Source organism: Halobacillus sp. H74, from assembly GCF_052246715.1.
In the GTDB taxonomy this organism is placed as follows: Bacteria; Bacillota; Bacilli; order Bacillales; family Halobacillaceae; genus Halobacillus; species Halobacillus litoralis_A.
This window is the reverse complement of the sequence record NZ_JBQQCI010000001.1, coordinates 517,092-632,434: the sequence shown is the minus strand read 5'-3', so window position 1 is coordinate 632,434 and position 115,343 is coordinate 517,092. Positions and strand designations below refer to the sequence as shown.

Here is a 115,343-nt window from a genome sequence, read left to right as displayed (position 1 = left end):
TGGTGATTGGTGGTTATGCAGACCGTAACCATAGGAAAAAACATAAAAAAAAGCCCTGATATATCAGGACTTTCCTCACCATTCCAATATAAATCCTTTCACTTTCTTATCATTGCCTAGATCATCCTTTTGGTTCGCTTCAAAATAGGGGTCGTCTACATCGAAATGATAGGTGATTGTTTCAGGATCAAGATAAAGCTTGTATTCCAAATCTGTGACCTTATGTAAGGTAATGTCAGCTACTGTCGTCTGATTCGCCTCTTCATCAATAAGTAAAATATCAATGTGATCATAACCTTGTGTGATTAGTCGTTCATTTAAATCCATGTGTACCTCTCCCCCGTCCAATTATTCTATATATCCATACCCTGGATCACTCTGGTAAAAACGTTGGATTTTATGTTAAATTTTTATGAATTTTCAATATTAACCTCCTCCCACATAAGCTCCCTTATCTGGAAGACTCCGTTCCGAGATATCTGGGAGTGCGAATGGGGTGAGCTTTTAGGGGCTGCAGGAAACGGATCGCTTTCCGTGGGGCGCGCGCTGAGCCTCCTCAGGCTTCGCCTTGCGGGGTCTCACCTGTCTCGCTAATCCCAGTTCTTAAACCATTGGAGGCTGAATTTCGGTTGGAGATCTTAAACCACACAAGTGCTATCCAGCTCCAGTACCTAGCGGCTAGTGAGACTTCCCTCGCTTCTGTACGATAAGTCAACATCGAATCGCTATGCTCTTCGTGTTTCCTTTATCTCCTCCAGCTCAGTCCAGTCCATACGCCGCTGATCAAGGTACTTCCGCTTTCAAGTTAGGAGTCTCACCGTTTCCCTCCGCCCCTTAGCCATATTAAGCATCTCGAAATCGAATTGTACGCTATCCGACTGTTTAATGAAAAAAAAGGTAAGAAAACTTTCTGTAGAGCCTTTTCATTATAGATCCCTGTGCTGTTCGTCCGGAAGTTTCGACATACTCATTGATGTAATGGGGGATGGAAGACGAGTAGCTTCCAAGAGCATAACACCTCGGAATCGAGTCTTACGCAATCCTGCCATTTAATGGAATGATTTAGCTTAATAAATAATATGCATACGACGGGAACAGCAGCTTATGTAAAAAGCGGGAACAGATTCCCGCTCGTACTTATTAATACCCGTAACCACGGCCACCTACATAAGATGCACCAATGATGATCAAAAGGATGAACAATACAACCAACAGTGCGAAACCGCCACCGTATCCTCCGCTCATTTAATTCCCTCCTCTCTAACTTACTTTACTACCATATTCAGCTGGAACAGGGAGGGAAGGGCAAATGCGGATTTTTGATTTTTTTCTTCTACTTATGCACACATTTAATAATGAAAGACACGCCTTACTGCTAACCAAGCGAAGTACAAAGCTTGAGCAAAAAATAATAGTCCCCATAAAGGTGCAGGTAAAAATTTTGTAGCCCGGGCTAAATTGGCTGCATCTCCCGCCTGCCCTGGTGAAATAAAGCTGATCCACATGATTTCAAAAGCACTTGTAACCGATTCAACAAGCACGAGAGATGCTAAGAAAAGAAGAACATACTGGACCACCGTCTCATGACCACTCCTAAGCAGCCAAATGAAACCCGCCCCAAACGTAACAATCCAAAACAATCCGTAAACATTCCGAACCCAAAAAAACAAATTGACAGCCAAAAAAGCTAATAGGATATACACCATCCATTTATATTGGCCTCTCCAAATTAAGAAAAAGAAGACAAAAGCAAAGAAAGAAGCAAAAATATAACCGGCCATACTCGTCAACACTTGACTGAGCCACGATGTATGACCGGTCATAGCCGTTCCTGAAGTATTAGGGAATAGTGATATACGCCTAACCTCTCCCCCTGTTACTAAAGCCATCAGCGAATGCCCACTCTCATGAATCATTGTGTTCAATATAGCAAAATACTTCCCTACGACCGGGAGTTGTGTAAGGATAAGGGCAAGTACAATCGCAATGATGATTTGCAGTTTCATATTTTCACTTCCTTTCTGAAATTATTTCGATTTGTTCATTATTCAAAGTGGTTGTACCATCATAGTTAAAATGTAACATTCTAAGGAGAATCATAAATGAAGAAAAATTTTCTCATGCTATATTTTTGTACCATAACCTTATCGCTTGCCGGCTGCATGAGCAACACGGAGGAGAATGAAATCACAATAGCAGCTGCTTCCAGTCTTACAGATGTCCTCGAGCAAGCCATCCCTCTCTATGAGAAGGAGTATGACATAGAAGTGAATCTTCTTTTGGGTGGTTCCGGAAAGCTAGCCAGACAAATTGAGCAAGGAGCTCCTGTGGATGTGTACCTTTCTGCAGACCGGAGATGGATCGAAGACCTTCAGGAAGCAGGAATGGTCGAGAATGATTCTTACGTGGAATACGCAACTAACCGCTTAGTACTGGTCGGATCCAATACACAGAAAGAATCTCTTGCATTCAGAAAATTGAATTCCCTCTCCAGTGATAAGCAAGTCGCGATCGGCAATCCAAAAAGCGTCCCTGCAGGTACATATACGAAACAAGCGCTGGAAAAGATTCAAGTGTGGGAGCAATTAAAAAAACAGGTGATTTTTGCGAGCAATGTTCGCCAGGTCCTTACATATGTAGAAACTGACGAAGTTGATTATGGAATCATATATGCAAGCGATGCAGAAATCTCCGATAATGTGAAGATTTTGGATGAAGTCGACAATCAACTACACGATTCTATTATTTATCCAGGGATTATCACTTCAAAAAGCCGGTCTAAGGAAAAATCCAAAGCTTTTTTATCTTTTTTAAATGAAAAACAGATACAAGGAATCTTTAACAGTTATGGGTTTATGAGTGTCGCTAACAGGAGCATGGTCGAATGAGTTACAGCCCTCTTTTTCTCTCACTAAAAGTTGCCGCTACTGCGACAATCATTGTTTTTGTGATTGGCACCCTATCAGCCAGACTCATTACCCGGCGATTATTTCCCGGGAAAAGTCTAGTGGAATCCTTGATCTTACTTCCTCTTGTCCTCCCGCCCACAGTCATAGGGTTTGGATTACTTTATTTATTCGGGAACAATGGAATTATCGGAAAGTTATTGATGGATTGGTTCGGATGGCAAGTCGTCTTCTCCTGGACAGGCGCTGTGATTGCTTCTGCTGTCGTGTCCTTTCCATTGATGTACCAAAGTGCTGCCGCAGCTTTCTTGAATTACGACCATGACCTTGAAAACACTGCCCTCACCTTAGGAGCATCCAAGCTGAAAATATTTTTCAGTATTTCTTTCCCGCTAGCCTGGCCGGGTCTTTTAGCTGGGCTCGTCATGGTATTCGCTCGTTCGTTAGGAGAGTTTGGAGCTACTCTCATGATAGCGGGCTATATTCCGGGAAAAACAGACACCATTCCGCTTGCTATTTATTTTGCTGTAGAAGCCGGTCGTATGGAGCAGGCTATCATGTGGGTCATCATCATTATCGCCCTTGGCTTCAGCGCGGTTTTATGGTTGAACATGTGGAGTAGGCGAAAAATACGAAAGCCCTATCAATAAGGTTTTAGAATATTATTTCCTGGTCAATAAAAAAGCTGGAACTCATATGAGTTCCAGCCAGCGCCCCCGGCAGGATTCGAACCTGCGACACACGGTTTAGGAAACCGATGCTCTATCCCCTGAGCTACGGGGGCAAGAAACTTACGTATAATATTATACAAAACAAACCAAGGATTGAAAAGGAAATGCTACTTAAAAATCTTCCTCTCCTGTTACTTCCGAGGAATCTATATGGTAAAATGTTATTTGTCTGTCAAAATGAATCGTATTTTGTTGTATCCGCAGTGACCAAAGATAACGTCACTGATGCTTTCTGATTTGAGTTTGAAGGAGGAAAAGAGATGGGAGATCTACCTTTCATATCCGTTGAAGGGCCCATTGGGGTTGGGAAAACGTCTCTGTCTAAAAAGCTCGCCTCCCAGTTTGGTTTTCATTTACTAAAGGAAATCGTTGAGGAGAATCCGTTTTTAGGCAAATTTTACGATAATATCGGGGAATGGAGCTTCCAGACAGAAATGTTCTTCTTATGTAACCGTGTGAAACAATTAGAAGACATTGACCGTAAATATTTACAGTTTGGGAAACCTGTTGTCGCTGACTATCATATTTCGAAAAACATGATCTTTGCCCGCCGTACTTTGAGGGAGGATCAATTTGATAAGTACTCGCAAATTTTTGATATATTAACACATGATATGCCTAAACCGAATATGGTCGTCTATCTTCATGCAAGTTTAGATACCCTGCTTGAACGTATTCGTATGCGCAACCGTGATGTAGAAGCTAATATTCAGCCTTCTTATCTGGAACAGCTTTCCAGAGACTACGAAGCTTTCATGAGTCATTTCGAAGCGACTCATCCTGATATTCCAGTCATCCGGTTGAATGGAGATCATATTGATTTTGTAAAGCATCAAGACGATCTTAATTATATTGTTGAGCAAGTGGCGCAGCATTTAAATAAAGGAGAAGTTATCAAATGAACGCACGTGAACGCTATGGTATACCACATGACAGTGTCATAACGATTGCAGGGACTGTCGGAGTCGGTAAATCGACGATGACGAACGCTCTCGCAGATGCACTGAACTTCCGGACGTCCTTCGAAAAAGTGGAGACCAACCCTTACCTCGATAAATTTTATCAAGATTTTGAACGTTGGAGTTTTCACCTGCAAATTTATTTCTTAGCTGAACGTTTCAAGGAACAAAAGAAAATCTTTGAATATGGTGGCGGCTTCATCCAGGACCGATCGATCTATGAAGATACAGGGATCTTTGCTCGTATGCATTATGAGAAAGGGACAATGTCGGAAACGGATTATGTGACTTACCGCAACCTTTTCGACGCTATGGTGATGACCCCTTATTTCCCCCATCCAGATCTATTGATTTATCTGGAAGGATCGTTCGATGATATCCTAACACGTATTCAGGAACGAGGCCGTCCGATGGAACAAGAAACCCCTGTCGAATATTGGGAGGAAATGTTCAAGCGTTACGAAAATTGGATTGATAATTTCAATTCCTGCCCTGTGCTTCGCCTGAATATCGCTGATTATGACGTTTTAAATGACAAATCCAGTATTGAGCCGGTTTTGGAAAAAGTCGGACATTTCATCCAACAATCGCGCAAATGGCGTTCTAGTCATTTGCTGACTTAATTGTAAAGGCTGCAGCATCTGCTGCAGCCTTTTATTATGAATGTTTCTGTTGAAACTCTTTCAGCATATCCCGGTGGCTCCTTATCATCTGTTCCGGGAAATGGTCAGGGTGGATAAACTGAAATTGTAAAGATTCATCAGGGTCCATTTGGTAATCACCATGGAACTCTTTCGTATAGTAGACAGTAGTGACTACATAAAACTCATCACCGTTAGCTGCCTTTATAAACTGATTTTCCCCTGAGTACACATTCATCAATTGAAGATTTTCTACTTTCAGCCCTGTTTCTTCATAAACCTCACGCTCAGCTACCTCTTCCGTACTTTCCCCTAGTTCCATCAAGCCCCCTGGGAGTCCCCATGCTCCATAAGGGGAAGTTCGTTGTTGAAGCAGAACCTTTCCCTCTTCATCGCTGATAATCACCACAGCTCCTACAAATATGAGCGGTCTATGGCCTACAATTGCCCGTAAATCCTCCACATACCCCATAGGTACCTCCTGTTAATAGGCTAAGCCCACTGTTTTCTTGATCCTAGTCTCATTTTGCAATGATGCGAGGAGAAAGTGTGCGACATCTTTCCTGTTGATCTCTTTTCCACCATTGGGCAATCCCTCTGACATACAGTATTGTCCCTTAAGATGCCCATCATTCAAGCGCATAGGTCGTGCAATCGTGTATTCCATATTTGCAGCCAAAATCAGATTCACAGCTTTTCTATGGTCTGCTAGCACATTTTTCAAAATACGCTGGGACATCCATCCCAAGACACCAGGGATCTCATTATAAATTCCAGCAGAAGCCACATATAAAATACGTTTCAGTCCGTGTTTTTGCATTCCGCTTAAGATATGATCTGTCATTTCTTCCAACACTGTAGATGGTTTCAAACCTTCAGTTCCTAAGCAGGATACGACGACATCATGACCTTGAATGGCTGCCACTACTTCATCTTCATGAAGAGCATCTCCCTGAATGACGGTCAGATTATTATGTAAGATCCTCCCGAGCTTCTCGGGTGTTCGTGCAAAAGCGGTAACAGAATGCCCTGATTGTAAAGCTTGTGTTACAAATTCAATTCCTGTTCCTCCCGTTGCTCCGAATACAATGATATTCACACAAATCCCTTCCCTTCTTATGTCATCAATCTCCTCTATTATAACGGCAATTCCGATCCAGTGTCTCCCATTCGAAAAAAGGTATTTTATATTAATATTAAATAATAAAATTATTCAACAAACGTGCAGGATACTGGAAGACTTGATTTCGAGACTTTTATTGAGATTATTGGGCTACGGGGAACAACTCGCTTTCCGCGGGAGCGCGATGAGTCTCCTTGTTCCCCTCCGCCCTTACCGTGAAATTTTCTCGAAATCGTATCGCATTTATCATTTTTCTAAGTGTGGAGAAAGCTATGCGGATACTATTTTCATAGTCTTTTTCAAATAAGAACCCCCCTTCTACAATATGGCGGTTTCGAGAATTTCTTATGGCAAGGGTCGCTTGGGAAGAGTGAGACTCCCGTGGGAGCAGGGGGTAGGCGAGATCCCGTAGGGTTTTTAAGCCCGAGGAAGCTCGCCAGTTCCCCCACAGGAAAGTGTTCAAAGGTGGAATTGCCCTGGGAGACACGACTAGCATAAGCAGAACATTAACGGAATGTGCTTTTTCATTCCTTTGATGTTCTGCTTATGTCGCTAGTGTCTGGGCAATGTAACTGGAGGAATCCTTCCCAAACGACCCTTTATCCACACAAACATCTCGAAACAGAGTGTTATGGAAAAGGGGGCGTTTGTGGTATAGAAGACAATAAAAAAAATCGTTACACAAAGTAACGATTTTTGTTCTATAAATCTCCAATATTATGCGCTATTGTTGATAATAAAATGGCGGAGGAGGAGGGATTCGAACCCCCGCGGGGCGTAAACCCCCTGGCGGTTTTCAAGACCGCTCCCTTCAGCCAAACTTGGGTACTCCTCCGTGTGACCGACAATAAATATAATATCATGGCCATCTTCTACCGTCAATAAAATTCAATGATTTTTTCTAAAAAACTGTCGGATTATGCGATAGATTCTGGTTCCCTCCGTTATTATACAAAGGCTCTAATCCGAAGTCAATACTACGACTCAGGACAAAACAGGATCCCAGGGAAGCAGCCAAACTTAAGTCCATCCTTAACGTGAATAACATTAAGGATGTGCTTAAGACCTTGAGAGGCTAGGTATAAAAGCGAAAGCAAAGCCGTGTTTGGAAATCAAACACGGCTTTGCTTTATATTATTTGATTATTTCTTTCCCGCCCATATAAGGCTGTAACGCTTTCGGAACGGCTACAGATCCATCTGATTGCTGATAATTTTCGAGAATTGCAGCTACTGTACGTCCAATCGCTAAACCGGAGCCATTCAATGTGTGTACAAATTCCGGCTTTCCTTTATCTTCACGACGGAATCGGACACCTGCACGACGTGCTTGAAAATCTTCGAAGTTTGAACAAGAACTGATTTCCCTGTAAGTCTCCTGGCTCGGGATCCATACTTCAATATCGTATTTCTTTGCTGCTGTAAAACCTAAATCCCCTGTACACATACTCATGACACGGTATGGAAGTTCTAACTGTTGCAGAACTTTTTCAGCATGCCCCGTCAATTCTTCTAAAACATCATAGGAATCCTCAGGCTTAGCAAATTGGACGAGCTCTACTTTATTGAATTGGTGTTGTCTGATCAAACCTCTTGTATCACGACCGGCAGAACCTGCCTCAGACCGGAAGTTTGTACTGAAGGCAACAAACTTTTGCGGAAGATCTTCGACAGCCAAAATTTCTTCGCGGTAAAAGTTTGTCACAGGAACTTCTGCCGTCGGGACGAGGAAGTATTCCCAGTCCTCAATTTTGAAGGCATCTTCCTCAAATTTCGGAAGCTGCCCCGTACCAGTCATTGCTGCACGATTGACCAACTGAGGAGGCAGCATTTCCTGATAGCCATGCTCATCTGCATGAAGATCCATCATGAAGTTCAACAATGCACGCTCCAAACGGGCACCCAAACCTTTATAGAAAACGAAACGGCTTCCTGTCACTTTTGCCGCTCTTTCAAAGTCTAAAATCCCTAAGTTTGTCGCTAAATCCCAATGAGGTTTCGTCTCAAAATCAAAGGAAGGGGTATTTCCGACTTTTCTTGCTTCAACGTTATCTTCTTCATCACCACCGACAGGTACACTCTCATGAGGGATATTCGGAATTGATAGCAGCAAGGTTTCTAATTTTCCTTCCACCTCTTTCAGTTCGGTATCAAGTGTTTTGACTCGATCACCGACTTCTCTCATTTCTTTTATTTTTTCGTCCGCATCTTCTTTCGCTTTTTTCAACTGGGAGATTTCTTTAGAAACTTCATTACGGCGAGCTTTTAACTCTTCTGATTCCTGAATCAATTCGCGGCGTTTACTGTCAAGATCTCCAAATGCATCCAGATCAGAAAGATCTTCACCACGATTTTTCAATTTACCTTTTACTTCATCAAAATTCTGACGTAAGTACTTCATGTCTAACATGGACTTTCCCTCCTAAAATTGAATAGAAAAAACTCCCGCCCCTTATGAAAAGGGACGAGAGTTTTTTTATACTTCCCGCGATACCACCCAAGTTGAAGGTACAGATGACCTTCCGGCTTAACTCCTAACGGTGAGCACCGATCCAACTTACTGTGTTTCAGCTGGACACTCAAGGATGGATTCACACGGCTTTTTCATCAGTTTCCACCAACCACTGACTCTCTTAAGAAAAAGGGACATGCTACTAATTCCTATCATCGCGTTAAATATTCTTGTTATGTTACATAAGATTAGCGGATTTAAAATTATAATGCAAGTGTTTTTAGAGAGTTCTCCACCATTTTGACAAAATGAGCCGTAATTCGATGGTCATCCGTCAATTCTGGATGGAAAGAACAAGCTAAATACTGATCTTGCTGTGCGGCAACAATATGACCATCATATCTAGCTAAGACTTGGGTATTTTCACCGACACCTTCAATATAAGGAGCACGAATAAATACTGCATTAAAATCTTCTGCTACACCCTCAATGTTCAGTTCAGCCTCAAAGCTTTCACGCTGACGACCGAAGGCATTGCGACGGACAATGATATCCATGACACCGAGGTGTACATCATAGGATCCATCAATCTCAGAAGCAAGTAAAATAAGTCCTGCACAAGTGCCAAATATCGGCTTTCCTTGTTTACCGAACTGACGAATCGGCTCCAGGAAATCATATTTGTCAATGAGACGACGCATGGTTGTGCTCTCGCCTCCAGGGATAATCAGACCATCAATTTCTCCAAGCTGTTCTTTCCGTTTGACGACGATGCCTGTGGCACCTGCCGCTTCTACTGAACGAACATGCTCACGGAAGGCTCCTTGAAGTCCCAATACACCGATTGTTGTCATGATGCATATCTCCTTTTCTTACTGGCTGCGGTCCTGCATACGTTGTTCAGGAGTAAGAGTGGACATTTCCATCCCTTTCATCGCTGTACCCAGACCTTTGGACAGTTCACCAATCAATTTATAATCATCATAATGAGTGGTAGCTTCAACAATAGCACGGGCGAACTTCTCCGGGTTATTGGATTTGAAAATTCCAGATCCAACGAATACACCATCTGCTCCCAATTGCATCATAAGGGACGCATCAGCAGGTGTAGCAATTCCTCCAGCAGCAAAGTTAACGACAGGCAGACGTCCTTCTTCACGGATTTCCATAAGAAGATCGAATGGCGCACCGTTTTCTTTTGCAAATACCATCACTTCATCTTCTGACAAGCCACGCAGGTGACGAATTTGAGATTGGACCTGGCGCATGTGACTGACAGCTTCTACAATATTTCCCGTTCCAGGTTCTCCCTTTGTTCGCAGCATTGAAGCTCCTTCACGGATACGGCGTGTCGCCTCTCCCAGGTTACGGCATCCACAGACGAAAGGAACAGTGTAATCGTCTTTTTTGATGTGATAAATTTCGTCCGCAGGCGTAAGAACTTCACTTTCATCGATATAATCTACACCCATCGCTTCAAGCACGCGTGCTTCGCTGATGTGGCCGATACGCGCTTTCGCCATGACTGGAATGGAAACAGCATTCATCACTTCTTCTACAATTGTAGGATCTGCCATACGTGCAACTCCACCTGCAGCGCGGATATCCGCTGGAACACGTTCAAGAGCCATTACGGCTACAGCTCCTGCTTCTTCAGCTATTTTTGCTTGTTCTGCATTTACGACGTCCATGATGACGCCACCTTTTTGCATTTCTGCCATTCCACGTTTGACGCGATCCGTACCTGTTTGTGACATGATATATTCCTCCCTAAAAGCTATATATTTCAAGTATTTTTTTGAATCGAATGATAGATTCTTATACTCTATTGTAACGCATTACCCCACTAAATCCTACTAAATATATTTGAGTTTTTGTTAGAACCAGCCTTTAACCATATCTACTGCGCCAGTGAATATATCACTGAAGAACTCACCGATTCCACCTAACATCAGCATAAACCAATTGGATTTTTCGACAGCTCCTGTAGTTACGATATCTACCGTCTGTTTCCCATTCGGTAAAATATTTCCATAGCTCTCTTCACCATTGTAGACAAGCGTGGCTGTTCCTACTTTTTGCCCCTTTTCTACTGGTGCGACTAATTGTTCTTCGGAGATCGAATAGTCGATTTCATATTGATCTTCTTCTGTTTTTTTCACAAGTGTGCTTAATGCTTCATTTGTTTCAATGGATATTTTGTCTTCTTTTCCTTTAGTGACTGGGAGAGTGGATTGATCTTCGAGTTGTTGCCCTGCAGGGTAAAGTTCCTTATGTTCAAACTGGTTGAATCCATAATCCAAAAGTTTCCTGGTTTGCTGGAACCGTGAAGCCCTTGATTCAGACTTCATCACTACGGAAATGAAACGTTGACCGTCACGTTCAGCTGTTCCTGTAAACGTATTTTGAGCAAGTTCGGTGTAACCTGTTTTCAATCCATCAATCCCATCATAAGAGAATTGATCAAGATTACTTCCTGGCATGCCTGGAATCATCCAGTTCCAGTTTGTTATAGTTTGACCATCAAATTCAGCAGTAGGCTGACTGGAAAACTCTAAAGCTTCTGGATAGTCATTAATCAGATGATAAGCAAGAAGTGCTGCAGACCGAGCTGAAAGCATGTTCGTAGCATCAGGCTCTGTCCCTTCTGGGTAGTTATCTCCCAGGTGCGAATTATTCAATCCGGTAGCATTGACAAATTCATAGTCCGGCAAACCCATTTCTTCTGCTTTTTCATTCATCATTTTTACAAATTCACTCTCAGAGCCGGCGATTAACTCTGTAAGTGTGATCGTCGTGGCGTTATCTGAATTGATTGCCATCGCTTCATAAAGCTCACGAACGGTATAATCTTTATTCATTTTTAAACCGACACCCGAAAATTCAGGGTTCGCAGATATTTCATAAGCATAAGGACCGATTTCTGTAGTGGTTTCCCAACTGATCGTCCCTTCTTCTATAGCTTCCATAACTAAGTACTCTGTCATCATCTTCGTCATACTTGCAGGAGGTAGAGTCAAATCTGCCTCTTTCTCAAATATAACCTTTCCTGTTTCAGCATCGACGAGAATCGCTGATTTTGCTCCTACTTCAACCGTGCTTGCATATGTATGTCCAGGATTCGTGGATACCGCAAACAAACTTAGGAGCAATGCCAGCGTTATGGCCATTGATGCTTTAAATCTTTGTATCAACTTTTTCAACCTCCACCCTTATATTATACACCCTCGTTATTTTATCACATGCTTATATAAAAAAATAGACAGGGAAAAGTCCCTGTCTATTCTTTCTTGACCAGGTCAAACGGAGTAGTTTGGTGCTTCTTTTGTGATCTGGACGTCATGGGGATGACTTTCGCGTAAACCAGCACCGGTAATTCTGGTGAACTGGGCATCCGTTCTTAAGGCATCGATGGTCGCTGTTCCACAATACCCCATTCCTGAACGAAGTCCACCGAGTAGCTGGTGAATCGAATCGGATAGTGGTCCTTTGTATGGCATGCGACCTTCAATTCCTTCTGGAACCAGCTTTTTCGTTTCTTGTTCGCTTTGGAAGTAACGGTCTTTGGAGCCTGATTCCATTGCTCCTACAGAGCCCATACCGCGATACACCTTGAAACGGCGTCCTTGGAAAATTTCTGTTTCTCCAGGGCTTTCTGATACTCCTGCCAGAAGACTGCCGAGCATGACTGCATGCCCGCCTGCTGCCAGGGCTTTGACGATATCTCCAGAAAATTTGATCCCGCCATCCGCTATGATCGATTTGTTGTGTTTTTCTGCTTCTCTTGCACAATCATTAACAGCAGTAATTTGCGGCACCCCGACGCCTGCAACAACTCGAGTGGTACAAATCGAGCCAGGCCCGATGCCGACTTTGACAACATCCGCTCCTGCTTCGATCAACTCACGTGTCGCTTCTGGTGTAGCCACATTTCCCGCGATGATATTTACACCAGGGTGGCGATCTTTAATACGTTTCACCTGGTCAATCACTCCTTGGGAATGTCCATGAGCGGTATCGACGACGAGTGCATCCACACCTGCATCTACCAATTTATCAATCCTTGTCATCGCATCAGCCGTCACACCTACAGCCGCTCCGCACAATAAACGGCCTTGCTCGTCCTTTGCTGAATATGGAAATTCTATGACTTTTTCTATATCTTTAATGGTGATCAATCCTTTAAGGATCCCTTGATTGTCTACCATCGGCAGTTTTTCGATTTTATATTTTTGAAGTATTTTTTCTGCTTCATCAAGTGTTGTGCCGACAGGAGCCGTTACAAGATCTTCACTTGTCATTACATCACTGATAGCCATTGAATAGTCTTCGATGAAACGAAGATCGCGGTTTGTAATAATGCCGACGAGTTTCTGATCATCTACATTATTTACAATAGGAACACCTGAAATCCGGAATTTCCCCATCAAATGCTCTGCGTCGAAGACTTGATGCTCGGGTGTCAGAAAGAACGGGTTGGTGATGACACCACTTTCAGAACGTTTCACCCGATCGACATGTTCCGCTTGTTCCTCAATCGACATATTTTTGTGGATGACACCAAGACCGCCTTGACGAGCCATCCCGATAGCCATAGCTGCTTCCGTAACAGTGTCCATACCGGCGCTCAAAATCGGCATGTTCAAACGTAATGTCGGTGACAACTCTGTCGCCAAAGAAACATCACGAGGGAGAACATCTGATTTCGCAGGCAAAAGCAACACATCGTCAAACGTCAAACCTTCTTTAGTAAACTTGTCTTCACGCATGTTTGACCTCTCCTTTTCTTCGTTCAAATAGTTTGGGTAAAAGTGGGTAAAATAAGTGGTAAATGGACAGACACCATTTCTTATTGTTATTTACAATACGACAATGATTGTGCTTTTTCAACCATAAATAATTGGCATACACTTCCTATCAACACGGAAAGGAGAGAGGAATATTGGCAAGTGATGATACTATATTGACTTATCTCCAAGTTACCGCACACACACGACCGTTTTTATCCGCTTGTTATGACAAAATCAAGCATTCAAAAGCAGAACATCATGCTTATAACAATGCAGAGCGTTTCGTTTATGGTCTTACCCTGGGTCATGATTACTGGTCCACGGCCCTGCATACACCATTAAGCGTCAAGCCTCTCCTTTTCTACTACGGGCTGAACCACTATTTAAAAAGCTGCCTGCTTACAGTTGATCCCGGGTATCCGGCTACAGCAAAAGTATTGGCTCACGGGTTATCTACGAGGAAGAGAAAAAAGCAGCACTATCGATTTTTAGAAGACGATATCCGCATTCAACCACATGGACTCTTCCCCCATGCGGCTCACCACCTTTTCCAGTTCACATCCACAAAAGATAAAATCTCCATGGATGAGCTGTTACGTCCGTTGACATCCATGGAGAATATCTATCAATTGAAAAAATCCCCCCCTTTGGAAATAGAGGAGGATTGGCCTGAGTTATTGAGTTATTTTGCTGTTTTATACAACTTGAGCATGCTCGTCCGTTATGAAGGAGAGTGGTGGGGCGAGATGGAGCAGATGAAAGACCGTGAAGATTATGTATTCATCGTCCATTTCCTTAATTCTGCTGCTGAACAAATCCCATCTATGGTTTCTGCATGGCTTACTGATCAGTTCTCATCCACCCATTGAAACAATGAGAGAATGCTCAATCGTACACTTCTTCTATGTGTAAATACAGATGCTCTTTCAAATGAAGGATTTGACCATCTTCCGCTATTCGGATCATTGGCCGGGTCGGATGGTTGCTTTCCACAAAAATAATTTCCGCAAGACGGCTGTCTGACAAGCGGATGTTTGTCCCTGTCGAGTAATTGGTCATTTCTTTGACGAAGACACGGATGATTTTATGATCATAACGCCCGAACTGTTCCTGGAGGATCTCTTCTAATACTTTATAAGGGGACTGTTTTCGGCGGTACAAACGCTCTGATGTCATGGCGTGGTACATATCACTGACGGCGATGATTTGACTGAAATCATGAATTTTTGATTGGCCTAACCCTAATGGATAACCTGTGCCATTCAACCGTTCATGGTGTTGAAGGATGGCTATTTTGGCTTGCGCGCTCAAGGTAGGAACTTTCTCAACGTTACGATAGGAATATGTCGGATGGTTTTTCACCTGTTCAAACTCTGCCTCTGTCAGTGCGCCTTCTTTCCAGGTGATCTTCCCATCTAATTTCGCCATTCCGCTATCACATAAGACTCCTGCTAATCCGACCTGCATCCACTCGCCATAATTGTAGCCCATCTTAGAAGCCAAATATCCTGATAACAAGCCTATCGCCACACTATGGTGATAAATATAATCATCACTAGAAGTATAATGATGAAGCGTAAAAACATCCCGTTTGGATTCAATCACTTTCTCTAATAGAGGGATCATTACTTTCCTGATCGCATTCATATCTATAGGAGAACCTCCACTCCAATCGGTGAACCACTTCTTATAAGATTGCACAGCTTCTAAATATTGATCATGAAAAGAGGGAGAGAGTTCTTGGGTGTGTGTTTCAGTAGAAGCGGTGGTTTCCTTACTTTCCATTTGTCCCATTGGATTGAAAGAAGTACCATCTGTTTGTTTATTCGAAACTTCCACAGACTCAATTTGAAACTTTTTCAAAACTTCGATATGTATTGCTTGTATGGTCGTATTTTTTGGCACGATCGGCCTGTTGGTGCGTCCCATCACATCTTTAGTAACTAAACACCCGGGCACAAGTTGAGCAGGGCTCACTCTCATGGAATTCTCCCACCTTTCCTATGCTAATCACAGTCTATGGAGGTAAAAAAAGCCGCCTGCCGCTATTAAACCGACAGGCGACTGTTATTCAAATCTTCTTATGATTCATCTGATTCGTCATTTTCTTCATTGTTGGAGGTATCTGCTTCGATGGTGTCACCAGATCCCTGACTGGATTCCAGTTCTGCTTCTTTCTCCAAAGCTTCTTCCACGATTTCATCTTCTTCTTTTTCAGACTCTACCCGGGCTACGGTAGCAACTTCTTCGCCTTCGCCCAGACGTATCAAACGTACACCTTGAGTGTTACGTCCTGTTTCAGAGATACTTTCCAACGGCATGCGGATCAAGACACCGCTAGCTGTGATGATCATAACATCCTCTTCACCATTTACAGCTTTCGTTGCGACAACCTGCCCATTTTTGTCGGTCAAGTTACACGTAATGATTCCTTTCCCACCCCTGTTAGTGATTCTATAATCACTTGCAGGCGTACGCTTTCCATAACCTTTGCTTGTAACGGTCAGTACCTGGAGGGAATCATCAAGTATTTCCATCGAAACGACCTTGTCGTCATTCCTTAGAGAAATACCTTTGACACCGGCAGCCGTTCGTCCCATCGTACGGATTTGATCTTCATTGAACCGTATCAGGTAACCATTTTGAGTACCGATCATGATATCCTTCGCCCCGTCTGTCAAACGGACGGAAATTAATTCATCATCTTCCCGTAAACCGAGAGCGATCAAACCTCCGCGGCGGATGTTGGCAAATTGAGACAGCGTCGTCCGTTTCGTGATTCCATTCCTCGTAGTGAAGACGAGGTACCAATCATCGACGAAGTCCTCTACGGAGATGACGGCATTAATCCACTCATCCCGTTCCACATTCAACATGTTGATGATAGGAATCCCTTTTGCCGTCCGACTGAATTCAGGGACTTCATAGCCTTTTGCTTTGTATACTTTCCCTTTATTCGAGAAGAACAGGAGCGTGTTATGGGTTGAAGTGGATAACAGATGTTCCACGAAGTCTTCCTCATGTGTCCCCATTCCTTGCACACCACGTCCGCCTCTTCGTTGAGAACGGTACGTATTGGCAGGCAAGCGCTTCACATATCCCTGGTGGGTTACTGTCACGATGACCGTCTCTTCAGGAATCAAGTCTTCGTCTTCGATGAAGTCTGTTCCACCCAGGATGATTTCTGTGCGCCGCTCATCGTTAAAGCGTTCTTTGACATCCACTAGCTCTTCACGGATGATTTCAAGCACCTTTTCGTCATCAGCTAAGATCGCCTTCAATTCAGCAATCAAGTTTGTGATTTCATTGTACTCATCTTCAATCTTCTCCCGTTCAAGCCCTGTCAAACGCTGCAAGCGCATATCAAGAATCGCTTGTGCCTGTTTCTCAGAAAGGCCGAAACGTTCCATCAGACCCGTGCGGGCGATATCCGTCGTTTGTGATTCGCGAATCAATGAAATGACCTCATCCAAATGATCAAGTGCAATACGCAGACCAGCTAAAATGTGAGCCCGGGCTTCTGCCTTTCTCAGCTCATACTCTGTCCGTCTTCTAATGACGACTTTCTGGTGATCGAGATAATGCACGAGACACTGCTTCAGGTTCAATACCCTTGGATGTCCATTCACAAGAGCTAACATATTGATGCCGAATGTAGATTGTAAGGCCGTCATTTTATAAAGATTGTTTAAAAGGACGTTCGGGTTGGCATCACGTCGCAGTTCAATCACTACACGCATACCATTACGGTCTGATTCATCACGCAAATCAGTGATCCCGTCGATTTTCTTATCACGGGCCAGGTCCGCGATCTTTTCAACTAGACGGGCTTTGTTGACTTGATACGGTAATTCCGTAACGATCAGACGGGATTTTCCATTTGCCTGTTCATCAATTTCGACATCAGCCCGGACCGTAATTGATCCTTTTCCTGTTTCATAAGCTTTACGGATTCCGCTCATTCCGAGAATTTTACCAGCTGTCGGGAAGTCCGGACCGTAAATATGATTCTCCATCAATTCCTGTATCGTAATATCAGGATCTTTACTTAACGCAAGAACGGCATCGATCACTTCCCCTAATTGATGGGGCGGGATATTGGTTGCCATTCCGACTGCGATTCCGGAGCCGCCATTAACGAGCAAGTTCGGGAATTTGGCAGGGAGTACGATTGGTTCTCTTTCTGTACCATCATAGTTGTCATCATAATCGATGGTATCTTTATTGATATCACGGAGAATTTCCATCGAGATTTTTGACATCCTTGCCTCTGTATAACGCATAGCTGCTGCTGCATCTCCATCGACTGAACCAAAGTTACCGTGACCATCGACCAGCATATAACGGTAGTTGAAGTCCTGAGCCATACGCACCATCGTATCGTACACAGCGGAGTCGCCATGAGGGTGGTACTTACCAATAACCTCACCTACGATACGGGCAGATTTTTTATAAGCTTTATCTGAATGCATACCAAGGTCATGCATCGCATACAATATTCTTCGGTGTACAGGCTTCAAGCCATCCCTAACGTCTGGGAGGGCACGTGCGACGATGACACTCATCGCATAATCCAAGAAGGAAGTACGCATTTCTTGGCTGATGTTTATTTCCTGTACGCGCGGGCGTTCGGGTTGATCCACCATTCTTTTTTACCTCCTAATTGCCTTTAAGGAGGAGAAGGACTTGATTCCCTTCTCCAATCTATTCCTTCACGTCAAATGACGCCTATGATGCTTAACATTCAACCGGATCAAACATCAAGGTTTTGTACATATTGAGCATTTTCCTGAATGAAGTTACGTCTTGGTTCGACTTTGTCCCCCATCAGGATATCAAACGTTTCGTCTGCTCCGATCGCATCTTCTAAGTTGACTTGAAGCATCGAACGTGTGTCAGGATCCATCGTCGTTTCCCAAAGTTGTTCAGGGTTCATCTCTCCAAGACCCTTATAACGCTGAACGCTTGGCTTAGGCGACTTCGATAGTTCGGCAAGTTTCGCATCCAGCTGTTTATCACTATACGTATAGTTAATCGCTTTTCCTTGCTGAATCTTGTAAAGCGGTGGCTGGGCTATATAGATGTACCCTTTTTCAATCAATGGCCGCATATAACGATAGAAGAACGTCAACAGTAAAGTCCGGATGTGCGCCCCATCGACATCAGCATCCGTCATAATCACGATTTTATGGTAACGGGCTTTGGAAATATCGAAGTCCTCTCCGATCCCTGTACCTAATGCTGTGATTATCGCACGGACTTCATTGTTCGATAAAATCTTGTCTAACCGCGCTTTCTCTACATTGATGATCTTACCTCTCAAAGGTAGGATCGCTTGGAAATGACGATCCCGCCCTTGTTTGGCTGAACCACCTGCTGAGTCACCCTCAACGATGTAGATTTCAGATATTTTGGCATCTTTTGATGAACAGTCCGCCAATTTACCTGGAAGGTTGGATACTTCTAAAGCACTTTTCCTTCGTGTCAGTTCACGTGCTTTCTTAGCTGCCATACGAGCTCTTGAAGCCATCAGTCCTTTTTCCACGATGGTCTTCGCCATGTTCGGATTTTCGAACAGGAATCTGGAGAATTTCTCTGAAAACAGCGCATCTGTAACCGTACGGGCTTCACTATTTCCAAGCTTCGTCTTCGTCTGCCCTTCGAATTGGGGATCCGGGTGCTTGATGGAAATGATGGCAGTCAAACCTTCACGCACATCATCACCAGTCAAGTTCGGATCGGTCTCTTTGAACATGTTGTTCTTCCGCGCATAGTCATTTATGACACGAGTCAGTCCTGTCTTAAAGCCTGATTCGTGCGTTCCGCCTTCATACGTATGAATGTTGTTTGCGTAAGAATAAAGATTGCTGGCAAATCCATCATTGTACTGCATAGCGATTTCAATCGATATATCCTCTTGTTCGTCTTCTAAGAAAAACGCCTCGTGCAACGCTTGACGCGTGCGGTTCATATGCTCGACGTAGGATAAAATTCCGCCCTCATAGTAATATTCGACTGGATCTTCGTCGGTGCGTTTATCTTCGATCGTGATGGTCAATCCTTTATTCAAGAATGCGAGCTCACGTAATCGATTGGCTAATGTTTCGAAATTATATTCTTGAGTCTCTGAAAAAATTTCAATATCAGGAGTGAATTGAATCTTTGTTCCGGTTTGATCAGTCTCTCCGATCACCTTCAAGTCTTCCTCCGGCACTCCGCGATGGTACGCCTGGTAATGAATCTGGCCATCCCGATGGACAAATACCTCCAGCTTTGAAGATAATGCGTTCACCACAGATGCACCCACACCATGAAGTCCGCCGGAAACCTTATAACCGCCGCCCCCGAACTTACCCCCTGCGTGAAGCACAGTAAGGATGACTTCTACGGCTGGACGACCGGTCTTTTCTTGAATCCCGACAGGAACTCCTCGGCCATTATCCGTAACAGTAATGCTGTTATCTTTCTCAATGGTGACTTGAATTTGATCGCAAAAACCGGCCATGGCCTCATCGATACTATTATCGACAATTTCCCAAACTAAATGGTGAAGACCCTTCTCGTTTGTTGAGCCGATATACATTCCGGGTCTCTTCCGGACGGCTTCTAAACCTTCCAGTACCTGTATCTGACTTTCATCATAAGCCTGCTGTTCTTCGATAATATCTTCCTTCATGGTACTCACCTACATTTCTCAAATGGTTTTACGTGGATTTTCTTACGCCAAAATCTATCTTTATTTCACCATTCCGTTTCTTCCGAGAAATCTTCCAATTTATTTAAAGTGGTCATCATGTTAGCCCGTTTCTTCAAGGTAAAAACAGAAAGCGGACTAAAATAAATCACATCATTCGTTATGACGATTGCTTTCGCCTCGTGATCTTCCGTTTCAATCACACGTCTATCTTTCCGTTGATTAAAGATCATCTCCTCAATGATTGAAGAGGAGGATATCAAACTATGATCGATAATGGCTACGACATCCTTCGACTGGATCACATGATCATCCCCGATGTGAATGAACAATCTCCCACCTCATTTCTCTATGTCTATCGTTCCTTCATTGACACGGAAGATTTCCGCTTGTTCAAGGGCTTCATGTTCAATTCCGTCTATGCTTGTAGTAGAGACGAAAGTCTGCACTTTCCCTTGAATCGTATGAAGCAAATGTGACTGCCTGTAATCGTCCAATTCACTTAGTACATCATCCAATAGTAATATCGGATATTCACCTACTTCACTATGAATCAATTCAATCTCCGCAAGTTTCAAAGACAGCGCCGTCGTCCGCTGTTGACCTTGTGAACCATAAGTCTGTACATCTTTTCCGTTCACATAAAAAACAAGGTCATCCCTATGCGGACCAGCTAAAGTGGTCCCACGTTCAACCTCTTTTGATTCTATATCCAGGAATTTATCAGTGTATGTTCTCTTTATTGTTTCCAAATTCATATCCTCTGATACTCTTACACTCGCATCATAGGCGATTTCCAGTTTTTCCAATTGACGACTGATCCCCTTATGGATCGGAGCCGCCCAAGAACGGAGCAGCTGGAGGAACTTGAATCTGCGTTCAACGATTGTCGTCGCATGCTCGATCAGTTGTTCTGTCATGACGCCGAGCATCGTCCGATCAGCCCCTGGTTTCCTTTGCAGGTCTTTCAGTAAATGATTTCGCTGCCTTAGAATTTTTTGATACTGTCCTAAGTGATAAATGTAAGTAGGCTGGATCTGACCGATTTCCATGTCAATAAACCGACGACGCACCTGAGGGCTCCCTTTGACAAGATTGAGATCCTCAGGTGCAAACATGACCACATTCAAAGCACCGATATAATCGCTGAGGCGCTTTTGCTCAATATGATTTAACTTCGCTTTTTTCCCTTTATTGGAAATGATGATTTCCAGAGGAAAACGACGATTCCGTTTATAGATAGTCCCTTTTATTTTACCATACTCTTCATCCCACTGTATCAATTCTTTATCCCTGGGAGTACGGTGGGACCTCGCAAAGGCTAAAACATAGATCGCTTCCATCAAATTGGTCTTACCCTGGGCATTTTCACCAATGATGACATTGATCTTATCGTCGAATGTCAAAGAAAGCTGATCATAATTTCTGAATGATCGCAATGACAATTCATGAATGTGCATAGGCGCTTCTTATAACCTCATCCTTCTTGGACAACGGTGAAGCTGCCGAATTCTTCTATTTCTACTGTATCTCCCAGGTACAGTTTACGACCACGGCGATTTTCAAGCTCTCCATTTACAAAAACTTCAAATTCAGCAAGGAAAATTTTAACCATTCCGCCTGATTCGACAATATTCGCTAACTTTAAAAATTGTCCCAATGGAATGTATTCCGTAGTTATCCCAATTTCTTCGCTCATATTTATTCACCCTATTCCATGAATTCACCTATCTTTCATTTTACTAAAGATAGGGCCGTAAAGAAAGTGCAAGTGACTTAAAGTGAAATTTCGTTCATTCTTCACCAAAAGTGAGGGGCCTTGGTTGTTGATTTTCTATTATTTTTATATTTCTGGTCAGAGAGAAAAGAAAGAAGATGCCATTATAGAATCCATAACAGCATCTTCTTAATCTTGTTTATATTCGTCTTATACTTTGCCCGATCAATACGTACGTACAGGTAAAATCAATTGCAAAATTTGTTCATCATCTACAGGACGAATCAAAAATGGCCGCATAGCTCCTGTGAATTCAACTTTTACTTGATCATAATCAACTGCTTTCAATGCATCCATCATGTACTTCGCGCTGAAGGAAATTTTCAGATCTTCCCCATCGACATCATTCGCTAATACTTCTTCAACCACATTCCCCACTTCTGGAGAATTCCCTGTGATTTCTAAGTGATTGTTCTCTTTCGTCATCAAACGTACCACATTGTTTCGGTTTTCTTTCGATAGCAGGGAAGCTCGATCGACAGACTGCAACAATTCCTTCGTGTCTATCTTCACAATGGTTTTGCTCTGCTCTGGAATTAAACGGGATGTTTCAGGATAGTTTCCGTCCAGCAAACGGGATAAGAAATATAAATGTTTGGTCCGGAAAAGTACTTGATTGTCCGTGACACTGATTTCAATGGTGTCTTCAGAATCATCAAGGATTTTGTTCAATTCCGTTAAGCTCTTCCCTGGAATGACCACGGCAGGTAAAGATTTACCTTCAGGTTGTTCCAAAGGAATCTTGCGGGATGCAAGACGGTGACTGTCGGTCGCAATAAATTCCAGTTCACCTTCTTCCATACGGATGTGGACACCTGTAAGAATCGGTCGCGTTTCTGAAGTGGATACAGCGAATACCGTTTGTCGGATTAAATTCTTCAAAAGGTCAATTGGTAATTCAAAGCTCTCTTCTGTATGCAGTTGTGGTAACTGCGGATATTCTTCTGGATCCTGCCCATTCAAGTGAAATTCTGCATTTCCTGAGCGAATCGTTATATTCCTTGTGTTATCACTTTCAATTTCCACCGTGTTTTGAGGCAGTTTACGAACGATGTCTGGGAAATATTTTGCTTGGAGCACGATACTGCCAGGTTCGATATTTTCTACATAAACAATACCATCTTCTTCTGTGGGGATAAAAGATTCAATAGAAATATCTGAATCACTACCGGTCAATTTGATGCCCTCTTCTGAAGCCTCGATTTTCATTCCCGTCAAGATTGGAATGGTCGTTCTCGAAGATATAGCTTTCATTACGTTTTGGACGCTGGCGATCAGTTGGTCCCTCTGGATTACAAATTTCATTTCAATACACTCCTCCTAATGAGCATATATTTAATTATTTTTTATATAAAATATAGTAATAGTACTAGTATGGGCTGTGGAAATGTGGATAACAGGAATTAAGACTGTCAGTTGTGGGTTATCCACATGTGTATAAGGTGTTGACGAATCTGTACCCTTTATACACATTATCCACTAGTGAGTTTTCAGTTGTTCTTTGATTTCATCTAGTTCCCTTTGCAGCTGCTGATCATCTGCTACCATTCTTGATATTTTTTCATGAGCATGGATGACTGTCGTATGATCCCGGCCTCCAAACTCTTCCCCGATTTTAGGCAATGAAAAGTCAGTCAGTTCTCTTGAAAGGTACATGGCAATCTGACGAGGGAAGGCGACGGATTTCGTCCTTTTTTTAGCAGGGAAGTCTTCCAATCTCACATTATACTTCTCTCCTACTATCTCTTGTATACCTTCAATCGTTATTACTTTCGGTTTTGAACTAGGAATGATATCTTTCAACGCTTCAGCAGCTAATGAAGCATTGATATCCCTGTTGATCAGGGAAGAGTAAGCAACCACACGGATAAGCGCCCCTTCAAGTTCACGGATGTTGGTATCGATTTGATTGGCGATGTAAAGCATCACTTCATTAGGGATATCCAGGCCTTCTGCTTTAGCTTTTTTGCGCAGAATCGCAATCCTTGTTTCTAGATCAGGCGGTGTAATATCTGTAATCAGTCCCCATTCAAATCGCGAACGTAATCGGTCTTCCAATGTAGGAATTTCTTTTGGAGGCCGATCACTTGAGATGACGATTTGTTTGCTTTCTTCATGGAGTGTATTGAATGTATGGAAGAACTCTTCCTGTGTTTGTTCTTTTCCAGCTAAGAACTGGATATCATCAATTAAAAGCACATCGACACTGCGGTATTTATTACGGAAGTTCACCGCTTTATTGTCACGGATGGAATTGATGAATTCATTGGTGAATTTTTCTGATGATAAATAAACGACTTTCGCATTAGGGTTGTGATCCAGTACATAGTGGCCGATGGCATGCATGAGGTGGGTTTTACCCAGTCCGACGCCCCCGTAAATGAACAGTGGATTATAAGCTTTGGCAGGTGCTTCAGCCACAGCTAAAGAAGCCGCATGAGCGAACCGGTTCCCCGAACCAATGACAAATGTGTCGAAGGTGTACTTCGAGTTCAGCATGCTTTGTGGTGATTCCTCATTGCCATTGTTTTTGACATTCGGTACTTTTTTCGATGAAAGTTTTACATCTTCCAATGATTCCTCTTTAGATTCCGGGATGATGAACTTCGTATCCAGTTCCGCGCCCGTCACTTCATATAAGGTCTCTGTAATCAAACCTTCATATTGATTTTCAAGCCAATCTCTGGCGAATTCATTCGGAGCAACGATCGTAAGCGTATTTTCATTAAGAGAATCAGCTTTTGTCGCTTTCAACCAGGTCTCAAAACTCGGCTTGCTGATTTTCTCTTTAATTTGATCCAACGTATTCGTCCATAATTCATTGATGTTCTCCAAATTTTTTCACCCCTTTCTGTTTCAGTGGAAAACAAAAAAACCTTTCGTTCTCTTTTTCGAACGTAGCAAAAGGATCGAAAGGCGTTCGTATAAGGTTTGTATAATATTCTACGATAAAAAACCTCTGATCGGATGTGGATGTCCGAGGATTGATTTCACTAGAGTTCTAGATAGTTATTTTCAGTATCCACATACTTGTGCATAATCACATAAACAAGCGTGTTAACAACTGTCCACATGTTATCCACACTCTGTGGAAAAGATTTTTAGTCTTCAGAAGTCAGTCACGGTTAAACACAAATATAATACCAAATAAAACAGCTTGTTGCAATGGTTCGCTTTAACTTATCCACAATTATAACAACTTGTAGACAATCTTCATCCACAGCAGTAGAATTTGTGATTTTCTTGTCGATAATTGCTGTGGACAGTCGTATCCACAAGAAAAAATTATACACAACACCTGTGAATGTTCGCTAGGGGATGTTTTGTTCGCCTTTATTATGGAAGATTCGAACTTTTGTTATAGTACAGGGCTGTTATATAACGCTGTGATCCTTATCCATTGAATGTAGAAAATGAATGTTGACAAAAGGGGAGTATTTTGATTATACTAATCGGGACTGCCTTTTAGATTATGTATTATTGGAATTTTTCCCAGGAGGTGTATATATAATGAAACGCACATTTCAACCAAATAACCGTAAGCGCAAAAAAGTACACGGCTTCCGTGCACGTATGAGCAGTAAGAACGGTCGTAAAGTTCTTGCACGCCGTCGCAGCAAAGGAAGAAAAGTTTTATCAGCATAGGCCACTGAAAACAATCAGTGGTCTTTTTTTCAGTATAAGGTGACAGAAGCAGGGGCGGATCTAACGTCCCTCTTTTGTTTTGAGAGCAGCCGAAGGTCTTCAGAAGGCGCCGGCGCTTTTCTAATGTCCAGCTCCAACGCCTAGTCCCTCGCGACATAAGTCGATGATCTCCGTGAGGAAAAATCACCTCACTGCGAACCTCGTCTTATGAGTGTCGGGCCTATCCAGGCGTTTGCGCTTTTCTAATGTCCAGCTCCAACGCCTAGTCCCTCGCGACATAAGTCGATGATCTCCGTGAGGAAAAATCACCTCACTGCGAACCTCGTCTTATGCGTGTCGGGCCTATCCAGGCGTTTGCGCTTTTCTATAGTGGAGGGTGTTCGATGAAGAAAGCTTATCGGATTAAAAAAAATGAAGAGTTTCAAAAGGTTTTTCAAGGTGGGCAATCATTCGCTAACAGGCAATTGGTCCTTTATTATATGGAAAAAGAGGACCAGTCCCATTTCCGTACCGGTTTATCTGTCAGTAAAAAAATTGGTCCGGCGGTATTGCGGAATCAGGTGAAGCGATATTTAAGGCAGGCCTTCCATGAACTTGAAGACCATATACATCCTCATTATGACCTGGTCATAATAGCAAGGAAACCGACGAATCAAATGGGTTTTCATGAAATAAAACGAAGCTTGCACCATGTTTTATCAAGGTCCAAGCTATTAAATAAAAAAATTAGACTGTAATCATATAGAATTATGCTGGGAACTAATGCTAAACTTATGAATGTCATGTAGTATGTATTATATTCAAAGGTTAGTTTTTTAGCTTAAGAGCGATTCAGTAAGGAGGAAGGAACGTTGCGTAATAAAATGTTAACCCTGCTTGCGATGGCAGGTTTGCTTACGTTCCTATCCGGGTGTATGGATGTGAACCAGGACATCACCACGGATAGTACAGGATTCTGGAATGAGTACGTTGTTTATCCATTGTCGAAAACTTTGTTGTTTTTCGCTGATTTCACAAACGGAAGTTATGGTTTGGCGATCATTATCGTCACCATCATTATCCGCGTGTTACTTTTACCATTGAACGTGAAGCAATTGAAGAGTTCAAAAGCCATGCAGGATATCCAACCAGAACTGAAAGAATTGCGTGAGAAATATTCATCAAAAGATGCTCAATCACAACAAAAACTGCAACAAGAGACGATGCAGCTTTTCCAAAAAAATGGAGTCAATCCATTAGCGGGCTGTTTACCGATAATCGTGCAAATGCCGATTTTGATCGGTTTCTATCATGCAATCATGAGAACTGCAGAAATTCAGACCCATAATTTCTTATGGCTTGAATTGGGAAAATCAGATCCATTCTTAGCGATATTGACAGCTGCGACCACATTCCTGCAACAGAAATTAATGATGGCTGGCGGAGCGGCGGCACAAAATCCGCAAATGCAAATGATGCTTTATATCATGCCGCTTATGATTGGTACCTTTGCCTTCTTCTTCCCATCAGCGTTGGCGTTGTACTGGATTGTCGGTAACATCGTGATGATTCTTCAAACCATTTTCATTCGTAAACCTATGATGAAAGATGCGACGGGAGGAGCAGGCGAGTGAAGCAAATAACTGCTACGGGAAACACAGTTGAAACGGCCATCCAATCAGCACTAGAGCAATTACAGACATCAGAAGATCAGGTGGATGCCGAGATCATTGATGAAGGTAAAAAAGGATTTCTTGGCTTTGGTACAAAACCAGCCATTGTTAAAGTATCGATTAAGAAAAATCCGGTGCAGGATGCCGAAACATTCATCTATGAAGTAGCAGAACAAATGGGCGCTCCTGTTCAAGTGAACACCGAAATCCACCAAAGAGAAATTTATATGGATTTAGAAGGTGAAAAGATAGCCATGCTTATTGGAAAACGTGGTCAAACGTTGAATTCTCTCCAATACTTAGCTCAATTGGTCATCAATCGTGAATCAGATATTTTTTACACAGTGATGCTGGATGCGGAAGGATATCGCGGCCGCAGGAAAGAGACCCTGGAAAACTTGGCTCAACGTCTTGCTGAAAAAGCGATCCGTACGAATCAAGAAGTCAAGCTCGAGCCGATGCCTTCCTATGAAAGAAAAATTATTCATACAGCCTTACAAGATCATAAAAAAGTGAATACGGATTCTGATGGCAATGACCCCAGGCGGCATATCGTCATCCGCCCTTCTTAATGGTGTCACCCGAATACTTCTGTCAAAATACATTGGCAGAAGTATTTTTTTTGAGTTGCTATGAATTTATTAAACTGCCCTCAGGTATTTCGGGTCAAGATTCCAGCGCTCTTTGTCCAAAGGCAGGGGACCGTATCGCTCTATTAAAAATTGGGAAAAATGAAAAGAAAATCAATTATACACATGTGGATAATTGATGAGCGAATTTTTATTCCTTACTAGGGTGTTGATATCTTTTCAAAACACGTGGCGGTGTGGTAAGGTAGTATGTTAGTGACAACAATAAAAAAATTAATTGTGGATAACTATAGATACGTAATATTTCAGGAGGTGAGTGCGTGTGGAAACGGATACGATAACTGCGATTTCGACTCCCATGGGTGAAGGTGCGATTGCTATTGTCCGTTTGAGTGGACCGGAAGCGGTTAAGATTGCTGCTGATCTATTCAAAGGGAAAGATTTGAACCATGTCGATTCCCACACAATGCATTACGGAAAAATTATTGATCCAGAGACGGGTGAAATGGCGGAAGAAGTGATGGTATCCGTCATGCGTGCCCCGAGGACATTTACAAGGGAAGATATCGTTGAAATCAATTGCCATGGCGGCTTAGTTTCAGTGAATCGTCTGTTGGAGATTGTACTCGCAAGTGGAGCAAGATTGGCAGAGCCGGGCGAGTTCACTAAGCGGGCGTTTCTTAATGGACGCATCGATTTATCTCAGGCCGAAGCAGTCATGGACTTGATTCGGGCAAAAACAGACCGGGCTATGAATGTCGCCTTGAAGCAAATGGATGGCCGCCTATCAAAGCTGATCCAGGAATTGAGGCAGAAGTTGCTTGAAACATTAGCTCATGTAGAAGTGAATATCGATTATCCTGAGTATGATGATGTCGAAGAAATGTCTCATGAGATGATGGAAGAAAAGACGAAAGAGGTCCATGAAGAAGTTTCCCGTTTATTAGAAACAGCAAAACAAGGGAAGATTCTTAGAGAAGGGTTAGGAACGGCGATCATCGGCCGGCCTAATGTCGGAAAATCTTCGTTGATGAATGCTCTGGTTCATGAAAATAAAGCGATTGTGACTGAAATCCCTGGAACGACCCGTGATGTCATTGAAGAATATGTTAATGTCAGAGGTGTGCCACTAAGGTTAGTCGATACAGCGGGCATCAGAGAAACGGAAGACATCGTCGAGCGTATTGGTGTTGAGCGTTCAAGGCAGGTGTTGAAAGAAGCTGACCTCATCCTTCTTGTGTTAAACTATGGGGATGAATTGAATGAAGAAGATGAGAAATTATTTGAAGCGATTAATGATATGAATGTCATTGTCATCGTCAACAAGATGGATTTAGATCATAAATTAGATATCGATCGAGTGAAGCAACTAGCGGGAGAGCATCCTGTCATCACAACTTCATTGATTCATGAAGAAGGGATTGACCAATTAGAGAAAGCTATTGGTGACACATTCTTTGAAGGAGATTTGGACGCTGGTGACATGACGTATGTATCCAATGTCCGGCATGTCCAATTGCTCAAGCAGGCGAAGCAATCACTTGAGGATGCACAAAGCGGAATGGAACTGGGTGTGCCTCTTGATGTCGTCCAGATCGATGTGACGAGAACATGGGAGATCCTTGGTGAAATTGTCGGTGAGACCGTACATGAGAGCTTGATCGATCAGTTGTTTTCACAGTTTTGCTTAGGAAAATAATCAACAAAGGAGAGACATCCAAATGACATATGATGCAGGGCATTATGATGTAATTGTAATAGGTGCCGGTCATGCTGGAGTAGAAGCAGGACTTGCTGCTGCAAGACGTGGAGCCAAAACGCTTATGCTATCCTTGAACCTTGACCTTGTTGCTTTTATGCCATGTAATCCGTCCATCGGAGGACCGGCAAAAGGGATTGTAGTACGAGAAGTGGACGCTTTAGGCGGTGCAATGGGGAAAGTCATTGATAAGACACATATCCAAATGCGTCTTCTCAACACTAGAAAAGGGCCAGCAGTAAGGGCATTACGTGCTCAAGCGGATAAGCCCCTTTATATAAAAGAAATGAAGCAGGTCCTTGAAAACCAGGAAAACTTGACGCTTCGTCAAGCTATGGTAGAGAAGGTCTTAGTGGAAGATAATCAAATCAAAGGGGTCGTCACAGAGACAAAGGCTGCTTATTATGCCCCTTCAGTAATCGTAACTACAGGTACGTTCATGCGCGGCAGAGTCATCATCGGAGATTTATCTTATGAGAGTGGACCGAATAACCAGCGTTCCACCGTTTCCCTATCAGAACAGTTAGAGGAAATGGGCATCGAAATGGTCCGTTTCAAGACAGGGACGCCGATGCGTGTGAATAGTCATACCATCGACTACTCAAAAACGGAAATCCAGCCAGGGGAAGAGGAGCCTCGTTCCTTTTCTTACGAGACCACAGAATTTATTACAGATCAAATTCCGTGCTGGCTGACATATACGAATGAAGAAACACACAGAATCATCAATGATAACCTGGGACTTTCAGCGATGTATTCAGGGGCGATCAAAGGAACGGGGCCACGTTATTGTCCTTCGATCGAAGACAAAATCGTACGTTTCAATGATAAGCCACGTCACCAAATTTTCTTAGAACCAGAAGGAAGAGATACCGAGGAAGTCTATGTGCAAGGACTTTCCACATCTTTGCCTGAATTTGTTCAAAATGAGATGATGCGGACCGTCCCTGGTCTTGAAAAAGCAGAAATCATGCGTGCCGGCTATGCGATTGAATATGATTCTGTCGTACCTACACAACTGTGGCCGACGCTTGAGACCAAACAAATTGAAGGTTTATTCACAGCTGGACAGATCAATGGTACATCCGGCTACGAAGAAGCAGCAGGCCAAGGACTTATGGCTGGAATCAATGCGGCCGCGAAAGCATTGAATTTAGAGCCATTGATTCTTGATCGTTCTCAAGGTTATATCGGGGTCATGATTGATGATCTTGTCACGAAAGGAACGGGAGAACCTTACCGCCTGCTGACATCCCGTGCTGAGTTCAGATTGATGCTCCGCCATGATAACGCTGACCTTCGATTAACGGAAATCGGCTATCAATTAGGTTTGATTCCTCAAGATCGTTACGAACGCTTCCAGGAGAAGAAACGTTTGATTGAAGAGGAGAAGAAACGCTTGGACAAGGTCATCTTGAAAGAAACGGATGAAGTACAGGCAGTCATCGAAGAAGCGGGCGGATCCAGGCTGAAAGATGCTGTAAGAGCGATCGACCTTCTGAAGCGTCCAGAGATGAAATACAGTCACCTTGAGAAAGTGACACCTAGTGATGTTTCACTGCCGGAAGATGTCAAAGAGCAAGTGGAAATCCAGGTGAAATACAGCGGGTATATCAAGAAAGCCCTGGAACAAATCGACCGTATGAAGAAAATGGAGACGAAGAAGATTCCAGACGACATTGATTATGATGCCATCAATGGACTTGCGACAGAAGCGCGCGATCGCTTAAAAGCCGTCCGTCCATTATCGGTCGGTCAAGCGTCCCGTGTCTCAGGTGTCAATCCAGCTGACGTATCGATTCTCCTTGTCTATATCGAACAGGGTAAAATTGCGCGCGTATCTGGCGAATAATTTGAAAGGATGGACTTATGGATACAAACACCTTTCTGGAAGCTCTGCACAAACAGGGCATTGTACTGGATGAAAAACAACAAAACCAATTCCACCGTTATTTTGAGATTTTAGTGGAATGGAATGAAAAAATGAATCTCACAGCGATTACCGATCAGGAAGGGGTTTATCTAAAACACTTCTATGATTCTCTGACTGCTGCCTTTTATTATGATTTTAACGATCAACCGATCCGGATTTGTGATGTAGGAGCAGGAGCGGGCTTTCCAAGTCTTCCATTGAAAATCGTCTTTCCCCATTTGAAAGTGACGATTGTCGATTCTTTGAAGAAGCGGATCACATTTTTGAACCACTTAGCCCATGAATTGGAATTGGATGATGTCGCTTTTTATCATGACCGTGCCGAAAATTTCGGTAAAAACGCAGATTTTCGGGAAGGATACGACCTTGTCTTGGCCCGTGCTGTGGCGCGAATGTCCGTACTAAGTGAATTGTGTCTTCCACTGACAACAAAAGGCGGTCACTTCATTGCAATGAAAGGGCCTAATTTGAATGAGGAAATGGAAGATGCGCAGGTCGCAATCCAGACCGTTGGCGGGGAAGTAGTGTATGTACACACCTTTGAACTGCCTGAAGAAGGTAGTGAACGTAATATAGCGATTATTGAAAAACGGAGAAAAACACCGAAGAAATATCCACGAAAAGCGGGCACACCAAACAAAACACCGATTCAATAAGCACCTTAACCCTCTCTATCTTCAGATGGAGAGGATTTTTTTTAGACCCAGTTAAAAGTGACCTATTCCCCAAACTCGCAGGATACTTGAAGACTCGATTCCAAGATACTGTGTGGAGAAGGGGCGTTGGGGAACGGGGACTCACCTAGAACTCTTTTCCCACAGGAGCCTCCCCGTTCCCCAACGCCCCTTGCAATATAGGTTTCTGTGGAATCGGTCGAAACTACTTTTAGCCTGGAAGGTTGAGATAATGCTCAAACCCCCATGATAGATCCTTTTATGATCTGGAATGTTGGTTTCGTTCCTCCAATCATGGAAATGGGGTCTTGGAAATGGTGAGACTCCTGCGGGAAAGGATAGACTGGCGAGACCCCACAGGGGCGCAGCCCCGAGGAGGCTTGCCGTCTTCCCCGCGGAAAGCGAGCCATTTCCAAGATCCTATTTCTCCAAGTAAAAGCAACGAAACCGAGCTTACAGATAAGGGACTTTAAAGAAAAGAGGGAGAATATGAACCTTTTAGTAATATCCGATACGCATATGCCTGAGAAAGCACGACAGTTACCAAGACGTTTAATAGAGGAGCTGCCTACAGCTGACATGATTATCCATGCAGGAGATTGGAAGAGTTTAGATATTTACGAACAACTGAAAACCTCTGCGCCTGTTGTTGGTGTTTATGGCAATATCGATGAAGAAGATATCCGCGGAGTCTTCCCTTATAAACAGAAAGTGGAATGTGAAGGGTATACAATCGGGATCGTCCATGGGCATGGAGAAAAAAAGACTACAGAAAAACGCGCCCTCGAGGCGTTCGAGGAAGAGCCTGTCGATTTACTCATTTTTGGCCACTCCCACATACCGGTTCTCCGTTACTTTAAAAAAACACTCCTGTTCAACCCTGGTTCTGTAACAGACAAACGCAGGCTGCCTTTCTATTCTTTCGGGAAAATCACCTTAGAGAAAGATTGTTTACACGCAGAACACATCTTTTTCAAAAAATGAAGGAAAAAATTTTCTTTGTTCATTTAACATTATGAAAAGGATTTTCTTTATTGGGATAAAAGAGTTATAATAGGGTATGAAAGCGCTATTAATAATAGATCGAAAGGGGATTTCAATGAAACAAGGTTTATTTCAATTAGATGGGAAAGTTGCAGCCGTTACAGGAGGGACCCGGGGCATTGGTCGTTCAGTCGCAATCGGATTGGCAGAAGCAGGGGCAGACATCGCTTTGCTGCAGCGCAAGCCCGATCAAACCGATGTGAAAGAGGAAATTGAATCTCTTGGAAGGACATGTCATATCATTGCTTGTGATCTGAATGATGCAGAACAAGTAAAAGGTGCGATTCCTTCAGTTGTTGAGACTTTTGGAAAAATAGATATCCTTTTAAACGCGGCAGGAATCCAAAGGCGTTCAGACGCTGTAGACTTCTCAGAGGAAGACTGGGATGAAGTGATTAACATCAACCTGAAAACCACATGGGTACTCTGTCAGCAGGCAGGAAGGTATATGGTATCACAGGAAAGTGGCAAAATCATAAACTTCGCGTCATTACTATCCTATCAAGGAGGTATTCGGGTACCTGCCTATGCGGCTTCAAAAGGCGGTGTTTCCCAATTGACGAAAGCCCTATCAAATGAATGGGCTCCCCATCATGTGAATGTCAACAGCATCGTGCCAGGTTACGTTGCTACAGATATGAATACGGCCCTCATCAATGATGAAAACCGTAACCAACAAATCCTTGACCGTATCCCAGCAGGCGATTGGGGTAAACCGGAAGATTTCATAGGTGCTGCTGTATTTTTAGCATCAGATGCCTCTCAATATATCCATGGTCATCAACTAGCTGTAGATGGTGGCTGGCTGGGCAGATAAAAAAATTCCGTATCACTAATAGTGATACGGAATTTTTTGTAGTGTCACAAGTCCGTTCATTGGCTCATACTCCTCAACCGTCGATCAGCTGGAGGTGAACATGCCGCCATTGATATGAATGAACTGGCCTGTCATGTAGGTGGAATCATCAGAGGCAAGCAGGACAAAGCTGCCGACATGCTCCACCGGTTGCCCAGGACGTCCCATCGGTGTGTTGGTTCCGAACTGCTCCACTTTTTCATCAGAAAATGTTGATGGGATCAATGGAGTCCAAATTGGTCCTGGGGCAATGCCGTTGACACGAATTCCTTTATCCACGAGCTGTTTAGCCATGGAGCGGGTGAATCCGACCACAGCTCCTTTTGTCGCGGTGTAATCAACCAGTTCGGGGTTACCGATATATGGATTCACGGAAGCGGTGTTGATAATGGAGCTACCTTGTTTCAAATGCGGAATCGCTGCTTTGGTCAAGTGGAACATTGAATAGATATTAGTTTTAAATGTGCTTTCTAACTGCTCGGCTGAAATATTCAAAATATCATCAGTCGGGTGCTGTTCGGCAGCATTATTGACGAGTATATCCAACTGTCCCAATTCATCGACCGTCCGATTCACGGCATCTATACAGACAGATTCTTCACCTACATCTCCCGGAATTAAAATCGCACGGCGGCCTTGAGCTTCCACTTGCTTCTTTGTATATTCAGCATCTTCGTGTTCTTCCAGATAGGAAATAGCTACGTCAGCGCCTTCTTTGGCATATCCAATGGCTACAGAGCGGCCAATACCACTGTCGCCACCGGTGATGAGCGCAACTTTACCTGCTAATTTATTTCCACTTTGATAATCATCGTCCGCCTGTAACGGAGAAGGGTTCATCTTACCTTCCAATCCTGGCTGTTTTTCCTGTTCCTGGCCTGGTTGTCCTTCGGTTTGCCGATTGTAACGAGTCATACCTAAACTCCTCCTCAATTGATGATTTGTAAAGTCTCATTCCACCATTTGGGATATTTCAAACGCAATCAATGTAAGCCCAAATCTTAAGAAAATAAGGAAATCCCCCTCATGATGTTGAATGAGGAGGATTTTTGCTGAGTAAAATTCGTTTGATTACAACTCCTATTATGATGCCTGGTATGAGAAATAAAATCGGCAGCCATACAGGTCCGAGTGGGGTGCCGGCAATTTCAAAAACGGGAGAAAAGATGAGTCCTACTGTTACGGTATAGGCAGAAAATGCAAAAGGTAAATAGGCATAAGGAGGATGCTGTGCTTCAGCAAAGCGATAAGCATCCCAAACAGCGAACATATACACACATGGATAAAACATGAGCCATTGATAGTCCGTCACTTCAATTGCTTGATTGATTTCTCCGGTAAAGCTGAAGATGATGGCCATGTTGAACGAGCTATTAAGGTTAATGATGACTTCTAAAATGATGAAAGCAATCCCCTTCAGGACATGACCGTTCAAAATTTGACCGAACCCTGGAAAGGCGATGCTCCATAACAAAATCTCTAAACGTTTTTCATTCATATATATTCCTCTTCCGCTAAAGGTTATTGGATGAGTTGCTGCCGGTCCGGGGCTTGAGGCGGTTCTTCAAACCAGCCATTTTTGATCATGATATCCATCCCATCTTTAGCATACATAGCAATATCGACAGACAATCTTTGATAAGTGAAGATGAGGTCATACCTTAAGCTTGCTGATGATGCTGTTGCATAATTGCCATGCCCTGCAGAGCTTAATACGCCTATCAAGTAAATCATCAATCTGTCTGAAAATACTGGGTCTGTAGCCATCGTTAGGAAATTAGAAGAAGTCATCGGAGTTTGAATACCGGACTCGTCCAGTACACTTGAAAAAAGTTTACGGTGCTTAATAGAGAGCTTTTTTCCTTCTCTCATATACTTCTTAATGGTTTGGTTTTTGCTTGATTGAGCAAACCCCTGACAGATCACTTCACCGATTGAATTCGTTTTATAGTTTTCAAATAAGTGGGAGATTTCAATGGCATTCAACGAACGTTTATTGAAAGGATGTAAATAGCTTTTTCCTTTGACATACTCGATTTGGTCCTGGATTTCCACTTGGGGAGCCCTTACGTATAAGCCTTTATTCATTCCGAGCTCGACACATTGGTTATAAAGGACGCTCTGTCTTTCTATTCGGTTAGTGAAAAAACCCCTTACCTCTTCACTGGCTGAGGTTCCTAAGGATAAACTGGCGGAAGTTAGACCGACTTTCCCGAGGTGTTCAAGGAAATTGAGAATAAAGGCATCCGTAAATAACTTAGGGGCGTTTAGATTCACATCTTCTTTTCCGTATCCGTGAGGAACAGGTAAGTGTTCGTCTTTAAAGATCTGTGTACATTGACTGACTCCATTGTTTGCAGTTTGCTTCGCTACTTCGAGAAGGGGACGAATCTCATCATCGTCTAAAGTCTTCTCAAAATAATCAAGTAGTGGAAGTGTCATACTATTTTCCATGTATTGGGTCCATAACACTCCGATTTCATTGGCTGTCAGTATTTTTTGAGACATGGTTCGATTCCTCCTGAGGTGATGATTGCGACGTACGCTGGCTGACTTCCTCTTTGTAAAGCATAAAAAAGGGTAAGCACATTAAATTTACAATGAATGTGTAAATGAAGAGCTTTGCCAGCCAATCAATGACAAAAAAAGCCGCTGTAAACATGGCAATAAGAATAATGAATGGACTGATATAGGCATACAGCATTTTCGTCCTCCTTGTTTCTCTGTCTATCTTTTCCGAACGGGTATAAATTATTACTTGGTGCAGAAAATATAATAGAAATTTCTTTAAGCATTAGACGTCTGACCCTCAAGTAAGGAGTTTGTCATGTGGAAATGGAAGCAGAAGCCTAAACAACAGAAGAAGCAGTCCGAGGGGAATTCAACTAATCATGAATCCTTGGAGTCTTTCCTTAAGACTCTGGGTGAATCTGATGATTTTGTGCGTTATCAATTATCAGGAGATACTTCTTGCACAATTTCTTATATTAAAACGATGAATGAACCAAAATTCATCAACCAGCAGGTACTGCCTCTCCTTAAAAATACTCATTTACATTCTTTAGAAGAAATGCAACGGAAAATCCCGATAGAAAAAGTAGAAGTAACAGACCAATTAGATATTATAAGAGAGAAAGTAATGATCGGCTCTGTAATGATTCAACTAAAGGAATTAGATGAAAAAGTGTTACTGATTCCTGCTACTTCTATAGAAGCAAGGGATGTAGGAATTCCTGAAGTGGAATTCAGTGTTGTCGGTCCTAAAGAGGCTTTTGTTGAATCATTGGATACGAATTTGAATTTAATTCGAAAGCGTCTCCCTCTTCCACAATTGACCATCAGTGAACTGAATATTGGAAAAGTGACAAAAACCCGTGTTTCTGTTGTCTATATTGATGGAATTGTTGATCCTGTCAATGTGGAAACGGTAAAGCAGCGTTTGAATGATATCGAGTATGACCAAATGATTGACAGTTCATTTATTACACAGATGATCGCAGATAATTCCAATTCTCCTTTCCCTCAATTATTAGATACAGAAAGACCAGACCGGGTAGTCGGAACACTTGTGGAAGGCAAGGTCGCCATTCTGGTGGATGGGTCTCCACATGCTTTAACATGCCCGACTACGGTTGTGGAATTTTTCGGGGCAGCGGATGACTATTTCTTACCATGGCATTTAGCCTCTGCTTTTCGCTTGATCCGATTATTTGCCGTCATTTTCTCCGTATTGAGTACACCTTTGTATGTAGCGATATTAACCTATCATCATGAAATGATTCCGGGAGAATTGATGGCGACCATTGTTTCCTCAAGGTCGGACATCCCTTTCCCTCCGATCCTTGAGGTCATCGTTCTTGAGCTTACCATTGAACTGCTGAGAGAGGCGGGAGCACGGCTGCCGACGAAAATCGGTCAAACAATCGGTATCGTAGGTGGTATCGTTATCGGAACGGCTGCCGTTGATGCTGGTCTTACGAGTAACGTCCTGTTGATTATTGTGGCTTTGAGTGCCCTTGCTTCCTTTACGACGCCTGTCTATCAAATCGGTAATACCATTCGTCTGATCCGCTTTCCTTTTATCATTGGAGCCCAATTGTGGGGCTTGATAGGAATATCCATGTGTATGGTCTTTTTCATTGGACACCTGATTAAATTGCAATCGATCGGCAGACCCTTCTTTGAACCGATCTATCCACTAAGGATTATCGATTTGAAAGATGCATTCATCCGTTTACCATTCAGTAAACAGACGGAACGTCCTATTCTGATGCGTACACAGGACTCGGGAAGGATGGATGGCAAACGTGCCAAGGCAAAGAGGGATATCGATGAATAAACTAGGTAATAGTGGATTGAATATACCAGAAAACTATTTGGTTACACCCGCCTATGTATTTTTTCTAATACACGCGATGCAAGTTGGTGTCGGAATTCTTGGATTTGAGCAATTTCTTGTCGAGAAAGCAGGATATGATGCGTGGATTGCCTTGCTGGTGGCCGGCGGGATTCTTCACGTAATCCTTTGGATGATCTATCGCCTCTTACAAAATGGAGGGGGCGATATTGTGGAAATTCATAGGAAGGTGTTTGGCAAATACTTGGGAGGATTGTTAAGCATGATTTTTTGCGCTTACTTCCTTCTGTTGACGTTTACAGTCATCGTCACGTTCATTGAAGTCATCCAAGTATGGATGTTCCCAAGTCTCCATGTGTGGATTTTTGCCTTCATCTTAATTTTACTTGTGTATTACTTAGTGACTGGAGGATTCCGTGTTATTACAGGCGTTTGTTTAATTAGCGTCGCCATCGGTCTTCCACTTCTTTTATTGAAATTCTTCCCGGTGCAGGCAGGGCATACAATGACGATTTATCCAGGAATCAGTCACAGCTTTACAGACATCATGGGAGCGACAAAAGCAAGCGTGCTCAGCTTCCTCGGTCTGGAATTTCTTTTAATTTACTATCCATTCATTAAAAATGCTGAAAAATCGAAGAAATGGGCGCACATGGGAGTCTTTTATACAACAATGATTTATTTGATCAGTATGATCGTTACCTCTGTTTATTTCAGTGAGGCACAATTGCGACAGGTCACATGGGGGACGATTTCAGCCTGGAAAATTGTCGAATTTCCATTTATTGAACGTTTTGAATATGTAGGGATTGCCATGTGGTTATACGTGATCTTACCTAACGTCTGCCTCGGGCTGTGGGGGGCTACACGTATTCCTAAACGTGTTTTTAAAATAAAACAGAAGTATGTTTTGCTGGCTTTTTGTTTTGTTCTTTTTTTAGGCTCAGGACTAACTGGGGGCAGAGCGTTCATTAACACACTTAACAATTTTTCTAGTCAAGTGGGAATGTATATATTATTATACGTCCCTGTCCTTCTGGTCCTAAAGACTATCTCAGATAAAGTGAGGAAAAAAAATGAACAATAAGACCCGTTTGCTGCTAAGCATAGTTCTGTGCTTTCTACTTGTAGGATGTATGCCCAATCAAAGTGTCGAGGAAAATGCCATCATTGAAATTGCGGGCTACGACCGTGGAGAAGAGGAAAAAATCGAAGGAACTGTCTCCATTCCACAATATGGCCGTGATGAAAAGAAAACCTCTGCTTCAGAGCTTTATTTGAGTGTTAGGGCAGATTCAGTCAAAGATGTAGAAAAGGAAATACAAAAGCAGTCTTCCAAACCGATCACTATCGGAAAATTAGCCGTGACTTTATATAGTGAAGAGCTTGCGAAAGAAGATATTTCAGATATCATCGATGTTCTCAGTCGGGATCCGAGGTTGAGCCGTAACATGTATATCGGCATTACCGAAGGAGAGGCGAAGTCGTTGATTGAGGGAGGATATACCCAGGATGAAACGACATCAAAATATCTACAGGGTTTGATAGAGAATAATATGCATTTCAATTTTCCAAAAACGAGTTTACACGATTATTTGTATGCCTATTATGCTGAAGGAATGGATGGATACCTTCCTATTTTATCGAGTAAGAATGATTATGTTGAACTTTCAGGAATTGGTTTTCTCAATAATGGAAAATTAGTAAGGAAAATCCCCGATTCTGATGTGTTTGTTTTTAAAATGATGAAGGAGAATTTCAAAAAAGGGATGCAGGATTTGGATTTCAAAGAAGGTACCATCCTAATGGACAACATCGGCTCCCACGTAGAATATCGTTTGAAGGGGACATCGGATCAGCCGGAGTTCGAAATAAATGTAGAGATGAAGGCTGTCGTTAATGAAATGGTAGGTATCCATCAGGATATCAATAAGGGTTTAGCGAAAGAAATGGAAAAAACTTTTAAGGACTTCTATCAAAAGAAAGCGAATGAAATGATCCAGATGTTCAAAGAGGAAAACATCGACCCACTCGGCTTGGGGCACTTTGCTAAATCCCGTAGAGCAAGCTTTGACTTGAAGAAATGGGAGGATGCTTATCCTGAGCTGCCTGTAGATGTGAAGATTTCTGTTGATATTACTGAATATGGGATATTCTCTTAAATTCATCCAATTTGCAATGGAGGTTGATTGAATGGAATGTACTCACTTTCCGCGGTTGTACGGTCAAATCCCCTCGATCTTTCTCACTACGGGGTCTCGACAGGCATAATACTTCCGCAGGAGTCTCGCACATTCCCTTCGTTCCAGGTGGTCGTCTTCAAAATGGACTGAAGTTCATATATAATTGGCGGTCTAACATCGTATCCCTCACTTTTATGTAGTTCTTACATTGGACAAAAAAGAGTGATTTTCTTTGATTTATAAATCAATGAAAATCACTCTTTTTAGATGGGCCTCCGTTGCTTCCACAATGAGAGTTCGGTGGTGACGCCTGCGGGAACAGCGCGAGCCGAAGATCCAATTGGTCAAGTGATTTTCTTGACCAAGTTAACTGAGGCCGTGCCCGCGACAAGCATCCACCGACAAGCGATTCGTGTGAATCAACAACAATCTTTAACAGCTCCTATAGATTGAAAAGGTTTTTTCAGTGGCCTCCTCTTTATGACGCCTCTTTCTTATGTGAAGTATTCCAAGCGTGCTTCGGGAAAGAATTGATCGATGTAGCCGCCGAGGGTTTGTTTCATGTCTTCCTGTTCATCATTTTGGTAGACATACTTACCAATTCCGTATTTCCCCCACTTATATTTACGTTTTTCTTCATCCATCTCAAGTTTCGTCATGGGATAGTTTTTTTGGATGACTCGTTTCGCCGGCTTTGTGAAGCGGTGTTGAATAAGCTCGAAGGTCAAATCTTTCGTAGCATAATCCGGAAGTCGATCGTGTAATTTTTCGAAAAGGATGCGATATCCTTCCTTCCAGCCCTCGTATAAGTAAATAGGTGCAATGGTGAAACCTAATGGATACCCGGCCTTTGCGACTTTCGCTGCCGCTTCAATGCGTTCATTCAAGCGTGAGGTCCCGGGCTCTAGATATTTAATCACATAATCAGCATTCATACTGAAGCGGAACCGTGTCCTGCCATTGTGTTTGGCATCAAGCAAATGATCGACATGGGCGAATTTAGTCACAAAGCGAAGCCTGCCATGTTCGGATTCGCCGAAGTACTCGATCGCCTGTTTCAAGGAATGAGTGAGGTGGTCGACTCCTACAATATCTGAGGTGCAGGAAGCTTCGAACCTTGTCTCCTCTGGTGCGCGTTCCTGCATATATTTTTCTGCTGCATCAAATATTTCTTCCACATTTACATAGGTGCGGATATACGGTTTGCTACCCATCGTTGTTTGCAAGTAACAATAGTGGCAATGACCCATACAGCCTGTTGCAAGCGGGATAGCATACTCGGCAGAAGGTTTGGACGTATCGAATTTGAGTGTTTTCCGAACACCGACGACAAGGGTTGATTTAGCCGTCCGATATTTTTGGAAGTCGTTGTCACCGGGCAGATTACGAACCTGATTATGTGAAGTTGTTTGACGGATTTCGATGCCCATATCGTCGAATTTTTCTTTCAATTTCCGGCCTAAGGGGTATTCAAGAGCCCTCGGTTCCATGTAAACAAGTTCAGGTATAAAAGGTTTTACCACAGCTCACCCTCCGATTCTGCTCCGCCGCCAAAAGCATCATGGTAAGCACGTTCTGCTTCCCCTTCTGAGGCATAGACAGCGATGTTTTCATCAAGAGGAAAATAGGTTTCATATAGAAAAAGAGCCAGTTCACCAGCACTCTCTGGACTGTTGACTACTGCTGCTTCCTGGACATTGGCAACATCATACGTATGTGGATTGCGGTAGATGACATATACGATATCACCTGCTTTGAAATTTTGTTGAATATCCATTCCATCACCTGCTCTTTTATTTTTTTGTCAAAAGGTATACGAATGCTTTTGACCATTTGTGCTCATCTTTCCACAAAGTTCGACTTTTATTACATTTTTTCATTTCCAAAAAAGGATTCCCTCATTTGAGCGTAGAAGTAGGTGTGGGATTACATATGGAAAAGGAGTAGATGTCTATGGGAGTGAAATTACATACTGAACGTCTGGATTTACAGCCTTTTACCAAGGATTTGGCGCAGCAAGTTACTGAGCTGGCGGGTGATGAAGCAGTGGCAGCAACGACATTCGTCCCCCACCCCTACACCCTGGAGGTAGCGGAGGAATGGATTGCCGAGCACGCAAATTGGATTGATAGTAGAACCGCTTTTCCTCTGGCGATGATTTTAAGAGCGACGGGTGAGCTTGTCGGAACGATGACTTTGCGGGTCGATCAGAAGCATTCGAAAGGGGAACTTGCTTATTGGGTCGGAAAACCTTTCTGGAATAACGGATACGCATCCGAAGCGGCTGGAAAAATAGTTGAATTCGGTTTAAACGACCTCAATCTACACAGAATCTGGTCTGCAGCGATAGCTACGAACCCTGCCTCAACAAAAGTGATGCAAAAAGCCGGGCTTAGTTATGAAGGAACATTAAAACATGACCTCTACCACCGGGGGGAATATAAAGATATCGATGTGTATGGATTAGTTACAGGAATAGAAATGATTGTTTCATGTGAAACATGATAAAAAAGCGAGGTCCTTTTTTGGTTGTAAAGGACCTCGCTTTTACTGTTTTTTGCTGTGGAAAAATATTGTTGTAAGCCTCTAGGGTGGGATTGTGGTCGTTTGCTTCTTCGGTTTGATCGGAATCGAAGTTTCTACCAAGGCCATGACAGCACAAGCGAGAAACATTGGAGTGAATCCAGCAAGGATCAATATAGAGTATTGAAAACGAATAATGTGGAATTTTTAACATATATTGTATCTTCCTTAAAATTCATCTAACCGTTTATTTTTCCAATGAGTACAGCTTTCCTTTTTTTTGATTGGTTTAGGCTTTGTTTGCTTTATGGGAAGTAAAAATTCCTTGTTTGATATGAGTAAAGGGTAATCAGCCCGCTTCCCATGCCCCTTTTCAAAGACCACTTACAAAAAATTCATACGTCCCCCTTTGAAGAAGCTCTCTGCATTATTCAGATCGGCATGTTTGCACTGGAGTAGTAGAAGTTATAAGCTGATAGATAAGGAGTTTACGAGAAAATATATCGACTCGATTTGTCATGAATAGTCACGAAAATAGGTCGTTGAAATCGCGGAATTTTGCCTTTTATGCCCTCGGAATCAGATTTTTTCGACAAAAAGGTCCTATAATTCTTCTTTCTTCACGATACTTTTACTAGAATAAATATGATAAAATAAATAAAGAAATGAAAAACGGCATACGTAGGCGCAGCAGCCAAAAAGCCTGCGGCGCTTTTTATATTTCAATATACAGGATTAAAACGAGTGCAAGCGTATGCTCGATCGTATAAAGGTGGTGTCTGATCGTGTTACATCCTTTTGGTCGTTTATTCGGGCTAGGGGAAAAACCGGATTCGGATAATGACAACAATGAAGAAGAAGGCTACAACCCCGATGAAGTTGTACAAGTTCCAGTAGAACGTGTGCAGCCAAACCGTTACCAGCCTCGAGCGATATTTAACAACGAGAAGATTAGCGAACTCGCCCAGACGATACATACGCATGGGATGATTCAGCCGATCGTTCTCCGTCGGTTAAATGAAGAAGAGTTTGAATTGATTGCTGGTGAACGCAGGTGGAGGGCCGTCCAGTCCCTTGGATGGGAAACGATTCCTGCGATCATCCGTGACATGAATGATTCCCAAACAGCCTCAGTCGCTCTCATTGAAAACCTGCAGCGGGAAGAGTTGACGGTAATTGAAGAAGCGATGGCCTATTCGAAGCTGATCGAACTCCATGAGCTTACCCAGGAAGCACTGGCTCAACGCCTCGGAAAGAGTCAATCGACCATTGCGAATAAGATTCGCCTCTTGAAGCTTCCAGACTCCGTCCAACAGGCGATTATGGATAAAAAGATTACAGAACGCCATGCTCGTGCTTTGATCGGTTTGAAAGATCCACAGCTCCAGGAAACGATCCTGACAGAGATTATTGAAAAACAGCTGAATGTGAAGCAAACGGAAGAGCGGATCGCGAAGCTTAGTGATCCTAAACCAAAAAAGAAAAAGCCGACACTCAAAGGCGTCAACAAGGATATGAGAATTGCTATGAATACGATTCGTCAGTCCTTGAATATGGTGACAGACACAGGTGTTGATTTGGAAACAAACGAAGAAGATCATGAGGACTACTACCAAATCACTATCAAAATACCGAAGAAAAAATCATAGCTTCTTTTCCCCATCTTTGACTGCTTGTGAAGATGGGATTTTTTTAAGTCATTGGGCCTATGTTTTCAATTAAATGGTAAGATGGTAGAAAAGAGAAAGAGTAGGTGACATCATGGGAAAAGTGATTTCAATCGCTAACCAAAAAGGGGGCGTCGGTAAAACGACGACGGCGGTCAATTTGAGTGCTTGTCTCGCTTACTTGGATTATAAAGTTCTTTTAGTGGATATTGACCCCCAGGGAAATGCGACCAGTGGGGTGGGTGTTGATAAAGGTGAGATGGAACAGTGTATTTATAACGTTCTCGTAGATGGTGTGGAGGCCAGACAAGTGAGGACTTCGACCCAAGTGAGTAATTTGGATGCGATTCCTGCCACCATTCAACTCGCTGGTGCTGAGATAGAGCTCGTTCCCACCATTTCCAGAGAAGTACACCTGAAGAAATCCATCGACCAAATCAAGCATGAGTATGATTATGTCATCATCGACTGCCCTCCTTCGTTAGGTTTGCTGACGCTCAATTCCTTGACTGCTTCTGACACCGTGTTAATTCCCGTCCAATGTGAGTATTACGCCCTCGAAGGTCTCAGCCAGCTGCTCAACACGGTCCGCCTCGTACAAAAACATTTGAACAGGCAATTGATGATTGAAGGAGTTCTCCTGACCATGTTGGATGCCCGTACAAATCTTGGGATTCAGGTCATTGAAGAAGTGAAAAAGTATTTCCAGGACAAAGTTTATCGCTCGATTATTCCTCGTAATGTACGGTTGAGTGAAGCGCCGAGTCATGGGAGACCGGCCATTCTTTACGATGCGAAGTCCAGAGGAGCGGAAGTCTATCTAGAACTAGCAAAGGAAGTGATCGTGAATGGAGAGAGGGTTAGGTAAAGGTCTTGGTGCTTTTTTCAATAGTTCGGAAACCATTGATGAAGAACAACTCCAGGAAATAGCAGTAAAAGATTGCCGCCCCAACCCCTATCAACCTCGTAAGGAATTCGATAAAGAAGCGTTGAGCGGCCTGAAGCAATCGATTGAAGAACACGGCATTCTTCAACCTATTATCGTCAGAAAAAGCATCAAAGGCTATGAAATCGTCGTCGGGGAGCGCAGGTACCGGGCAGCTCAATCCGCTCGTCTCGAAACCATCCCCGCTCTCGTCAAGGACTTGACTGACGAACAGATGATGGAGCTTGCTTTGCTTGAAAACCTGCAGCGTGAAGACTTATCCCCTATTGAAGAAGCGCGTTCATATGAATCGTTGATCAATGAATTGAATGTGACCCAGGATATTCTCTCGAAACGTTTAGGGAAAAGCCGTTCCCATATCGCTAACCTGATGCGTTTGTTGTCGTTGCCGCAGGAAGTGACATCTAAGATCGATGATGGAAAGTTGACGATGGGCCACGGGCGTGCTCTGCTTGCCTTAAAGGATAAAGAGCAGCAATACAATCTCGTCGCCCGTATTGAAAGAGAGTCTCTTAACGTCCGTCAAGTTGAACGAATCATCAATGAAATCAATCAAAACAAGAAACCTAAGAAACAACCTGCCCCTAAGGATATTTTTTTGAAAGAGCGGGAAGAAAACTTGAAAGAACGCTTAGGGACAGCTGTGAAGATTCATAAAGGAAAGCGTAAGGGAAAGATCGAAATTGAATTCATGAATGAAGAGGATTTAGAACGGATACTTGAAATGTTCGATGATAAAGAGTGATCGTCAAGCAGCCTGTGGCTGATGGATTCTTGTTTGTAAAACGGATGGAACTGGAGAGAATCATATGGTTTTATTAGGAACATTAGTGAATGGCTTATGTATAGTCGTCGGTACCCTATTAGGGCTGTTTTTTACGAAAATCCCTGAAAAATTCAAAGAAACGGTGATGAGCGGGGTCGGTCTCGCTGTAATGTTGATCGGTCTTCAAATGGCTTTTGAAACAGATAACATCGTCATCGTCCTGCTCAGTTTACTTAGTGGAGCGATTATCGGCGAAGCGATTCATTTGGAAGATAAATTGGAGTACATAGGACGCTGGATCGAACGGAAATTCACGAAACCTGAACAAACATCCAGCATTGCCCAAGGCTTCATTACTGCATCATTGATCTTTGTCATCGGTGCCTTAGCTGTCATCGGCGCCCTCGACAGCGGATTAAGAAATGATCATGAAGTGTTGATTACCAAAGCGATCATCGATGGCTTCGTTTCCCTTGTGCTCACCTCTACACTGGGGATCGGCGTCATTTTTTCCGTGATTCCTGTCGTACTTTACGAAGGGTCGATCGCCCTTTTGGCAACACAAATAAACCGATGGGTCCCCCAGGAAATACTCGATTTATTCATTGTTGAAATGACGGCTACAGGTGGTTTGTTAATTGTCGCCATCGGTATGAATTTATTGAAAATCACCAAAATACGAGTCGCAAATCTCCTCCCATCTTTAGCTATGGTGGGAATTGTGCTGGCGATTGCCCAATGGTTCTAAGGTGCGTTTATTGAATGCTTTTCTTAATGGGATATTTAGAAGTGGTGAAGGTTTGGAATGGCGATTTTTCCATTTTCACCTGTCGACGTTTGGCCGCTGTCAGTTGAATGGCAGCGGCTACTTTTGCGGCCATCTGCATGACCACGTGCAGCCTTGTGTTTTGTAGAACAACATGCTCCATGAAACCACTGACATTGACCATTCCGCTGATATGCAGCTGACCTACTGGCGGAAGGTCTTTTTTTAATGCCGATCCAGGGGTTAGGGAGCCTTTTCCTAAAATAACGGAACCTACAGAAGAGGATTTTCCTAAACAAGCGTCAATAGCCAGAATATATGGATTCGGGTGGTGTTTCCTGATGGTCATCAGCCGTTCCTTCAAGTTCAATGCATGTAAAGGATCCTCCAGCGTCCCATAGATATGGAAGGAATCGATCTGTTGATCGCGAAGCATCGATCCTACCAGTGGACCGAATGAATCCCCAGTGGACCGGTCTGTGCCGATACAGGCAACGATAATTTCTTTTGAAGGGGGAAGCCATTCCTGTAGATAGCTGCTTAATGTATCGCTCATAGCCGGATCATCGGTGCTGACACGCTTTTCTTCTTTAGAAAACTTGTCCTTGAAATTCATAGCTTCTCCTCCAGACACATAGTAGTAACAGTATATAAGGTTGTCCGTCGTTCTATACGTGACAAATACATAGATGTGGAGGAACGGTCATGGTAAAAGCAGGATTCAAGTGGATGTTCTTGATTATAGGGACGATGATTGGAGCCGGTTATGCATCAGGAAGAGAACTATGGCAATTCTTTGGACAAGATAGCAGTCTCGCGATCCTTTTGTTCTCGCTCATGTTCATTTGTTGTTGTAAAGTGATCATGGATATCAGCTTCAAAAAACAAACGGGACACTACCTGCCTGTTCTGAAGGCAGTAGTCGGTAAGCATTTGACCGGGGTTTATGACTGGATGATCATCATCTATCTCTTTACGACGACCGTGATCATGTTGGCAGGCAGCGGGGCGACATGGCAGGCATTTCACTTCTCCTATCGGTTCGGTGTATTGGCCATGGTTATTCCCCTGGTCCTTCTGTTTGTATGGGATGTGAAAGGGATTGTCGCGGTGAACAGTTTTGTGCTGCCACTATTGATTTCCGGGCTGTTGTTCGTCCTCATTTTATTCATAACCGACCAGGACCTTTCCTTGTTCGGTCATGTGCATGAAATGGGGAATTGGATGGCTGCCTTCCCTTTTACGGCCTTGAATATCCTTCCTCTCATTGCAGTGTTAGGGGCGATCGGGAATCAAGTGCGGCATAAAGGGGAAATATGGATTGCCAGTCTCGGGAGCGGTTTGACTCTTGGAGCTGTTTCTTACCTTTATAACAACAGTCTGATACAAATTTCTGAAGATATCATATTGTATGAGATTCCGCTTTTTGCGATATTGAAACATTACCCATACGAGATGATGATTTTCATGTCAGCCATGCTTTGGATCGCTATTTTCACCACTGCTGCTTCAGGAACACTCGGTCTTGTTACCAGATTCAGAGATTACCTCAAGCAGCCGCTGTGGATTTTAGCGCTGGCGGTCATTGCGATCATGCTGCCTTTTACTTCTTTCGGATTTTCTACATTGATTGAATACCTGTATCCGTTATATGGATTGCTTAATTTATATGTTTTGACCTCTCTTCTCCTATACCCTATTCTTTCGAGATTCAAAATTCGCTAGAAACCTGTTAAAATGAATGTCATATTCATAGATGTACAGGAGGAGAAGCGGTGGAGGATGCTGAAAAAGTGGTAGAGGATGCCAAGTCGCAGTGGGATGGAATTGTCAATTATGTCACAGGTGCTGATTTATGGATTACTATTAGCCTCGGTGCCATTAAAATCTGTTTGATTCTATTTATATCCTTTTTGGTTATTCGAATCGGCAGAAAGGTCATAGCTCGATTTTTTGCTAATAAAAAACGCGGTCCTTTTCAAATCACTCAGCGGCGTGAAGCGACATTGAACAAACTCGTACTGAACACCATGTCTTATGTCGTCTATTTTGTTGCGTTCATCATGATTCTCGACACCTTCACTCTGGACATAGCAGCACTTCTGGCAGGTGCGGGAGTAGCTGGGTTAGCGATCGGTTTTGGTGCTCAAAACCTTGTCCGGGATGTCATCTCAGGGTTTTTCATTATTTTCGAAGACCAGTTTTCCGTAGGGGATTATATCCAGACATCTGGAGTCGAAGGTTTTGTCGAAGAGGTCGGTTTACGGACTTGTAAAGTGAAAGCATGGACAGGTGAAGTCCATATATTACCAAATGGGAACGTTACACAGGTGACCAACTTCTCGATTCACAATAGTATTTCAGTAGTAGACGTGAGCATCGCTTATGAAGAAGATGTGGAAAAAGCAGAAAAAGTCATCTTAGCTTTAATGGAAGAATTACCTGAACGGTATGAATCCATGCTCAAAGTACCAGAATTGTTAGGGATTCAAAACCTGGGGGCATCAGATGTCGTCATGCGGATTATTTGTGAAGTGCATCCAATGGAGCACTGGGCGATGGCACGTGCGATCCGGAAAGAAGTGAAGAACCGTTTAGATGCTGAAGGCATTGAGATTCCATTCCCGCGTATGGTTATGTATTCACGGGAAGAAGAACCAAGCAGTAAGCAAGGTGCTGATGAATAAGGAGGGGACTGCGGATGACTGAAAAAACTTACCATTTAAATGACGTCGTACAAATGAAGAAACCTCACCCATGTGGAGAAAACCGCTGGAAAATCATTCGCATGGGTGCTGACATCCGTATCAAGTGTGTAGGGTGTGGTCATAGCGTTCTAGTACCGCGCCGCAAATTTGAAACGAAGCTGAAGAAAGTGCTGGAAACAAGTGAATGATACCCATCATCCTTCCGCCCTGCGGTAGGATTCTTTTTTGTTTGGCTCTGTTAAATTTCAGTGTTGATTTTTTTATATAAGCTCCTTATTGTGTATGACTCAGTTTCGAGACTTCAGTGAGAGTTTAGGGGCTGCGGGAAAAGGTTCGCGTTCCATGGGGCGGGCGCTGAGCCTCCTCGGACTTTAAAGTCCTGTGGGGTCTCAGCTGTCCCGCACATCCCATAGGAGTCTCACCGTTTCCCTCCGCCCCTTTACCATATGAGGTTCTCGAAACGACTTCCGGAATAAGCATCTATGAGCTTAAGGGAAGTAGAGGAAGATATTCTGATCATGAGAGCTTGATATAAAGCATTTTACGACTATAACACAAGGATGGTGAAGACAATCCTCCTGAGTAAGGGGGGGCGTTTCTCACATATATCAGAATGGGTTGGTGGGGAAGCTGCGAGACTCCCGTGGGAGAAGGAGATAGGCGAGATCCCACAGGGCGGTAGCCCGAGGAAGCTCGCCAGGTCCCCCACAGGAAAGCGAGTTGCTTCCCAACCAACCCTGAAGGTCAACATGGCAACGAGCCCTGATTATCTCGAAATTGATTCTTCAAGAATCCTGCCATATAACTGAATAACTCTCATAAAAAAATCAACAACAACCTTTAACAAAGCCTTTTGTTTAATAAAGGAGAGCTGTTTCAGGGGAGCTACTGAAAAACCCTTTTCCATCTTGAGGAGCTGTTAAAGTTTGTTGTTGCTTCTCACGAATCGCTTGTCGGTGGGAGCTTGCCGCGGGCACTGCCTCAGCTAACTTGGTCAAGAAGATCACTTGACCAAGTGGATCTTCGGCTCGCGCTGTTCCCGCAGGTGTCACCACCGACCGCTCATCGTGGAATCAACAGTGGCCTCGTTTCAGGTGCTTGGCTTTTTATTGTAGGAGGTTGGAGAAAATAACTTCACTGACTATAAATGATAAAGAGCGGAAAAAAGGACGAACAAGTAGTTTTCACCAATGAGCGATCGGATTATTTAATTTTTCCTGGCAGAAGCAGGGAGAATCTTCGGGGAGACCTGTCTATTCTTGTTTTTGCATAGGTTGTTATTTTCAAGTACAGTATCTATAATTGAAATGACTGACATACATGTATGTAAATCCTTAAGGAGTGAAAGTCTTATATGGCACTAACAGCAGGAATCGTAGGTTTACCGAACGTAGGGAAATCTACGTTATTTAACGCAATTACACAAGCAGGCGCTTTGTCGGCCAACTATCCTTTCGCTACCATTGATCCGAACGTAGGGATCGTGGAAGTTCCGGATCCCCGGCTCGAGAAGTTGACCGAGCTTGTCAAACCGAAGAAAACCATTCCAACAGCTTTTGAATTCACTGATATCGCCGGCATCGTCAAAGGGGCGAGTAAAGGGGAAGGACTCGGGAATCAGTTCCTATCTCACATCCGTCAAGTCGACGCCATTACTCACGTCGTACGTGCCTTTGAAGATGAAAATATCACACACGTTTCCGGCGAGGTCGATCCGATTACAGATATTGAAACGATCAACCTTGAATTGATATTAGCTGATCTTGAAACAGTCTCCAAGCGTATGGACAGAGTGGCAAAAATGGCTCGTCAAAAGGACAAAGACGCAGTAGCTGAATATGCCGTTCTTGAAAAGATCAAAGATGCTTTGGAGGCAGAAACACCGGCACGAGCTGTTGAGTTCAGCAGTGACCAGCAAAAGATCGTCAAAGGCCTTCATCTACTGACTTCGAAGCCGATCCTCTATGTGGCTAATGTGAGTGAAGATGAAATAGGAGAAGCAGATAACGATAAAGTGAAGCAAATCCGTGAATTTGCTGCAAAAGAAAGCGCAGAAGTCATTGTCGTCTGTGCCAAGATCGAATCTGAAATCGCTGAGCTTGATGGCGAAGAGAAAGATGAATTTCTGGAGGACCTCGGTATCGAGGAATCTGGTCTTGATCAGCTTATCAAAGCAACTTATAATTTGCTGGGCTTAGCCACTTACTTTACTGCAGGCGAACAGGAAGTAAGGGCGTGGACATTCAAAGAGGGGATGACCGCCCCACAAGCGGCAGGGATCATTCACACGGACTTCGAACGTGGGTTCATCCGTGCAGAGACGGTCTCCTATGAAGACCTCGTAGACGCGGAGTCCATGAGCGTGGCTCGTGACCGTGGTCGTGTCCGTTTAGAAGGTAAAGAGTATTTAGTTCGTGATGGCGACGTTATCCATTTCCGTTTTAACGTATAAGCAGGGATCCTTCCGTTTAAAGGTTGTAATTCTTGGACAACTTTGATACAATACTAAATTGTGAGTAATTAAACGAATTACTCCTTGCTCCTTTCAAAGAAAAGGAGCCGTCAAGTCCATAAGGAGGTGAAAACGGATGAGTAGAAAATACGAAATCATGTATATCATCCGCCCAGATATCGAGGAGGAAGCGAAAACATCTGTCAAAGATCGTTTCAGCACAATCCTGACTGATAACGGAGCGGAGATTGAAGAAGTTAAAGAAGTTGGCAAGCGTCGTCTTGCTTACGAAATTAACGACTACCGTGATGGGATCTATGTAACGATTGATTTCACAGGTACACGTGATGCAATCAATGAATTCGACCGTCAAGCGAAGTTCACGGATGATATTATCCGCCACATCGCAGTGCGTGAAGATGACAAATAAGGAGTGGTTCTGATGTTGAATCGTGTCGTATTAGCCGGCAGATTGACGAAGGATCCTGATTTACGCTATACGCCAAACGGAGTAGCCGTCGCCAACTTTACAATCGCCGTCAACCGCCCATTTTCCAACAACCAGGGAGATCGCGATGCCGATTTCATCAACTGTGTTGTTTGGAGACGAGCGGCTGAAAACTTAGCTAACTTTATGAGTAAAGGCAGTCTTGTCGGAGTCGATGGACGCTTGCAGTCCCGAAGCTTCGATAATCAGGAAGGCAAGCGTGTGTTTGTAACAGAAGTAGTTGCAGATAGCGTACAATTCCTAGAATCCAAAGGTTCTTCCCAAGGCGGAGGAAATCGTGGAGGTTCAGGATTCCAATCAAATCAGAATCAACAACCATCAGGAAATAACTTCGGTTCAAATAATAATGATAACAACAATCAACGAAATGAAGACCCATTCGCAGACAATGGGGAACCTATCGATATATCAGATGATGATCTACCATTTTAAAAAGGAAGGGGTGAATGCTACATGGCACGTCGTGGACGCGGAAAACGTAAAAAGGTGTGTTTCTTCACTGCTAACGGAATCACACACATCGACTTTAAAGATGTTGATTTGCTAAGACGTTTCGTTTCTGATCGTGGAAAAATTCTTCCTCGTCGAGTAACAGGAACTTCTGCAAAGTATCAGCGTAAATTGACGAAAGCTATCAAACGCTCTCGTCAGATGGCTCTATTACCATACTCTACTGAATAGTAGCGTAAACAAAAACCGCGACGTCTTATCTAAGACTTCGCGGTTTTTTTGTTTATACAGAAATGCCAGGTCCTGGTCTCTCGGAGGGCTGGCTTTTTCGTGTTCCCGGTTGCGGTCTGGGTCTTTGCGGTTTGTGGTCCTATTCACTCCAGCCCCATTAATTCGCGTAATTCGTCTTGATTGGCTAGTAGATCTTTTAATGTATACCCGTCCAGGACATTCAAAAAAGCACGTAAAGCTTCGTGCAGAGCATGCTTTAGCTTACAGGCTGGTGTGATGACACAATAATTAGTGGCACAGTCGAAGCATTCAAGTAAATGAAAGTCATCTTCCATCGCCCGGATGACACTGCCTACATTGATCTCTTCAGGATCTTTAGCTAACCTTATGCCCCCAGAACGGCCTCGGATGGTTTCTATCAATCCTAATTTGTTCAACTCATGGATGATTTTCCCCAAATGATTTTCAGATATATGAAAGACTTCAGAAATCTCTTTTTTGGTTGCAAGTTCTCCCTCTCGTTTAGATGCCGTCAAAATCAGTACTCTCAGGGCATAATCTGTATATTTTTTTAAGCGCATCAGCTTTAACCCTCATTCTTGTTTTTTTTCATCTTATCATAAGAACGGGTTTGTGTCTTAAAAGGGGTATGGACTTTAAATTGTCACAAAAGATGTATTTATAATATTGCTTTTAAGAGTTAAATATTTATATAATAAAGGTGTATTTAAAATACATCTTTTAAGGGGTTTTCATATGTCTGCAATTGTAAAAAAACCATTAGATGAGGCCACGATTGAAACAATCAAAGCAACGGTACCTGTTTTAGCGGAGCACGGGGAAGCGATTACAACCCACTTTTACAAACGCTTGTTTGAAGACCATCCTGAACTGAAAAATATATTCAATCAAACGCACCAACGGGCAGGGGAACAGCCGAGGGCACTTGCGAATACGGTATATGCTGCTGCTCAACATATCGATCATTTAGAAGTGATTCTCCCGAGAGTGAAACAAATTGCAGAAAAGCATGTGAGCTTGAACGTCCAGCCTGAGTACTACCCGATTGTCGGAGAATATTTATTGATCGCGATCAAAGAGGTGCTTGGCGATGCGGCTACCGACGATATTATAGAAGCATGGGGCGAAGCTTATGGCGTTATTGCACAAGCATTCATCAACGTAGAGGAAAATTTATATGAGGAAACTGAAAAACAAGAGGGGGGCTGGACCGGGTTCCGGGATTTTAAAGTGATTGACAAAGTGGAAGAAAGCGAAGAGATTACTTCCTTCTATTTGGAACCTTCTGATGGAGGTGTACTGCCTATCTTTAAGCCAGGTCAATATTTGACGATTAAGGCAAAAATCCCCGGGGACTCCTATGATCATTTGCGTCAGTATAGTTTATCTGATGCACCTGGGAAGAATTACTTCCGCATTAGTGTGAAAAGAGAAAGTGGTACAGGAAATCATCCTGATGGGGTTGTTTCTACGTGGCTGCATGATCATGTGAACAAAGGAACATACTTACCTGTCAGTGCTCCTGCGGGTGACTTCTATTTAGATGATCATACTGAGAGGCCACTGGTGCTCATCAGTGGAGGTGTAGGATTGACTCCCCTTATGAGCATGTGGAAATATGTCCAGCAGGCTCAGCCTGAACGTGAGGTCCACTATATTCATGCGGCTAGAAATGGAAATGTCCATGGACTTAAACAAGAGCTGAAGAATACAGAGCGCTGTACTTCCCATATCGTCTATGAGCAGCCGAGTGAAGAAGATGTTCATGAAGGCTTATTTGAAAAAGAAGGATACATTGATTTACAGTGGATGAAATCGATTGTCCCATATGATGCAGATTTTTATTTCTGCGGCCCGGAAGGGTTCATGAAGGCTGTATATCATTCACTATTAGAATGGGAAGTTCCAAACGACCGGATTCATTACGAGTTTTTTGGTCCCCAGGGTGACTTACAAATGTAGGAACACAGTACGATTCTCCTGAATCAGATTTGCTGAACTTATAATAAAAGAGTCGTAGCGCCGTTCCATGGGCGTTACGACTCTTTTAATGTTTGTGTGGGGTAAAGTCGACGGTCGAATTTTTCAATGACGTTCATAAATACGTGGATGATAGGGCCACTCATCAAAGTGATCAACAAGGTACCAATGCCGATCGCTCCTCCGAAGAAGGCAGCGAGGATGACGAGTACTATACTTATAAGGGCTCGTGAAATGGAGACGTTCCACCCTGTCAGTTTTTTTACGACAAGCATCATCCGATCAAACGGATTAGGGGCGAAATCTGCTTGTAAATTCAAGGCGATTCCGAACCCGGCAATCACCATGCCGCTCATTACACAGATGAATTGTGGGAAGAACAGGTCAGGATGGATCGAGTCTTCGATGGTAAACACCCAGAAGTCGATACCGGCGCCTGTTAACAATGAGGTTGCTAAAGCTAACAGTTCCGGACGCCTTCTTTCGGCAACCGCATTGAAGACGATCATGCTGAATCCCACGACGATTTCCCAGCTGCCGATTGTCAACCCGAATGTCCGGTGAAGGCCGACGAGGAGAGCATCAAATGGAGAAGTTCCTAAGCTGGACTGGATGGTCAAGGCGATGCCCAGTGTCATGATCATTATACCGATTGTGTAATAAAAGGCCCTGTGGTAGATTCGCTTCAAAAGATCTGCCCCCTTTTTTTCCGAGTTTCATACCTTAAGAGACTATACCGCGAAAGAGGGGGATTTTCAAGGAATAGACTGTAAACATAAGGAAAGGGGCAGGATTCATATCCTGCCCCTCACTAAACCTTCTATTATTCTTCTACATGTGCCCACTTGAATTCGAATTCAGGGCCGGTAGCTGTCGTGAAGACACCTTTGATCGTCGGACGGAATAGTTGTGCTTTCGCGTCTTGGTACATTGGTGCTACGGCAGCATCCTCTTCAAGCAGCATTTTCTCCGCTTCAAGGAATGCTTCAAAACGTTTCTCTGGATCTTGTGCATATTCTCCATTCGCCTTATTGATCAAGGCATCATATTCTTCGTTGGAGTAGTTCATGTTGTTGTTTTGTCCACCAGTCAAATACATGTTCAAGTATGTGTTCGGGTCGACATAGTCAGGACCCCATGTGGCAGCTTCCATTTCGAATTCAGAAGCATTGTCACGGCGTACACGCTCTTTGAAAGGTACTTCCATCAATTTGATGGTCAGACCTTCAAGGTTTTCTTCCAGTTGGTTCTTGTAATAGGCGAGGACGTTTTTCGAAGTACCTGTATCATCACCTAACAGTTCGATGGTAACAGAATCTGTTCCGAGTGCTTCAAGAGCTTTCTGCCAGTGTTCTTTTGCTTTCTCCACGTTGGATTCGACAAGAGGTCCCTGTGCATCACGGAAATCCTCATCACTATCAGGCATAGATACGAAGTTCGATGGTACATATCCTTCAGCAGGTACAGAACCATCATTCAGGATGACATCGACTAATCCCTGACGGTCGATAGCATAAGAGATAGCCTTACGGGCATCAACATTCGCCAACGCTTCGTTTGCTTCCTGATTGAATTTGAAGAAGTATAAGTATGGTTTCTCTGCAACATTGAAAGCTTCATTCGTACGGTATTGGTCGACGAATTCGGCATTCAACTCTGTTTGGTCGATTTCACCTGATTCATAGAGGTTGACCCCTGTAGAAACTTCTTTAATGACTTTGGAATTGATCGTTTCAAGTTGAACTGTTTCTGCATCCCAATAAGAGTCGCTCTTTTCAATTGTCCATCCTTCTCCATGGTTCCACTCTGTCATTTCAAATGGTCCGTTAGAGATGGTGTATTCAGCTTCCGTAGCGAAATTTTCACCTTGTTCTTCCACATAGGATTGGTTCAATGGCATGAAAGTGATGAATACAGTCATAGATTTGAAGTATGGAACTGGTTTTTCAAGTTCCACTTTCAATGTTTTATCGTCTACAGCAGTAGCACCGAGATCTTCAAGTTCTGCTTCACCATTACTGATTTCGGCGGCATTTTTAATGATGCCTCCAAGGAAGTAAGGACCATATTCAGAGCCTACCTCTGGATCTACCGCTCTTCTCCAGGCATATACGAAGTCGTGTGCCGTTACAGGGTCACCATTTGACCATTCAGCATCGCGAAGTTTGAAAGTCCATGTAAGACCATCCTCACTGACCTCAGAGCTTTCAGCCATTCCATCTGTCAATTGGCTGTTCTCATCTAAACGGTAAAGACCTTCATAGGTTTCGCCCGCCCATTGGAAACCGACGGAATCGGTGATCAATGATGGATCCATGCTTGGGATCTCACTTTTCGCTGTTACAGTAATCTCCTGTTCGCCGGAAGCACTTCCTTCATCCGAACCCTCAGTAGTGTTTTCATCTGTGTTTTCTTCCCCTGTCTCTGTTGATGAGTCGCTGTCGCCTCCGCTACATGCGGCAAGAACAAGAACGAACATCAAGGTCATAAATATCCAGAGATGTTTTCTCATAAGTAATTTCCCCCTATTTAAAATTTTCAAAATATAATTACTTTTTGAATTATACAGATAAAAAAGAAAAAAATCAAAGTCCTTTAATAGAGAAAAATATAAAAAAAACGACATAATACGGAATATTCTAATTTAATTGACATCATTTCTTCTTTTGATAGGATTAGAGAATATCATTTCTTTTTCTAATGCACTAAAGAGTTTAAATAGGAAAAAGAGTCATTTATACAGAGGAGGTCTAGTAGAAATGAAGCGTGAATGGGATTTGTTACACACTCCGGGTCCGTCACCTGTTCCACCCAGTGTGGAACGGAGCATGAATCAACCGATGATCGGTCACCGTGGTGGAAAGTGTAAAGAGCTGATGAATGATATCGCTCCGCGGTTAAAGCCCATCTTCGGTACATCTGGAGAAGTGCTAGTGGTAACAGGGAGCGGTACATCTGCTCTGGAAAGTTCTGTCGTCAATATCACTCAACCCGGAGATGAAGTCATCGTCGTAGTGGCTGGAGCCTTTGGAGATCGTTTCGCTCAAATTTGTGAAACTTACGAGCTTGAAGTGAACAGGATCGATGTCCCATGGGGCGAAGCGGTGGAGGTAGACCAAATAGAGGCCGCGCTTCAAGAACGTCCACATACGAAGGCTGTATTTCTGACTTATTGTGAAACTTCCACAGGAGTTATGCACCCGGTGGAAAAAGCAGCCAAGCGCGTGAAAGCGATCAGCTCTGCTCTTGTGGTCGTTGACGGAGTTTCTTCTATCGGAGGAGCTGGAGTCGATATGGATCAGTCTGGAATCGATATCTTAGTTTCTGGTTCGCAGAAAGCCATGATGCTCCCTCCTGGTTTAGCGTTTGTCGCTGTGGGAAATCAGGTATGGAACGTCATTGATGATAATCCCCGCCCTCGTTTCTATTTGGATTTACGATCATATCGTAAACAATTGGAAGGAGGTCAAACGCCATTTACTCCGGCTCTATCTTTATTGTTTGGCCTGCAGCAAGTGCTTCATTTGTTAGAGGAGGAAGGGTTAGACCATGTTTTTGATCGTCACCACGTTATGAAAGAAATGACGAGGGAAGCATGTCGTGCCCTTAATTTGCCGCTGCTTGTCACGGATGAAGCTGCCTCTTCAACAGTAACTTCCATTCGTCCAGATACATTCGAAGCAGAACAATTGAGAAAATTGGCAAACGAAGAATTTGGTCTGATTTTAGCTGGAGGTCAAAAGCATCTGAAAGGTGAAATCTTCCGAATCGGTCATATGGGGTACAGCCGTCCTTCCAATGTACTGCAATATATCGGAATTATTGAAATCATCTTGAAACGCTTAGGCCATGACTTTGAACAAGGAGCGGGGGTCGCCGCTGCGCAGGAAGCCTATTTGAAACGGACGAGGGAGGAATAGCCATGTATCGCGTACTAATTAGTGATCCATTAAGTGAAGATGGAATTAAACCTTTGTTAGAAGCTGCTGATGTAGAAACAATTGTCGATCCTTCTATGTCTCATGAACAATTGCTGGAAGCGGTGGGATCCGTTGATGCAATGATTGTGAGAAGTCAAACACAAGTGACGAGGGAAGTTATTGAACATGCGCCTCATTTGAAGATTATCGGACGCGCAGGTGTAGGTGTGGATAATATCGATGTAGAGGCAGCCACAGAAAATGGGATCGTGGTTGTGAATGCACCCGATGGAAATACGATCTCTACTGCAGAACATACAATGGCGATGCTCATGTCGCTTGCACGAAATATTCCTCAAGCTTATCATCAACTGCAGCAGAAGCGGTGGGAGCGTAAGAAGTTCGTAGGGGTAGAATTGAAAGACAAAGTTATTGGTATCGTAGGGTTCGGCCGTATCGGACGTGAGGTCGCCCAGCGTGCCAAAGGCCATCGCATGAAAGTGATAGCATTCGATCCCTTCCTTAATGAAGAGAAGGCGGAAAAAGCGGGTGTGAAGCATGGGACTTTGGAAGAAGTGCTTCAACAGGCTGACTTCCTGACTGTCCATACCCCATTGATAGATAAAACGAAGCATTTGATCAATGAGGAAGCGATTCAAAAGATGAAAACCGGGGCAAGAATCTTGAATTGTGCCCGTGGTGGGATCATTGAAGAGAATGCTCTATATGAAGCAGTGAAATCCGGGAAAATTGCGGGTGCAGCTTTGGATGTGTTTGAAGAAGAACCGGCAACAGACCATCCATTGTTATCCTTGCCAGAAGTGATTGCAACCCCGCACTTAGGGGCGAGCACGATAGAAGCCCAAGAAAACGTAGCGACAGATGTCAGCTACGATATTATCGAATTATTGCGGGGAGGAACAGTCAGGAACCCGGTCAATCTTCCTGCTGTCTCTTCGGAAATGATGGAAAAGCTCTCTCCGTACTTTAAACTCTCAGAGCAGCTGGGTGTCTTCTTATCACGCGTAGTCGCAGGTACTTTAGAGCGTGTCCAGGTTTATTACAGTGGAGATCTGCTTGATGTCGATACGATGCCATTGACCCGGATTGCGGTTAAAGGGATTCTGAAGCGGCACCTCGGCAGCCGTGTCAATGATGTGAACGCCTTTAAGACAGCAGCGGATAAAGGGATCACCATCAATGAACAAAAATCCACCTCTACACAAGGGTTTACAAACCTGATAACCGTGGAAATAGAGTCAGATCAAGAAACTCGCACTATTGCAGGGACGCTGTTGAAAGGTTTAGGGACCAGAATCGTCCAATTCGATCATTATTCCATTGACGTGGTCCCTGAAGGACATCTGATTGTCATTCGTCATACCGACCAGCCCGGAGCAATAGGCCGGGTCGGAAGTTTGCTTGCTGAACATCAAGTGAATATTGCCACGATGCAGGTCGGGCGTACAAATGAAGGTGGAGAAGCTGTGATGGTTCTGAGCGTCGATAAAGAAATCGAAGGGGACTGCCACGAGAAACTAGCCGATATTGCTGATATCAGCCAGGTTCAATGCTTGACGCTGTAAGGTAAAACTAAAAAAATAATAAAAAAACCTCAGAGTTATTATTTTATAACTCTGAGGTTTTTTCTGTTTTATTGATTTCAGCTATTAATCAAGGATCTCTTCAGTTTGTTTAAAACGACATTTTCCCTTCCGGTCCATCCGTTGCGTTCATTATGCTTAAGAATTTTTTCGTTTTGCGTTATGGCAGCGTCAATGGTTAACCAAACAGGAATGAAATCCTGCTTTGCTTCATACCCGTCCAGTTGTTGTTCAGTCACTTCGCCGGCCCAATTACAAAGGTAATAATGGGAATTCATTTGGAAGACCGCGTCTTGTTCATATCTGTCGAGGTGTCTTTCGGTGACGACTCCGATTTTATCCTGCACGCTACAGCCAAAGCATCCTGTTTCTTCTGCAATTTCACGGACGAGGGCATCTGCGTGCGCTTCTGTTTGTTCTACGCCGCCGCCTGGAAGTTTGTAGTCGCCTTTGTTTGAATGGACGATCAAATAGTTTCCCGTTCTGAATGATGCCTCCCCTGACGGCTTCTCTTTGAATGAGTTTACAGGAGTTTATCTCTTTTTCCGTGAGCCCGACAACCTCGTTGAATATCATCGCTCTAACCCCTTCGATTGGGAAGTTTATTTTTTTTGAGAAACGAAACGTTTAAATCAATCAATCGGGTGAACGGTCGCTTTTCGCCGGGAAAAAACATGAACTTCTTCATAGCCTGCTGATTTAGCCAGGTCAATGGCCTCCTCATAACGATAGCCAATGTGCTCTGGTTTATGGGCATCTGAACAAAGAACGATTCCAACTCCTTCTTCTTTGCACATTTGGAGAAGGGCAGGGTCTGGGTAGAGTTCTCCGACGGGTTTCCGTAACCCTGCTGTACTGATTTCAATACATGTATTTGTGGAAGCAAGGGCCCTGGCGGCACGACGATACTGTTCATGTAGAAATTCTTCATCATCCGGGCGGTAGCCGAAAACTTTGATTACGTCGATATGTCCGACAAAATCGAAAAGCCCTGATTCAGCAAGAGTGACAACACGGTCGAAATATTGGCGATAGACTTCTTTCAGGTCTCTTTTTTCATATTCTTCACGATAAATAGCTAAATCAATGCCCCATTCATCAATCCAATGGACAGATCCAATCACATAATCAAAAGGGTGTGAAGAAATGAAGGTTTCCATTTCTTTCTCTTTTCCCGGCATATAATCCATTTCGATTCCCATTTTAATAGGAAGACCCTCTTTTTCCGCTGCATCAAACATGTTCTGATAAGTTTGGAAATCAAGGGTCCGTCGATTCTCGACCCATGGGTTAGAGAGGATTTCATTTGTTTCCTGAAAAAAGTAGGCATGCTCAGAGATCCCTAACTCGTCAATTCCTTCTTCTTTCGCTTTTCTTATGTAGGTTCTTAGATAGTCGACATTCAAGTCTCCGGTTTCTGCCATATGGACGTGATAATCTGTTCTCATGGTCGGCCTCCTCTTTCGAATTTCATTCATCATATCAAACACCGGGAAAAATCACCAAAACATAGCAGGAGGGAACATTTATGGCGAGATGTTATCGAGGTGTGTATGTTAAAATAGGGAGGTTAGCAACAGTGCGATAGAAATAGAGGTGCATTAACGATTATGAATGATACAAGAAGATTGACTGAAGGGGCTTTAATGACCGGCATATATCTGCTATTGTTATTGTTAATTATTTTCATGCCGTTTGTTGGATCCATTGGATTGATGGTTCTGCCAGTCCCCTTCGTCTATTATAGTTACCGCCACGGGTGGAAGGCTGGAGCCCTTATGTTGGTGGCTGCAACCATGTTTACTTTCTTTTTTGCGTCCGTCTTTATAGTTTTCACTTTACTTGCCGGGTTCGGCGGGCTGTTTTTAGGAGGGGCTCTGTATCATAAACGTTCATCCTATGAAGCTCTCGCAATTGGATCGGTAGGGTTCATCATAGGACTTGTGACGACTTTCCTTGTCACGCAATTGCTTCTTGGTGTCGATTTGATGGAAGAATTTAACAATAGCATGAATCAGGCCTTTTCGACATTTGAGCGGTTGTTTTCTGGTATTCTAGAAGGAGAAAGCATGGAAGCGGAGATGGCGGATTTTCGGGAACTGATCGATTTTATCCCGGATATCATTCCAAGCATCCTCGCGATTGCAGGTGTATTGATGGCTTTTGTCAGCCAATGGATCACCTACAAGTTGATCAACCGAATTGAAAATAAGCAGCTGAAATTCGTCAAATTCAAGAACTTCAAGCTGCCGACCTCCGTATTATGGTATTACTTTGTCGCTTTGATTTTGAATTATGTGACGATGGACAGTGATGGACTTTTATACTTAGCTGCCATCAACGTGTTCATACTGACAGGCGCCCTTTTAGTCATCCAGGGCTTCTCTTTCGTTTTCTTTTACGCATCTATGAAGAAATGGTCCAAAGCGATACCGATTCTGATTGTCGTATTTTCCCTCCTTCTCCCTCAGATTCTCATGTATCTTGTAAGAATCTTAGGTATAATTGATATAGGGTTTCCATTGAGGGAACGTGTAAAAGAGAAAAAATAGAGTTAGCTCGGAGAAGATGGTAGGAGCTGAATGCAATGCCGAATATTTTTAAAAAGCCAACGATGAGTGGACACTTATGGATCATTTATGTGATCTCTTTACTTCTGCTCGGGTTCATTTGGTATTATCAATGGACACTGGGACTGCTGATGACGTTGTTTTTAGCTGCGTCTATTTTCTACAGTGTCCGGACAGAACAGAATATGATCAATGAAACAGAAGAATATATATCGACCCTCTCCTACCGCGTGAAAAAGGTGGGGGAGGAAGCCCTGTTGGAAATGCCCATCGGAATTATTCTGTATAGCGAAGATTATATGGTGGAATGGGCCAACCCCTACATGAACAAATTTACAGAAGAGGATACCATCGTCGGATCTTCTTTGAAGAAATTGTCTGATCAGCTGATTCCTTCCGTTAAAGATGATGAGGATGAAGTCTGGATCAATATTGACGGGTATAAACTCCAGACGATCATCAAAAAGAAGGAACGGTTGCTGTATTTGTTCGACCGGACGAAACAAACGGAAATTCATAACCTGTACAAAAACGAACAAACGGTGTTATCGATTATTTTCCTGGATAATTATGAAGAAATCACTCAAGGGATGGACGATACGGCGAAGAGCCATATCAACTCTCAAGTGACTTCCATATTGAATAAATGGGCCGGAGACTTTGGCATTTATTTAAAACGCACCTCCCAGGAGCGATTCATAGCTGTCATGAATCAGGAAATCCTTTATACGTTAGAAAAAGCAAAGTTTGAAATTCTTGATGATGTCCGTGAACTGATTACAGATCAGAACGTACCATTGACCTTGAGCTTCGGAATCGGTGTAGGTCCTGTGAGCCTGCCGGAACTGGGTGAATTGGCGCAATCCAGTCTGGATCTTGCCTTAGGGCGTGGCGGTGACCAGGTCGCAATCAAAGATGATTCAGGTAAAGTCCGGTTTTATGGCGGGAAAACGAACCCGATGGAAAAACGCACGCGTGTAAGAGCTCGTGTCATCTCCCATGCCATGAAGGAATTGGTACAGGAAAGTGAGAAAGTTCTGATCATGGGACATAAATCACCGGACATGGATTCGGTCGGAGCTTCGATCGGGATTTTGAAAATCGCTCAGGCCAACGACAAAAAAGCAGCCATCGTCTTAGATCCTGATGAGATCGATACAGGAGTCCAACGGATGATTGAAGAAATCGAGAAAGATGAAGATTTATGGCATTACTTCATTACACCTGATGATGCCTTAGAAATGGTAACAAATGAGACGCTGCTGGTAATTGTGGATACTCACAAACCTTCCATGGTCATTGAAGAGAAATTACTTTCGAAAACGGAACATGTTGTCGTCATCGACCACCACCGGCGTGCAGAAGAATTCATTTCAGACCCGACACTCGTCTACATGGAGCCATACGCTTCTTCGACGGCAGAACTGGTGACAGAGCTGCTTGAATATCAACCGAAGAAATTGAAGTTATCGATGCTGGAATCGACCGCCTTGTTGGCGGGTATCATCGTTGATACAAAGAGCTTCACATTAAGAACTGGTTCAAGAACTTTCGATGCCGCCTCATATTTACGTTCGAAAGGGGCAGATACTGTCCAGGTTCAAAAGTTCATGAAAGAGGATCTGGATGTGTATGTGCGGAGAAGCAAATTGATTGAGAAGGCGAACATCTACCGCGATGGCATAGCAATCTCTACCGGTGACAGTGGGGAAACTTATGGTCCTGTCATTATCGCGCAAGCAGCAGACACATTACTGACTATGAGCGGAATTGTATCTTCTTTCGTCATCTCGGAACGAAAGGATGGACGTGTCGGCATCAGTGCCCGGTCGCTCGGGGACATCAATGTTCAAGTCATCATGGAAAAAATGAACGGCGGGGGTCACTTGACAAATGCGGCGACCCAGCTTGAAGACACAACGATTGAAGATGCTCGAGCATTGTTGCAAGATATAATTGACGAGTATTTTGAAGGGGGAGACGAAGAATGAAAGTAATTTTCAACACGGACGTCAAAGGTAAAGGTAAAAAAGGAGAAATCAAAGACGTCAACGACGGTTATGCACGTAACTACCTGCTGAAAAACAACCTGGCAGTTGAAGCCACGAAAGGCAACATTCAAGCGCAAAAAGCGAAGGATGCCAAGCAGGAGCAACGGGCACAGGAAGAAGTGGATGAAGCTGAGAAACTGAAAGAGCAATTAGGCAGCCTTGAAGTGAAACTGTCAGCGAAATCCGGTGACAATGGCCGTTTATTCGGTTCCATCACAAGTAAACAAATTGCAGAACAATTGAAGAAATCGCATGACATCAAAATCGATAAACGTAAAATCGAGCTTGATGACCCGATTCGGACGTTAGGCTATTCAAATGTACCTGTGAAGCTTCACCCAGAAGTTACAGGGACGATTCGCGTTCATATTGAAGAAAAGTAAGCTCTTTGGATCAACAAGCGCCCAATCCATGCTTTTGGATACATTGGGCGCTTATGTTTTTGTCAATCAGGCCTCGGTAAGCAATTGTTCTTCACGAGTACGAAACGGGCTATGAAAACCATTCACAGATGGAAAAGATCGTTTGGTACGGGAGCTGAAATTGAGGCGTGTGCGCTTAAGAGTCAGAGGAGGAAAGCTAGTGAGTGAAATGTGGAATGATCGTACCCCGCCTCATAATATAGAAGCAGAACAGGCGGTTCTCGGTGCGGTCTTTTTAGAGCCTGAAGCAATGTCATCAGCCGCGGAGTATTTACTTCCAGAAGATTTTTATCGAGCTAGCCATCAGCGCATTTTCGAAGTGATGCTCACCCTTTCAGATAAAGGGGAGCCGATCGATCTGGTTACCGTAACCTCGGCTCTCTCGAACAATAAGGTGTTGGAAGAAGTCGGAGGGGTTTCCTACTTAACGGATATCGCAAACTCTGTTCCTACCGCTGCCAATATTTCCTATTACACAAGTATCGTCAGCGAAAAGTCTACGCTGCGAAGTTTGATCCGCACCGCGACGAACATCGTAACCACCGGTTATGCAGAAGAAGAAGAGTTAGAAGATGTGCTCAACTCTGCAGAGAAGGATATCCTTGAAGTTTCCCAGCGTAAGAATTCGAGTGCCTTTAAAAGCATCAAAGATGTTTTGATCGATGTTTATGATAATATTGAACAATTGCACCATAATGACGGAAATACAACGGGAATTCCCACTGGGTACCGGGATCTCGACCATATTACATCAGGGTTCCAGCGCAATGATCTGATCATCATCGCCGCCCGTCCTTCCATGGGTAAGACGGCCTTTGCCCTCAATATTGCTCAGAATGTCGCTGTGCATACCGATGAAAATGTCGCCATCTTCAGCTTGGAGATGGGGGCCGACCAACTGGTATCCCGTATGCTTTGCGCAGAAGGGAATATTGATGCCCAGCGCCTTCGTACCGGGAATTTAGAAACAGAGGACTGGAACAAGCTGACGATGGCAATGGGAAGTCTGTCCAACGCAGGGATTTACATTGATGATACACCAGGAGTCCGGGTCAGTGAGATCCGTTCCAAATGTCGCCGCTTAAAGCAGGAACACGGTCTTGGGATGATTTTGATCGACTATATGCAGTTGATCCAGGGGAATGGAAATTCAAAAGAAAACCGTCAGCAAGAGGTTTCCGAGATTTCACGTTCCTTAAAAGGATTAGCCCGTGAATTGAATGTTCCGCTAATCGCTCTTTCTCAGCTTTCACGCGGAGTTGAATCGAGGCAGGACAAACGGCCGATGATGTCCGACTTGCGTGAGTCCGGGTCAATTGAGCAGGATGCGGATATCGTCGGTTTCTTGTACAGAGATGACTATTATGATCAGGAATCAGAAAACCAAAATATCATTGAAATCATTATCGCTAAGCAGCGTAATGGTCCAGTGGGTAACGTCGAGCTTGCTTTTGTGAAGGAATACAACAAGTTCGTCGACCTTGATCACAGGTACACAGATGCTGATGTGCCGCCCGCTTAGCATGAAAATGAAGACGCCCGATCAGAAATCTGACCGGGCGTCTTTTTTATGATCAACACTGCCCATCACGCCTCCCGGAGAGTCACGCTGGACAGTGGGTGATCTTAATTCAACCATTGATAGATTTTATAAGCGACACCGTTTTGATCGTTTGTACGGGTGATGGAATCACTTGCCTTGAGGACGCTCTCTTTGGCATTCCCCATAGCAGCAGTCTGACCAGCAATGGAAATCATCGACAAGTCATTCGGACTGTCACCGATGGCCGCTGTATTTTCAATCGGGATATCTAAATAGCCGGCCAGCTTTTGTAAGGCTGATCCTTTGGAGGCGGACCTGTGTTCGAGTTCGAAATTATGATCGGCTGAACTGACGATCGTTAAATTTTGCGACGACTGAAATTGTTCCCAGCCTTCCTGCAGTTTTTCCTCATCAAACGAAAAGGCGAGGACATTATAAACAGGGTGGTGTGCTTCGATAATATCTTTGTAGGAATCAATAGAAAAAAAGCCGGTTTGACTGAACTGCTTTTCAAGAGCGGCCTCGAGCCTCTCGATATCTGAGTGAGGGTTTGCACTTCGAATGCGATCGAGCTCAATTTGAAGAAGCTCATGACCATTCTGAGGTGTCAGGATGGAGGAGTCACTGAATACCTCGTAGTAAAACTCCTTAGCTTCGAGCCACTTCAAGATTTTTTCCGCGTCTTTTTCCTCGATTGGTACAGCATCGAATAACGAACCGTCCGGTTGATGGATGGTCGCTCCGTTCGCCCCGATCACCCATGTATCAACAGGTAAATCCGCGAAAATTTGCCTGACATCAAATTCAGCCCGTCCCGTCGCAATGACGACTTCTACGTCTCTATCCTTAGCATATTGGATCGCTTTTATATTTTCCTCGCTGATTTGGTTTTTACTATTCAATAAGGTTCCGTCCAAATCGATGGCTATCAAGTCCATAGGTGCGACTCCTCCTCTTCTGTTACAATCAATTCCACATTGAATTTCTCCAACTGCTTTTGAAAATCCTCATTCGGAAGAAGGTCTGTAATGATGATGTCTACATCATTGAGGCTGGCAAATGAAAAGAACTCAGTGATTCCGAGTTTCGTATGGTCTGCCAGAACGATGACTTGATCTGCCTGCTGCATCATGTTGCGTTTCACCATACCATCCTCTTCGTGACCAATGCTTAGGCCTTGCTCTGAGATGCCCACAACTCCTATGAAAGCTTTGTCGACATGATAGCTTTTCAAGCGTTCAATTACAGAGGAACCATAAAGAAATTGATGCTCCTTCTGGAGATACCCTCCGAGCAGCTGAATGGATACGTCTTCAACGTTTGATAAAATTTCTGCCTGGTGAATCGAGTTTGTGATGATTGTAATATCCATCGGTCTCATACGATTCGCACATGCCTGGACGGTTGTGGATGTGTCTAGTATGATTTTGTCCCCTGTTTGAATTAAAGAAGCAGCTTTACTGCCGATTTGCTGTTTTTCAAACGACACTGTTTTCAACCGATTTGTATAATCCTTGATCGCATTATGAGAAGTAGGCAGAATCGCTCCGCCCCGCGTACGCACAATTGCTTTTCGCTCTTCCAATTTAACTAAGTCTCTTCGTGCTGTATCCCTTGATATATTGAACATCTCGCACATTTGATCAATGGATATACGACGATTTTCCTTTAGAAACTGGATGACTCCAATCAGCCGCTCTTCTTGGTACATGTGGAGGTCTCCTTCCATATCTCACCTTTTGTAAGTGATTATAAGTCATTATATAATTAAAATCAATTACAACTAAGTTTTATTAAGTTTTTATAATTGTCATACGATTGTAGTATAATCGAACGATATTTAATCCGATTTATTTATCGTTCGGAAATAGCGTTGACTTTACAAAGGTAAATTGGTAAACTGACGTTGGAAATCATATAAAACAAAAATTTGGCGGAGGTGCCTTATGTCTTCAGTAGTAGTCGTCGGAACCCAATGGGGGGACGAAGGAAAAGGCAAGATTACCGATTTTCTTTCACAAAATGCCGAAGTAGTCGCCCGTTACCAGGGTGGAAATAATGCTGGTCATACAATTAAATTTGATGGAATAACTTATAAACTTCATTTGATTCCTTCTGGGATCTTTTTTGATGATAAAACCTGTGTATTAGGGAATGGGATGGTCATCGATCCGAAAGCCATGCTTGAGGAATTGAAATACCTTCATGATAAAGGCGTATCAACGGACAACCTGCGCATCAGTAACCGGGCTCACGTGATTCTCCCTTATCACTTGAAACTGGATGCTTTGCAGGAAGAAGAAAAAGGCGCCAACAAGATCGGCACAACGAAAAAAGGAATCGGCCCAGCTTATATGGATAAAGCGGCCCGTACTGGAATTCGTATCGCTGACTTGATGGATAAGGAAAGCTTCCGTGAGAAGCTCGAGCAGAACCTGGCTGAGAAAAACCGTCTTTTTGAAAAGGTTTATGAAACAGAACCTTTCACGATTGAGGAAATCTTAGAAGAGTATTACGAATATGGTCAACAAATCGCTCAATATGTATGTGATACATCTGTTGTATTGAATAATAGCCTTGATGAAGGCCGCCGCGTCCTGTTTGAAGGAGCTCAAGGTGTGATGCTGGATATCGATCAAGGAACCTACCCATTTGTCACTTCCTCCAACCCTATTGCAGGTGGAGTGACGATTGGTTCTGGTGTCGGTCCTTCTAAAATCAAGCACGTCGTAGGGGTTTCCAAAGCTTATACGACACGCGTGGGGGATGGCCCATTCCCAACTGAACTGGAAAATGAAACCGGCGATCAGATCCGTGAAGTCGGTAAAGAATACGGAACGACGACTGGCCGACCGCGCCGTGTTGGCTGGTTTGACAGTGTAGTGGTCCGTCACGCACGCCGTGTAAGCGGAATTACCGATCTATCCTTGAATTCCATTGACGTGCTAACTGGAATTGAGACACTGAAGATATGTACCGCTTACAAATACCAGGGAGAAATCATGGAAGAGTTCCCTGCGAGTCTGAAGGTTCTTGCTGAATGCGAACCGGTATACGAAGAAATGCCGGGGTGGACGGAAGATATCACAGGGGCAGAATCATTGAGTGACCTTCCGGAAAATGCTCGTCACTATATCGAACGTGTGTCGCAGTTGACAGGCATTCCTTTGTCTATTTTCTCAGTTGGTCCAGACCGATCTCAAACGAACGTAGTACGCAGCGTATATAGCGAATAATAATCAACGTCTGGCTGACATAGTCAGGCGTTTTTTGTCATCCAGGAAATGTGGTATCCATCATTTGCTAAAGCAAGAAACAGGAAGGGTGTTTCACGTGAAACGAATTTGCGTTTTTGCCGGATCAAGTCAGGGCAATGATCCAGCCTATTTAGAAAAGACCCAAATGCTCGGCAAGTTGTTTGCCGAGAAAGGGATTGAGCTCGTTTATGGAGGCGCGAAAAGTGGTTTGATGGGTGTGCTGGCTGATGAAGTTCTGAAAGGCGGGGGAAACGTGACCGGAATAATGCCTACCCGTTTATTTGAAAAAGAAATCGTTCACCCTGATATAACCACAATGGTTGAGGTCGAGACGTTACATGAGCGGAAATCGAAGATGAGTGAGCTTGCTGACGGGTACATCGCTTTGCCTGGAGGCTTCGGTACATTTGAAGAGCTGTTTGAAACAATCAGCTGGGCGCAGATTGGTATTCATACGAAGCCGGTGGCCCTCTATAATATCAAAGGCTATTATACCCCGTTGGTCAATCTTATTGATCATGCTATTCAAGCAGGATTTGTTCCGGAAGATAACAGAGACCTAATCATCAATTCTGATCATCCAGAAAAGCTGTTGGAACTTATGCATCATAAAGGGTAACAGGATTATTAACCGATCTAACATTATTGATAATGTTAAAGTTTGTTGTTGCTTCTCACGAATCGCTTGTCGGTGGATGATTGCCGCGGGTACGGCCTCAGCTAACTTGGTCAAGAAAATCACTTGACCAAGTGGATCTTCGACTCGCGCTGTTTCCGCAGGCATCACCACCTAACGCTCATCGCGGAATCAACGAGGTCCATCTAAAAAAGACCAAACCCCTATACGATTTGGTCTGCAAATTAGTATGCTGTTTTGCAAGAGTCCCATCCAAACGGAACTACTAATTAATGAAAGACAGACTAGACTTTATACGTGAATGGTTTTAACAAATGCAAGACCGAGATAACGGTAGGTCACTTCAATTCTTTCTATAGACGTGTCTTCTGTTATACTAAGACCATAAATTTTCATAGGAGACTGACTTGCTGCTGCAGCCACTTTTTTTGAATCGAGAGGAGAGGTGTCAGGTCCTAAAGCAATCGTTTCATAATCTTGTAACCCTTTTTCTTCGTATAGTGCGTAAGTATCTGTAAGCATAAAACCTTTTTCTGAATCACTGATTTGCAGTTTGATATTGGATGGCGGTTGATTGTCGTTTATGGAAACATTTGTTATTTGAATGCTTCCTACTAGATTCTTGTTGCCGACCGCTACAATAACTGTATGTTTATCTTCTGTCGTACCGATCGACCCATAAGCCAGAGGGGGGTTGATTTTTAAGTAACCGATGAAAGAGATCAATAAAAGAATAAGGACATAGGATGCATAGCGTAATATCCTCTTCAAGTGGACCCTCCTTTCTTTATAAGATATTTATGATAGATAAAAAGCAATGATGTGGCCAAACTGATGATCTATGAAAATTCTATTGCGTCTATGGGGGACATGTGGTACGATAGTTATCGTTGCAGTAAACGAGTAAAGCACACTGGTCCGGTAGTTCAGTTGGTTAGAATGCCTGCCTGTCACGCAGGAGGTCGCGGGTTCGAGTCCCGTCCGGACCGCCATTTTTATTATAACACTCGCTTTGGTCGAAAACACACGTTATATGGCGGCTGAATAACTTTATTAAAGTCGAAGTTTGAGAGAAAGCTGTTGTAGGGTTTTGTGAGTACTTCACCGAAAAATTTCACTTTTACTATGGCTCGGTAGCTCAGTCGGTAGAGCAACGGACTGAAAATCCGTGTGTCGGCGGTTCGATTCCGTCCCGAGCCACTATTGAAAAGCCTGCGGTATCAATCCGCAGGCTTTTTTCGTCGTTCAAAGAATTAGAAAATAGCAGCCCTGAGATTCGTGCTATGGAAAAACTCCCTTACTTCGAAGGTTTGCTTAAACCTGTGGAGGCTGATCAAGAAGCTACCGTGTTTTACGTGGTGATGAAGTTATTCATGTTGGAAATTATATCATTTTGAGGAAAAGTTTAAAATAATAACCAAAATCATTAACTAAAGTTTAAATATATAGCGTTCTGTTTTCTCAATTTTTGTTACACTCCTGCAATATAATAATTACTTTTTACACTAAAAGCATAATAAAACACCTAATTTTTCGTAATTTTGGTAAGTAAATTATATATTTGTTACATCGATTGAATTTATGTTTAATCTAGGATTTTGCTATGATAAGTTAAACAAGTGAAACTATAATTATTATAAATATATATAAAGATTAACAATTTCAGGAGGATTTGGGGAATGTGGAAAAAAACAGTTATTGTAGCTTTGCTTGTTATCATCCTTAGTGTAGGGACGGTTTATGCTGAAAATTCTCTTCAAACGGTTTACCACGTTTATGTTGATGATAAACCGATAGGAATGGTAGAAAATAAAGAGACGGTGAATTCCTATTTAAATGATTATAAGAAGGAGGCAGAAAAGAATCATGAGAATTGGGAATTGACCATTGATGAGAAGGTCACCTTTGAATCTGAGAAGGTTTTTTCACCTGCAAAGGAAGAAGACAAGGTGATAGAAGCGTTGAGAGAAGAGATTTCTCTTGCGGTGGAAACGGTTCAATTGAAAGTCAATGATCAAACGGTTGCCCATCTGCCTAATCAAGAGAAAGCCGATCAAGTCGTGAAAAAATTAAAAGAGACACATGTGAAACCGGAAATTCTTGAAAAGGTCGAAGAACGGAAAATGGAAAATGAGGCGGTAGAGGTTTCTCAAGGGGAAGAGGCTGTAGTGGATGTATGGTTAACGTCTCCTCTTTCATTTGAAAAGAATAAGGTAGCCCCAACGCAAGTCAACACGGTGAAAGAAGCTGTATCGAGAATACAAAATGGCGAGAGTTTCTCCAAGGAATTGACGAAAAGCGATTTTATGAAGACTCACTTCCCAGCAGATGATCTCCTTGATGCTAACAATGGGCCCCTGACTGATGTCATCGTTCAGAAAAAAGAACGAGAGGTCATAAAACTCGAACATAAAGTAGAAGTTAACAACACGGACAAACTTTATGAAGGTGAAAAGAAAGTGGAGCAAGAGGGGAAAGACGGAGAGAAAGAAATCCATAAACAAATAACCATAAGGAATGGCACCAAGGAAAAAGAAGAAACATTGAAAGAGGAAGTAATCGATGAACCAGTCAAGAAGGTCATTTTGAAAGGCACAAAAGAGATTCCTTCGAGTGGAACAGGCGATTTTGAGTGGCCGGCAGTCGGCGGGTCGATTACGAGTAAGAAAGGTGAGCGATGGGGGAGAGAGCACAAGGGCATTGATATCGCAGGTGTAGAGGACCGCACCATCAAGGCATCCGATCATGGCGAAGTGAAGGTTGCTGAATTTCAAAGAGGATTCGGCAATAAAGTGGTGATCGATCATAAAAATGGATATGAAACGGTCTATGCCCACCTTTCCAAAATCGATGTGGAGCCTGGTCAGACAGTTACTCGTGGAGAATCCCTCGGGGTAATGGGAACGACAGGTAACTCTACAGGGGTCCATCTTCACTTTGAAATTCATGAAAAAGGAAGCGTCAAGAACCCGTTATCCTATGTATCGAAATGAATATCTCCGCTATGAATTTTTTCATAGCGGTTTTTTTCTTTTTATAGGGAAATGGTAATACGGGGAAAAGCTTTTAGATGAAGTAAGACATTTGCCATTAAATGAGTTAAAATAAGAGAAAGAATAGAAGACGAGGAAAAGGATGTGACGGAAGATGGCGCAAAAAATCTTAGTGGTAGACGATGAAAAACCGATTGCTGATATATTGAAGTTCAATTTAGAAAAAGAAGGTTATGAAGTTGTCTGTGCCTATGATGGGGACGATGCTGTCGTCAAAACAGACGAAGAAAATCCAGAACTGATTCTATTGGATATCATGTTACCTAATAAAGACGGCAATGAAGTTTGCCGGGAAGTAAGAAAAAGACATAACATGCCGATTATTATGCTGACGGCTAAAGATGCAGAAATCGATAAAGTGCTCGGTTTGGAAATGGGGGCCGATGACTATGTAACGAAGCCATTTAGCAATCGTGAATTGATTGCAAGGGTGAAGGCGAATCTGCGTCGTCAACAACATGAGCCTGAAGATGGTGCTCAACAAACCAAAGATATTACGATTGGTCGTTTAGCGATTCACCCTGATGCTTACACGGTCACCCGTGACGGAAATTATATTGAATTGACACACCGTGAGTTCGAATTATTACATTACCTCGCACGCCATATCGGACAGGTTATGACACGTGAGCATCTGTTGGAAACGGTGTGGGGATATGATTACTACGGTGATGTTCGTACAGTCGATGTTACAGTAAGGCGTCTACGTGAAAAAATCGAGGAGAGTCCGAGCAATCCGATTTGGATCGTTACACGCCGCGGTGTAGGCTATTACTTGAGAAATCCAGAGCAGGATTAGCGTTGATGAAAAGGGTTGGCTTTTTTCAGTCGGTCAGGCTGAAATTGATTGTCGTGTACATTTTACTTCTTTTATTAGGCATCCAAGTGATTGGTGCCTATTTTGTTGATCGGTTGGAAACACAGCTCACCAACAACTATACAAGCTCGGTGCAGGGTCAACTGAACTCACTTGCCTTCAGTTTACAAAGTGCGTTCAATACAGAGCGTAATGAAGATACAACTACTCTGGCAGCGGATGCCCAGGGACTGATCAATGACTTCGGAAGTGGAAACGAAGATATCCGTAAACTGCAGGTCATTGATAGTAATCCTAATATTATTGCTTCCATCAGCCGGGATCAGGACGACCAATCGGTGATCGGGAAGAAAGTGACCGATTTAAGAATTACGAAAGTGTTTTTGTTTGGTGACCCCACAGAACCGAAAGAAATGCTTGATAAGGAAACAAATGAACGGGTTTATGTTGGCTCGAAACCGATTGCGGATGAAACAGGGAATGAAGTTCTCGGAGTTCTCTATTATGAAGTCTATATGTCTGACATCTATAAGCAGCTCCAAGCAATCAATAGTATTTTTACAAAAGGGACATTCCTCGCCATTGCAGTGACGGCCTTGCTCGGTATTTTGGTGGCAAGAACGATCACGAGACCGTTGACTCAAATGAAGAAACAAGCGCAAATCATGGCGACGGGGGACTTCTCGCAAAAAGTGGATGTCAAAGGAAATGACGAAATCGGACAGCTTGGCATTACCTTCAATGATCTGAACGACAAATTGAAGTTAGCCCAGGCTACAACAGAAGGAGAACGGCGGAAATTAAGTTCTGTTCTGTCGAATATGTCGGATGGGGTCATTGCTACGGATCGTCTGGGTGCCATCATCTTGATGAATGCTCCCGCCTCGAAACTGATTGGTCAATCATTTGAAGAGGTCCAGGGCCAATCGTTGGTAGATGTGCTTGATTTGAATGATCAAATTGAGGACATTGCTGAAGTGGAAGAAGCAGGATCAATGATTATTGACTTGAGCAATGAAGATACCCACTTATTGTTGAAAGCGAATTTCTCTGTTGTTCAGGATGAAAATAATGAAATGAATGGTTTCATATCGGTAATCAGTGATGTAACTGAACAACAGCGGGTCGAAAAAGAAAGGCGGGAGTTTGTTTCAAACGTGTCTCATGAACTCCGAACCCCATTGACTACGATGCGCAGTTATATTGAAGCTTTAAATGATGGTGCGTGGCAAGATCCTGAAATTGCCCCAAGATTCCTGGGTGTCACCCAGAATGAAACCGATCGGATGATCCGTCTGGTGAATGATTTATTACAGCTCACGAAGATGGATCACAAGGAGACGAGTCTTATGAAAGAGCGGGTGGAATTCGTCAGCTTTTTCGATAATATCGTCGATCGGTTTGAAATGAATAAAGATGAAAAAATGAACTTTATCCGCAGTATGTCGAATAAAAGCATGTATGTTTGGATGGATAAAGATAAAATTACGCAAGTGTTAGATAATATTATTTCCAATGCCATCAAGTATTCACCTGAAGGCGGCACCATCCGTTTCGCTGCTCAATCCACGAAAAAGCAGCTGCGGGTCAGTGTCACAGATGAAGGGATCGGCATGCCGGCGGATACGGTAGATAAGATCTTTGACCGCTTCTACCGTGTTGATAAATCCCGTGCAAGAGAAATGGGAGGCACAGGCCTGGGTCTGGCTATTGCCCGGGAAATGATTGAAGCTCACCATGGGAAGATTTGGGCGGAAAGCCAAGAAGGTAAAGGCACAACAGTTCACTTTACTCTCCCGCTCATGAACCAGAAGCGGAGGGGACAGTCATGAATATAGAAACGATGAAGTCTGTCATTTTAGTAATCTTGATTGCTTTCAGTCTGGTTTTGTCGGTTGCGTTGTGGAATTATCAGCCGGAGACTGAAACGGTGGATGATGATGGGCTAATTGAAGATACCCAACTGGATGAAGACATCGGTGGCGAACAAACGATACCCGGTCTCGTCATCCCTGATCAAGTTGTCTTCCACGAAGAAGGGACCTCTTACTCTTTCAAAGATTCAGATGATGAATGGTCCTTTTTTCAACAAATCCAGGAATGGGAATTATCAGCGATGGACTTGAATCCGGATCCTATAAACTTTGAAAATCACGAAAATGCTGTCGAAGTTATTTTTCCTACAACAATCCCGCTGCAGACAGTGGGCGATCTGTTCATGGCAGATCGGGAACTGTTGGGGAATACGACTCAGTCCTTTGATCGGATGTTCTTAGTCCATCATGCAAATGATCAACCTCCGACATCCTATGAACTCTGGTTTGTCGATTCTGAGGGAGATGGGAATATTGCTAAGTTGCAGGCGACCATATCAGCAAGCGCCGGGGAGCGGGCGTTAAGTGTGTTGAGTAATAAAGACAAACTCCAGGAGCAGGTCCGGGTGGCAGATGCCTTTGGTAATGAGGAAACAGAAGGGATGGGGGCTCATCATATTTACCTTCCTAAAGAGGAAGTTCCCATCCCGAGGGTTGTACTCCAACAAACGGAGTCCATCCCGGTTACTCCGTTGCGAAATGACCTTTTCCCATCTCCGGATCTAGTGTCTATTTATAATACGAACAGTGGAGCAAGACGAGCCAAAACTGCTGAACGCCAGCTGGATGCTATTGATGAGCGACGGATGGAATATGTGGTGATGATCCCTAATAGTGCGAATTCGAGCAATTTGGGGAGTTATGAGTTACTTACGAAAAGTGTTGAAGATGTGAACAGCCATTTAGGCTGGACCAATGATTTTCGGTTGAATGAATTATTGTCGTACCAGAACTTGAATCAGGTGCAGTATCGTATGTATCATAATGACCTGCCCATCATGGAGAACCAGGATACTACAGGGTTAGCGAATATATTACTCAGTTATGAGCAAGGGGAGATCCAAACTTATAATCGTCCGCTGATCAAGTTCGAGTCGGTGAATGAACAAGTTCTGGGGAACATTCCCTCTGGTGAAGAAGTTCTGGAAGATCTCCAGCAGTCGGGAAATTATGACCTTGAAGACATTCAAGGTCTTGAAATAAGATACAAATTGGAAGAACAGAATAACAGGTTAGTGTTCAATCTGATACCGAAATGGTATATCCAGACCAGCACAGGCAGTTGGAATGAGTTATATGGTGAAAATCTGACAATGCAGAATGAAGAAGTTTCGTAACTAAGGAGGCAGCGGAGATGCAGTGGGGTCAAATAAAAATATTGTTCATTCTCAGCTTTCTGGTTCTCGATCTTTTTCTCCTGCAGCAATTTTTATCTAAGCAGAGTGAAGATGAATTAGGACAGATTTCGACTGTCGCTGAAGATATTGAAACAGCTCTGGAAAACAATGACATCACTATAGCGGAGGATGCGATTCCTGAGGTGACCGAGGTGGCTGGACTAAAATCCAAAGAAGGTGGATTTTCCGAAGACATTTTATCTCAGATCGAGGAGATCGATGACAGCAAGCAACAGGTGGAAGTTGAGAATGACCGTGTACTGAAGGTGACTCTTGATGAGCCTGTCGAGGTGAACGAAGATAACATCATAAACAAAGTGAATTCCATCGTACCCTTTGGAGCTCAATACTCGTATTGGGGATGGAATGAGGAGGAAGGGACTGCTTTGTTCTTCCAAATCGCTAATGATCGAACCGTGTATTTTAATGAGGGCGGCTATTTACTTGTCAATATTGCCGATGGTGAGATTACAGGTTATGTAGCCACATTACTGAATTTTTCAGATACTGAGGAGGACACGGCGGTTTCGAGTCCTGAGCAGATCATTGCTCCCTTGAGTGCGATTAACACATTGTACACAGCCGGTTATATTGAAGAGGGAGATGAAGTTACATCAATGAGCGTCGGTTATCACAGCAGCTTCAATTTAGTCCCGGGTGAAGAGAATGGTCCGCAGGTATTTGCGCCGACCTGGAAAGTAACCGTCAATGATGAAAAGAATCTGTTCCTCTATGCGATCAGTGGGACATTTATTGAGAGTGATGAAACTGGATTCATCGAAGATATAGTCGGGAAGTATGATGTGATCCAGGGTGAAGTTGAATCAGATACAACAGAGGAGAACGAAACGAGTGAAACAAATTAAATGGAGTGTATTGAATGACCTTGAAGTTTAGTGTGCTGGCTTCGGGCAGTACAGGAAATGCTTTTTATATAGAATCAGGGGAAGAAAAGATTCTGGTAGATGCAGGTTTGAGTGGAAAGAAAATTGAAGGATTATTGGAGCAGGTCAATGTAGACCCCCATTCCTTGTCGAGAATTTTAGTGACGCACGAGCATAGTGATCATATCAAAGGACTTGGAATAATGGCTCGTCGTTATAACCTGCCGATTTATGCAAATGAGAAAACGTGGGATGCGATGGAAGGACAATTGGGGAAACTGTCACTTGATCAAAAATTTCATTTCTCTATGGAAGAAACGCAGACCTTCGGGGGAATCGATGTGGAGTCTTTTGCTGTTTCCCATGATGCAGCAGACCCGATGTTTTTCACGTTCCACCAAGATGGAAAAAAGGTGGCGCTGGTCACTGATTTAGGTTATGTATCAGAACGGATCAAGAAGACGGTTGAAGGTGCGGATGCTTACATCTTTGAATCAAATCACGATGTCAGCATGCTCCGAATGGGGCGTTACCCTTGGAATGTGAAACGGCGTATTCTCGGGGACTCAGGACACGTCTCCAATGAAGATTGTGCCCTCGCCTTAACAGATGTGATTACAGATCAGACCAAACGTATCTATTTAGCGCATTTGAGTCTTGATAACAATATGAAGGACCTTGCAAATATGTCTGTAAAGAACGTGTTGGAAGAACGCGGTTTCGAACTTGGCACCCGTATTCAATTGCATGACACCGATCCTAAAGAAGCAACGCCGATCTTTGAGGTTTAAATGCTGTTAAAAAGTGAAGAATAAGGAAACAATACCTAAGAAACTATGAGGAACGAAAGAAAGGTAAGGTGAACAGGCGTGGGCTATTATGATGATCATTCACCAGCCACTCGACAAAAGAAGCATCGCCGGCGCTGGGTCATGCCGACAATCGTCGGGGGGATCCTGGGGGCTGTGCTTGTCTTGTTGGCTCTTCCTGCTTTAGTCCAAACAGAATTGTTACCGTATGACATTACGATTCCAGAAGACGAAAGCGGACTCGTCCAGGACGATCAAAACCTGACAGGGAACACCACCAAAAACGTGGAACTGGATGTTAAGACACAAATCACCGACGTTGTCGAAAAAGTCACCCCTTCAGTTGTGGGTGTCGTCAATATCCAATCTCAGGAGAACTTTTGGCAGCAGAACAATTCGTCTCAACAAGGAGGGGTAGGTTCTGGTGTCATTTACAAAAAGGAAGATGGAACAGCCTATGTTGTGACGAACAATCATGTCATTGAAGGAGCCAGTGAAATTGAAGTCGTCCTTGCTGATGAAACACGGATTAAAGCACAGCTTGTAGGAAGTGACGTCTTCACTGATTTAGCCGTATTGAAAATGCCCAGTGAACAAGTCAAACATGTAGCTGAGCTTGGAAGTTCAGCTAATTTGAAAGTCGGCGAACCGGCAATCGCTATTGGTAATCCACTCGGGTTAAGTTTTGCAGGATCGGTGACCCAGGGGATCATTAGTGGGAAAGAACGCGCGATTCCCCAGGACTTTAATGGAGATGGGTTGGATGATTGGCAAGCAGAAGTCATTCAAACAGATGCGGCTATCAACCCAGGGAATAGTGGGGGAGCCTTAATCAACATTGATGGTCAACTGATTGGAATCAACTCAATGAAAATCGCTCAATCAGCTGTCGAAGGTATCGGTTTTGCGATACCGATCGATGCAGCAGAGCCGATCATTGAAGAGCTTGAAAAGCATGGACAGGTGAATCGTCCATATATCGGTGTAGAAGCCTATGGTCTCAACGAAGTACCTACCTCAGAATGGGACAATACCCTTAACCTTCCAGAGGACGTAGAGGGAGGCTTATATATCCGTAGTATTCGTCAAATGTCCCCAGCTGCAAAAGCAGGATTGGAGCCCCTTGATGTCATCACAGAGCTCGATGGCGAGCCCGTAGAAAATATCATAGATTTACGTAAATATTTGTACAATGAGAAAGATCCGGGCGATGATTTAGAGATCGCTTATTATCGTGATGGAGAACGTAATACAACTACGATCACCCTCGGTTCCCAGGAATGACGTATGAAGGAAAAGAGTATCCTCTTCAGGGTACTCTTTTTACGTCAAAAATCGACTTTATTCGCGAAATTCTCCCTTTATGTTGTCCACAGGCTGTGAATAGTTTTCTGGATAAGTCACATATATGGTGGCGAACATATTTTCTACTACCATATAGCTTAGCGTGTTGTGTATATGTGGATAGATTTTGTGGATAACCTGTTTATAGCTCGGGGATAGCTGTGAATATCAGAATATTACCAAGTTTTGTGCATAAGTCTGTGGATGATTGTGGGTAACTATTATCGTTAGTAGTTAATTTTCCACATGTGTACAAATTCAAACGCTTTTTTTGAAGGCATATAGGCTGAGAAAGATATTTTTCCAACGCTATATTTTGTCTAATTATAACGTCTTTCGATACTTCGTTGGCTGCGGGTGGGTAACCTAAGGAAGAACCGATGTGTTAAGGGTGTTATTCCATTGATAATTCCTGAGTTATTGGTGAGTCGTTAGGAATTTCGAGAGGGCTTCCTTTCCATATTCAGCCCTGGTTTCGTACAATAGGGGTAAATAGGAGGGGGATACATATGATTGATTTGAGAAGTGATACTGTAACAAAGCCGACTAGGGCCATGCGGCAGGCCGCGTTGGAAGCGGAGGTCGGGGATGATGTATATGAAGAAGACCCGACCGTGAAAAAATTAGAAGCGAAGGCTGCAGAGATGTTGGGAAAAGATGCGGCTTTATTTGTGACGAGTGGAACACAGGGGAATCAGATTGCCGTTTTGACTCATTGTAATCCTGGCGATGAAGTGCTTCTTGAAGCGAATGCCCACCTTTTCTTATACGAAGGAGCCTCGATGTCGGCTCTTGCAGGCGTCCAACCGCGGACGATAACAGGGCAAAAAGGTGCAATGGATCTTGCAGAGATAAAGGCGGCTATTCGGCCGGATGATATCCATTTTCCTGAGACAGGATTGATTTGTTTGGAAAACACTCACAACAAAGCAGGAGGCACAGTGATTCCGCTAGAAAATATGCAAACCATATACGAAATTGCACGGGAGCACTCGATTCCGGTTCATTTAGACGGAGCCCGTCTGTTTAATGCCTCAATTGCGTCGGGAATTTCCTTGAAGAGGTACGGGGATCAGACCGATACGATTCAAGTCTGTTTATCAAAAGGACTCGGAGCTCCTGTAGGTTCGGTTATTGCTGGATCCGCAGATTTTATCAGGAAAGCACGTAAATGGCGGAAACGGCTTGGTGGCGGGTTGCGTCAGGTCGGAATGATCGCAGCTCCTGCTTATGTCGCCCTCACGGAAATGGTCGATCGATTAGCTGATGATCATGAGCATGCGCGACGTTTAGCTTCCGGATTAAGTGAAGTGAAAGGTTTGCAGGTAGAAGAGGTCGAAACAAACATCGTTCTTGCTCATGTGGGAGGTACGGGAAGGACAGCCGCTGAGTTTCTGGAAGAGTTGAAAGTCGATGATATTCTTGCCGTCCCTTTTGGACCTGAAACTGTTCGTTTTGTCACCAATTACGATGTAAATGAAGCAGCTATTGAAACAGTGATCCACCGTATTCAATTACGATACAAAGACGCATAAATCATTGTTCGAAGAATAGAATGATAAAAATAGCCTCCCCTCATGTGAGAAGGATTCCAATGGTTCAGTCGGGGTTATGAGATGTGAATAAACCTTTGGAGGTGGCTTCGATAGCGAAGATCCAGGGAAGTCAGCAAGTAAAGAAACGTCCGTCCGTTTATGACGAAGGCTTCGCTGAAATGTTTGATAAGGATCGGTTTGTGGATGGTATCCCGCTTGATGAGCTGGGCAGGCACTTGAGAAGAACGAAAAAGTATGGAAAATTGAATCGCAGGCAAAAGTGACAAAACCCCCATGGCCCATGGGGGTTTTGTTCTAATACCGGAAATTAAACCTGTGAATATCATATGCTGCAAAAGCCAACTAAAGCGTTTATACTTTGCTTATCCTAGAGGCTGAGGGATAGGTACTGGTTCATTTGATTGAGCTTCTAATCCAGCTTTGTTAAGAAAATTCCAGGGCTGGTTGAAATGTGGTTGGAAGAAGAAATCTGTATAAGCAAGTTCGTCGATGGTCATTCCTGTTTGAATGCAGACACTCATCGTATTGATGGATTGAGTGACATCTGCTTTAGAAATTACCTGAGCACCAAGGATACAGCGAGTTTGAGGGTCGATGGCCACTTTTAACTTGACGTTTTCAGATGTCGGCATGAAAGCAGGGCGGTGGGTATCTTCAATTGTGACACTTTTCACATGAATGCCTGTAAGTTTGGCGGATGTTTCAGTCAATCCGGTAGATGCCATGTTCAAACCGTAAATGTGAAGTCCGGATGTCCCTTGTGTCCCGACATGCTTCATAGTCGGCTCCATCAAATTGCGGGCGACGAGCGTTCCCATACGAACAGCATTGGTAGCGAGCGGGATATACGTATGCCCACCGGTCGGATTATATTTCACAGCACAGCAGTCCCCCGCAGCATAGATGGATGGATCACTTGTCTGCATAAACTCATCTACTTTGATTGCACCGTTTGCAAGCATGTCGATTTTTCCTTTTAATAAATCGGTATTCGGACGGAAACCAACACACATGATTACGAGGTCTGTCTCATAAGCGCCTTCATTTGTGATGACTTTATTTACATGCCCTTCGTTGCCCTCAAAACGCTTCACGGTTTCATTCATGCACAACGTGATGTTTCGTGTCTTGAATTCTTCTTCTACGATATTCGTGAATTCTTCATCTAAATATTTATTCAGGATACGATCCGCCCCATCTATGAGCGTCACTTCTTTTCCTGCTTTTTCGAAAGCTTCGACAAGTTCAACACCAATATACCCGGCACCGACGACCGTTACTTTTTGGGCATGTTGGGAACGTTCAATGATCGTATTCGCCTGGTGGTAGTTTTTCGCTAGTAAGATATTTTCGAGATCAATACCTTCAATAGGAGGTGTAACGGGCCAGGATCCTGTCGTGATCACTAATTTATCGTAATGATCGTAGATTTGTTCTCCTGTTATAAGGTTGATGGCTGCAATCGTTTTGCGGACTGGATCAATCTCTTTCACGTCATGCTGCATCTTCATCGTCACACCGAGCTTTTGCAGCTGTTCTGGAGAAGAATAGAACAACCCCTTTGCGTCATTAACGACTCCTCCTACATATAGAGCCAGACCACAAGATAAAAATGATACATTATCGTTCCGTTCGTAAACCGTAATGTCGGCTTCAGGGTATAAGTTAGCCATATTTGTGACCGCAGCTGTACCTGCGTGTGTACTTCCGATAACAGCAATTTTCATGAGTGGTTCCTCCTTGGTTTTTCATGCGAAATGTTTTGTGAAATATTTCACATGATTGCTATAGGTTTATTATATAGGCGGATGAGAAAAGACACAACCCCTTTTGCTCAATATTTCACAAAATAATTCAACCCGGGATGTTTTGGCTGTTGGAACTTTATTCCACCTCAAGTCATCCAGATTATGGATGACTTGAGGTGACAAGAAAAGGTAATTTCTATCCGTGTATGGTAAATTATAAGAATGATAGTACGTTAGAAGGGGGAATGGAAATGGATGTACGTTTTCAAGTGGGGAAGCAGAGGTTCAACTTCCGGTCTGCGGGAATCCTGATCGAGAATGGTCATGTATTATTACATAAGGAAATCAGTGCTCCTCACTGGGTTCTTCCTGGAGGAGGCATAGAGATGGGCGAGCCTTCGGAAGAGAGTATTGTGAGAGAAATGAAAGAGGAGCTCGGGTACGCTGTGAAAGTCGAACATGTTCCCTGGATCGCTGAGAATTTCTTTGAATATGAAGGCGAAGCGATGCATGAATTAGGATTCTACTATATACTTACCTCTCCTGTTTCACATTTTCAGGAAGGCGTCTTCCATGGTTTAGAAGGAGAACGGTTGATTTATCAATGGCTGCCGATTGATCGTCTGGAAAACTATGAACTTATGCCTCCTTTCCTGACTGAGGCTTTAAAGGACATCCCTGAAGCAACGAAGCACGTGCTCGTCCAGCGTTGAAAGCCATCTTTGTTCTAAGCTAAATGAACAGTTCGTACAATAGCATGAGTGCATATATTGCGGAGGTGAAGAAGTGAAGAAAAGGTTCGTCATCTGGACGCTGATTTTGTTCAGCCTTTATGGTCTCTTGCTGGGCCTGTATTTTTTCCAATGGACAGGTGTCGGTGTGCCTCCGGCTTATGAAGGGACGGCGGCCGATCCTGCAACCTTCATGACCGAGCGGGAATTGCAGTTAAGTCAGGAATATTCAAGGTATCAGAATTTCCTCTCCTTTCTCGGAGAGCCGCTTGAATGGATCATTTACCTTGGGGTGATGGTGTTTGGAGTATCGCTGGTCTTCAAAAATTTTGGCGAGCGGATTTCGCGATTTTCTTTTGTGCAAATTCCGATGTTCGTCCTGTTGCTCTCCACACTGACCTCGATTTTACTTTTTCCGCTGGACTATGCCAGGCGGTGGCTGTCGGTCGAATACGGAATCTCCACGCAAAGTTTTTCCAGCTGGATGCGTGATGAGCTGATCGGCTTTTGGGTCGGCTATGTCATCATGGCTCTGTTGATTACGGTGTTGTACTTTTTAATGAGGAAGTTCCAGAAGCGCTGGTGGCTGTTCGCCTGGGTACTGATGATTCCGTTTCTGATTTTCATGATGTACTTGCAGCCTGTCGTCATCGATCCTCTTTATAATGATTTCACGGAGCTTCAGGACAAGCAGCTGGAAGAAAAAATCCTCACCCTTGCTGATGAAGCGGAAATTCCGGCTGAGCGTGTCTATGAAGTGAACATGTCTGAGAAAACGAACAGTATGAACGCTTATGTGAACGGAATCGGCTCAAATCTGCGCATTGTACTTTGGGATACGACGCTGGAGAGGCTCCAGGACAAGGAAGTTTTATTCATCATGGCCCATGAAATCGGTCACTACGTGATGAACCACTTGTATTGGAATTTGGCTGGTGTGATTGTCGCCACCTTCTTCGGTCTTTATTTCACCTATCACTTGATGAAATGGTCTGTGCGGAAATGGGGAGGCAAGTTTGGTTTTTCGAAGATTTCGGACGTTGCCAGCCTGCCATTGTTTTATTTGATCTTAACGATACTTTCTTTTGCGTCCAGTCCAGTGGAATTGGCGATATCCAGAAACGCCGAAACGGATGCAGACAGGTATGCGATTGAAATGACACAGGATCCTGAAGCTGCTATCGGATCCTTTCAAGAACTCACTGTCAACGGGTTGAGTGATGTGAACCCGCCGGCACTCGTGAAATATCTCCGGTATGGCCATCCGACGATGATGGAGCGGATCCACATGCTCGAAAGCTATCAGGATGTAGAAATCAAAAAAGAGTGAGTAGCCATATGGTATTTAATTCCACCTCAAGTCATCCAAATAATGGATGACTTGAGGTGACATTTTTTACATGCCTTCCGGTTATCGTCTAGTAAGCGGCGGCGGCTTCTGATAAACTTTGATTAACACTGTAAACGCTATCAGACAATCGGATGTTCAGGAGTGTGAGCCGATGCTTTCTTTATTAGAAGACTATCGTAACAATGTACTGGAAACACTTTTCGGAAATGTTGAGCACTGTATCGTCGTCGTAGATCCAGAAGGAAAGATTTCATATATGAATGAAAGCTACTGCCGCTTTCTGGCCGTAGATCAAGAGGTGATTACGGGACAGCATGTGACGGATGTGATTGAAAACACACGGATGCATATCGTCGTCGAGACGGGAAAAGAAGAAATGGCCGACTTGCAGCAGATCCGGGGCGATTATATGGTCGCTCACCGCATCCCTTTATGGGAAGACGGGAAAGTGATCGGTGCCCTCGGCATGGTTCTGTTCCGCGACACCGATGAATGGAAAATCATGAATTCCCATATTAAAGACCTCCTGCTCGAGCTTGAAACGTACCGCAATCAAATGCAGCGGCAGAATGGAGCCAAATATTCGCTGCACGATATCATTACCAGCTCACCAGAGGTCCTGGAGTTGAAGGAAAAAATCCGTAAAACAGCCCATAGTGATGTTTCCGTGTTATTGCGCGGCGAAAGCGGGACAGGCAAAGAGCTTTTCGCTCACAGCATCCACCATTTGAGTGAACGCAGCACGAAACCTTTCGTAAAAGTGAACTGTGCGGCCATCCCGGAGCACCTGATCGAAGCGGAGCTGTTCGGCTATCAAGAAGGCGCATTTACTGGTGCGAAAAAAGGTGGAAAGCCAGGGAAATTCCAGCTCGCTCATGGCGGGACGCTTTTCCTTGATGAAATCGGCGATATGCCTCTTCATGCGCAAGTGAAAATATTGCGAGCGCTCCAGGAAGGCGAGGTGGAAGCGGTCGGAGCAGTCCATCCGCAAGAGGTGGATGTCCGAATCGTCGCTGCGACCAATCAGTCGCTTGAAACGATGATTAAGGAGCAGCGCTTTCGTGAGGATCTCTTTTACCGCATCAATGTCGTGCAAATCGACATCCCCCCACTCAGAGAACGGAAGAACGATATCAAGATCCTTTCCAAATATCTGCTGCAAAAAGTGGGCGACCGTACAGGGAAACGCGTGCAGGGTTTTTCGCAGGCAGTGGATAATCTTTTTCAAAAGTATCGCTGGCCAGGGAACGTGAGGGAGCTTGAGAATGTCATCGAATCTTCTGTCCACATGACCGATAATGAAACGATCGATTTTAGAGACCTCCCTGATCACCTCCATCTGGATGGCCACGTCACCTCTGAAGGCCAGTCATTGAAAGAAATCGTCGAGCAAACCGAAAAACGAGCAGTCCTTAAAGCATTAGAAGAAAGAGATGGCGACAAGAGTGCCGCTGCAGAGCAGCTGGGCATAGGAAAATCAAGCCTTTATGAAAAAGTGAAAAAGTATGATCTCTGACCATTCCAGAATTCAAGAAACTATTCCGAAATTCTGGAATGGTTCTTTTTTATGCATTTTTGTAAGGGTTTTCATTTTATCCATCCTCAAGATTCCAGAATTCCGGAATACGATTTCACAAATTGTTCACAAACCTTATTGCAGCAATACCATAAACTTGGCATGAAACTTGCTTTTATAAAGGTGAAGGGAGTGTGAAGACTCATGAAACAAATGTATTCATCATTTCATGAAGCTGTAAAAGACATTAAAGACCATTCAACAATAATGGTAGGAGGATTCGGCCTTGTCGGGATTCCAGAGAACCTGATTCTCGCTCTCGTCGAATCGAACGTCAAGCATTTGACGGTCATCTCCAACAACTGTGGAGTCGACGACTGGGGCCTTGGCCTGCTGTTGAAAAATAAACAAATCGATAAAATGATCGGCTCTTATGTAGGGGAAAACAAAGAATTCGAACGCCAGGTCCTTGCAGGGGAGCTCGAGGTCGAACTGACACCACAAGGGACCCTCGCAGAGAAAATCCGTGCAGGAGGGGCCGGGATTCCAGCATTCTATACACCAGCAGGCGTCGGCACACCAATCGCGGAAGGAAAAGAAGTGCGTAATTTTGACGGAAAAGACTATCTTTTACAAGAAGGTTTAACCGCAGACTTCAGCCTCGTTCGTGCTATGAAAGGCGACCGTCACGGCAACCTCGTCTATAACAAAACAGCAAGAAACTTCAATCCGATGATGGCAGCAGCTGGAGCAGTAACCATTGCGGAAGTCGAAGAACTCGTCGACCCGGGAGAGTTAGCGGCAGACGGTATCCATACACCGGGCATTTACGTGCAGGGATTAATCGAAGGCAAGCAGGAGAAGCGAATCGAACGCTATACAGTAAGAACAAACGCATAAACAGGAGGTAGATGAACAATGGCAGTAAAGATGGACAAACCAGCAATCCGCGAAATGATTGCCAGACGAGCAGAGCAGGAAATTGAAAGCGGTTTCTATGTCAACCTTGGCATCGGCATGCCGACAATGGTCGCGAACTACATTCAGCCGGAGAAGGAAGTCGTCCTCCAATCGGAAAACGGTCTCTTAGGAATCGGGCGTTCCCCTTATGAGGAAGAAGTCGATCCGGACTTGATCAATGCAGGCAAAGAAACCGTGACAGCAGCACCAGGAGCCGCTTATTGTGACAGTGCCGAGTCTTTTGGGATGATTCGCGGCGAGCATCTTGATCTTGCGATTTTGGGCGGGATGGAAGTTGCAGAAAACGGTGACCTTGCCAACTGGATGATTCCCGGAAAAATGATCAAAGGCATGGGCGGAGCGATGGATATCGTCCACGGCTCGAAAAAAGTGGTCATCATTATGGATCACGTCAACAAACATGGCGATCCGAAGATTTTGAAAGCATGCAAGCTGCCGTTGACAGGAAAAGGTGTCGTCGACCGCATCATCACAGATCGAGCGGTTATGGATGTGACTGAAGCAGGCCTTGTGCTTGTAGAAATCGTCGAGGGCTGGTCGGTTGATGAAATCATAGCATCGACAGAAGCGGAATTGATCATCAGTGAAGAACTTATGAAAATACACAAATAAGGGGGAAGGCAAATGGTAGAGAATAAGGTCGTGTTCATTACAGGTGCAGCGAGTGGCATCGGCTATGAAATCGGTACAGAATTCGCCCGCAATGGTGCCAAAGTCGTTCTCAGTGATATTCAAGAGGAAAAAGTGAAACAAGCAGCCGCGCGTCTGACTGAAGAAGGGTTGGAAGCGATCGGGCTCGTTTGTGATGTCACAAAGGAAGAGCAGATCCAAAGCGCGATCGACGAAACGGTGGAGAAGTTCGGTCGGCTAGACGTCCTCGTCAACAATGCCGGCTTGCAGCACGTCGCTTCGATCGAGGAATTTCCGACTGAGAAATTCGAACTTATCACGAAAATCATGCTCGTCGCCCCATTCATGGCAACAAAGCATGTGTTTCCGATTATGAAAAAACAAGGCTTCGGCCGTATCATCAACATGGCATCCATCAACGGGCTGATCGGCTTTGCCGGTAAATCAGCCTACAACAGTGCCAAGCACGGCGTGATAGGTCTCACGAAAGTTACCGCACTTGAAGGCGCGGAAGATGGCATTACCGTGAACGCCATTTGCCCGGGGTATGTCGATACACCGCTCGTCCGTAACCAGCTTGAAGACCTCGCAGAAAACCGTGGCGTTTCTTTAGAAAAAGTACTCGAACAAGTTATTTATCCGTTAGTTCCGCAGAAACGGCTGCTGGCCGTCCAGGAAGTCGCTGACTATACGATGTTCCTGGCAAGCAATCAGGCAAAAGGTGTTACTGGCCAGGCAGTGGTCATCGACGGTGGTTACACTTCTCAATAAACGAAAGGGGATGTTTCACGTGAAACCAGTGTATATCTTAGAAGGAGCACGCACACCATTCGGTACGTTCGGCGGTGCATTGAAAGACGTGGATCCGACCGATTTAGGAGTGACAGCAAGTAAAGAAGCATTGAAACGAAGCGGTATTTCCGCCGATCACATTGATTTGACTGTGATGGGGAATGTCATCCATTCTTCACAAAACGCACCATACCTCGCGCGCCATATTTCACTGAAAGCTGGTGTGCCGATGTCGAGTCCGGCACTTGCCGTCAACCGTCTGTGCGGATCTGGCATGCAATCAGTCATCTCGGCCGCTCAGTCGATCCAACTCGGAGAAGGAGAAACTGCTCTCGCTGGCGGTGTCGACAGCATGAGTCTTGCCCCGTATGCGTTACGTGGCAGCCGTTTTGGTACAAAGCTTGGTGCGCCAAAAGTTGATGACATGCTCTGGGCAGCACTTACGGATGAATATATCGGTGCCGGCATGGGTGTGACAGGAGAAAACCTTGCCGATAAATACGAGATTACTAGAGAACAACAGGATGAGTACGCTACACGCAGTCACCTGCTTGCGAGCGAAGCCCGTAAATCCGGCAGGTTCGAAGACGAAATCGCTCCCGTCGAAATTAAGACAAGAAAAGGAACGAAAGTCGTCGATCAGGATGAGCACATTCGCGAAGAGACTAATCCTGAGGGGCTTGCCAAGCTGAAACCAGCCTTCAAAAAAGGTGGTACGGTGACAGGTGGAAATGCGAGTGGCATCAATGATGGCGCAGGCGCCGTCGTTTTAGCAGGTGAAAATTTTGTAAGCGATCATAATGTGAAGCCGGTCGCGAAAATCATCTCCTGGGCTGTCGCAGGTGTCGACCCTAAGTATATGGGCATCGGTCCAGCGCCAGCGATTCGTCAGGCGCTGGAAAAAGCCGGACTAACCCTTGAAGACATGGATCTCGTTGAAGTGAACGAAGCATTCGCCTCACAATATTTAGCAGTCGAAAAAGAACTTGGACTTGACCGTGACAAAGTGAACGTCAACGGTGGAGCGATTGCGCTCGGTCACCCTGTAGGAGCCAGCGGTACGCGTGTGTTGTACACGATGATCAAAGAATTGAAACGCCGCGAAGGCCGCTATGGTGTCGCATCACTCTGCATTGGCGGCGGTCAAGGCATCGCCATGGTCGTCGAAGCTCAATAAATAATAAGGAGGAAAAACTATGCTCGGAATTTTTCTCGGACTTGCCGTACTGATGATTCTCGCCTACCTGGGCTGGTCTATCATCTGGGTGGCGCCCATCGCAGCTGGTGTTGTCGCCATCACCGGTGGTCTCGACCTACTTGAAGCCTATAAAGATACATATATGGGCGGTTTCGTTGCATTCGCGAAAGACTGGTTCCCTGTCTTCATGCTCGGGGCCATCTTCGGAAAATTGATGGAAAACACAGGCATGGCCCGCTCTGTCGCTGTCGCTATGACGAAATTGATCGGGACTCAGCGCGCGATTTTGGGCGTACTCGCCTCAGCGGCCGTATTAACGTACGGCGGAGTCAGCTTGTTTGTCGTTGTTTTCGCTGTCTATCCACTGGCTCTGTCTTTGTTCCGTGAAGCGAACATCAGCCGTAAGCTGATTCCGGCTACCGTCGCTTTAGGTGCCTTCACATTCACAATGACAGCCCTGCCAGGGTCACCACAGATTCAGAACCTGATCCCGATGGAATACTTCCAGACGTCTGCAACCGCAGCGCCTGTAATGGGAATCATCGCAGCCATCATCATGGCAGGTGGCGGTTACTTTTACCTGAGGTGGCGCGAGAAGAAGCTCGTCACTCAAGGAGAAGTCTTTACAGAACCGAAAGAGAAAAAAGAAATCGACCAACCCGATGAAACACCGAATTTCTTCCTGTCGCTTCTGCCATTATTGACTGTTCTACTAACCTTGAATCTCTTAAACTGGGATATCGTCACAGCACTGATTTCAGGCATTGTACTGATCATGCTGCTTAACATCACGATGTTCAAGAAATTCATCCCATCGATGAACAGCGGCGCGAGCGGTTCCGTGATCGCCATCATCAACACCAGTGCCGCAGTAGGATTCGGGACCGTGGTCCGTGAAGTCCCGGGCTTCGCCAATTTGACCCAACTGCTGATGGGTGTAAAAGGCAACCCGCTCATCTCGGAAGCGATCGCTGTCAACGTGCTCGCAGGTGCCACCGGCTCTGCCTCTGGCGGGATGGGGATCGCCCTTGAAGCGCTCGGTTCCAAATACTATGAAATCGCACAAAATTCAGGCATCAGCCCGGAAGCCTTCCACAGAATCGCCTCGCTATCCTCTGGCGGTCTTGATGCTCTGCCACACAACGGAGCGGTTTTGACGTTATTTGCGATCACTGGTATGACGCACAAAGACAGTTACAAAGACATCTTCGTCGTAGCCGTCCTCATCCCGGTCATCTCAGTCGCATTTGTCATCCTGTTGAACACGATCGGAATTCTGTAAGAGGACTAACTATCATTTGTAATATTCACCACCTTTTTTACCACCTCAAAGTCATCCAAATTCTGGATGACTTGAGGTGGCTTATTATGGAAATACACTTCGTGGTACACTAGAGACAAATGAAGTGTAACGGAGGAATATAGCGTGAAGATCACAATAGTCAGTGTCGGGAAATTGAAAGAGAAATATTTGAAGCAGGGCATCGAAGAGTACGTAAAACGTCTTGGTCCCTATGCCAAAGTCGATGTCGTCGAAGTACCGGACGAAAAAGCACCGGAAAATTTGAGTGAAGCGCAAATGGAAGAAGTAAAACAAAAAGAAGGCGAGCGCATCCTTGCGAAGATCTCCCAGGATGCTTATGTCATCACACTGGAAATCGAAGGCAAGCAGCTCACCTCTGAAAAGCTCGCTAAGAAAATGGACGAGCTTGCAACGTATGGAAAGAGTAAAGTCGCGTTTGTGATTGGTGGTTCACTTGGTTTGAGTGATGAGGTGCTGAAGCGTAGTGATTTCGGGTTATCATTTTCGAACATGACGTTTCCCCATCAGTTGATGCGGTTGATGTTGGTTGAGCAAGTGTACAGGGCTTTTAAGATTATTAGAAACGAGCCGTATCATAAATAAGTGAAAGTGCCTGCCCTAACCATTTAAAATAGTTGGGGGCAGGCACTTTCTAGTTCGTGTAAAACTCATACAAACAGTAATCTTCCATAAACCGAATTAAAAAGAGAGAAAAGCCCTAACGGCTCTCCTCTCCTGTAGAAATCCAAGTTTTATTCTGTTCAAACGAAAAGAGTTACCTAAGAAACAGAAAAACCTTCCTGTTCCGTCACTCCTCCATGTTCTTCAGTAAATTCATCAAGCAGTGCACGCACTTCATCGGTGGAATGTGTGCTCATCAGTTGATTCCTCAACTCACTCGCCCCACGGAATCCACGGACATAAATCTTAAAGAAGCGGCGGAGCGGTTTGAAAATCCGGGGTTCCAGTTCTTCGGAATATCTATCATGAAGATCGATCTGCAGCCTGAGGAGGTCGAGCAGTTCTTCACTGGTATGTTCTTTCTTCTCTGTTTCGAAAGCGAACGGGTTATGGAAAATCCCCCGACCGATCATTACGCCGTCCACGCCATATTTTTCTACGAGTTCAAGTCCCTTCTGACGGTCAGGAATATCTCCGTTGATCGTCAGAAGCGTATCAGGGGCTACTTCATCACGGAGTTTCTTGATCTCCGGAATCAGCTCCCAGTGTGCATCGAAATTACTCATTTCCTTTTTCGTACGGAGATGGATGGAAAGGTTGGCAATATCCTGTTCCAGGAGATGTTTCAGCCAGTCGTGCCATTCCTCCACTTCCGTATAACCAAGACGGGTCTTCACACTGACGGGCAGTCCTCCCGCTTTGGATGCCTGGATGATTTCCGCTGCAACATCCGGTCGACGGATCAGCCCGCACCCTTTTCCATTCGCTGCAACATTCTGCACAGGACATCCCATATTGATATCCACGCCACGAAAGCCCATTTCGGCCATGCCAATACTCATTTGGCGGAAGTTTTCAGGTTTGTCTCCCCATATATGGGCGACAATCGGCTGTTCATCTTCCGTGAACGTCAGACGCCCCCGTACGCTGTCTTTTCCTTTCGGGTGGCAGTAGCTTTCCGTATTCGTGAACTCTGTAAAAAACACGTCAGGTCTCGCTGCTTCACTCACGACATGGCGAAAAACGACATCCGTAACGGCTTCCATCGGTGCCAAAACAAAAAACGGACGTGGCAACTCATGCCAAAAATTATCTTTCATAATATATCTGAACCCTTTCCTTAAGGGAAAACGTGTTCCCAAAGTTAAAAAGTAAAAATGTCTATTTTATATCCATTACCAGTTAGGCTGGATTTCAACCATTATATACTTTAATGGTATCAAACGAAAAGTGCAAGGGGACAAGTTGTCTTGTTTTGAAGGGGATCCTAATTGAATCGAATCTTATATCCAAATATGTGGCACAGGTGGGTAAAAACGAAAGATAAGAGAAGAGAGCTTATAAAGACTGAGGTGTTGATTTGGTCTAGGGGTAGAGGCAGCTAGAGTAGCAGAGGTGATTCATTGTTTTAAACGGAAGCTTTTCTAGCCTGAATAGACAATACCTTGGTTAGGCACTAGTTTGCCTGAAAAGTACATAACATTATGTGCTTAACCATAAATATTACACCATCCTTTTTTTGCTAATGTAGTGGGGGCAGGCATCGACACAAGCAGTTGATTAACAAATATAATTGACTCAACTCATACAATATTTAGAAACTGGTCCTTATTCGACCCATTTCGTCTCTACGTTTAGTAAAAAGGTATCAAATTTTACCATTTCCATTAAAGCTTATCATCACCAATTATTCAGCAGATTTAGTGTGATAAAAGTCGCGTGTGGGATATGAATATTCGATATTTTCAGAAAATACAAACAGTTATATATACTCTGTATATTTCATACTTAATTACCTATAATTGGATACATTCTCTCGGGGAGGTTGAAAAATGAAGAAAAAACACGTTATCCCAATGGCGGTTCTATCTTCCGCATTAGTTATGGGAAGTCTAGCCCCCACTCAAACACACGCAATCAGTCCGCAAGATCAAACGGAAATACAGCAAAAGAAGATACATAAAGCAAAGGAAAACAAACCATTTTTTGTAAAAGAAAAGCAAGCAGAAAAGCAAGCAGCAGCAAATGAAAAAGCTGCGAAAGCTTACCTTAATAAAAATAAAGCCAAGTTCAAAATTGATCGTCCTGAAAAAAGTTTAGGCTTACCTGAAGTTACTAAAGATGAGCTGGGCATGACTCATGTGAAACTACAACAGAAGAAAAACGGGGTGCCTGTGGAAGGCCATGAAGTCATTGTTCATTATAATAGTGACAACCGTGTACAATCCGTTAATGGGCAGTTTAATCAATCGGTCGAAGATGAGGAGGTCTCCGTGACAGCTTCTCTTTCTGAGGACGAGAGTATAAAATTTGCCAAAGAAGCCATCGAGGCACCTGAAAAACTCGTATCCTCTCCATCTTCTGATCTCGTCATTTATCCTTTTAACAACCAAAACCATCTCGCATATAAAGTGAATGTCAATTTCCTTGGCGAAGATCCCGGGAATTGGTTCATCTATGTAGATGCAAATAGTGGTGAAGTCGTCGACCAGTATAATGCGCTCATGCATGCTAAAGACTATCAATCTGCCAAAGGTTCCGGATTAGGTGTCTTAGGTGATCACCGCCTCCTTCATATCACCCAAAAAAATGATAAAGAGATTAGTAATAATACAAACTTCTTTTTATATGACAACTCCCATGAAGGACTGGAGGGAATTTACACCTACGACCTAAAAAACCAGTGGGCCTATGGAGCTCTTCCTGGTGAATTGTTCCATTCTAATGATGCATCTTTCAAGAGTGACTATGAAAAACCTGCCGTTGATGCTCATTATAACTCGGAAGCTGTATACGAATATTTCCTTGAAGAGCATGACCGTAATTCTATTGATGGAGAAGGTATGGCCATCAAATCAACCGTTCACTACGGGGAAGACTATAATAATGCTTTTTGGAATGGGGAGCAAATGACCTACGGAGACGGAGATGGAGAATTTTTCGTTCCATTATCTGCTGGTCTTGACGTGGCTGCCCATGAAATGACACATGGGGTGACTACCCATTCTGCGGGATTGAAATACCGTAACCAATCTGGTGCCCTAAATGAAGCTTTCTCTGACATATTCGGAGCACTGGTAGATGAAGAGGATTGGGAAGTTGGAGAAGATATCATGGCAGATGAAGCAAAAGCATCCGGGCGCACATCGCTTCGGAGCCTCAGTAACCCTAGCAAGTACCCAGTTGGTGAAGATTATGTTCCATACGGAGATGGCAGCGGCATGTATCCTTCCCACATGGACGAGTACTATGACCTTCCGCTTGATCTAGATAACGGTGGAGTTCATATCAACTCATCAATCATCAATCATGCTGCTTACATTACAGGAGAACAAATCGGTAAAGAAAAACTCGGCCAAATCTATTATCGTGCTCTCACTGTTTACTTGACACCTGATTCTGACTTCAGTCATGCGAGAGAGGTACTGATCCAGTCCGCCATCGATCTTTATGGTGGAAACAGTGAAGAAGCTCAAGCTACAGCCGATGGGTTCGATCAAGTCGGTATTACAGAATAAAAAATAGGAGTGGTATTCATGAAGAAACAAGTATTTGCGGTTGTCAGTACACTTGCACTAGCTGCAAGCATTGCTGTCCCAACCTATGCCGCAGGGAACCACCCTGGCACACCCGATCAACAAACGTATAACAGCTCTGGTTTCACAGACCATCAGCAACTAGGTAAAAAGCTGCAGCAACTGGAAAAGTCCAGTCAGGGTCTTGTTGAAGTGGATGTTGTCGGCCAATCGAACAATGGTCTTGATATCTATCAAGCCAGGGTTGGGAGTGGAGACCGTGTTATTCTCATAGAAAGTGAGATTCACGGAAATGAAAAAACAGGGACAGAAGCTATCTTAAACCTGTTGAAGTATCTAGGTTCAAGCAACTCCCCACAAGCGAAGAAAATCAGAGAAGAAGTGACCCTCGTCACATTACCGAAAATGAACCCCGATGCATCAGAGTTGGACCGCCGTGGCAATGATATGTCCTGGGAAGAGGTCGTCGAAGATTTCCCTCAGTTAGAAGAAGCAGCTGGTCCTACATGGAACCATTATTATGATAGGTCCCTTCAAGGAGACGACTATGCCTCCCAACCAGGATTTGATGTGAACCGCGACTTTAACCCGGATCTAGACTACGTCCCACAAGCGGAAGATGTGCCAGGTTCCTCTTCCGAACCAGGATGGTACATCACTCCTGAAGCACAAACGGTCCGCGACGTCTATAAAGATCTTCAAGAAGAGTTCGGAAAAGTGGATGTCTTTGTCGACCTTCACCACCAGGGACTCTATTATGTAGACGGTACAAGTGATCCAGTTACTCTTTCTCTATCAGGCCAATTCGTTCCGGATCCAACAAGTGATGATGGAGCAAAATACGCCCAATATGCAGATGATTACAATTACGATTATTCCCGTCAATTGAATCTAGCAGCCTATGATGCTTTACAGGAAATGGGCAACTCTCCTTTCGACAACATTACGTTGTACCGTCAAGGACTTGACCTTCCAGGGACAGCTCTCGGCTCATTCGCTTTAAACGGTAGTGGTACCGTTCTTTTTGAAGTGACGGGTCAAACCCAGAGTATGGGTCAGAAGAAAAAAGGTATGCTAGTGAAAGCTGTAGAAACCGGTTTGACAGGTATTGTTGAAGGAGTTGCAGATGATAGTGTAGAGCAACTAGATGCTGATCGATATGAAGATATTCCTGAAACCTCTTATTCTCCTGGTTTGTAATGGAACGGAAAGAACTCAAGGATTTATTTCTAATCCCTGGGTTCTTTTTAGGTATTATCATACGAGCTTAGAACATAAGAGTGATTCTTTGTCCCTTCTAGTATTTTCGAAAGCTATGGCATTAAGGTATAGTAAAAAATCCTTTCTTCTACCTTTTACTGCTGAATGATATATATTTTAACAGAGTACCGAGGAGATATTTAGACATTCATCTGTTTACAATCTGTGTTGAGTAGATCTAAAGGAGTGCCTGTTCTCTTTTTGAGGACAGGCACTCCTTTTTTTATTGGTAATTCACAATCGCAGGGCTTGGATCGAGCTTCACCACTTGTTCTGGTGTCATCACCGGCTCATCCTTATCATAGAAAATTTTAAAACCGCCATACTGGGAAGGTTTATCGCGTACGTATTTTTTATACAGCGCCATTTTGTCGACAGAGGAGCCCCAGCCATCAAAATTAAGCGCCACTTCCACGTTTTCAGTCGGCTGAATCGCCTCTTTATTTGTAAGCACATGTTCCGTGAATTGGTGGACAAGCACGAACTTATCGGGCAGATTATTTTCCTCGGTCAGCTTGGAAACATATTCAACCGCTTCCTGAACTTCTGTTCCATCTACCCTGCCTAGATCTTACCCTGGTACTTGGCCTTCTTCAACTTGAAATTCGGTATCGATAGCCAAGTGGACGTTCGGGTGCTTCAGCCATTTCTCAATGCTCTTCACCTGGTTCATCACGGTATCTGTACCGAGTTGGATATCGAGGAGGACGAGTGCATCATGTTTCTCCGCGAGTTTTACATACTCTTTGATCTTTTCATCGGAAAGTTTGCTGACGTACGTTCCATCAGGTCCCGGGTCGCGTTGGGCCATGGTCGTAATCAGCTCAATCGTGGGAATGGCTGGACGTTTTGGATCAGCATTCGAGTAAGCCTGCGCCTGCTCTTTGAGCTGCTTCATCAACTCCTCTGGCTCCATTGTGCCGAGAATTCCCATATTTTCCGATAGAGGGGTGCCATAATAAGCCACAAGTCTGTGATCCTTAAGTGGTCCGTTCGTCTTATCTTCCATATCCTTAGCAAGCGTCTCACCGGCAGGAACAGCACGCTCAGGATCACCGCCAAGGGCAAGCTCTTGCTCCGGCATATTCGTAAGCTCTTCCTCCGACAACTTTTCCTTTAGAGGTACAGCATCTTCAGAGGGTTCTAACGTCTGGTAGGGAGGACCCTGCTTCTTTTGTTCCGGTGCCCTTTCTTTTTTAGGGGCGTTCTCTGCCTCTTCCGCAGACTGTTCCGCACAAGCCCCAAGAAGAACAATGAGTAAGGCTGCGAGCAGCAATTGCGAGAGTTTTTTCATGGTGTCGAACACTTCCTTTATATATAAAAGTTGGATGAGTAGGTACAATATAGAAAAAATCCTAACATATTTTTCATGGGCTGAGGCTCCTGTAATGGGATTGAAAAATAAACATAAAAAAGCAGAAACTCAAGTGGAGAGTGGTTTGGAAAAGAATGTGTAGAATTGGGGATGGGGTACACACCAAAGATCCCGGCTGCCTGGATAGGCAGCCGGGATTTTTAAAATGGAACAGGGGGTTAGCATTAAACCCTCTGTCTCCGTGTAAAGTGCAAGCTCTTGCTCATTTTTCATACTATAAATACTGTCCTGTATAGGAATGACCGCTCTTAGTCACTTCGCTCGGCGTGCCTTCAGCAATAATCTCACCACCGGCTTGTCCGCCTTCAGGTCCTAAATCAATCACCCAGTCGGACGCTCTGATCAGCTGTGTGTCGTGCTCTACTGTAATGACTGTATTGCCGGCTTCGACAAGTCTGTTCAACAGATTCATCAATTGCTGGACGTCGCTTGGGTGCAGGCCGGTCGTCGGCTCATCCAAGAGGTAGAGGGTCGTTTTGTTCGTTTTTTTGAACAGTTCTTTGGCGAGCTTCAGCCGCTGTCCTTCTCCGCCAGATAATGTTGTTAACGACTGGCCGAGTTTCAAATAGCCTAAACCTACTTCCATCAACAATTCGAGGATCCGTTTGATTTCTTTTTTGTCCTTGAACAGCTCGACGCTTTCCTGGATCGAGTGTTCGAGCACATCATGGATGCTCTGGTCATTATAAGTGACGAATAGTACTTCCTGCTTGAAGCGCCGGCCGTAACAGACAGGGCAGGTGACTTGCAGATCCGGGAAGAACAACATGTTTGTTGCGACATATCCCATGCCTTCACAGTTTTCACAGCGTCCACCTGCTGTATTGAAAGAAAACTGTTTAGCGGTCAGCTTTTGTTCTATTGCTGCCGGTGTTTTGGCGAATACGTTCCGGATTGCAGTAAACAGATCGGTGTAAGTGGCTACATTGGAACGTTTCATGCGGCTGAGCGGGGATTGATCGACCGTTACGATTTTGTCGAAGTGCTCTAATCCCGTCACTTGCTCACATCCGCTACGAATGTTGTCATTTCCTTTCGCAAGGGCGCCGAATACGAGCGAGGACTTCCCTGAACCAGAAACACCTGTTACGGATATGAGACAGCCGATTGGGAAGGAAACGGTAACATTTTTCAAGTTATGAAGGGTGGCTTGATGAACGATGATTTCTTTCCCGTTCCCTTTTCGGTAGCTTTCCTTCTGTTTCTCGCCTGTCCGTAGGTATTTACCCGTAAGCGAACCTTCTATTCCTTTCAGCTCCTGCAATGTGCCTTCACCGACAATTTCGCCTCCAAAACTTCCTGCACCAGGCCCCATATCGATGATGTAATCCGCCTGCTTCATGACATCGACGTCATGTTCAATGACCAGCACGGTATTTCCGACATCCCGCAGTTCTTTTAATACGTGGACAAGACCGGCTACATCTTTCGGGTGCAAACCGAGTGTTGGCTCGTCCATGACATAAAGGACGCCGGTCAGCGCGGAGTCAAGCAATGCGGAAAGCCGTAAACGCTGTGCTTCTCCTCCGGACAGGGTGATGGACTGCCGGTCCAGAGTCAGGTAACCTAAGCCGGTTTTGATGATTCTAGTAAGCTTTGTCTTCAAGTCTTCCATAAAGATATCGACGAACTGATAATTCCCCTCGTTGATCGAAGATTTTACTTCTTCGACCCACTGCAGCATATCCTCAAGCGAATGATTGGCAAGTTCGGGAATTTTAACTCCAGCTACCGATACGTGCCGGCTTTCTTCATTCAAACGATCGCCATGACAGTCTGGGCACGTCTCGGAGTAAAAGTACGCCTTCGCTTCCGCTGAAGCCCCCGACTTTTCCGAGAAACGTCTCCACATGCCGGTCAGGACGCCTTCAAACTTTCCTTCACCTACCGTTTTTGGTGTTTTGATTTCAGGAAAAAGCGCTTTGACTTCATCACTTTCCACACCATAATACAAAATGGCACGCTGACCTTCCGTGTAATCTCGTAAAGGGAGGCGGCCATCGAGCGGTACGTTGTAACGGGCCATCGCTGTTTTCACTACTGGAATTTGATAATCGGCATAGCGGCCTTTCCAAAGATCGACGGCTCCATCTTCTAACGAATGTTCCTGATGAAAGACAGTGCCTTGATCGATGTTGACGACTTCTCCGAGACCTTTACACGTGCCACATGCTCCTTCCGTTGTATTATAGGAAAAATGAGTGCGGGTCAATTTTTCCATGCGGTGTTTACAGGAAGGGCAGTAAATGAACTCTTTAAAGCTGTTTTCCTCTCGCTCGATATCCTCTTCGCGGAAGACGGGCTCGATTTCCGTCTGGCAGGCTGAGCATAATCTCGTCCCTAATTTCTCATAAATCATTCGCAGGCTTGTATACATGTCGGTTACCGTACCGACGGTTGAGCGGGGATTTTGATTGGTGACATGCTGGGTGATGCTGATGGCTGGGGATAAGCCTTTGATAGAATCGACTTTCGGCTTCTCAATGCCCTGCATCCCCATCGATTCGAGATACTGGCGCTGGCATTCCTTAAATAACGTATCTATGGCCAAGGAAGACTTCCCCGAGCCGGATGGTCCCGTCAGTACGACGAGCAGATTTTTCGGAATCGATAAGGAAATGTTCTGCAGATTGTGTTCCTTCGCTCCTTGAATGACAATCGAATGATCCAAAATCATCCCTCCTTTTAGTTTCTAATTAAATCATATAACATTTATGCAAGTGATAAGGTTAGACTTTATTATCTATATACTTCTAAGCGATAGACTTGAATAACCTTCTCGTGGTGCTTAAGGGTTTTTTTACAATGTTTGCTTCGCCGGACGATTTCGTATACGGTACATACATAACGATAGGGGAGGACAGCCAGATGACTCTTTACCGGCCGATAGATATTGCAAGAGAACTGAAAATCAGTACAAGTGCATTACGCCATTACGAATCCTGGGGACTGGTCCCTGAGCCTGAACGGGGAGATAACGGCTACCGACTGTATACAGAGGTCCACCTCGCCTATTTCCGCTGCCTGCGCGCCTTGTTTTTCGGGTTCGGTTCAGACGTTGCCCGTACAGTGCTTCATCATATTCAGAAGCAAGAAATGGATGCAGCCTTTTGGGTAGTCAATCACCAGCAGTCCCTCCTCTATGAAGAAAAGGTGACGGCCGATCATACGCTTAAGCTGCTAGAGAATATGGAGCTCCCCTCAATCCAGCAAACGAAGCTGAAAAAATATATGAGAATAGGCGAAGTGGCTGATTTCACCGGCGTCAATCCTTCCGCTATCCGTCATTGGGAAAAGGAAGGCTTGTTTACATCTGTCCGGAATCCAGAAAACGGATATCGTCTATTCACCCCTACGCACGTCCGGAAAATACTGCTCATCCACACTTTGCGAAACACCGTCTATTTCCTCGACCATATGAAGGAGTACGTCGATGCGATCGAACAACAGAGCGTTGGACAGGCAAAACGAGTCACTGAAAACGCCGTTCTGCAAATCAATGAACGGCTCCGCAAGCAGGTTACAGGAATTTATGAATTAGTGGCGCTGTGCCGCCAATTGGAGTTAATGTGAATTTTCCATAGAAGGATTTTAAGAAGGATAAAATGTATCTCGTGGCATCTTAATACATTGGTTTCTTAAACGAGACCATTGATATAACAGGAAAAAATAATCTTTTTATCTGTTTTATCATCTCAATGAGGAAAACAAAACGTAAGTTATCATACCCTGGTTGAAGTTGAGATGCATTTATCATTGTTTTTAATCCAGGTTCTCTTTAGGTTTTTCTTTATGCTTTCTGTCTTTGACCTCCGTAAAGATGTTATCTGCCATACTTGTTTGAGTTTGTGGCGTTATATTCTGAGAATGTGATTGATTTGCTTCAATCAGCGATTTGAGCATCTCAATATCCTCTTTGGTAGCGTATTGCTTGTCAGACTTTAACATATATCCTAACTGACCGTTCGGTTCTATTGTAGCCCATTGTATATCAGAGAAATTTTGAATTTTTTGTTGTCTCATTCGTACTTCAAGCATATCAACCGTTAATCGCAGCTTCTTCAAATTGTTTTCATTCACTTGGCCGTTTTCAACGACTAGAAGTGATTTACCATAAATAAACGTCTCAAGAGCATTGTATTTCAAAGCAATATACTCAATAAAAAGAAGAGTAATGACCATTAAAAATGTGATCACCATTGTAATCCAAATGTTCCTGTCGCCAACCGGTTGAATAATTAATGACCCTACAGCTATCATCATGACAGTCTGAGCAACCGTAAGCTGTGAGATTGATTTTCTTCCAGCTAAACGCAAAATCAGGACGCCTCCTATGACCACTACACTCGCTTTCCATAAGAAGTGAAAGTCCACAAGCAACTCCCTTTCCGAACAATCATTTTTGTTTCGTGCTTTTTTTCTTCTTTTCTATATTTTCTATGGTTTCTCCTGGGGGGAGATTATATAACCTGCTCTTAGGGTCATATATTTTCTGAGATGGCCAGAGTCCATGATGTCCTGAGAATAGATAGCTGACTAAACAAGCAATAAAAAAGTACTCTAACCCTTTCCCATCAAACATCTCCATTGCCAGCAGGAAGGCAGCTATAGGGGTGTTCGCACCCCCGCAAAAAACCGCGATTAATCCTAAAGCGGCGAGAAATGACATGGGTAAGTCAATGAACGAGTGTAAGGCATTACCTAATGTTGCCCCGATGAAAAATAAAGGGATGGCTTCTCCGCCAACAAAGCCGCTGCCCAGGGTTACTGCAGTAAATACCAGCTTCGCCAGAAAAGCAAAGGGTGGAACATCTTCACTAAAAGATTGTTGCAGCATATCTAATCCCCGGCCATTATAGTCTTGTGAACCAACAATCATTGTTAATACTACAATGATGATCCCTCCAAAAAAGGCTCTTTTCATATGGTTTTTCTTAAAAAGTTTCTCGGAGAAATTTTGGATTCCGTGTCTCAACTGACAGTATAAAACACTTACAAGACTGAAAATAACAGATATAAGAATAACTTTTAGAACCGTAATAATAGATATTTCTGGTATGGTTTGTATTATAAATTCTTCATGTTTATGGTCCCAGGCTGCTGTAGTGATATAGTGGCCGACAAAGCTGGCTGTAAGACAAGGAACAATGGCTTCAAATTTCAGTTTTCCTAAAGCAGCCATTTCTATGCCAAACACAGCACCAGTTATGGGCGCTCCAAAGGCAGACCCAAAACCAGCACTTATACCGCTCATAATTAAAATTTTCTTGTCGAATTTGTTTACCTTGAAAAATTTGTTGACCGCTGCTGCTACACTCCCTCCCATTTGGACAGCTGCGCCCTCTCTCCCTGTTGAACCGCCAAATAGTACTGTGATGAACGTTCCGAAATAGACGATCGGCCCCATTCTTCGCGGTACCTCTTTTTTTCCATGCACGGAATCGATTACGAGATTATTTAATTCAGCAGTGTCATTCAAAGTATTATTGAAAAACACCTTTCCGTAGTTCATATATATGTATCCGATGATCATTCCTCCAAAGGGAAGTAGGAAGATAAGCCAATCTCTTTTTAATCGTAGATCATCTCCTAGGTAATCGTTTGTCTCTAATAGGAAGGTAGTTGCCGAGCCAACAATGATCCCGATTATGCTTCCAAAGAAAATCCATTGACCAAGGACTGAAAAAAAGCTTTTATACTTTAACGGCACAGAACAACTCACCTCATCTCTAATCCTTTAAGAGTGTCCATTTTATTTTTGCCCATTATATTATAATTATTAAAAGGAGCTTCAATAAGGGGATTAACGACCAGGAGTGGTTTATGAATTAGCCATGCGGCTAGGGCATCTATTTCAAACAATGTACCGGCTGTTGTTGTGGCTTATTGTAGACGATACGCAAACAAAATGCCGGATTGAGCCAACAGCATTCCCATCAAACCAGATACGATAAAGGTGAGTGTGCTGACGTTGATTCCGATAGGTGAGCAGCTTCTGGATGGCGAATGAGAAATAAAGGTCCTTCAAATGCTTATAAAAATGTTCCTGAAGGTAATAGGACCAAGGGTGATTAATTTGTAAGCATGTACGGCTTTCATTATAATTAAACTTAAAGTTAAGAGGAGTAAGGAGTTTTAAAATGAGTAAGCAAGATGGGGTCTCTCAGAAAATTATCGATAAGTCACTGAGGCTTTTTAATACAAATGGAATTCATATGACTTCTATCCAAGATATTATGAATGAGACCGGTTTACCTAAAGGAGCCATTTACAGAAGGTTTAAGAATAAAGATGAAATCGTCTTAGCCTCATATGCAAAAGCAGGATCAATCATAGACTCCTTTATGCGGGAATCAATTGAAAATAAGAACACTGTTACGGAAAAGGTTATGGCAATATCAAATATCTATTTAGATGCAGTGGATAACCCGCCCATTGAAGGAGGATGTCCTATGCTGAACACTGCTATTGAGAGTGACAGCAATTTTCCAGAACTGAAGACGATGATGGCAGAGGCTTTTCAACAAATGATTTTGTTCGTTGAATCTTTACTTCGTGAAGGTATAGAGAATGGAGAATATACGACTGAGATGGAACCACGTTCTTTGGCCTCCCATTTATTGTCATCAATGGAAGGGGCGATCATGACGAGTCGGCTTTCATTAAGCAATGAGCATGTGGAACATACAATAAAATATACAGAAAGGCTGTTAGCTACCTACACGAAGTAGGTGTCAATAAATAGACATATTCATTCAATTGGTTTTTCACGGTGATTAAGTTACAATAAAATCAGACCGGACGGTCCGGTCTGATTTTATCATGAATAATGAGGTGTCCTAATGAATATTCAAATTACGCTGTTTGAAGGATTTGATTTATTAGATGTCGTAGCTCCTTATGAAGTATTTTCTGCAGCTAATCAGTTTACTGAAGAAGAAATCGACGTTCGTTTTGTAAGTGTAGACGGGGAAGGCGATGTTTTAAGCGGTATAAATGATTTCCCTTTTAAAGTGGAAGGAAAACTGGATGCATCTAAAAAAGGGATTGTGCTTATACCAGGAGCCTCAGGATCAATGATCGATGGAGACACTGATTCCATACCAATGAAACTTAAAAAAGCATCTGAAACAGAAATGGGAGATTTTATCAGGGAAGCAGTTAAGGATCCGGAAATGACTGTCGCATCCGTCTGTGGTGGTTCACTGTTAATAGCAATGACAGGATCTATTGAAGGGCGGAATGTCGTCACACATCATATGGGCATGGATTTACTAGCAGCAACAGGAGCAAATGCTGTGAACGCTCGTGTCGTAGACGATGGGGATATTATTTCTGGAGCAGGAGTAACTTCTGGTTTGGATCTTGCTATCTATGTTGTGGAAAGGGAACTTGGTCCTCGCATTGCCTATGAAGTGGAGAGGTTGTTCCAATATGAAAAAAGGGGAATCGTATGGAAGAGTGAAGGTGCTTTACCCATTGGCTATAACTCTATCGAAAGTAATAACGAAGAAATCACGGTGACTGAAACTTCTGAATCCCATCCACTTCAAGAGGAGATTGAAGGGACGTGGGAAGTCACCATTTCGACTCCTATTGGAGAAATAAATGTAACCTATGAATTAGAAATTAAAGATAACAAGCTCATTGGGATCGCAGTTACGGATGGTGATCAATCGGAACTGGAAAAAACAGAAGCCATCGGTAACAGGTTGAAGTGGAAGCAGCAGGTCAAAAAGCCAATGAAATTAAATTTGAATTTTGATGTCTCGATTAATGGAAATACCCTTGAGGGTCAAGCTAAGGCAGGAATGATCTCATCCAAGTTAAAAGGGTCTAAGGTATTTAACAAAGGAGCAGTATGAAAAGAAGAAAGTCTTTAATTGTAATCCTGTCTATGGTTTCTGTGATGTGGGTTCTGCATACGGCATCAAAAAATTTCATCGTAGATCCAGAACTCACTTCTTTTTTAAGCAATAAAGATATAGTTCCAGTTAACAAAAACCTATGGATGGTGATGATTCGAATCCATATCATCCTGGCGATCGTTGCTTTAATGACTGGTCCATTAGGTCTTTCAAAAAGAATTAGAAATAAAAAGCCTTTCTTGCACCGGTGGAATGGCCGTATCTATATCTTAGCGATCCTGTCAAATATGGTACCTGGTTACTATGTTGCCATTTATGCGAATGGCGGTTTTCTGAGTGTGGTTGGTTTTTGGATATTGAATACATTATGGCTTCTTACAACAGTAAATGGATACCTGAATATAAGGAGAAGGAAAATCGCTCAGCATAGAAAGTGGATGTTAAGAAGTTTCTTTCTGACCTATGCAAATTTAACCATCTATATTATTGTCGCTATTTTTCATAATGGGCTTCACTTTGACTATGGTATTTCTTATATCGTTGCTGTATGGTCAGCATTCACTATCAATTTAGTACTAGCAGAGTTTTTCATTCGAAAATCGAACATCTAATTAAAATGTAAAGAGGTTTAACGATGAGCTATATTTTAGAAAATATCGGTTTGTTTCAGACGATTCATCGCAGCTCTTGGATATTTATTTTCACATTGTTTTTCATGACTTATTTCTTATACGGGTTGAATAAAAGCAAAGCCGCAAACATGACGCAAATGTTCTTGCGATTATTTTTTATAGTGATGTTATTTTCAGGGGTTTCATTAGTGATCGCTTATGATTTTGAACCGTTTTACGTAACCAAAGGATTGATTGCCATAATCATGATGGGGCTTATGGAAAGCAGTAATGTGAGAAGAAAGAAAGGGGGAACAGAGCAAATCCGCTTTTATTAGTGGCAGTGTTTTATTAGTGTTGGTTGTATTGATGGGTTTTAGAGTAATAAGCTTCTGAAATTTGCCACAAAGGACTTCTAACGGAACATAGCCAAACAAAAGAGTTTACTTACCCTAGTGAATAGCTGAAATTTCTCTGCTTTAACAAAGCGAATGAATCAAGAAAGGAGGCTGATTTCATTTAGAATAAACATTAATAATTCAAATAAACTCTGGGCAAACTCTTCCTAGAGGTGATGATTATGGGTAAGGAGAATTTAAAGCTCACTGCTGCAGAGATAGGGACATTGTGGGGGGAGTATGTGAATGGAACGGCCGTTGATACTTTAAACAAATATATGGTAACGATCATAGAGGACAAAAAAATAAAAACACTTTTCGAAGATGCAATAAAGACGTTTGCGAAACAGAAAAAACAACTGACAACTTTTATTGAAAACGAGGGGTTTCCAGTTCCGGTCGGGTTTTCTGATTCAGACCTTAATAATGGGGCAGAGAGGTTGTTTTCAGATATCTTCTGTTTGCACTATTTACATATCATGACGCTGCATGGTTTGTTGGGACACACAACATCGCTCAGTTCTTCAGTAAGAAAAGATTTACGCCATTTTTACGATTCTTGTGATGATGATGCAAAAAGAATGTATCATCAAACAACTGAATTACTGGTGGAAAAGGGGCACTTTCAACGAGATCCGTCCTTTTACCCGGAAGACAATCCTGAATTCATCCAAGATCAACAATTTCTTGATGGTATGTTTGGAGACAAGCGCCCATTAGCCGCAACGGAAATTATCGCTTTATCTCTTAATATCAAAAAGAAGATACTGGAAAAGTCACTTTCCATTGGATTTAGCCAGGTCACGCAATCAAAAGAGGTAAGAAAATTTCTTAAGAGCGCCCAAAATGCATCTGACCAGCAAATTCAAACACTGGGTAAAAAATTGAAAGGAGATAATTTACCTGTTCCAATGTCTTGGGAATCAGAGGTGACTGTTTCTCAGGATGCTCCTTTTTCGGATAAGTTAATGTTGTATCATATGGGGTTCTTATTACAATCTTCTCAATCCTACCATGGAGCAGGTCTTGCATCTGCTATGCGAATAGACCTCGTCGCGACTTATGAGAAAATCATATTGAAAAACATCATGATTACAAAAGAATGGTTCAATTTAATGGCAAAAAATAAGTGGCTGGAGCAACCACCTTTAGCTCCAAATCGTCTGGAAATTGCAAAAGACAAATAAAAGTTTCCTGCCCTCTGATTAACTTTGAGGGCAGGATTTTTTGTGTGCTCACCACATTCCTATATAATAAAGAAAGTAAACTTCCATCTCACAACTAGAAAGAAGGATCACACGTGCCAAAGGTCTTCACTATCATTTTGCAAATCATAGGATTATACGTAATCTATCTATTCGGAACACTTATCCAAAACACCTTTGATCTGTTCATTCCGGGCAGTGTCATCGGTTTGATAGTCCTGTTTGCACTCCTGTCTCTGAAAATCATCTCGGAAAGCTGGATCAAGCAGGGAGTGGGCTTTATGATCACCCATCTTCCATTCTTTTTTATCCCGGCTACGGTCGGGGTTATGAGCTATGCGTACGTATTTGAGGGTGAAGGGGCGCTCTTGATTCTCATCGGCTTGTTGAGTACGGCCTTAGTCATGGGGGTTTCAGGCTTTGTCGCTCAGTGGATGGCGCGAAGGAGGGAGGCAGCCCATGAATGAACTTCTGATAGCTGTACTTATGATCGGGCTGACGATCCTCTTCTACCAAGGGGCGTTGTTCATTTACCGTAGATTTCGCCGGATCTATACCGCCCCGATCATCTTATCGACGCTGGCGATCATCGCTTTGCTGCTTTTATTCCATCTTCCATATGAAACGTACATGACAGGGGGCAAGTGGATCGATCATTTGCTTGGTCCGGCGGTGGTTGCGCTTGCTTATCCGCTTTATCAATACCGTGATGTTTTGAACAGAATGCTCCTGCCGATTTTGACAGGGACGTTGATTGGCGCGTTCGTCGGGGTTACTTCTGGACTCCTGCTCAGCAAGTGGGCCGGGTTCAGTGAGTTGATCATTCATTCCATCGTTCCGAAATCGGTGACGACACCTGTCGCGATGTCCATTGCAGAATCGAGCGGAGGCGTTATGCCGCTAGCGGCTGTTTTTGTCATGATTGCAGGCATTGGCGGGGTCCTGATTCACCCTGTTGTGATGCGATATGCCCGTCTGACCCATCCACTTGGAAAAGGGGTCGGCATGGGCAGTGCCTCGCATGCGATCGGAACAGCGACCTCAATGGAACGGGATCCGCTTGAGGGCTCTGTCAGCACCATTGCGATGGTGTTGAGTGCCGTCATCGTTTCGGTCTTAGCACCGGGTTTGACGTTGCTTCTTATGTGAAAAAATGTCTGTTCTCTTGGGTGAGGGCAGACATTTTTTTCTTTCAAGCTATGACTCCCCACCGTTTACCCAGCGAATTCCAATTCTTTGTAAACATAAGGTTCTGCTGTTGCCTCTATGGTTTTAATCGATCAGATTCAATTAAAGGAAGCTCCCAGCCATTAAACTCTTTAGAAGGAGGAGAATATTCTTGATTCACATGGAATCCTCCTTTACAATTAACATGAGTCAAATCGTAATGACTATGAATTAACTATACTGATATTAACTAGAACATAAGAATCGACGTCATAGAAAGTGTATAGTTCATCTATGTTTGAGTAATAAAATGATTCGTAATCATTACTATTTTGTGAGGGGTATCGAATGAGTAAAAATAAGATAGTAGAAATGAAAAATGTATCTTTTAAATATGATAAAGAATGGGTAGTGGAAGATGTGAACTTCACTATCAGGGAGGGCCAATTCCTTGGATTGGTCGGTCCGAACGGTTCAGGAAAATCTACTTTGATTAAGCTGATTCTTGGACTTAATAAGCCTGCTAAAGGAAGCGTGCACGTATTTGGCCAGCCTATTAAACAATTTAGGAACTGGAAAGAAATCGGATATGTATCACAAAAATCGAACAGTTTTAACTCTGGTTTTCCTGCAAGTGTTTTGGAAGTAGTGAAATCAGGTCTTGTCTCAAGACTCGGTGCCTTCCGATTTTTCAAACGAGAGCACACACAAAAAGCGCTTGAGGCGTTAAAGGTTGTTGAAATGGAATATTATGCAAACACCAATATTGGAGAACTGTCGGGTGGTCAGCAGCAAAGAATATTCATTGCTCGTGCTCTTGTTAGTGACCCCTCCTTATTAATCCTAGATGAGCCGACAGTAGGAGTCGATGCGAAGCATGTCACTGAGTTTTACGATTTATTGGCAAGGCTGAATCAGGAAAACGGCATCACTCTTCTTTTGATCACACATGATATAGGGACAATCACCAAACATGCGACCCACGTAGCTTGTATGAATAAGACCATCCATTTCCATGGTGCATCAGAGGAATATGATCAATTCAGTGATCAGGATTTGACCCGGATGTATGGCCACAATGTCCAGCAGCTCACCCATAATCATGAGCATGGGGAGGTGTCCTCCTGATGTTTGAGAGCTTTTTCCAATATGAATTCTTGCAAAATGCGGCAATCACAGGTATTTTAATTGGTCTGGTTGCACCCTTACTTGGAGTGTTTATCGTTGTTCGGAGGCTTTCTTTAATTGCAGATGCTCTTTCCCATATTACATTGACGGGAATAGCGGCCAGTCTGTTATTAGAAAAGAGAGTATCCGGAATAAATGATTGGAACCCCGTTTATATGGGGATGGCCTTTTCAGTTATAGGGGCTGTTTTAATCGAGCGCTTAAGAAAAGTGTACAAGCATTACGAAGAGCTGGCGATTCCGATCATCCTGTCTGGCGGGATTGGATTAGGAGTGATTTTGATTTCTCTGGCCGACGGTTTCAACACGGACTTATTCAGCTATTTATTCGGAAGTGTGACCGCTGTGAGCCGCTCGAATATGTGGACCGTTTTAATCATTACTTCAATCGTAATGTTGATCGTCCTCTTGTTTTACAAAGAACTGTTTGTCTTATCGTTTGATGAGGAACACGCATCGATTTCAGGTGTCAGTGGACGTTGGGTTCACCTTTTATTTATTTTGATGGTAGCTTTAGTGATTGCTTCTTCTATGCAAGTGGTAGGAATCCTGCTGGTTTCGGCATTGATGACTTTGCCGGTAGCTTCTGCCTTACGCCTTTCTACGAGCTTTAAGCAGACGATCGGGTTATCTGTATTATTCGGTGAAACCTCTGTCATTATCGGTTTGTTTTCGGCTTATCATCTCAGCGTACCACCTGGGGGCACGATTGTTATGACGGCCATTCTCATTCTGATTTTGACTATCGCTTACAAAAAAGTGAGTACACAATTCTCGATAAAGGGTGAAGCATTATGAACTTGAATACAGCTATCCAAAAGCTAAAAGAAAAAGGGTATAAGCACACCAGGCAGAGAGAACGGATGCTGGAGATTTTTGTAAATCAGGACCAATACATCGCTGCAAAAGAAGTTCTGAAAATGATCCAGGTAGACTTTCCGAGTGTAAGTTTCGATACGGTATATAGAAATTTATACCTTTTGACAGATGAGGAGCTACTGGAAGCGACAGAACTTCACGGGGAGAAACATTTCCGTCTGGCCTGCACTTCCAACGGCCATCATCACCATTTCATCTGTACGTTTTGCGGGAAAACCAAAGCTGTCGAGTTCTGCCCTATGCAAACCATGAATGATAAATTGGAAGGATACCAGATTGAAAATCACAAATTTGAAATATACGGGGCATGTCCTCAGTGTCAGTAAGCCGGTGTAATTTAACCGGCTTTTTTTAGAAGATCAAAAAGTAATCAGTACTATTTACAATTAGTAATCATTACGATATAATCATTGAGAAATGAAAAGGGGGAGAAGAATGTTTAAAAGAACTTTAGGCATAATCAGTCTAGCTGCTCTCATTTTTGTGTTAGCTGCATGCTCAGATGAAGAGGCAACTAGTAGTGAAAACTCAAGTGAAGATTTGAAAATATTTACAACAGTCTATCCTATGCAGTTTTTTGCTGAGCAGATCGCAGGAGACCAGGCTTCCGTAGAATCGATCTTGCCGCCTGGATCAGACCCACATACTTATGAACCAACGAGCAAAGAAATGGTAGAAATTGCAGAAGCTGATGCTTTCATTTATAACGGAGCAGGTTTAGAGTCCTATGCAAAACAAATCTCAGAATCTATCCAATCCGAAGATGTCAAAATACTAGAAGCTTCAAAAGGAATTGATTTAGAAGAGCACGTTCATAACCATGAAGAAGGCAATCATGAGGACGAACATGCTCATGAAGGAGAGGAAAGTAATCGTGAGGATGAACATGCTCATGAAGGAGAGGAAAGTAATCATGAGGATGAACATGCTCATGAAGATGAGGGCAATAATGAAGAAGGACATGAGGGACATAATCATGGGGACCAAGATCCGCACGTCTGGCTTGACCCTATCCGCTCAATCCAGCTAGCTGAGAATGTTAAAGATACCCTTGTGGAGCTTAAACCTGAACAAGAAGAGACATTCAACAAAAACTTTGAAAAGCTTAAAGAAAAGCTTAAAAATTTAGATCAAGAGTACCATGCCCAACTGGAAAGTTTACCTAAGAATAAGATCATCGTCTCGCATTCCGCTTATGGATACTGGGAGCAAGCTTATGGAATTGAACAAATCGCCGTTTCTGGCTTGAGCCCCACCAATGAACCCTCACAGAAAGAACTGCAAACAATCATAGAGAAAGCTGAACAGCACAACTTGAATCATGTATTTTTTGAACAGAACGTTACACCTAAAGTTGCTGATGTAGTTAGAAAGGAAATTGCTGCAGAGACTGCACGTATTCATA

Annotated in this window: 114 protein-coding genes, 4 tRNA genes and 1 other annotated feature (2 of these 119 cut by a window edge); of the genes, 74 read left to right on the top strand and 44 right to left on the bottom strand. The window is 43.6% G+C overall.

Features of this window, described 5'->3' with window-relative positions:
- A protein-coding gene (locus ACTWPX_RS03135; protein WP_443118468.1) for a hypothetical protein crosses the window boundary here: on the top strand, positions 1-59 show its end. The gene continues 133 nt to the left of window position 1, outside the view; 59 of the gene's 192 nt are visible here — the last part of the coding sequence; its start codon lies beyond the left edge, outside the window; it ends in the stop codon at positions 57-59.
- A gap of 16 nt (positions 60-75) precedes the next feature.
- Here ACTWPX_RS03135 and ACTWPX_RS03130 read toward each other — a convergent pair whose 3' ends face one another.
- The 3 genes from ACTWPX_RS03130 to ACTWPX_RS03120 all read right to left on the bottom strand — a co-directional run bounded on the left by ACTWPX_RS03130 (position 76) and on the right by ACTWPX_RS03120 (position 2,006).
- Positions 76-327 (bottom strand): hypothetical protein, encoded by a 252-nt coding sequence (locus ACTWPX_RS03130; protein WP_128525055.1) that lies wholly within the window; start codon positions 325-327, stop codon positions 76-78.
- Between the two features lie 813 nt (positions 328-1,140).
- Positions 1,141-1,245 carry a YjcZ family sporulation protein gene (locus ACTWPX_RS03125; protein WP_089754201.1) on the bottom strand — a complete coding sequence of 35 codons (105 nt, stop codon included), beginning with the start codon at positions 1,243-1,245 and terminating at the stop codon, positions 1,141-1,143.
- A 104-nt stretch (positions 1,246-1,349) separates the two neighbouring features.
- On the bottom strand, positions 1,350-2,006 hold the full coding sequence (locus ACTWPX_RS03120) for a M50 family metallopeptidase (RefSeq protein ID WP_128525056.1): 657 nt from the start codon (positions 2,004-2,006) through the stop codon (positions 1,350-1,352).
- Positions 2,007-2,102: 96 nt separating this feature from the next.
- Here ACTWPX_RS03120 and modA point away from each other — a divergent pair, with 96 nt between their 5' ends.
- Entirely contained in the window at positions 2,103-2,888 is a 786-nt protein-coding gene (gene modA, locus ACTWPX_RS03115; protein WP_443118467.1) for a molybdate ABC transporter substrate-binding protein, read from the top strand.
- Complete coding sequence (gene modB, locus ACTWPX_RS03110) at positions 2,885-3,556, top strand: molybdate ABC transporter permease subunit (RefSeq protein WP_443118466.1); 672 nt, start codon at positions 2,885-2,887, stop codon at positions 3,554-3,556. The genes modA and modB overlap by 4 nt, the downstream gene beginning before the upstream one ends.
- Before the next feature lie 61 nt (positions 3,557-3,617).
- Here modB and ACTWPX_RS03105 read toward each other — a convergent pair.
- Positions 3,618-3,690: transfer RNA gene (locus ACTWPX_RS03105), tRNA-Arg, on the bottom strand.
- Positions 3,691-3,897: 207 nt separating this feature from the next.
- Between ACTWPX_RS03105 and ACTWPX_RS03100 the strand changes: the two genes are divergently transcribed.
- Together ACTWPX_RS03100 and ACTWPX_RS03095 are read left to right on the top strand one after the other, a co-directional pair.
- Positions 3,898-4,539 (top strand): deoxynucleoside kinase, encoded by a 642-nt coding sequence (locus ACTWPX_RS03100; RefSeq protein ID WP_128525121.1) that lies wholly within the window; start codon positions 3,898-3,900, stop codon positions 4,537-4,539.
- On the top strand, positions 4,536-5,219 hold the full coding sequence (locus tag ACTWPX_RS03095; protein ID WP_128525122.1) for a deoxynucleoside kinase: 684 nt from the start codon (positions 4,536-4,538) through the stop codon (positions 5,217-5,219). Before ACTWPX_RS03100 ends, ACTWPX_RS03095 begins: the two co-directional genes overlap by 4 nt.
- A 34-nt stretch (positions 5,220-5,253) precedes the next feature.
- Here ACTWPX_RS03095 and ACTWPX_RS03090 read toward each other — a convergent pair whose 3' ends face one another.
- The 8 genes from ACTWPX_RS03090 to guaB all read right to left on the bottom strand — a co-directional run bounded on the left by ACTWPX_RS03090 (position 5,254) and on the right by guaB (position 13,580).
- A complete protein-coding gene (locus ACTWPX_RS03090) occupies positions 5,254-5,709 on the bottom strand; it encodes an NUDIX hydrolase (protein ID WP_443118465.1) in 456 nt (151 codons plus the stop codon).
- A gap of 12 nt (positions 5,710-5,721) precedes the next feature.
- A complete protein-coding gene (locus ACTWPX_RS03085; RefSeq protein ID WP_443118464.1) occupies positions 5,722-6,336 on the bottom strand; it encodes an NAD(P)-dependent oxidoreductase in 615 nt (204 codons plus the stop codon).
- A gap of 766 nt (positions 6,337-7,102) precedes the next feature.
- Positions 7,103-7,195: transfer RNA gene (locus ACTWPX_RS03080), tRNA-Ser, on the bottom strand.
- Positions 7,196-7,494: 299 nt separating this feature from the next.
- On the bottom strand, positions 7,495-8,769 hold the full coding sequence (gene serS / locus ACTWPX_RS03075) for a serine--tRNA ligase (RefSeq protein ID WP_443118463.1): 1,275 nt from the start codon (positions 8,767-8,769) through the stop codon (positions 7,495-7,497).
- Between the two features lie 47 nt (positions 8,770-8,816).
- Positions 8,817-9,036: a binding site (T-box leader), on the bottom strand.
- 38 nt (positions 9,037-9,074) lie between these two features.
- Entirely contained in the window at positions 9,075-9,665 is a 591-nt protein-coding gene (pdxT, locus tag ACTWPX_RS03070; RefSeq protein ID WP_443118462.1) for a pyridoxal 5'-phosphate synthase glutaminase subunit PdxT, read from the bottom strand.
- Positions 9,666-9,683: 18 nt separating this feature from the next.
- Positions 9,684-10,568, bottom strand: a complete 885-nt coding sequence (gene pdxS, locus ACTWPX_RS03065; RefSeq protein ID WP_443118461.1) for a pyridoxal 5'-phosphate synthase lyase subunit PdxS — start codon at positions 10,566-10,568, stop codon at positions 9,684-9,686.
- 120 nt (positions 10,569-10,688) lie between these two features.
- Positions 10,689-12,005, bottom strand: a complete 1,317-nt coding sequence (locus ACTWPX_RS03060) for a serine hydrolase (RefSeq protein WP_443118460.1) — start codon at positions 12,003-12,005, stop codon at positions 10,689-10,691.
- 105 nt (positions 12,006-12,110) lie between these two features.
- Complete coding sequence (gene guaB / locus ACTWPX_RS03055; protein ID WP_443118459.1) at positions 12,111-13,580, bottom strand: IMP dehydrogenase; 1,470 nt, start codon at positions 13,578-13,580, stop codon at positions 12,111-12,113.
- Positions 13,581-13,753: 173 nt separating this feature from the next.
- Between guaB and ACTWPX_RS03050 the strand changes: the two genes are divergently transcribed.
- A complete protein-coding gene (locus ACTWPX_RS03050; RefSeq protein ID WP_443118458.1) occupies positions 13,754-14,470 on the top strand; it encodes a YaaC family protein in 717 nt (238 codons plus the stop codon).
- A 16-nt stretch (positions 14,471-14,486) separates the two neighbouring features.
- Here ACTWPX_RS03050 and ACTWPX_RS03045 read toward each other — a convergent pair whose 3' ends face one another.
- The 8 genes from ACTWPX_RS03045 to dnaA all read right to left on the bottom strand — a co-directional run bounded on the left by ACTWPX_RS03045 (position 14,487) and on the right by dnaA (position 24,907).
- Positions 14,487-15,584 (bottom strand): HD-GYP domain-containing protein, encoded by a 1,098-nt coding sequence (locus tag ACTWPX_RS03045; RefSeq protein ID WP_443118457.1) that lies wholly within the window; start codon positions 15,582-15,584, stop codon positions 14,487-14,489.
- A gap of 98 nt (positions 15,585-15,682) precedes the next feature.
- Complete coding sequence (gene gyrA / locus ACTWPX_RS03040) at positions 15,683-18,247, bottom strand: DNA gyrase subunit A (protein ID WP_443118456.1); 2,565 nt, start codon at positions 18,245-18,247, stop codon at positions 15,683-15,685.
- Positions 18,248-18,354: 107 nt separating this feature from the next.
- Positions 18,355-20,277 (bottom strand): DNA topoisomerase (ATP-hydrolyzing) subunit B, encoded by a 1,923-nt coding sequence (gene gyrB, locus ACTWPX_RS03035; RefSeq protein ID WP_443118455.1) that lies wholly within the window; start codon positions 20,275-20,277, stop codon positions 18,355-18,357.
- 65 nt (positions 20,278-20,342) lie between these two features.
- Positions 20,343-20,627, bottom strand: a complete 285-nt coding sequence (gene remB / locus ACTWPX_RS03030) for an extracellular matrix regulator RemB (RefSeq protein ID WP_128525133.1) — start codon at positions 20,625-20,627, stop codon at positions 20,343-20,345.
- Between the two features lie 9 nt (positions 20,628-20,636).
- The gene (gene recF / locus ACTWPX_RS03025) at positions 20,637-21,755 is read right to left on the bottom strand and encodes a DNA replication/repair protein RecF (protein ID WP_443118454.1); all 1,119 of its coding nucleotides are present in this window, start codon (positions 21,753-21,755) and stop codon (positions 20,637-20,639) included.
- Positions 21,756-21,772: 17 nt separating this feature from the next.
- On the bottom strand, positions 21,773-21,994 hold the full coding sequence (gene yaaA / locus ACTWPX_RS03020) for a S4 domain-containing protein YaaA (RefSeq protein ID WP_128525135.1): 222 nt from the start codon (positions 21,992-21,994) through the stop codon (positions 21,773-21,775).
- A gap of 243 nt (positions 21,995-22,237) precedes the next feature.
- Positions 22,238-23,377 (bottom strand): DNA polymerase III subunit beta, encoded by a 1,140-nt coding sequence (gene dnaN / locus ACTWPX_RS03015; protein ID WP_128525136.1) that lies wholly within the window; start codon positions 23,375-23,377, stop codon positions 22,238-22,240.
- Between the two features lie 174 nt (positions 23,378-23,551).
- Positions 23,552-24,907, bottom strand: coding sequence for a chromosomal replication initiator protein DnaA (gene dnaA, locus ACTWPX_RS03010; protein ID WP_443118453.1), 1,356 nt, complete (start codon positions 24,905-24,907; stop codon positions 23,552-23,554).
- Between the two features lie 675 nt (positions 24,908-25,582).
- Here dnaA and rpmH point away from each other — a divergent pair.
- The 9 genes from rpmH (at position 25,583) to ACTWPX_RS02965 (ending at position 34,186) form a co-directional block, all read left to right on the top strand.
- Entirely contained in the window at positions 25,583-25,717 is a 135-nt protein-coding gene (gene rpmH, locus ACTWPX_RS03005; protein WP_035545113.1) for a 50S ribosomal protein L34, read from the top strand.
- Between the two features lie 383 nt (positions 25,718-26,100).
- Positions 26,101-26,454 carry a ribonuclease P protein component gene (rnpA, locus tag ACTWPX_RS03000; RefSeq protein WP_443118452.1) on the top strand — a complete coding sequence of 118 codons (354 nt, stop codon included), beginning with the start codon at positions 26,101-26,103 and terminating at the stop codon, positions 26,452-26,454.
- A 114-nt stretch (positions 26,455-26,568) separates the two neighbouring features.
- A complete protein-coding gene (gene spoIIIJ / locus ACTWPX_RS02995; protein WP_443118451.1) occupies positions 26,569-27,330 on the top strand; it encodes a YidC family membrane integrase SpoIIIJ in 762 nt (253 codons plus the stop codon).
- A complete protein-coding gene (jag, locus tag ACTWPX_RS02990; protein ID WP_443118450.1) occupies positions 27,327-27,941 on the top strand; it encodes an RNA-binding cell elongation regulator Jag/EloR in 615 nt (204 codons plus the stop codon). The genes spoIIIJ and jag overlap by 4 nt, the downstream gene beginning before the upstream one ends.
- Before the next feature lie 340 nt (positions 27,942-28,281).
- A complete protein-coding gene (mnmE, locus tag ACTWPX_RS02985) occupies positions 28,282-29,658 on the top strand; it encodes a tRNA uridine-5-carboxymethylaminomethyl(34) synthesis GTPase MnmE (protein WP_443118449.1) in 1,377 nt (458 codons plus the stop codon).
- Between the two features lie 22 nt (positions 29,659-29,680).
- Positions 29,681-31,570: a tRNA uridine-5-carboxymethylaminomethyl(34) synthesis enzyme MnmG gene (mnmG, locus tag ACTWPX_RS02980; RefSeq protein WP_443118448.1), complete on the top strand. Its 1,890-nt coding sequence runs from the start codon at positions 29,681-29,683 to the stop codon at positions 31,568-31,570.
- A 17-nt stretch (positions 31,571-31,587) separates the two neighbouring features.
- Positions 31,588-32,307: a 16S rRNA (guanine(527)-N(7))-methyltransferase RsmG gene (gene rsmG / locus ACTWPX_RS02975; protein ID WP_443118447.1), complete on the top strand. Its 720-nt coding sequence runs from the start codon at positions 31,588-31,590 to the stop codon at positions 32,305-32,307.
- Positions 32,308-32,814: 507 nt separating this feature from the next.
- Positions 32,815-33,309, top strand: a complete 495-nt coding sequence (locus ACTWPX_RS02970; protein WP_443118446.1) for a metallophosphoesterase family protein — start codon at positions 32,815-32,817, stop codon at positions 33,307-33,309.
- Between the two features lie 115 nt (positions 33,310-33,424).
- Entirely contained in the window at positions 33,425-34,186 is a 762-nt protein-coding gene (locus tag ACTWPX_RS02965) for an SDR family oxidoreductase (protein ID WP_443118445.1), read from the top strand.
- An 84-nt stretch (positions 34,187-34,270) separates the two neighbouring features.
- Here ACTWPX_RS02965 and ACTWPX_RS02960 read toward each other — a convergent pair whose 3' ends face one another.
- The 4 genes from ACTWPX_RS02960 to ACTWPX_RS02945 all read right to left on the bottom strand — a co-directional run bounded on the left by ACTWPX_RS02960 (position 34,271) and on the right by ACTWPX_RS02945 (position 36,929).
- Positions 34,271-35,140 carry an SDR family oxidoreductase gene (locus tag ACTWPX_RS02960; protein ID WP_443118444.1) on the bottom strand — a complete coding sequence of 290 codons (870 nt, stop codon included), beginning with the start codon at positions 35,138-35,140 and terminating at the stop codon, positions 34,271-34,273.
- Between the two features lie 109 nt (positions 35,141-35,249).
- Positions 35,250-35,723: a hypothetical protein gene (locus tag ACTWPX_RS02955; protein WP_443118443.1), complete on the bottom strand. Its 474-nt coding sequence runs from the start codon at positions 35,721-35,723 to the stop codon at positions 35,250-35,252.
- Between the two features lie 23 nt (positions 35,724-35,746).
- The gene (locus ACTWPX_RS02950; protein WP_443118442.1) at positions 35,747-36,733 is read right to left on the bottom strand and encodes a DUF3231 family protein; all 987 of its coding nucleotides are present in this window, start codon (positions 36,731-36,733) and stop codon (positions 35,747-35,749) included.
- Positions 36,705-36,929 (bottom strand): hypothetical protein, encoded by a 225-nt coding sequence (locus ACTWPX_RS02945; RefSeq protein WP_443118441.1) that lies wholly within the window; start codon positions 36,927-36,929, stop codon positions 36,705-36,707. Before ACTWPX_RS02945 ends, ACTWPX_RS02950 begins: the two co-directional genes overlap by 29 nt.
- A gap of 123 nt (positions 36,930-37,052) precedes the next feature.
- Between ACTWPX_RS02945 and ACTWPX_RS02940 the strand changes: the two genes are divergently transcribed.
- The 4 genes from ACTWPX_RS02940 to ACTWPX_RS02925 all read left to right on the top strand — a co-directional run bounded on the left by ACTWPX_RS02940 (position 37,053) and on the right by ACTWPX_RS02925 (position 41,218).
- Entirely contained in the window at positions 37,053-38,564 is a 1,512-nt protein-coding gene (locus tag ACTWPX_RS02940) for a spore germination protein (protein ID WP_443118440.1), read from the top strand.
- Positions 38,557-39,669, top strand: coding sequence for a GerAB/ArcD/ProY family transporter (locus tag ACTWPX_RS02935; protein WP_443118439.1), 1,113 nt, complete (start codon positions 38,557-38,559; stop codon positions 39,667-39,669). The genes ACTWPX_RS02940 and ACTWPX_RS02935 overlap by 8 nt, the downstream gene beginning before the upstream one ends.
- The gene (locus ACTWPX_RS02930) at positions 39,659-40,744 is read left to right on the top strand and encodes a Ger(x)C family spore germination protein (protein WP_443118438.1); all 1,086 of its coding nucleotides are present in this window, start codon (positions 39,659-39,661) and stop codon (positions 40,742-40,744) included. Before ACTWPX_RS02935 ends, ACTWPX_RS02930 begins: the two co-directional genes overlap by 11 nt.
- Positions 40,745-41,065: 321 nt before the next feature.
- Positions 41,066-41,218, top strand: coding sequence for a hypothetical protein (locus ACTWPX_RS02925; RefSeq protein ID WP_443118437.1), 153 nt, complete (start codon positions 41,066-41,068; stop codon positions 41,216-41,218).
- 41 nt (positions 41,219-41,259) lie between these two features.
- On the opposite strand, the gene splB is transcribed toward ACTWPX_RS02925, so the two are convergent.
- Together splB and ACTWPX_RS02915 are read right to left on the bottom strand one after the other, a co-directional pair.
- Positions 41,260-42,288 carry a spore photoproduct lyase gene (gene splB, locus ACTWPX_RS02920; RefSeq protein WP_443118436.1) on the bottom strand — a complete coding sequence of 343 codons (1,029 nt, stop codon included), beginning with the start codon at positions 42,286-42,288 and terminating at the stop codon, positions 41,260-41,262.
- On the bottom strand, positions 42,282-42,542 hold the full coding sequence (locus ACTWPX_RS02915) for a transcriptional regulator SplA domain-containing protein (protein WP_128525155.1): 261 nt from the start codon (positions 42,540-42,542) through the stop codon (positions 42,282-42,284). Before ACTWPX_RS02915 ends, splB begins: the two co-directional genes overlap by 7 nt.
- Positions 42,543-42,718: 176 nt before the next feature.
- Here ACTWPX_RS02915 and ACTWPX_RS02910 point away from each other — a divergent pair, with 176 nt between their 5' ends.
- From ACTWPX_RS02910 to ACTWPX_RS02890, 5 genes are all read left to right on the top strand, one after another.
- The gene (locus ACTWPX_RS02910) at positions 42,719-43,270 is read left to right on the top strand and encodes a GNAT family N-acetyltransferase (RefSeq protein ID WP_443118435.1); all 552 of its coding nucleotides are present in this window, start codon (positions 42,719-42,721) and stop codon (positions 43,268-43,270) included.
- An 803-nt stretch (positions 43,271-44,073) separates the two neighbouring features.
- On the top strand, positions 44,074-44,937 hold the full coding sequence (gene noc / locus ACTWPX_RS02905; protein WP_443118434.1) for a nucleoid occlusion protein: 864 nt from the start codon (positions 44,074-44,076) through the stop codon (positions 44,935-44,937).
- A 112-nt stretch (positions 44,938-45,049) separates the two neighbouring features.
- Positions 45,050-45,823 (top strand): ParA family protein, encoded by a 774-nt coding sequence (locus ACTWPX_RS02900; protein WP_128525158.1) that lies wholly within the window; start codon positions 45,050-45,052, stop codon positions 45,821-45,823.
- Positions 45,804-46,646, top strand: a complete 843-nt coding sequence (locus ACTWPX_RS02895) for a ParB/RepB/Spo0J family partition protein (RefSeq protein WP_443118433.1) — start codon at positions 45,804-45,806, stop codon at positions 46,644-46,646. The genes ACTWPX_RS02900 and ACTWPX_RS02895 overlap by 20 nt, the downstream gene beginning before the upstream one ends.
- 64 nt (positions 46,647-46,710) lie before the next feature.
- Positions 46,711-47,415, top strand: a complete 705-nt coding sequence (locus ACTWPX_RS02890; protein WP_443118432.1) for a DUF554 domain-containing protein — start codon at positions 46,711-46,713, stop codon at positions 47,413-47,415.
- Positions 47,416-47,422: 7 nt separating this feature from the next.
- Here the strand turns inward: ACTWPX_RS02890 and yyaC are convergent, their stop codons facing one another.
- Positions 47,423-48,049: a spore protease YyaC gene (gene yyaC / locus ACTWPX_RS02885; protein WP_128525161.1), complete on the bottom strand. Its 627-nt coding sequence runs from the start codon at positions 48,047-48,049 to the stop codon at positions 47,423-47,425.
- An 89-nt stretch (positions 48,050-48,138) separates the two neighbouring features.
- Between yyaC and ACTWPX_RS02880 the strand changes: the two genes are divergently transcribed.
- From ACTWPX_RS02880 to ACTWPX_RS02870, 3 genes are all read left to right on the top strand, one after another.
- A complete protein-coding gene (locus ACTWPX_RS02880; RefSeq protein ID WP_128525162.1) occupies positions 48,139-49,158 on the top strand; it encodes a YkvI family membrane protein in 1,020 nt (339 codons plus the stop codon).
- A 68-nt stretch (positions 49,159-49,226) separates the two neighbouring features.
- Positions 49,227-50,120, top strand: a complete 894-nt coding sequence (locus ACTWPX_RS02875) for a mechanosensitive ion channel family protein (protein WP_206659664.1) — start codon at positions 49,227-49,229, stop codon at positions 50,118-50,120.
- Positions 50,121-50,134: 14 nt separating this feature from the next.
- The gene (locus tag ACTWPX_RS02870) at positions 50,135-50,329 is read left to right on the top strand and encodes a DUF951 domain-containing protein (RefSeq protein WP_128525163.1); all 195 of its coding nucleotides are present in this window, start codon (positions 50,135-50,137) and stop codon (positions 50,327-50,329) included.
- Between the two features lie 669 nt (positions 50,330-50,998).
- On the opposite strand, the gene ACTWPX_RS02865 is transcribed toward ACTWPX_RS02870, so the two are convergent.
- Positions 50,999-51,196, bottom strand: coding sequence for a hypothetical protein (locus ACTWPX_RS02865; RefSeq protein ID WP_443118431.1), 198 nt, complete (start codon positions 51,194-51,196; stop codon positions 50,999-51,001).
- A gap of 299 nt (positions 51,197-51,495) precedes the next feature.
- Between ACTWPX_RS02865 and ychF the strand changes: the two genes are divergently transcribed.
- The 4 genes from ychF to rpsR all read left to right on the top strand — a co-directional run bounded on the left by ychF (position 51,496) and on the right by rpsR (position 53,782).
- A complete protein-coding gene (gene ychF / locus ACTWPX_RS02860; RefSeq protein WP_443118430.1) occupies positions 51,496-52,593 on the top strand; it encodes a redox-regulated ATPase YchF in 1,098 nt (365 codons plus the stop codon).
- Between the two features lie 136 nt (positions 52,594-52,729).
- Complete coding sequence (rpsF, locus tag ACTWPX_RS02855; protein ID WP_128525166.1) at positions 52,730-53,023, top strand: 30S ribosomal protein S6; 294 nt, start codon at positions 52,730-52,732, stop codon at positions 53,021-53,023.
- 12 nt (positions 53,024-53,035) lie between these two features.
- Positions 53,036-53,533, top strand: coding sequence for a single-stranded DNA-binding protein (ssb, locus tag ACTWPX_RS02850; protein ID WP_128525167.1), 498 nt, complete (start codon positions 53,036-53,038; stop codon positions 53,531-53,533).
- A 21-nt stretch (positions 53,534-53,554) separates the two neighbouring features.
- Positions 53,555-53,782 carry a 30S ribosomal protein S18 gene (gene rpsR / locus ACTWPX_RS02845; RefSeq protein ID WP_128525168.1) on the top strand — a complete coding sequence of 76 codons (228 nt, stop codon included), beginning with the start codon at positions 53,555-53,557 and terminating at the stop codon, positions 53,780-53,782.
- A 143-nt stretch (positions 53,783-53,925) separates the two neighbouring features.
- Here rpsR and ACTWPX_RS02840 read toward each other — a convergent pair whose 3' ends face one another.
- A complete protein-coding gene (locus tag ACTWPX_RS02840) occupies positions 53,926-54,363 on the bottom strand; it encodes an Rrf2 family transcriptional regulator (RefSeq protein WP_443118429.1) in 438 nt (145 codons plus the stop codon).
- Between the two features lie 175 nt (positions 54,364-54,538).
- On the opposite strand from ACTWPX_RS02840, the gene hmpA reads away from it, so the two are divergent.
- A complete protein-coding gene (hmpA, locus tag ACTWPX_RS02835) occupies positions 54,539-55,765 on the top strand; it encodes an NO-inducible flavohemoprotein (RefSeq protein ID WP_443118428.1) in 1,227 nt (408 codons plus the stop codon).
- A gap of 74 nt (positions 55,766-55,839) precedes the next feature.
- Here the strand turns inward: hmpA and ACTWPX_RS02830 are convergent, their stop codons facing one another.
- Both ACTWPX_RS02830 and ACTWPX_RS02825 read right to left on the bottom strand, forming a co-directional pair.
- Positions 55,840-56,472, bottom strand: a complete 633-nt coding sequence (locus ACTWPX_RS02830; protein ID WP_206659610.1) for a YczE/YyaS/YitT family protein — start codon at positions 56,470-56,472, stop codon at positions 55,840-55,842.
- A 134-nt stretch (positions 56,473-56,606) separates the two neighbouring features.
- A complete protein-coding gene (locus ACTWPX_RS02825; protein WP_443118427.1) occupies positions 56,607-58,295 on the bottom strand; it encodes an ABC transporter substrate-binding protein in 1,689 nt (562 codons plus the stop codon).
- Positions 58,296-58,542: 247 nt separating this feature from the next.
- Between ACTWPX_RS02825 and ACTWPX_RS02820 the strand changes: the two genes are divergently transcribed.
- Both ACTWPX_RS02820 and serA read left to right on the top strand, forming a co-directional pair.
- Entirely contained in the window at positions 58,543-59,703 is a 1,161-nt protein-coding gene (locus ACTWPX_RS02820) for a pyridoxal-phosphate-dependent aminotransferase family protein (RefSeq protein ID WP_443118426.1), read from the top strand.
- Between the two features lie 2 nt (positions 59,704-59,705).
- A complete protein-coding gene (gene serA / locus ACTWPX_RS02815; RefSeq protein ID WP_443118425.1) occupies positions 59,706-61,289 on the top strand; it encodes a phosphoglycerate dehydrogenase in 1,584 nt (527 codons plus the stop codon).
- 77 nt (positions 61,290-61,366) lie between these two features.
- Here serA and ACTWPX_RS02810 read toward each other — a convergent pair whose 3' ends face one another.
- Both ACTWPX_RS02810 and ACTWPX_RS02805 read right to left on the bottom strand, forming a co-directional pair.
- Complete coding sequence (locus ACTWPX_RS02810; RefSeq protein ID WP_443118424.1) at positions 61,367-61,777, bottom strand: NUDIX hydrolase; 411 nt, start codon at positions 61,775-61,777, stop codon at positions 61,367-61,369.
- 162 nt (positions 61,778-61,939) lie between these two features.
- Complete coding sequence (locus tag ACTWPX_RS02805; RefSeq protein ID WP_128525175.1) at positions 61,940-62,755, bottom strand: histidinol-phosphatase HisJ family protein; 816 nt, start codon at positions 62,753-62,755, stop codon at positions 61,940-61,942.
- A gap of 162 nt (positions 62,756-62,917) precedes the next feature.
- Between ACTWPX_RS02805 and ACTWPX_RS02800 the strand changes: the two genes are divergently transcribed.
- From ACTWPX_RS02800 to dnaB, 4 genes are all read left to right on the top strand, one after another.
- Positions 62,918-63,859, top strand: a complete 942-nt coding sequence (locus ACTWPX_RS02800; RefSeq protein WP_443118423.1) for a YybS family protein — start codon at positions 62,918-62,920, stop codon at positions 63,857-63,859.
- A gap of 35 nt (positions 63,860-63,894) precedes the next feature.
- The gene (locus ACTWPX_RS02795) at positions 63,895-65,868 is read left to right on the top strand and encodes a DHH family phosphoesterase (protein ID WP_128525177.1); all 1,974 of its coding nucleotides are present in this window, start codon (positions 63,895-63,897) and stop codon (positions 65,866-65,868) included.
- Positions 65,865-66,311 (top strand): 50S ribosomal protein L9, encoded by a 447-nt coding sequence (rplI, locus tag ACTWPX_RS02790; protein ID WP_128525178.1) that lies wholly within the window; start codon positions 65,865-65,867, stop codon positions 66,309-66,311. The genes ACTWPX_RS02795 and rplI overlap by 4 nt, the downstream gene beginning before the upstream one ends.
- A 199-nt stretch (positions 66,312-66,510) precedes the next feature.
- Positions 66,511-67,872, top strand: a complete 1,362-nt coding sequence (gene dnaB, locus ACTWPX_RS02785) for a replicative DNA helicase (protein ID WP_128525179.1) — start codon at positions 66,511-66,513, stop codon at positions 67,870-67,872.
- Positions 67,873-67,976: 104 nt separating this feature from the next.
- On the opposite strand, the gene ACTWPX_RS02780 is transcribed toward dnaB, so the two are convergent.
- Complete coding sequence (locus ACTWPX_RS02780; protein ID WP_443118422.1) at positions 67,977-68,831, bottom strand: Cof-type HAD-IIB family hydrolase; 855 nt, start codon at positions 68,829-68,831, stop codon at positions 67,977-67,979.
- Complete coding sequence (locus tag ACTWPX_RS02775) at positions 68,822-69,604, bottom strand: DeoR/GlpR family DNA-binding transcription regulator (protein ID WP_443118421.1); 783 nt, start codon at positions 69,602-69,604, stop codon at positions 68,822-68,824. Before ACTWPX_RS02775 ends, ACTWPX_RS02780 begins: the two co-directional genes overlap by 10 nt.
- 235 nt (positions 69,605-69,839) lie before the next feature.
- On the opposite strand from ACTWPX_RS02775, the gene ACTWPX_RS02770 reads away from it, so the two are divergent.
- Both ACTWPX_RS02770 and ACTWPX_RS02765 read left to right on the top strand, forming a co-directional pair.
- Positions 69,840-71,129 (top strand): adenylosuccinate synthase, encoded by a 1,290-nt coding sequence (locus tag ACTWPX_RS02770; protein ID WP_443118420.1) that lies wholly within the window; start codon positions 69,840-69,842, stop codon positions 71,127-71,129.
- A 97-nt stretch (positions 71,130-71,226) separates the two neighbouring features.
- The gene (locus ACTWPX_RS02765; RefSeq protein ID WP_443118419.1) at positions 71,227-71,769 is read left to right on the top strand and encodes a TIGR00730 family Rossman fold protein; all 543 of its coding nucleotides are present in this window, start codon (positions 71,227-71,229) and stop codon (positions 71,767-71,769) included.
- On the opposite strand, the gene ACTWPX_RS02760 is transcribed toward ACTWPX_RS02765, so the two are convergent.
- Complete coding sequence (locus ACTWPX_RS02760) at positions 71,710-71,940, bottom strand: hypothetical protein (protein ID WP_443118418.1); 231 nt, start codon at positions 71,938-71,940, stop codon at positions 71,710-71,712. The two genes, ACTWPX_RS02765 and ACTWPX_RS02760, sit on opposite strands and share 60 nt — an antisense overlap.
- A gap of 138 nt (positions 71,941-72,078) precedes the next feature.
- Positions 72,079-72,558, bottom strand: a complete 480-nt coding sequence (locus ACTWPX_RS02755) for a hypothetical protein (RefSeq protein ID WP_443118417.1) — start codon at positions 72,556-72,558, stop codon at positions 72,079-72,081.
- A gap of 144 nt (positions 72,559-72,702) precedes the next feature.
- Here ACTWPX_RS02755 and ACTWPX_RS02750 point away from each other — a divergent pair.
- The 11 genes from ACTWPX_RS02750 (at position 72,703) to ACTWPX_RS02700 (ending at position 83,784) form a co-directional block, all read left to right on the top strand.
- A tRNA-Asp gene (locus ACTWPX_RS02750) sits at positions 72,703-72,779 on the top strand.
- A gap of 135 nt (positions 72,780-72,914) precedes the next feature.
- A tRNA-Phe gene (locus ACTWPX_RS02745) sits at positions 72,915-72,987 on the top strand.
- Positions 72,988-73,466: 479 nt separating this feature from the next.
- A complete protein-coding gene (locus ACTWPX_RS02740; RefSeq protein WP_443118416.1) occupies positions 73,467-74,780 on the top strand; it encodes a peptidoglycan DD-metalloendopeptidase family protein in 1,314 nt (437 codons plus the stop codon).
- A gap of 154 nt (positions 74,781-74,934) precedes the next feature.
- On the top strand, positions 74,935-75,639 hold the full coding sequence (yycF, locus tag ACTWPX_RS02735; protein WP_128525187.1) for a response regulator YycF: 705 nt from the start codon (positions 74,935-74,937) through the stop codon (positions 75,637-75,639).
- A gap of 5 nt (positions 75,640-75,644) precedes the next feature.
- Entirely contained in the window at positions 75,645-77,489 is a 1,845-nt protein-coding gene (walK, locus tag ACTWPX_RS02730) for a cell wall metabolism sensor histidine kinase WalK (RefSeq protein WP_443118415.1), read from the top strand.
- On the top strand, positions 77,486-78,868 hold the full coding sequence (locus ACTWPX_RS02725) for a YycH family regulatory protein (protein ID WP_443118414.1): 1,383 nt from the start codon (positions 77,486-77,488) through the stop codon (positions 78,866-78,868). The genes walK and ACTWPX_RS02725 overlap by 4 nt, the downstream gene beginning before the upstream one ends.
- A gap of 17 nt (positions 78,869-78,885) precedes the next feature.
- A complete protein-coding gene (locus ACTWPX_RS02720) occupies positions 78,886-79,794 on the top strand; it encodes a two-component system regulatory protein YycI (protein ID WP_443118413.1) in 909 nt (302 codons plus the stop codon).
- A gap of 14 nt (positions 79,795-79,808) precedes the next feature.
- On the top strand, positions 79,809-80,603 hold the full coding sequence (locus ACTWPX_RS02715; protein ID WP_443118412.1) for an MBL fold metallo-hydrolase: 795 nt from the start codon (positions 79,809-79,811) through the stop codon (positions 80,601-80,603).
- A 78-nt stretch (positions 80,604-80,681) separates the two neighbouring features.
- On the top strand, positions 80,682-81,905 hold the full coding sequence (locus tag ACTWPX_RS02710) for a S1C family serine protease (protein WP_443118411.1): 1,224 nt from the start codon (positions 80,682-80,684) through the stop codon (positions 81,903-81,905).
- A gap of 569 nt (positions 81,906-82,474) precedes the next feature.
- The gene (gene ltaE / locus ACTWPX_RS02705; RefSeq protein WP_443118410.1) at positions 82,475-83,500 is read left to right on the top strand and encodes a low-specificity L-threonine aldolase; all 1,026 of its coding nucleotides are present in this window, start codon (positions 82,475-82,477) and stop codon (positions 83,498-83,500) included.
- An 83-nt stretch (positions 83,501-83,583) separates the two neighbouring features.
- Positions 83,584-83,784, top strand: a complete 201-nt coding sequence (locus ACTWPX_RS02700; RefSeq protein WP_128525194.1) for a hypothetical protein — start codon at positions 83,584-83,586, stop codon at positions 83,782-83,784.
- 99 nt (positions 83,785-83,883) lie between these two features.
- Here the strand turns inward: ACTWPX_RS02700 and ACTWPX_RS02695 are convergent, their stop codons facing one another.
- A complete protein-coding gene (locus ACTWPX_RS02695; protein WP_443118409.1) occupies positions 83,884-85,248 on the bottom strand; it encodes an FAD-dependent oxidoreductase in 1,365 nt (454 codons plus the stop codon).
- Between the two features lie 272 nt (positions 85,249-85,520).
- On the opposite strand from ACTWPX_RS02695, the gene ACTWPX_RS02690 reads away from it, so the two are divergent.
- The 9 genes from ACTWPX_RS02690 (at position 85,521) to rlmH (ending at position 94,374) form a co-directional block, all read left to right on the top strand.
- A complete protein-coding gene (locus ACTWPX_RS02690; protein WP_443118408.1) occupies positions 85,521-85,982 on the top strand; it encodes an NUDIX hydrolase in 462 nt (153 codons plus the stop codon).
- Between the two features lie 73 nt (positions 85,983-86,055).
- The gene (locus tag ACTWPX_RS02685; RefSeq protein ID WP_443118407.1) at positions 86,056-87,330 is read left to right on the top strand and encodes a M48 family metallopeptidase; all 1,275 of its coding nucleotides are present in this window, start codon (positions 86,056-86,058) and stop codon (positions 87,328-87,330) included.
- 172 nt (positions 87,331-87,502) lie between these two features.
- Positions 87,503-88,867, top strand: coding sequence for a sigma-54 interaction domain-containing protein (locus ACTWPX_RS02680; protein WP_443118406.1), 1,365 nt, complete (start codon positions 87,503-87,505; stop codon positions 88,865-88,867).
- A 204-nt stretch (positions 88,868-89,071) separates the two neighbouring features.
- Positions 89,072-89,767, top strand: a complete 696-nt coding sequence (locus tag ACTWPX_RS02675) for a CoA transferase subunit A (RefSeq protein ID WP_443118405.1) — start codon at positions 89,072-89,074, stop codon at positions 89,765-89,767.
- Between the two features lie 18 nt (positions 89,768-89,785).
- The gene (locus ACTWPX_RS02670; RefSeq protein WP_443118404.1) at positions 89,786-90,460 is read left to right on the top strand and encodes a 3-oxoacid CoA-transferase subunit B; all 675 of its coding nucleotides are present in this window, start codon (positions 89,786-89,788) and stop codon (positions 90,458-90,460) included.
- Between the two features lie 12 nt (positions 90,461-90,472).
- A complete protein-coding gene (locus tag ACTWPX_RS02665) occupies positions 90,473-91,249 on the top strand; it encodes a 3-hydroxybutyrate dehydrogenase (RefSeq protein ID WP_443118403.1) in 777 nt (258 codons plus the stop codon).
- A 19-nt stretch (positions 91,250-91,268) separates the two neighbouring features.
- Positions 91,269-92,447, top strand: coding sequence for a thiolase family protein (locus ACTWPX_RS02660; RefSeq protein WP_443118402.1), 1,179 nt, complete (start codon positions 91,269-91,271; stop codon positions 92,445-92,447).
- 19 nt (positions 92,448-92,466) lie between these two features.
- Complete coding sequence (locus ACTWPX_RS02655) at positions 92,467-93,750, top strand: GntP family permease (RefSeq protein WP_443118401.1); 1,284 nt, start codon at positions 92,467-92,469, stop codon at positions 93,748-93,750.
- Positions 93,751-93,894: 144 nt separating this feature from the next.
- Positions 93,895-94,374, top strand: coding sequence for a 23S rRNA (pseudouridine(1915)-N(3))-methyltransferase RlmH (rlmH, locus tag ACTWPX_RS02650; protein WP_128525204.1), 480 nt, complete (start codon positions 93,895-93,897; stop codon positions 94,372-94,374).
- A gap of 176 nt (positions 94,375-94,550) precedes the next feature.
- Here the strand turns inward: rlmH and ACTWPX_RS02645 are convergent, their stop codons facing one another.
- Positions 94,551-95,552: a tRNA dihydrouridine synthase gene (locus ACTWPX_RS02645; RefSeq protein WP_443118400.1), complete on the bottom strand. Its 1,002-nt coding sequence runs from the start codon at positions 95,550-95,552 to the stop codon at positions 94,551-94,553.
- A 732-nt stretch (positions 95,553-96,284) separates the two neighbouring features.
- Here ACTWPX_RS02645 and ACTWPX_RS02640 point away from each other — a divergent pair.
- On the top strand, positions 96,285-97,970 hold the full coding sequence (locus tag ACTWPX_RS02640; RefSeq protein ID WP_443118399.1) for a M4 family metallopeptidase: 1,686 nt from the start codon (positions 96,285-96,287) through the stop codon (positions 97,968-97,970).
- An 18-nt stretch (positions 97,971-97,988) separates the two neighbouring features.
- Positions 97,989-99,188 (top strand): M14 family zinc carboxypeptidase, encoded by a 1,200-nt coding sequence (locus tag ACTWPX_RS02635; RefSeq protein WP_443118398.1) that lies wholly within the window; start codon positions 97,989-97,991, stop codon positions 99,186-99,188.
- Between the two features lie 283 nt (positions 99,189-99,471).
- Here the strand turns inward: ACTWPX_RS02635 and ACTWPX_RS02630 are convergent, their stop codons facing one another.
- The 3 genes from ACTWPX_RS02630 to uvrA all read right to left on the bottom strand — a co-directional run bounded on the left by ACTWPX_RS02630 (position 99,472) and on the right by uvrA (position 103,294).
- Positions 99,472-99,729 carry a hypothetical protein gene (locus ACTWPX_RS02630; RefSeq protein WP_443118397.1) on the bottom strand — a complete coding sequence of 86 codons (258 nt, stop codon included), beginning with the start codon at positions 99,727-99,729 and terminating at the stop codon, positions 99,472-99,474.
- Between the two features lie 90 nt (positions 99,730-99,819).
- On the bottom strand, positions 99,820-100,542 hold the full coding sequence (locus ACTWPX_RS02625; protein WP_443118396.1) for a hypothetical protein: 723 nt from the start codon (positions 100,540-100,542) through the stop codon (positions 99,820-99,822).
- Positions 100,543-100,837: 295 nt separating this feature from the next.
- Positions 100,838-103,294: an excinuclease ABC subunit UvrA gene (gene uvrA / locus ACTWPX_RS02620; RefSeq protein ID WP_443118395.1), complete on the bottom strand. Its 2,457-nt coding sequence runs from the start codon at positions 103,292-103,294 to the stop codon at positions 100,838-100,840.
- Positions 103,295-103,491: 197 nt separating this feature from the next.
- On the opposite strand from uvrA, the gene ACTWPX_RS02615 reads away from it, so the two are divergent.
- Complete coding sequence (locus tag ACTWPX_RS02615) at positions 103,492-104,196, top strand: MerR family DNA-binding transcriptional regulator (protein WP_443118394.1); 705 nt, start codon at positions 103,492-103,494, stop codon at positions 104,194-104,196.
- A 189-nt stretch (positions 104,197-104,385) separates the two neighbouring features.
- Here ACTWPX_RS02615 and ACTWPX_RS02610 read toward each other — a convergent pair whose 3' ends face one another.
- On the bottom strand, positions 104,386-104,997 hold the full coding sequence (locus tag ACTWPX_RS02610; protein ID WP_443118393.1) for a DUF421 domain-containing protein: 612 nt from the start codon (positions 104,995-104,997) through the stop codon (positions 104,386-104,388).
- A gap of 22 nt (positions 104,998-105,019) precedes the next feature.
- On the bottom strand, positions 105,020-106,333 hold the full coding sequence (locus ACTWPX_RS02605) for a voltage-gated chloride channel family protein (protein WP_443118392.1): 1,314 nt from the start codon (positions 106,331-106,333) through the stop codon (positions 105,020-105,022).
- A 430-nt stretch (positions 106,334-106,763) separates the two neighbouring features.
- Here ACTWPX_RS02605 and ACTWPX_RS02600 point away from each other — a divergent pair, with 430 nt between their 5' ends.
- The 11 genes from ACTWPX_RS02600 to ACTWPX_RS02550 form a co-directional block, all read left to right on the top strand.
- A complete protein-coding gene (locus ACTWPX_RS02600; protein WP_443118391.1) occupies positions 106,764-107,354 on the top strand; it encodes a TetR/AcrR family transcriptional regulator in 591 nt (196 codons plus the stop codon).
- A 111-nt stretch (positions 107,355-107,465) separates the two neighbouring features.
- Positions 107,466-108,488 carry a DJ-1/PfpI family protein gene (locus tag ACTWPX_RS02595; RefSeq protein WP_443118390.1) on the top strand — a complete coding sequence of 341 codons (1,023 nt, stop codon included), beginning with the start codon at positions 107,466-107,468 and terminating at the stop codon, positions 108,486-108,488.
- Complete coding sequence (locus ACTWPX_RS02590; RefSeq protein WP_443118389.1) at positions 108,485-109,102, top strand: DUF2306 domain-containing protein; 618 nt, start codon at positions 108,485-108,487, stop codon at positions 109,100-109,102. Before ACTWPX_RS02595 ends, ACTWPX_RS02590 begins: the two co-directional genes overlap by 4 nt.
- Positions 109,103-109,125: 23 nt before the next feature.
- Positions 109,126-109,440 carry a DUF1516 family protein gene (locus ACTWPX_RS02585; protein WP_443118388.1) on the top strand — a complete coding sequence of 105 codons (315 nt, stop codon included), beginning with the start codon at positions 109,126-109,128 and terminating at the stop codon, positions 109,438-109,440.
- Between the two features lie 242 nt (positions 109,441-109,682).
- On the top strand, positions 109,683-110,687 hold the full coding sequence (locus ACTWPX_RS02580; protein WP_443118387.1) for a DUF3231 family protein: 1,005 nt from the start codon (positions 109,683-109,685) through the stop codon (positions 110,685-110,687).
- Between the two features lie 113 nt (positions 110,688-110,800).
- Positions 110,801-111,172 carry a CidA/LrgA family protein gene (locus ACTWPX_RS02575; protein ID WP_443118386.1) on the top strand — a complete coding sequence of 124 codons (372 nt, stop codon included), beginning with the start codon at positions 110,801-110,803 and terminating at the stop codon, positions 111,170-111,172.
- Positions 111,165-111,854 carry an LrgB family protein gene (locus tag ACTWPX_RS02570; RefSeq protein WP_443118385.1) on the top strand — a complete coding sequence of 230 codons (690 nt, stop codon included), beginning with the start codon at positions 111,165-111,167 and terminating at the stop codon, positions 111,852-111,854. Before ACTWPX_RS02575 ends, ACTWPX_RS02570 begins: the two co-directional genes overlap by 8 nt.
- 366 nt (positions 111,855-112,220) lie before the next feature.
- Positions 112,221-113,000, top strand: a complete 780-nt coding sequence (locus ACTWPX_RS02565; RefSeq protein ID WP_443118384.1) for a metal ABC transporter ATP-binding protein — start codon at positions 112,221-112,223, stop codon at positions 112,998-113,000.
- Positions 113,000-113,857 carry a metal ABC transporter permease gene (locus tag ACTWPX_RS02560; protein WP_443118383.1) on the top strand — a complete coding sequence of 286 codons (858 nt, stop codon included), beginning with the start codon at positions 113,000-113,002 and terminating at the stop codon, positions 113,855-113,857. Before ACTWPX_RS02565 ends, ACTWPX_RS02560 begins: the two co-directional genes overlap by 1 nt.
- Positions 113,854-114,264, top strand: coding sequence for a Fur family transcriptional regulator (locus tag ACTWPX_RS02555; RefSeq protein WP_443118382.1), 411 nt, complete (start codon positions 113,854-113,856; stop codon positions 114,262-114,264). Before ACTWPX_RS02560 ends, ACTWPX_RS02555 begins: the two co-directional genes overlap by 4 nt.
- A 109-nt stretch (positions 114,265-114,373) precedes the next feature.
- Positions 114,374-115,343: the 5' portion of a metal ABC transporter solute-binding protein, Zn/Mn family gene (locus tag ACTWPX_RS02550; RefSeq protein WP_443118381.1), read on the top strand. The gene runs 722 nt beyond the window's last position; the window shows 970 of its 1,692 coding nt (coding positions 1-970); its start codon is at positions 114,374-114,376; its stop codon lies off the right edge, out of view.

Excerpts from the sequence above, each read along its gene's own strand:
- ACTWPX_RS03130 (WP_128525055.1), bottom strand. The coding sequence starts at position 327 with ATGGATTTAAATGAACGACTAATCACACAAGGTTATGATCACATTGAT.
- ACTWPX_RS03125 (WP_089754201.1), bottom strand. The coding sequence starts at position 1,245 with ATGAGCGGAGGATACGGTGGCGGTTTCGCACTGTTGGTTGTATTGTTC.
- ACTWPX_RS03120 (WP_128525056.1), bottom strand. The coding sequence starts at position 2,006 with ATGAAACTGCAAATCATCATTGCGATTGTACTTGCCCTTATCCTTACA.
- modA (WP_443118467.1), top strand. The coding sequence starts at position 2,103 with ATGAAGAAAAATTTTCTCATGCTATATTTTTGTACCATAACCTTATCG.
- modB (WP_443118466.1), top strand. The coding sequence starts at position 2,885 with ATGAGTTACAGCCCTCTTTTTCTCTCACTAAAAGTTGCCGCTACTGCG.
- ACTWPX_RS03100 (WP_128525121.1), top strand. The coding sequence starts at position 3,898 with ATGGGAGATCTACCTTTCATATCCGTTGAAGGGCCCATTGGGGTTGGG.
- ACTWPX_RS03095 (WP_128525122.1), top strand. The coding sequence starts at position 4,536 with ATGAACGCACGTGAACGCTATGGTATACCACATGACAGTGTCATAACG.
- ACTWPX_RS03090 (WP_443118465.1), bottom strand. The coding sequence starts at position 5,709 with ATGGGGTATGTGGAGGATTTACGGGCAATTGTAGGCCATAGACCGCTC.
- serS (WP_443118463.1), bottom strand. The coding sequence starts at position 8,769 with ATGTTAGACATGAAGTACTTACGTCAGAATTTTGATGAAGTAAAAGGT.
- pdxT (WP_443118462.1), bottom strand. The coding sequence starts at position 9,665 with ATGACAACAATCGGTGTATTGGGACTTCAAGGAGCCTTCCGTGAGCAT.
- pdxS (WP_443118461.1), bottom strand. The coding sequence starts at position 10,568 with ATGTCACAAACAGGTACGGATCGCGTCAAACGTGGAATGGCAGAAATG.
- guaB (WP_443118459.1), bottom strand. The coding sequence starts at position 13,580 with ATGCGTGAAGACAAGTTTACTAAAGAAGGTTTGACGTTTGACGATGTG.
- ACTWPX_RS03045 (WP_443118457.1), bottom strand. The coding sequence starts at position 15,584 with ATGAGAGTGAGCCCTGCTCAACTTGTGCCCGGGTGTTTAGTTACTAAA.
- gyrA (WP_443118456.1), bottom strand. The coding sequence starts at position 18,247 with ATGGTGGATCAACCCGAACGCCCGCGCGTACAGGAAATAAACATCAGC.
- gyrB (WP_443118455.1), bottom strand. The coding sequence starts at position 20,277 with ATGAAGGAAGATATTATCGAAGAACAGCAGGCTTATGATGAAAGTCAG.
- recF (WP_443118454.1), bottom strand. The coding sequence starts at position 21,755 with ATGCACATTCATGAATTGTCATTGCGATCATTCAGAAATTATGATCAG.
- yaaA (WP_128525135.1), bottom strand. The coding sequence starts at position 21,994 with ATGAGCGAAGAAATTGGGATAACTACGGAATACATTCCATTGGGACAA.
- dnaN (WP_128525136.1), bottom strand. The coding sequence starts at position 23,377 with ATGAAATTTGTAATCCAGAGGGACCAACTGATCGCCAGCGTCCAAAAC.
- rpmH (WP_035545113.1), top strand. The coding sequence starts at position 25,583 with ATGAAACGCACATTTCAACCAAATAACCGTAAGCGCAAAAAAGTACAC.
- rnpA (WP_443118452.1), top strand. The coding sequence starts at position 26,101 with ATGAAGAAAGCTTATCGGATTAAAAAAAATGAAGAGTTTCAAAAGGTT.
- mnmG (WP_443118448.1), top strand. The coding sequence starts at position 29,681 with ATGACATATGATGCAGGGCATTATGATGTAATTGTAATAGGTGCCGGT.
- rsmG (WP_443118447.1), top strand. The coding sequence starts at position 31,588 with ATGGATACAAACACCTTTCTGGAAGCTCTGCACAAACAGGGCATTGTA.
- ACTWPX_RS02970 (WP_443118446.1), top strand. The coding sequence starts at position 32,815 with ATGAACCTTTTAGTAATATCCGATACGCATATGCCTGAGAAAGCACGA.
- ACTWPX_RS02965 (WP_443118445.1), top strand. The coding sequence starts at position 33,425 with ATGAAACAAGGTTTATTTCAATTAGATGGGAAAGTTGCAGCCGTTACA.
- ACTWPX_RS02960 (WP_443118444.1), bottom strand. The coding sequence starts at position 35,140 with ATGACTCGTTACAATCGGCAAACCGAAGGACAACCAGGCCAGGAACAG.
- ACTWPX_RS02955 (WP_443118443.1), bottom strand. The coding sequence starts at position 35,723 with ATGAATGAAAAACGTTTAGAGATTTTGTTATGGAGCATCGCCTTTCCA.
- ACTWPX_RS02950 (WP_443118442.1), bottom strand. The coding sequence starts at position 36,733 with ATGTCTCAAAAAATACTGACAGCCAATGAAATCGGAGTGTTATGGACC.
- ACTWPX_RS02945 (WP_443118441.1), bottom strand. The coding sequence starts at position 36,929 with ATGCTGTATGCCTATATCAGTCCATTCATTATTCTTATTGCCATGTTT.
- ACTWPX_RS02940 (WP_443118440.1), top strand. The coding sequence starts at position 37,053 with ATGTGGAAATGGAAGCAGAAGCCTAAACAACAGAAGAAGCAGTCCGAG.
- ACTWPX_RS02935 (WP_443118439.1), top strand. The coding sequence starts at position 38,557 with ATGAATAAACTAGGTAATAGTGGATTGAATATACCAGAAAACTATTTG.
- ACTWPX_RS02930 (WP_443118438.1), top strand. The coding sequence starts at position 39,659 with ATGAACAATAAGACCCGTTTGCTGCTAAGCATAGTTCTGTGCTTTCTA.
- ACTWPX_RS02915 (WP_128525155.1), bottom strand. The coding sequence starts at position 42,542 with ATGGATATTCAACAAAATTTCAAAGCAGGTGATATCGTATATGTCATC.
- ACTWPX_RS02910 (WP_443118435.1), top strand. The coding sequence starts at position 42,719 with ATGGGAGTGAAATTACATACTGAACGTCTGGATTTACAGCCTTTTACC.
- ACTWPX_RS02900 (WP_128525158.1), top strand. The coding sequence starts at position 45,050 with ATGGGAAAAGTGATTTCAATCGCTAACCAAAAAGGGGGCGTCGGTAAA.
- ACTWPX_RS02895 (WP_443118433.1), top strand. The coding sequence starts at position 45,804 with ATGGAGAGAGGGTTAGGTAAAGGTCTTGGTGCTTTTTTCAATAGTTCG.
- ACTWPX_RS02890 (WP_443118432.1), top strand. The coding sequence starts at position 46,711 with ATGGTTTTATTAGGAACATTAGTGAATGGCTTATGTATAGTCGTCGGT.
- yyaC (WP_128525161.1), bottom strand. The coding sequence starts at position 48,049 with ATGAATTTCAAGGACAAGTTTTCTAAAGAAGAAAAGCGTGTCAGCACC.
- ACTWPX_RS02880 (WP_128525162.1), top strand. The coding sequence starts at position 48,139 with ATGGTAAAAGCAGGATTCAAGTGGATGTTCTTGATTATAGGGACGATG.
- ACTWPX_RS02870 (WP_128525163.1), top strand. The coding sequence starts at position 50,135 with ATGACTGAAAAAACTTACCATTTAAATGACGTCGTACAAATGAAGAAA.
- ychF (WP_443118430.1), top strand. The coding sequence starts at position 51,496 with ATGGCACTAACAGCAGGAATCGTAGGTTTACCGAACGTAGGGAAATCT.
- rpsF (WP_128525166.1), top strand. The coding sequence starts at position 52,730 with ATGAGTAGAAAATACGAAATCATGTATATCATCCGCCCAGATATCGAG.
- ssb (WP_128525167.1), top strand. The coding sequence starts at position 53,036 with ATGTTGAATCGTGTCGTATTAGCCGGCAGATTGACGAAGGATCCTGAT.
- rpsR (WP_128525168.1), top strand. The coding sequence starts at position 53,555 with ATGGCACGTCGTGGACGCGGAAAACGTAAAAAGGTGTGTTTCTTCACT.
- ACTWPX_RS02840 (WP_443118429.1), bottom strand. The coding sequence starts at position 54,363 with ATGCGCTTAAAAAAATATACAGATTATGCCCTGAGAGTACTGATTTTG.
- hmpA (WP_443118428.1), top strand. The coding sequence starts at position 54,539 with ATGTCTGCAATTGTAAAAAAACCATTAGATGAGGCCACGATTGAAACA.
- ACTWPX_RS02825 (WP_443118427.1), bottom strand. The coding sequence starts at position 58,295 with ATGAGAAAACATCTCTGGATATTTATGACCTTGATGTTCGTTCTTGTT.
- ACTWPX_RS02820 (WP_443118426.1), top strand. The coding sequence starts at position 58,543 with ATGAAGCGTGAATGGGATTTGTTACACACTCCGGGTCCGTCACCTGTT.
- serA (WP_443118425.1), top strand. The coding sequence starts at position 59,706 with ATGTATCGCGTACTAATTAGTGATCCATTAAGTGAAGATGGAATTAAA.
- ACTWPX_RS02805 (WP_128525175.1), bottom strand. The coding sequence starts at position 62,755 with ATGAGAACAGATTATCACGTCCATATGGCAGAAACCGGAGACTTGAAT.
- ACTWPX_RS02800 (WP_443118423.1), top strand. The coding sequence starts at position 62,918 with ATGAATGATACAAGAAGATTGACTGAAGGGGCTTTAATGACCGGCATA.
- ACTWPX_RS02795 (WP_128525177.1), top strand. The coding sequence starts at position 63,895 with ATGCCGAATATTTTTAAAAAGCCAACGATGAGTGGACACTTATGGATC.
- rplI (WP_128525178.1), top strand. The coding sequence starts at position 65,865 with ATGAAAGTAATTTTCAACACGGACGTCAAAGGTAAAGGTAAAAAAGGA.
- ACTWPX_RS02780 (WP_443118422.1), bottom strand. The coding sequence starts at position 68,831 with ATGGACTTGATAGCCATCGATTTGGACGGAACCTTATTGAATAGTAAA.
- ACTWPX_RS02775 (WP_443118421.1), bottom strand. The coding sequence starts at position 69,604 with ATGTACCAAGAAGAGCGGCTGATTGGAGTCATCCAGTTTCTAAAGGAA.
- ACTWPX_RS02770 (WP_443118420.1), top strand. The coding sequence starts at position 69,840 with ATGTCTTCAGTAGTAGTCGTCGGAACCCAATGGGGGGACGAAGGAAAA.
- ACTWPX_RS02740 (WP_443118416.1), top strand. The coding sequence starts at position 73,467 with ATGTGGAAAAAAACAGTTATTGTAGCTTTGCTTGTTATCATCCTTAGT.
- yycF (WP_128525187.1), top strand. The coding sequence starts at position 74,935 with ATGGCGCAAAAAATCTTAGTGGTAGACGATGAAAAACCGATTGCTGAT.
- walK (WP_443118415.1), top strand. The coding sequence starts at position 75,645 with ATGAAAAGGGTTGGCTTTTTTCAGTCGGTCAGGCTGAAATTGATTGTC.
- ACTWPX_RS02725 (WP_443118414.1), top strand. The coding sequence starts at position 77,486 with ATGAATATAGAAACGATGAAGTCTGTCATTTTAGTAATCTTGATTGCT.
- ACTWPX_RS02720 (WP_443118413.1), top strand. The coding sequence starts at position 78,886 with ATGCAGTGGGGTCAAATAAAAATATTGTTCATTCTCAGCTTTCTGGTT.
- ACTWPX_RS02715 (WP_443118412.1), top strand. The coding sequence starts at position 79,809 with ATGACCTTGAAGTTTAGTGTGCTGGCTTCGGGCAGTACAGGAAATGCT.
- ltaE (WP_443118410.1), top strand. The coding sequence starts at position 82,475 with ATGATTGATTTGAGAAGTGATACTGTAACAAAGCCGACTAGGGCCATG.
- ACTWPX_RS02695 (WP_443118409.1), bottom strand. The coding sequence starts at position 85,248 with ATGAAAATTGCTGTTATCGGAAGTACACACGCAGGTACAGCTGCGGTC.
- ACTWPX_RS02690 (WP_443118408.1), top strand. The coding sequence starts at position 85,521 with ATGGATGTACGTTTTCAAGTGGGGAAGCAGAGGTTCAACTTCCGGTCT.
- ACTWPX_RS02680 (WP_443118406.1), top strand. The coding sequence starts at position 87,503 with ATGCTTTCTTTATTAGAAGACTATCGTAACAATGTACTGGAAACACTT.
- ACTWPX_RS02675 (WP_443118405.1), top strand. The coding sequence starts at position 89,072 with ATGAAACAAATGTATTCATCATTTCATGAAGCTGTAAAAGACATTAAA.
- ACTWPX_RS02670 (WP_443118404.1), top strand. The coding sequence starts at position 89,786 with ATGGCAGTAAAGATGGACAAACCAGCAATCCGCGAAATGATTGCCAGA.
- ACTWPX_RS02665 (WP_443118403.1), top strand. The coding sequence starts at position 90,473 with ATGGTAGAGAATAAGGTCGTGTTCATTACAGGTGCAGCGAGTGGCATC.
- ACTWPX_RS02655 (WP_443118401.1), top strand. The coding sequence starts at position 92,467 with ATGCTCGGAATTTTTCTCGGACTTGCCGTACTGATGATTCTCGCCTAC.
- ACTWPX_RS02645 (WP_443118400.1), bottom strand. The coding sequence starts at position 95,552 with ATGAAAGATAATTTTTGGCATGAGTTGCCACGTCCGTTTTTTGTTTTG.
- ACTWPX_RS02640 (WP_443118399.1), top strand. The coding sequence starts at position 96,285 with ATGAAGAAAAAACACGTTATCCCAATGGCGGTTCTATCTTCCGCATTA.
- ACTWPX_RS02635 (WP_443118398.1), top strand. The coding sequence starts at position 97,989 with ATGAAGAAACAAGTATTTGCGGTTGTCAGTACACTTGCACTAGCTGCA.
- ACTWPX_RS02625 (WP_443118396.1), bottom strand. The coding sequence starts at position 100,542 with ATGAAAAAACTCTCGCAATTGCTGCTCGCAGCCTTACTCATTGTTCTT.
- ACTWPX_RS02615 (WP_443118394.1), top strand. The coding sequence starts at position 103,492 with ATGACTCTTTACCGGCCGATAGATATTGCAAGAGAACTGAAAATCAGT.
- ACTWPX_RS02600 (WP_443118391.1), top strand. The coding sequence starts at position 106,764 with ATGAGTAAGCAAGATGGGGTCTCTCAGAAAATTATCGATAAGTCACTG.
- ACTWPX_RS02595 (WP_443118390.1), top strand. The coding sequence starts at position 107,466 with ATGAATATTCAAATTACGCTGTTTGAAGGATTTGATTTATTAGATGTC.
- ACTWPX_RS02590 (WP_443118389.1), top strand. The coding sequence starts at position 108,485 with ATGAAAAGAAGAAAGTCTTTAATTGTAATCCTGTCTATGGTTTCTGTG.
- ACTWPX_RS02585 (WP_443118388.1), top strand. The coding sequence starts at position 109,126 with ATGAGCTATATTTTAGAAAATATCGGTTTGTTTCAGACGATTCATCGC.
- ACTWPX_RS02580 (WP_443118387.1), top strand. The coding sequence starts at position 109,683 with ATGGGTAAGGAGAATTTAAAGCTCACTGCTGCAGAGATAGGGACATTG.
- ACTWPX_RS02570 (WP_443118385.1), top strand. The coding sequence starts at position 111,165 with ATGAATGAACTTCTGATAGCTGTACTTATGATCGGGCTGACGATCCTC.
- ACTWPX_RS02565 (WP_443118384.1), top strand. The coding sequence starts at position 112,221 with ATGAGTAAAAATAAGATAGTAGAAATGAAAAATGTATCTTTTAAATAT.
- ACTWPX_RS02560 (WP_443118383.1), top strand. The coding sequence starts at position 113,000 with ATGTTTGAGAGCTTTTTCCAATATGAATTCTTGCAAAATGCGGCAATC.
- ACTWPX_RS02555 (WP_443118382.1), top strand. The coding sequence starts at position 113,854 with ATGAACTTGAATACAGCTATCCAAAAGCTAAAAGAAAAAGGGTATAAG.